Origin of the sequence: Pseudomonas sp. 02C 26, assembly GCF_002843585.1 — a bacterium.
Lineage (GTDB): Bacteria > Pseudomonadota > Gammaproteobacteria > Pseudomonadales > Pseudomonadaceae > Aquipseudomonas > Aquipseudomonas shirazensis.
The window spans coordinates 684,315-794,209 of sequence record NZ_CP025262.1; the positions used below are offsets into that span (position 1 = coordinate 684,315).

Genomic DNA, 109,895 nt, shown 5'->3' on the forward strand with positions numbered 1-109,895 from the left:
CGTTCCATGGACCGCTGGTGGCCGAGTCGGTGCTCAACGCGATTGTCGACAGCCTGACCTTGCATGGTTACCACGTCGCTGAAGACCCGCAGATCTGGTGTGTGCACCTGCAAGGGCAACTGCGCAAGATCAACGGTGAACGCTGCCGCAATCTGGGCGACTATCAGTTTCATCCTGAAACCTGACCCGCCCGCTTGAGCGATTTGTACCCTGCGGCAACCGACCGCAGGCTTTTGCTGTAACAGGTGGGTGGCTATACTCGCGATCGCTTTCCGCTCACCTGACGAGTTTTATCCTCCATGGAACGTTTTCTCGAGAACGCGATGTACGCATCGCGTTGGTTGCTTGCCCCGATCTACTTCGGTCTGTCGCTTGGCCTGCTGGCGCTGGCGCTGAAGTTCTTCCAAGAAGTCCTGCATGTGCTGCCCAATGTGTTCGCTCTCAGTGAGGCCGACCTGATCCTGGTCATCCTGTCGCTGATCGACATGTCGCTGGTTGGCGGCCTGCTGGTGATGGTGATGATCTCTGGCTACGAGAACTTCGTCTCGCAGCTGGACATCGACGACAGCAAGGAAAAGCTCAGCTGGCTGGGCAAGATGGACTCGACCTCGCTGAAGATGAAAGTCGCCGCGTCGATCGTGGCAATTTCTTCGATTCATCTGCTGCGGGTGTTCATGGATGCGCAGAACATCTCCACCGACAAGCTGATGTGGTACGTGATCATCCACATGACCTTTGTTATTTCGGCATTTGTCATGGGTTATCTGGACAAGCTGACCAAGCACTAGGCATTGCTCTGCCGCATTGCCCATGCCGCCCGACCGTTGCCCAACGGCCGGGCGGTTGTGTATCTGCGGTGCGCAGTGGCCCGGTAGCTGATCTGCTGCGCTGCAGTGTGCTAGGCTGCTCGCCCTTTTGATCAAGGGCGCGGCTGCACTGCGCCCTGCTGCGGAGCAAGTCAATGTCCGAACTCATTCTGTCCACCGACGAAACCCGCGTCAGCTACGGCATTGGCCGTCAGCTCGGCGGTCAGCTGCGTGACAACCCGCCACCAGGCGTCAGCCTGGAAGCCATCGTCGCCGGCCTGACCGACGCCTTCAATGGCGTTGAAAGCCGCGTGAACGAGGCCGACCTGTCGGCTGCGTTCAAGACCATCCGCGACATCATGCAAGCCGAAGCCGCTGCCAAGGCTGAAGTCGCTGCTGCTGTGGGCGTCGAGTTCCTGGCTGAAAACGCCAAGCGCGAAGGCATCACCACCCTGGCTTCGGGCCTGCAGTTCGAAGTGCTGACCGCCGGTGTTGGCGCCAAGCCAAGCCGCGACGACACTGTACGCACCCACTACCACGGCACCCTGATCGACGGCACTGTATTCGACAGTTCCTACGATCGTGGTCAGCCTGCTGAATTCCCGGTTGGTGGCGTGATCGCCGGCTGGACCGAAGCTCTGCAGCTGATGAATGCCGGCAGCAAATGGCGCCTGTATGTGCCGAGCGAGCTGGCTTACGGCGCTCAAGGCGTTGGCAGCATCCCGCCGCACAGCGTTCTGGTGTTCGACGTCGAGCTGCTCGACGTTCTGTAAGACCGTCTGGGCCGCCTGGTGCGGCCCTTTCGCTTGACCTTCAGTTCCAGTCCGTCCCGCCAGGGCGCAATGCCCGTGCATAGCAGAACAGAAACAAATTGCGTACCAGCTCCTTGAGCACCACCGGCTCGCTTGAATTAAGCCCATGCAGGTCCAGGTCACCCTGGTCGCGTAGCTCGTTGAGGGCGTCCTGTTCAAGTACCGCGCACACTTCACCGGTCTCGCGGTGGAGGATTCTCAGGTAGGGATGGGGGCGGTCCAGCCAGGCGTCGATCAGATAAGTCATGGCTACTCTCCTTGGATAGCGGTTTCCAATGAGAATAATTCTTATTATCAAAATAGCAAGTAACTATTGGTTTTTTTCGCCAATGGTCGGTCGATCCTGTTGCAGGATCTGTCGGGGCCACCGAGGGCAGCCCCAGACCAGAGCAAGTCAGACCTTGCGCACGAACTCGGACTTGAGCTTCATCGGGCCGATGCCGTCGATCTTGCAGTCGATGTCATGGTCGCCGTCGCACAGGCGGATGTTCTTGACCTTGGTGCCGACCTTGACCACCAGCGAGGTGCCCTTGACCTTGAGGTCCTTGATCACGGTGATGGTATCGCCGTCCTGCAGGACGTTACCGACCGAATCCTTCTTCACCACGTCATCGCTGGCTGCTTCGGCATCGCCGCTGGCCGACCACTCGTGGGCGCATTCAGGGCAGATCAGCTGGGTGCCGTCTTCGTAGGTATATTCGGAATTGCATTTGGGGCAGGCAGGCAGAGTGCTCACTACGGGTCCTTTGGCAGGGCTGGAAAAGCCTACATTGTATAAGGTTTTGCCGGTGAGCGGGGCGATGAGATTCGCTCTCATCGCCCCCTGCTGGCGCGATCCGTGTTGGAGCGCCCGATTAGTGAGTACGGGCTACCGCAAACTCGCTGAGTTCGACCAGTGCATCGCGGTATTCGCTGGCTGGCAGTACTTCCAGGCAGGCGATGGCGCGGGCGACGTAGTCGCGGGCCATCTGCGCGGTGTAGGCGAGGGCGCCTGAGTCGTGCACGGCAGCGCGAATCTGCTCGAGATCCTCCAGGCCACCCTTCTGGATCGCCTTGCGCACCAGTGCGGCCTGCTCGGGCGAGCCTTCGCGCATGGTGTAGATCAGCGGCAGGGTCGGCTTGCCTTCGGCCAGATCGTCGCCGACGTTCTTGCCAAGTGTCTCCGAATCGCCCTGATAGTCGAGCAGGTCGTCGACCAGCTGGAAGGCCACGCCAAGGTGATCACCAAAGGTGCGCAGCGCTTCACGTTGCTCGTCGCTGGCACCGGCCAGCGCAGCGGCGCTGTGGGTCGAGGCTTCGAAGAGCATCGCGGTCTTGCCGCGGATGACTTCCATGTACACCTCTTCGCTGGTGCTCGCATCACGCACCCGCGACAGCTGCAGCACTTCGCCTTCGGCGATCACGCGAGTGGCCTTGGCGAGGATCTGCATCACCGACATCGAACCCAGTTCGACCATCATTTCGAACGAGCGCGAATAAAGGAAGTCGCCCACCAGCACGCTCGGCGCGTTGCCCCACAGCGCGTTGGCGGTGGAGCGGCCACGGCGCATGCCGGACATGTCGACCACATCGTCGTGCAGCAGGGTGGCGGTGTGGAGGAACTCGATGGTCGCTGCCAGCAGGCGCAGGTCGTCGCTCTCGCGACCCAGCGCCTTGCCGCAGAGCAGTACCAGCAAGGGCCGCAGGCGTTTGCCGCCGGCCGACGTGATATAGTCGCCGATCTTCGATACCAGCGGCACGCGCGAGGTCAGCTGCTTCTTGATGATCTCGTCGACGGCGCTGAAATCATCAGCTACCGCGCGGTAGAAGGTTTGGGGTTGCATCGGCTGCTCCATTGGGGTTGCGCGGCATGCTAGGTCGAGGGTTGCGGTGTGTCAAGGCACGCTGCCTGCCGCGCCGGGGCGGGACTTGCAAGGCCATCCTGGGTTGCGTACAATCGCGCACCCTAACTTTCCTGGGCAGCACCTGCCTTACGCAATTGCGCCGGGCCGTTCCAGCCTTGTGCAGCCATGCCAGCCAATACTCAATATATAAAGAGCTGGGTGAGCAGGATTATCGGAGAAATACCATGTCTTACGCAGTAATTGTTACCGGCGGCAAGCAGTACAAAGTCGCTGAAGGTGAATACCTGAAGATCGAGAAACTGGAAATCGCCACTGGCGAATCCGTGACCTTCGATCGCGTCCTGCTGGTTGCCAATGGCGACGCAGTCACCATCGGTGCTCCAGTTGTTGCTGGCGCTACCGTGGTTGCCGAGGTCATCTCGCAAGGCCGTCACGACAAGGTTCGCATCATCAAGTTCCGTCGTCGTAAGCACCACATGAAGCGTATGGGCCACCGCCAGTGGTTCACCGAGATCAAAATCACCGGCATCCAGGCTTAATTTCCTAGATCCCCTGAATTTATTTGGAGAATTGAACCATGGCTCACAAGAAGGCTGGTGGTAGTACTCGTAACGGTCGCGACTCAGAATCGAAACGCCTTGGCGTGAAGATGTATGGCGGCCAGGTCATCAAGGCCGGCAACATCATCGTCCGTCAGCGTGGCACCCAGTTCCACGCCGGCTACGGCGTTGGCATGGGCAAGGATCACACCTTGTTCGCCAAGATCGAAGGCGTGATCAAGTTCGAGAAGAAAGGCGAATTCAACCGCCGTTACGTGAGCGTCGTCGCGGGCTAATCGCGCTGTCGCTGGAGAAGCCCCGTCACGCGACGGGGCTTTTTCGTTTGTGGTGAGCCTCTTGCAAAGCTGTTTGTCTGGGCTGCCGGCGTCGGTCTCTGCGTCTCGGGGTCGCCGCGCTCATTTTTGCAAGAGCCTCATGTTTTTGAGTCATTTCAACTCGTCTGCTGACGAGAGGCGGTTTCTATGAAGTTTGTTGACGAAGTATCGATCCGGGTCAAAGCCGGTGATGGCGGTAACGGTTGCATGAGCTTCCGCCGCGAGAAGTTCATCGAAAACGGTGGCCCCAACGGTGGTGATGGCGGCGACGGTGGCTCGGTGTACATGATTGCCGACGAAAACCTCAACACCCTGGTCGACTATCGCTACACCCGTCACTTCGACGCCCAGCGCGGCGCCAACGGCGGCAGCACCGACTGCACCGGCAAGAAGGGCGAAGACATGATCCTGCGGGTGCCGGTTGGCACCACCGTGATCGATGCCTCGACCCAGGAAGTGATCGGCGACCTGGTCAAGGCCGGGCAGAAGCTGATGGTCGCCCAAGGCGGCTGGCACGGCCTGGGCAACACCCGTTTCAAGTCCAGCACCAACCGTGCGCCACGCCAGACCACCCCAGGCAAGCCGGGTGATCAGCGTGACCTGAAACTGGAAATGAAAGTCCTCGCTGACGTCGGCCTGCTCGGCCTGCCCAACGCTGGCAAAAGTACCTTCATCCGTTCGGTATCGGCCGCCAAGCCGAAAGTCGCCGACTACCCGTTCACCACCCTGGTGCCAAACCTGGGCGTGGTCAGCGTCGACCGCTGGAAGAGCTTCGTCATCGCCGACATCCCCGGCCTGATCGAAGGCGCCTCGGAAGGTGCCGGCCTGGGTATCCGCTTCCTCAAGCACCTGGCGCGTACTCGCATCCTGCTGCATCTGGTTGACCTGGCGCCGCTGGACGAGACCAACTCGGCCGACGCTGCCGAAGTCATCGTCAACGAGCTGACCCGCTTCAGCCCGTCGCTGGCCGAGCGTGAGCGCTGGCTGGTGCTGAACAAGTCGGACATGCTGATGGACGACGAGCGTGACGAGCGGGTCAAGGAAGTGGTCGAGCGCCTGCAGTGGAAGGGCCCGGTCTATGTGATCTCGGCAATCTCCAAGCAGGGTACCGAAGCCCTCAGCCGCGACATCATGCGCTACCTCGAAGACCGCGCCGACCGCCTGGCCGCCGACCCGGCCTACGCCGCGCAGCTGGCCAGCCTCGATCAGCGCATCGAAGACGAAGCGCGTGCTCAGTTGCAGGCCCTGGACGATGCCCGTACCTTGCGCCGCACTGGCGTCAAGAGCGTGCACAGCGTTGGCGAAGACGATGTCTGGGATGATGATTTCGAGGACGACGAAGACGGCCCGGAAATCATTTACGTGCGCGACTGATCGCTTGCAGTACACTAAACGCCGCTCTCAGGAGCGGCGTTTTAGTATCTACGAATCGACATGGGTTGGATGAAGATGCGAAGCAAGGTGACGGGCGCGAAGCGCTGGGTCGTGAAGATCGGCAGCGCCCTGCTGACCGCCGATGGCAAGGGCCTGGACCGCGGTGCCATGGGCGTTTGGGTCGAGCAGATGGTGGCCCTGCGTGAAGCAGGGGTGGAGTTGGTGCTGGTCTCTTCCGGGGCCGTAGCAGCGGGCATGAGCCAGCTTGGCTGGAACAAGCGACCGAGTGCCATGAACGAGCTGCAGGCCGCCGCCTCGCTGGGCCAGATGCGCCTGGTGCAGGCGTGGGAGTCGAGCTTTGGTGAGCACGGCAAGCACACCGCGCAGATCCTCCTGACCCACGACGATCTGTCTGACCGCAAGCGTTACCTGAATGCCCGCAGCACCCTGCGCACTCTGGTCGATCTGGGTGTGGTGCCGGTGATCAACGAGAACGACACGGTGGTCACCGACGAGATCCGTTTCGGCGACAACGACACCCTTGCAGCGCTGGTGGCCAACTTGGTCGAGGCGGACCTGCTGGTGATCCTCACCGACCGCGATGGCATGTTCGATGCCGACCCACGGCACAACCCCGACGCCCAGCTGATCTTCGAAGCGCGCGCCGATGACCCGGCGCTCGACGCCGTGGCCGGCAGCACCGGCGGTGCGCTGGGCCGCGGCGGCATGCAGACCAAACTGCGTGCGGCACGCCTGGCGGCGCGTTCCGGTGCGCACACCATCATCATTGGCGGGCGCATCGAACGCGTGCTGGATCGGCTCAAGGCCGGTGAGCGCCTGGGCACGCTGCTGTCGCCAGAGCGCGGCATGCTCGCGGCACGCAAGCAGTGGCTGGCAGGCCACCTGCAGACCCGCGGCACACTGGTGCTCGACGAGGGTGCCGTGCAGGCACTGCGCCAGGCCAACAAGAGCCTGCTGCCGGTTGGGGTCAAGACTGTTCAGGGCAGCTTCCGTCGCGGCGAGATGGTGATCTGCGTCGGCCCGGACGGCCACGAAGTGGCCCGCGGGCTGGCCAATTACAGTGCATTGGAAGCGCAGAAGATCATCGGTCAGCCGTCCGATGCAATCGAAGCGTTGCTTGGCTACAGCGCGGAGCCCGAGCTGGTGCACCGCGACAACCTGGTTCTGGTGTAAGGGGATGACTGTGCTGAAAAATCTGTTTGCCGTGGCGGTGTTGATGCTGCCGATGGTCGCGGGCGCTGAAGAAATCGGCCAGGTCTCGACCGTATTCAAGTTTGTCGGGCCGAATGACCGGATCGTCGTCGAAGCCTTCGATGACCCCAAGGTTGAGGGTGTGACCTGCTACCTGTCGCGGGCCAAGACTGGCGGCGTCAAGGGTGGCCTGGGCCTGGCCGAGGACCGTGCAGAAGCCTCGATCGCCTGCCGTCAGGTTGGGCCGATCAACTTCAAGGGTGAACTCAAGGACGGTGACGAGGTGTTCAAGGAGCGCACCTCGCTGGTGTTCAAGACCATGCAGGTGGTGCGTTTTCTCGACAAGAAGCGCAACACCCTGGTGTACCTGGTCTACAGCGATCGCATGATCGAAGGCAGCCCGCAGAACGCGGTGACCGCGATTCCGATTCTGCCTTGGGCGCAGTAGCAGGTAGTACGTATTTCGGGGCTGCTTTGCAGCCCTTTCGCGACACAAGGCCGCTCCTACAACAGCAGATCGCTGCTTTCCTGTAGGAGCGGCCTTGTGTCGCGAAAGGGCCGCGCAGCGGCCCCACTAGCGCAGATCACAGATCAGGCCAACTCTTCGGCCACATCCTCACGCACAATCGCCTTCTCTGCATCGATCCGGCTGATGTACTTCCAGTCCGATTCGTCGATGTAGATGCCATTCGGCCCGCTACCACCTTCCAGATCGATCGCCACGTGCGCCGACACCTGTGGCTTGACGCTGGCCAGAATCGGCACGAAGCCCAGCTGCTGGCTGGTCTCGAGCAGCGCCGCCTGGTTGCGTTCGTCGATGTCGGCGGCCTCGTCGAGGTAGTACGGCAAGCGAATGCGTCCGGCCAGGTCGCGGTCCATCAGGTGCAGCAACAAGTACATGTTGGTCAGCGCCTTGATGGTCATGGTGGTGCCGTTGGAGGCAGCGCCATCGATGTCGGCGTGGATCACCGGCTGGCTGTTGATCTTGGTGATCTCGAACGCCAGCTCGAACAGGTCCTTGAGGCCCAGTTGGTTGTGGTTGGCTGCCACCAGCCGGGCCAGGTACTCCTTGGCCTCTTCGTTCTTGTGATCCTGGTCGCTGCTCTGGGTCAGGTCGAACACCGACAGGGTCTCGCCTTCTTCGTACTGGCCAGCGCTGTGGATGATCTGGTCGATGTGCTTGAGCGCTTCCTTGTTCGGCGCCAGCACCACGCGGAAGCTTTCCAGGTTGGACACCTGGCGCTTGTTGATCTCGCGGTTGAACAGTGCCAGCTGGTGCTCGAGGCTGTCGTAGTCGCTGCGGATGTTGCGCAGGGTCCGGGCGATGTCGGTAACCGCTGCACGGCGCGCCTTGGCCAGGGTCAGGGCTTCTTCGGTGCGGTGCGAGTAGGCGTTGATCAGCAGCTGCAGGCGGCGCTCCAGGTCGTCTTCGCTGTCGAACTTGGCCACCCCTTTGAGGCGTACCTGGGCGTACAGCGCCTCGATCTGGTTATCCGCCCGTTGCAGCGCCTGCCAGCTGTCCTGGTAGTCGTTGAGCAGCGGCAGCAGGTTGTCCATCGAGTCGTCCACCGCTTCCATGAACGGCGTGCCGAACGGCATGTCGTTGGGTAGCAGCTGACGGCGGCGCAGGGCATCTTCGAGGGTGCGCTGCTTGGCTTCGAGGTCGGCCAACTGACGGCCGACCAGTTGCAGCTTGGCCGACAGTTGCTGGACGCGCTCGGTGAAAGCGTCGCTGGAGCGCTTGAGTTCGTCCTGGGCCGCTTCAAGCTGGGCCAGTTGCTCAAGCTTTTCTGGCTCTTCGGCGGCGAGGGTTTCGCTGCGGCGGAAGTCTTCCAGGGCCTTTTGCGCATCCAGTACCTGTTGGTACAGGGCTTCGGTCTGGGCCTTGCTGGCGGTGCGGTCGGCGGCGACCGCCTGCTGGGTCTTGAGCTGCTTGAGCTCGCGGTCGAGGCGGTCTTTCTGGTCGCGCAGGGCCGCGCGGTCAGCCAACGCTTGCAGCGCCGGCGGCTCGATGTGCGAGAGGTCGATGGACAGGCCCGGGGCTTCGAAACGCTCGCCCTTGAAGCTGTCGAGCACCGCTTCCAGTGACTTGACCCAGAGGTCGCTGTCATCCAGTTCGATGCCGCGCTCGCCCAGCGGCAGGCTGAACAGTGCGCCGTTGAACAGGCGCATCAGGCGGTCGACGTCGCCTTGCGAGAACTCTTCGCGCAGGCGTGCGTAGCTGTTGTTGTCGGCATGATCGAGCTGCTGCTTGACCACCTTGACCCGCTTCTCCAGATCCCGCACACGTTCGTCGAGGTCTTCGGCGGAGAACTGCCGCGATTGCGCCAGGGCGCCGGCAAGTTCGTCGTGGGCGTCCTTGGCGGCAAGCAACTGCTGCTCGAGGGCGCGTACATCATCGACCAGCGCAAAGCGATTCTTCAGCACCGACAGTTCGCCCAGCCAGCGCTGGATACCGCTGATCTCGCGCTCCAGGCGCATCAGCTCCTGGGTACCGCCGCGTTGGTCGTTCTGCAGGCGGTCCTGCTCGCTGCGGTAATGCTCGGACTGGATCAGCAGTTCTTCTTTACGCGCCATGGCATATTCCTGCCAGGTGCCGAGCAGGTTATCCAGCAGCGGCGACAGGCGATGCAGCTTGCCACGCAGGATGTCGCGCTGGGCGACGCCGCCGGCGAGGGCTTCGACCAACGGCCCGGCGGCGACCAGGGCGTTGTAATCGCCTTCCATGCGGCGTACGTCGCGGAAGGCCTCTTCGCAGGCAGCGATGTAGTCGACGCTGCCCGAGCGCAGGCTGTGCTCGAAGGCATCGAGGAACAGCTGCTTGAGCTTGGCTGCAGTGATTTCGCGCATGTGCAGCAGGTTGATGAACAGGGCGCGGAAGGTCTTCAGGCTCTGCTCGCTGGTCGAGCGCAGCGGGATCAGGGTCAGGTCCAGTGGCACCGAAGTATGGCCACCGACCAGCAGACGGCGCAGTTCGTCGGGCTTGAGCTCATACGCCTTGAGGCCATTGCGCTCAAGGTTGGTGAACAGCTCCTTTTGGCGCAGGCAGGTGTCGTCTTTCTGGTAGTGAGCCAGGTCCAGCTGGCCTTGGTAGGCAAAGAACTGGTGACCGAAGCCGCCGCCCGGGCCGCGGCCGACCACGCCAATCACGTGCGGGCCATGGGGCAGGTCCAGCTCGCAGAGGATGTAGCTGGTGTCGCTGGCGAAGTAGAAACGGCGCGACTGCTCGAGGCTGTACTTGCCGAAGCTCATGTCCGACATGCGCGCCAGAATCGGGAACTGCAGGGCGTTGATCGACGCCGACTTACCCAGGTTGTTGGCGCCATAGACCGACAGCGGGTGCTCCAGCGGGAACAGGCCGAGGCTGTAGCCGGCGGTGTTGAGCAAGGCGAAGCGGCGGATGCCGTAGCGTTGCTGGCTCATGCGTCAATCTCCTGTTGCTCTTCGCGGATGGCGCGGGCAAGGGCGTCTTCTTCGCTCTCGTCGCCGGCAAACGGGCTGAGGTCGAGCGGGTCGTCGGTTTCCAGTTGCTCGGCGCTGTCGTCGTCGGCCAGCACCGGTACCGGCAGTGGCAGGGCGCTGTGCAGGGTCGCGGCCAGGTCGCGGTCCTGCTGCACCGACAGGCACACATCGATGAAGCGGTGCATCGGCGGCAGGAAGCGGTAGATGCCGCCTTCTTCATGGGCGAAGCCCAGTTGGGTCATGCGCCGGAGGATCTTTTCTTCAAGCTCGTCGACGGTCTGTACTTCGGCCTGGATGAACAGGTCGCGGTACTTTTCCAGCAGCGACGGCAGCTCATCGCGGCCGATGCTGCCGCCATCGAGCACGGCGATCGGGTCGCGGCCCTGGTCAGCCAGGTGCTCGACCAGGATGAAGGTGAACAGCGAAAGGCGCTGGGCGGTCTTGTTGACCTGCGCCGCGGCCAGCTCTGGCACGAAGTAATAGAAACCGCGGGTATCGCACACCAGCTCGAAGCCAAGCGCCTTGAACAGGGTGCGGTACTGGTCCTGGAAGTTCGACAGCTGGGCGTACAACTCGGGGTCGCGGCGGCTGACGTGGAAACCTTTGAACAGCTCGCGGAAGATCGGCGCGAGCTGGGACAGTTCGGAGAGATCAAGATGCATTGGCTGGGCTCGCAGTGGATGCAGGCGATGATTCGGTCAGGGCGAAGGAGCGCAGGCTCACCCGGTGTTCGGTGGTGAGATAGTCGCGCCGTTCGAGGCGCTCGCGGCTGAAGCGCTTCTCGCGCGACAGGCGCGAGAACCAGTACAGCAGCTCGTCGGTGGCGCCTTCGGGCTCCTGCTCCAGCAGCCACACCATCAGGTCGGGCAGCGGCAGGGCGCTGGCACAGCGTTCGAGCATCTCCTTGACCGTGCGCGGGGCACGTGGCGTCGGGCCCTTGTCGGTGCGGTGGGCCTTGGGGAAGCGCGCCGGCTTGGGCTCGAAGCGGGCCAGCGCGTAAACGTAGGCCTCGACCTGGCTGGCGCTGCCGAGAAAGGTGCTTTGCGGTCGAGTGAACATCGGCATGGCCGCGTGCGGCACGGCATCGATGCCCTTGCGCCGGATCACCGACAGGGCCAGCGCCGCGCCCCGGGTCACGGCGTTGTGCCGGCGCGCTTCTTCGCGCAGCGGCAGCAGCAGTTCGCGGGCATGGCGCAGGGTCAGCTGGGCGCTGGTCTGCATCTCGAGGATGCGCGCATGGGTGCGCAGGAGCATGTCGTCGTCGACCAGATGGCCGAGCCGCGCCTGCTCGCCGAGCAGGCGCAGCAGCACTGTCTCGACCTTGCGCACGCCTTGCTCGAAGGCGCCGTCGGCGTTGACCAGTTGGATCATCGGCTCGACGTACTCGTCCCAGGTTGCCAGTACTTCGGCGTAGCGCTGGCGCAGCGGGATCTGCCGGTTGCTGGTCTTGGCCCGTTCGGCCACGGCCACCAGCGCCTGCTCGTCGTTGTCGAGTTTCTTCAACACGTCGCGCACGCGCATGTCGAGCAAGCGCAGCTGGCGCGCCAGGTCGTCGCTGTCGCGGTTGTCGAAAGCGTCCTGAATATGCCCGGCCAGGCGCTCCAGGTGGCGCAGATAGGCTTCGATTTCCAGGCACAGACCAAGCCGGTGCTCGCGACGCAGGTAGGCCAGGAAGTCATGAATCTGCGCATTCAGCTCGAAGCGGTTCGGGCTTTTTGCCACCGGTACCAGAATATCCAGGCGGATCCACACATCGAGCAGCTGGGTGATGTCCTGCGGGGTGCTTTCTACCTGCTGGCGGCCGAGTTGCTGGCGCAGTTCGATCAGGCTCAATGTGCCCTGGTCGAAACGCTCGCACAGCGGCTCGATCAATGCCCAGTGTTCGGCGAGGGCGCGCAGGACGCGCTTGGGTTCGATCATTGGCGGGTCGACTCGTTGCCAAATTAAAGCCGGCGATTGTACTGCATCCGGGGGGGAGGAATTCACCCCTTGGTCTGTAATGAGATTGCGTCAGGGATTTACCGGATTGGCTCAGGGTTTTGCCGGCTGGCAAATTTCCGCCAACCTGTAGCGGCGCGGGGCGGTCAACGGCGTTAGAATGCGCGACTGACTTTTCCCGGATGACCGTGCTGTGCTGATCGAGTCCCGCCGCCGCGCTTACCTGTCCGCCATGCAAGTGGTGCACTGGCTGCCGCGTGCCGAACTGCCGTTCGCCGCGCCGTCGCGCCCCGAGCTGCTGCTGCCGCAGGCGCCGGTCGAGGAGGTCGAACTCGAAGCCCTGGCGCCAGCGCCTGCCGCCGCGCCGGTCGCGCCGCAGGCACGCAGCATCGAACGGCCGAAAATCGAGATTCCGCGCCCAGCCAGCAGCGTCAAGCCAGCGGTCAAGCCGACCGAGACCGAGGCTGAGCCAGTGGTGGCCCGTGCGGCGCCGGTGCCACCGCCACGGTTTGCCCTGCAGTTGCTGCGCGCCGGCAGTTGCCTGGTGCTGGTCGAGCTGGCCACCGGGCAGCCGTTCCAGAGCCGCGACCCATCCTACCTGCTGCTCAAGGACATGCTCCGTGCCGCCGGCCTGCCGGATGCGCCGCAGATCATCGGCGAGCCGATCCGCTGGCCGCTGCTGGTGCGCGGCAACATGGACCAAGGCCCCGAGGCTGCGCGTGACTTCGTCCAAGGCTTTATCCAGGCACGCCTGGAAGAATCTCCCTGCACCTGCCTGTGGCTGATCGGCCTGCCGGCGCTGCGCTTTGCCGCCCAGGCCGAGGCACCGGCCTATTACCAAGAACTGCAGGTCGAAGCGCTGGGCACTGCCTGGGCGCTGCCTGGCCTGGAACTGTTGATGGACGAGCCGCAGCGCAAGGCGGACGTCTGGCAAGCGATGCGCCAGCTGATGGCGCGCTGGAAGAGCGTTGAATGAGTGATTCGATCAGTTTCCGCCCGATGACCGAGGCGGACCTGGATGCGGTGCTGAAGATCGAGTACGCCGCGTTCAGCCATCCCTGGACCCGTGGGATTTTTCTGGATGCGCTCAAGTCATACCAGATCTGGTTGATGTTCGATGGCGCCCAGCAGGTGGGTCACGGCGTGATCAACGTGATCATCGACGAAGCGCACCTGCTCAACATCACCGTAAAACCGGAAAACCAGGGCCGCGGCCTCGGCCTGCGCCTGCTGGAAAAACTCATGGCCGAGGCCTACAAGCTCAATGGCCGCGAGTGCTTCCTCGAGCTGCGCGCGAGCAACCAGTCGGCCTATCGTCTGTATGAACGCTTCGGCTTCAACGAGATTGGCCGGCGCCGCGACTACTATCCAATGGCTGGTGGCCGCGAAGATGCCCTGGTAATGGCCTGCACCCTGTTCGACGAGTGACCTTGCGCCGGCAGGTCCAGTCACACAGGCATAACCTGATGAGGCAAGACCATGCACGACCTGCAGGAACTGATCGACAACAACGAGCGCTGGGCTGACGCGATCACCCAGCGTGACCCGGACTTCTTCGCCAAGCTGGCCCGTCAGCAGACGCCGGAGTTTCTCTGGATCGGCTGCTCCGACGCACGCGTGCCGGCCAACGAGATCGTCGGCATGCTACCGGGCGATCTGTTCGTCCACCGAAACGTCGCCAACGTGGTGCTGCACACCGACCTTAACTGCCTGTCGGTGATTCAGTACGCGGTCGAAGTGCTCAAGGTCAAACACATCCTGGTCACCGGCCACTATGGCTGCGGCGGCGTGCGCGCGGCCATGCAGGACCGTCAACTCGGACTGATCGACGGCTGGCTGCGCTCGATTCGTGACCTCTACTACGAAAAACGCGGTGAGCTGGCCAAGCTCGACACGGACGAGGCGCGGGTCGACCGCATGTGCGAGCTGAACGTGATCCAGCAGGTGGCCAACGTTGCCCACACCAGCATCATCCAGAACGCCTGGCATCGCGGTCAGGAGCTGTCTATCCATGGTTGCATCTATGGCATCAAGGATGGCCGCTGGAAGAGCCTGGACACCACCATAAGCGGCTTTGCCCAATTGCCGCCGCAATACCGCCTGCGCCCGCAGGAGTAGGCTTAACTCTAAGCCAGTAGCGGCCAACTGGCTGAAGGGGTGAGCAATGAAAACAGCAAGGATGCTGCTCTGTGCAGCTGGCTTGAGCATCGCCAGTGTTGCTCAGGCCGACCCGCGCGACCTGTGGATGTTCGCCCAGTGGGCCGGCGACCATCAGACCCGACCGTTTCGCGAAATGCTTGTCGAGGCACGGCTGTATGGTGTGGTGCCTATCCATCAACTACTACGCTCGGCATCGGACTGGCGCCAGTGTCGTGCCTCGCCGTTCGCGGTGCCGCCGGCAGCGCAGTGGCCGGCAGTGCGCTCGACGCTGGCGTTGCTGCAAAGGCTGGGTGAGCAGGGTGTTCTGCGCCAGTTCGAGGTGGTCTCGGCATACCGCGATCCGCAACTCAACGCCTGCGCTGGCGGCGCGGTGGACAGTGCCCACATGCGCGCCTTTGCCGTTGATCTGTTGCTGCCGGTATGGGCCGACCCCAATCCGTTGTGCCGCTTCTGGCAGCAGCATGGTCAGGCCTGGAATATGGGCCTGGGCCGCTACCCGTCGGGGCGCATCCATATCGACACGGCCGGCTATCGCACTTGGGGCGGTGATGGCAGCTCGGCTTCGTCGTTTTGTGCCAAACCCAGCTGAGCCAGGCAGGCCTGACATTGCTGGCGCACCCAGTCGGCAAAGCGCTGGCGCTTGCAGCCTGGCAGAAACGCCTGCGGGCTGAGCAGGTGATACGCCGAGCCATCCGCGATAAACCCGGCGGGCGCGTGCAATTGGCCGCTGGCAATCTCGTCGCTGACCATCAAGGCTGACGCCATGGCCAGCCCAAGGCCGGCGCTGGCCGCCTGGATCGACAGATAGAAGTGCTCATACTCGCTGTCTGCGCGGTGCCGTACCTCTTCGCCGCGCAACCGATGCCAGTCAGGCCAAGCCTTGGGACGGGTGCGGCTGTGCAGCAAACGAGGGTTTTGCGCCGCTTGCTGGCTGCCCGCTCGACAGACCGGCCCCATCCATTCATCGCAGATCTTCACGCTGTGCAGCGTGCGTTCCCAGTGAAAATCGTCACGCCGCAAGGCCAGGTCAATGCCGCTACGGGCAAAGTCCACCGCTCCGCCAGCTGCGACCAGTTGCAGCTGGATATCCGGGTGCGCGGCATGAAAGTCCGGCAGCCGTGGGATCAGCCAGCGCATGGCGATGGTCGGCTCGCAGGACAGCACCAGCACGTTGTCCTGAAGCGGTTGTTGCAAGCGCTGCACGGTGTCTTCGATCTGCTCGAAGATGGCCTGGGTGGTGCTCTGCAGGGCGCGCCCGGCGGCTGTCAAAAACAGCGCCCGGTTGCGCCGCTCGAACAGTTCGACCCCCAGACTTTGCTCTAGCAAGCGTACTTGCCGGCTAACCGCGCCATGGGTGACGTGCAGGCGCTCGGCCGCGCGCACAAAGCTCTCGGTCTGGGCGGCAACGTCGAAAAAACGCAGGGTGTTGAGCGGCGGCAGTTTCATTGAAAATCTCGGCGCAAGTGAACGCTGCATATCTGTGAGAAAAACTAGCGGATATGCGCGACTATAAATCGATTTTGACCTGTGGATAAGCCCTCGATAATCGACGATCTGTGGATTTTCATCGTCTATCGAGGTTGCCTGAGTGAATGAACTGATTGCCGTCGCCGTGTTTACCGTACTTGCCGTGATCAGCCCCGGCGCTGACTTTGCCATGGTCACCCGCAGCAGTTATGCACAGGGGCGCAAGGCCGGCCTGGCCGCTGCGGTCGGCATTGCCTTGGGTGTGCAGGTGCATGTGCTGTACACGGTGCTGGGCATTGCCGTGATCATCAGCCAAAGCCCGGCGCTGTTCATGGCAATGAAGGTGCTGGGCGCGGGCTACCTGATATATCTGGGCTACCAGTCGCTGACCAATACCAAGCGGATCCACCTCGACGACGTCGGCCAGGGGCAGGGCAGGGGTAGCTTGAGTGCGTTACGCACAGGATTTTTCACCAACGCGCTGAACCCCAAGACCATGCTGTTTGTGATCAGCGCCTACACCCAGGTGGTGCAGCCGGGCAGCTCGCTGGCGCAGGACTTTGCCTACGGCGCGTTCATGTCCTTCGCCCATTGGCTGTGGTTCAGCCTGGTGGCGGTGTTTTTTTCCAGCGCAGCGCTGCGCCTGGCAATGATCGAGCGCCAGCGAGCGGTTGATCGGCTGATCGGCGTGGCGCTGATCAGCCTGGGGGTGACCGTGCTGGTGGCGGGCGTGCGCTGAGCTCAGCTGGCGCGCGCCTGGCTCAGCGTCAGTTCGGCGCAGAGCCCGCCTTGGCGCAGGTTGTACAGACGCAAGTCGCAGCCGATCTTGTCGACAATCATTTCCACGATCGCCAGGCCCAGCCCGGCGCCATTGGCGTTGCCCCGGCTGTAGAAGCGTTCGAACAGGCGCTCCATGTCTGCCTCGTCAATGCCCGGGCCCTGATCCTCGACGCTGAGGCGGTTGTCGCCGATCACTACCTTCACTTCGCTGCCCGGCGGGGAGAAGTTGAGTGCGTTGGTCACCAGGTTCTGCAGGGCGATGGCCAGTGCCACCGGCTCGGTCTCGACCCAGCACTCTTCGTCACCTTCGAGGACCAGGTCGACACCCTTGTTCAGCGCCAGCGGGGTCAACTCGGCCAACTCTTCACGCACCAGCTCGGTCAATTGCACGCGGCTGCGCTGGGGGTCGCTCAGTTGTGGCTCGATACGGGCCATGGTCAGCAACTGGCTGCCGATGCGGGTAGCGCGGTCGACGCCGCTGACCAGAAAATCCAACGCTTCGTGGCGTTGCTCGGCGGTGGCGGCGTTGCGTGCGTTTTGTGCGTGAATGCGCAGAATCGCCAGCGGCGTGCGCAGTTCGTGGGCGGCGTCGGCGATAAAACGGCGCTCGCGGGCGAGCAGCTCTTCGACTTGCAGCAACAGCCGGTTGAGCGCGGTCTGCATCGGTTCCAGATCGCTCGGCAGCGGCTTGAGGCGCAGTGGATGGAGGCTGCCGGTCTGCCGCACGCGGAGCTTACGGGCCATGCTGCGCAAGGGCTTGAGGCCCCAGCCGATCACCAGCCAGATCACCAGCGTCAGCAACGGCACGCCGATCAGGGTTGGCCACAGAGTGTGACGCATGATGCGCTGGATCAGGTCCTGACGAATGTCATCGCGCTCGCCCACCCAGATCAGCAAGCCTTGCTGCGGGTCGGCGAGGAGAAACGCGCACCACTCTTTGCCGTTATCGAGCAAGTCATGGGCACCGAGGGTCGCGGGCGGCGCCGCCAGCACCGGCGCCTCGGCCGAGCGCACCAGCAACTCGCCATCGCTGCGCCAGACCTGGAAGGTGAGACGGGTTTCGTAAGGGTGGGCGACGCCGTCGACACCGATCCGGCTCATGGCCTGGTCGAAGGCCTGATACAAGCGCTCCCAGTCGGCCTCGCCAGCATCGCCCTGGCGCAGTACACCCTGGAGCAGACGGGCGCTCTGGGCGAGCTGCGCGTCGTAGACTTCTTCGATTTCGTCATGGCTGTCGCGCAGCACCAGCCAGCTGATCAACGCGTCGCCGAGCAGGATCATCACCAGTACCGGGACCAGAATGCGCGCGCGGACCGAGATCATGCCTGCACCGCCAGCACATAACCGACACCGCGTACGGTGCGGATCAGCTCGCTGCAGAGCTTTTTGCGCAGGTTATGGATCAGCACTTCGAGGGTATTGCTCTCGACCCGATCCTGCCAGCCATACAGCGTACGGGACAGGCGCTCGCGGGTGACGACCTTGCCGGGGCGCACCATCAGTTGATGCAGCAATTGGTACTCCATGGGCGTGACGATGACCTCGGCGTGCAGGTAGTGCACTTGTTGTGTGGCTGGGTCGAGGCTGATCCCGGCGTGCTCCAGCAGCGGTTGCGCACGGCCCTGACTGCGGCGCAGCAGGGCGCGCACGCGGGCCTTGAGTTCGTCGACGTCGAACGGTTTGATCAGGTAGTCGTCGGCGCCGGCATCCAGCCCGGCGATACGCGCGGCGGTGCCATCGCGGGCGGTCAGGATCAGCACCGGCAGGTCCTGCTGCTCGGCGCGCAATTGCTGCAACAGGTCGAGGCCGTCCAGGCGTGGCAGGCCGAGGTCGAGCAACAACAGATCGAAGCTCTCGGTGCGTAACGCGTGCAAGGCGGCCACCCCATCCTGCAGCCAGTCGAGGGTATAGCCTTCGGCGCCCAAGGCCACGCGAATACCCTGGCCGAGGGCTCGATCATCTTCGACGAGGAGTAGGCGCATGATGAAGTCTCTGAAGTAATCGGCGGCATCATGCCGGGTTCTGCACAGGCGGATTTCAGCAAAGATGTAACTGCTGGTTACCGGCTAAGGTTGGCCTAAGGTTGCTTTTGCATTGTGGGCCCACCCACATCTGCCGAGAGCTTTCCCATGCGCAAAATTCTCCTGCTGTCCCTGATCATCGCCAGCCCCCTGGCCGTCGCCGGCCCGCAGTGCACCACCGCCGAGCGCTCGCAGTGGCAGGACCAAACTGCCTTCCAGGACAAGCTCAAAGCCGAGGGTTACCAGATCAGCAAGTTCAAGGTCACCGACGGCAACTGCTACGAGATCTACGGCTTCGACAAGGACAAGCGCAAGGTCGAAATCTACCATGACCCGGTCACGGGCAAGGCAATCAAGACCGAGATCAAAGACTGATGCAGGGCGAATCCCTGCGCCTGTGGGACCCTTTGGTAAGGCTGTTTCATCTGTCTATTGCCGGGGTCTTCGTCGCCAACTACTTCTTCAATGAAGCCGGCAACGACTGGCATGTCTGGCTCGGCTACTACGCCATGGCCTGGCTGCTGGTACGCAGCGTGTGGGGATTCGTCGGGCCGCGCAGTGCGCGCTGGGCAGACTTCTGGCCGACTCCGCAACGGCTTGCCGCGCACCTGCGCTCACTGCTCAAGGGCAAGCCGCAACACCGTCTTGGCCATTCGCCTATTGGCGCGCTGGTGATGTTGTTGATGCTGCTGGCGCTGCTGGTGATTGGCAGCAGCGGGTTCCTGATGCAAGAAGTCGATGTCCTGTGGGGCGCCGATTGGCCGCTGCAAGTCCACGAGACTGCCGCCGATGTGTTGTTGGCGCTGGTCTGTGTGCATGTGCTGGCCGCAGTGTTTGAAAGTATCCAGGTGCGGGACAACCTGCCGCTCTCCATGCTCACCGGCCGCAGGAAGCGCCTGCCGGAAGAGCGTGCGCAGTAATACTCCCATCGACAGGTTCTCTATGCGCTCTGCCTTAATGATCTGTGGCGTGCTGGCGGTGTTTTTTGCTGCCTGGCAAAGCCATCCGCCCCATGTGCTGGCGCCGTTTGCCCAGCTCAGCTCGAACGACACAGGCACGCCGGCCCCGGCGCAATTCAGTAGCCGCTTCGTCTCCAGCCAGCTGACTGACTTTGTCCATTCATCCTCGGTCACGGCCATGCCCGATGGTGGCTTGATGGCCGTGTGGTTTGCCGGCTCGCGCGAAGGTGCGGCCGATGTTCAGGTGCGCGCGGCGCGCTTTGATCCGCGCACTGACGAGTGGGGCGCCGAACAGGTGCTGGCTACCCGTGAAAGCACCCGCGACGGCACCCAGCGCTATATCCGCAAGCTCGGCAATCCGGTGATCGCGCTCGGCCCGGACAACCGCTTGTGGATGTTTTATGTCTCGGTTTCCGTGGGTGGCTGGGCCACCAGTGCGATCAACCTGATGGTCTCCGATGACCTCGGAAGCAGCTGGTCGGCGCCACGGCAACTGGTGACTTCGCCGTTTTTCAATATCAGCACCCTGGTGCGCGCCGCGCCGGTGTTTCACGCCGATGGCTCGATCGGCCTGCCGGTGTACCACGAGTTCATGGGCAAGTTTGCAGAGTACCTGTACCTGAGCGCCGAGGGTGAGGTGGTCGACAAATTCCGCATAAGCCGCGGCAAGCACTCGCTGCAACCGACCATCGTGCCGCTCGATGGCCAGCGCGCCGTGGCGATGTTGCGCTATGCCGGCGAAACCCATCACCGCGTGCTGGGCAGCCGTACCGAAGACGCCGGCCAGACCTGGAGCAAACCGTACCCGCTGGAACCGGCCAACCCCAACTCGTCGCTGGCCGCAGTCGGCACTGACGACGACGGTCTGCTGGTAGCCCTGAACGACCTGCAGGATGGCCGCTTCAAGCTCAGCCTGTACGGCACTGACGCCGACCTCAACGAGTGGCGCAGTGTGGTGGAGCTGGACCAGTCGCCGGATCCACTTGGCCAGCCGTTCTCGCCCGAGGCCTATAAAGCGATCATTGGTGAGGGCTTTCGCGCCTCCAGCGGTGCGCGCCGGCTGCCGCTCGAACAGCGCTTCCTGAGTAACCTCGACTACCGCGTATGTAAACCGCGTGGCTGCGATTTCGAGTACGCGTATCCGTACTTCAGCCGCAGTGCAGATGGCATGTACCACCTGGTCTACTCGTGGAACAACACCTTCATCAAACATGTCAGCTTCAACCAAGCCTGGCTGGCGGGGCGCCTGTGATGGTTTCGGTATGGCAAGCCCACCTGAGTTTCGTCCTGATCGGCTTTGTCGCGTTCAGCGCGCTGCGTTTTACCGCGGCGTGGCGGCCCTGGCTGCTGCCGCTGTTGGCGGTGGCCAGCTTCATTCCGCTCAGCCAACTGTCGCTGGCAACCTATGTGCGCAGCTTTACCGATGATCTGGCGTTCAGCACGCTGGTCCTGCTGGCCTGGGTGAGCCTGACCCGCCTGGGTCTGCTGCAACCACTCGAGCGCACGCAGCGGATGCAGTTGCTGCTGGCGTTCACGCTGCTGAGCCTGCTGCTGTACCCGGCCACGCTGGGGCTGACCTATTTTGATCCGTACCGCTGGGGTTTCAATCCGCGGCCAATGATTGTGCTGGTGGCAGGGCTGGCGCTGCTGATGCTGTGGCTGCGCAACACGCTGGCCGTCGCGATGCTGGCACTGGGCACCCTGGCGTTCGCCCTGCGCCTGAAACCTTCGGAAAACTACTGGGATTACCTGCTTGACCCGTTGCTGACGGGGTACTGCCTGATCGCCGCAACCGCGCTGCTGATCGGCAGTGCATGGCGGCCCCTGATGAAATGGCATAGAGGTCAATGATGGGAGTGTTGCAGTCTCGCCGCCTGCGCTACGGCGTGGGCGCAATCGGTTTGGTGTTCGCGTTGCTGGTGGCCTTGCGGCTGGTGTTTCTGCTGGGTTTTTCCGGGCTTGAACTGACCACCCCGGCGCTGCTGGAGACCCTGGGCATCGGCCTGCGCTTCGACCTGCGTCTGGCGCTGCTGATCCTGCTGCCGCTGGCCGTGCTGGCGTGGCTGCCACGCTGGAACCTGACTACCCTGCCGGCCATGCGCTGGCTGGCGCGGGTTTATCTGGCCGTGGTGCTGGCCGCGGTGGGCCTGGTCTATATCATCGACTTCGGCCACTACGCCTACCTCGGCGTGCGGATCAACGCGACGGTGCTGCGCTATCTGCAGGACGCGCAAATCTCGCAACAGATGGTCTGGGAAACCTATCCGGTGCTGTGGATAACTGCCTGTTGGCTGGCAGCAGTCGGCTTGTGGGTATGGGCCTTGGTATGCCTGGAACGGCTGACCCTGGACGCTGTGCGCAAGCCGATCAACCGCTGGGCGCTGGCCTCGGTTTCGTTGATTGGGGTAGTTGCAGTGCTGCTGGCCCTGCTCGGGCGGGTTGCCAACCTCAACCTGGAAAACCCGGTGCCTTTGCGCTGGAGCGATGCATTCTTCTCCGGCAACAGTCAGGTTGCAGCGGTGGGTCTGAACCCGGTGCTGTTCCTCTATGACACGCTAAAGGCCGGCCAGGCTCAGTACGATGAAGCCAAAGTGCGTGAGTACTATCCGCAGATCGCCCAGTACCTGAGCGTGGATCAACCAGACGCTGGCCGTCTCGACTTCATCCGCAAGCAGCCGGTGCAGCCCTACAAGCTGGCCGGCGAGCGCCCGCCGAATGTCATCTTCGTCATGCTCGAATCACTCGGCACCAGCGCCGTCGGCGCCTACGGCAACCCGCTCAATCCAACGCCGAACCTGGACAAGCTGGCCAGCCAGAGCTGGTTCTTCAAACACTTCTATGTGCCCGTTACCGGCACTGCAAAAACGGTGTGGGCGAGCATCACTGGCGTGCCTGACGTCACCCGGCAAGAGACGGCCACGCGCAATCCGCTGATCACTCGGCAACACACCTTGATCAACGCCTTCGAGGGTTATCAGAAGTTCTACATGATCGGCGGCAATGCCGGCTGGGCCAACATCAACGCGCTGATCCGCCAGAGCATCGACGGCGTGCAGTTGTATGAAGAGAGCGACTGGCAATCGCCGCGGGTCGACGTCTGGGGGATTTCCGATCTGGATCTGTTCAAGGAAAGCGACGCGCTGTTGCGTGCCGTGCCCAAGGACCAGCCGTTCTTCGCCTATCTGCAGACCTCCGGCAACCACCGGCCCTTCACCATCCCCAGGCACAACGACGGTTTCCAGGTGGTCGACGTAACCCTTGAGCAAGTCAATGCTGCCGGCTCGCGCAGTGTCGAGCAGTACAACGCCGTGCGCCTGCTCGACTACAACATTGGCCGCCTGATGGAGATCGCCAAGGCCGGTGGTTACTACGACAACAGCATCTTTGTGTTCTTCGGTGACCACAACACGCGCATCAGCCAGATCCCGCACATGGCGCCGGCGTTTGAACAGCTGGGCCTGGAAAGCAACAATGTGCCGTTGCTGATTCATGCCCCAGGTCTTGAGCCGCGGGTGATCGAACAAGCGGTGGGCCTGGTTGACCTGTTGCCGACCGTAGCCGGCATGGCCGGCGTGCCCTTCGTCAACGGCGCGCTGGGCCGCGACATCCAGCAGCCAGCGCCGGAAGGCGAGCGGGTGGTGCCGCTGGTATTGCGCGAGGGCACCTTCCCGATCATCGGCGGCGTGACCAGGGACTTCCTGCTGCAGATGCAGCACGACGGCAGCTCACCGACCCTGCACGATCTGGCCTCGGCAACGCCGCGTGATGATGTCGCCGCGCAGTATCCCGAGGAATTCCAGCGTTTGCGCACGCTCACCCATGGGCTGCATGAAAGCGCGCGGTTGATGCTCCATCGCAATGTCCGCTAGCTGCGCCCAGCGCTGTACCGGCCGCTCCAGGCAGATCGGCGCTGCGCCGGGCAAGCGCTGTCAGAACCTGGCCCGCACATCGCCAGCGCGCTTCTGACTCAAAGGGACCACTTCACGGTCAATGCGGCATTGCGCGGTTCGCCATAAACGTTGAAGCCGTTCCAGGTATTGCTGTTGATGCTCTGGTAGTACTTCTTGTCGAAGACGTTATTGACGTTCAAGCGCAGGTCGACGTTGTCCGAGACTTTGTAACCAGCCATCAGGTCGAGCACCTGGTAGGCCTTCTGCTCGATGCGGTAGCCGCTGCCCTGGTTGTAGATGGTGTTCTGCGCGCTGACGGCGCCGCCGACACGCCAGCGTTCGAGCGTGCCAGGCAGTTGGTAGGTAGTGCTGGCCTTGAACAAATGGCGGGGCAGGTCGCTGGCGAACAGCCGGCCTTCGTTGTCCGGGTTGGCATCCTTGCGGTACTTGGCGGCGTTGTAGGTGTAGCCAGCCGCCATTTGCCAGCGCTCGTTCAGTGCGCCGCTGACTTCGAGTTCCAGGCCTTGGCTGCGCACTTCGCCAGAGGCCTGGTAGCAGGATACACCGGCGGGTGTCTGGCAGACGCCTGGGGTATTGATCACCGAGGCGCGGTTTTCCTGATCGATACGGAAGAGGGCGGCACTGGCGTTCAAGGTGCCGTCAAAATATTCGGCCTTGATGCCGGCTTCATAGTTCTTGCCAACGATGGGTTGGATGGCCTTGTTCTGGCTATCGACCACACCTTGCGGGGTGAAGATATCGGTGTAGCTGACGTACACCGAGTAAGTGTCGTCGAGGTCGTAGATGAGCCCGGCGTACTTGGTCAGGTTACGGCTGACGTCGTATTGGCTGGAGGTCGGCTGGACTCCGGCAATATTGCTCGAGTTGTCGATTTGGTAGTCGTACCAGTCCAGGCGTGCACCCAGAATCAGGTGCAGCGGTTCGGCCAGGCTGAAGCGGCCAGTGAGGTACGCGCCGGTTTGTTCGGTTTCGCTTTGTTGCTGCCAGGCGCCCATGTTGAACGCTGGAATCGCGGTTACGTGGGGGTTCCAGTTGTAGATGTTGATATCGGCAGCCGACAAGACTGTGGTGCCGTTGCCGTGGAAGGTTTCCTTGCGGCGGCTGGCGCCGATCACCAGTTCATGTTCGCGCTCGAACAAGCTGAACGGGCCGCTGGCAAATGCGTCATAGCTGCTCTGCTCATTGCTGTATTTGAACTTGCCGGTCATCTGGTTGAAGCTGCCGTCGACTGCACCGGCACTGACGTAGGACGCCAGCAGATCAAGCTTGGACCACATCCTGGTCGCTGCCAGGCGCAGTTTCCAGCCATTGTCGAAGCGCTGTTCGAGCTCACTGAAGAGGCTGTTGTTGTCCTGATCCCAGCGGCCCCAGTCATTGCCCAGATAGGTCGAGCGCGACAGCTTGAGGTCGCCGCCATCGCTGGCGGTGGGCACGCCGCCCCAGGCGGTGTTGTTGTTCAGGTTCTGATTCGAGGCGCCTACGGTCAGGGTAGTGCTGTCGCTCAGGTCTGCCTCGGCGATGCCGTAGAACAGTGCGTGCTCTTTGTTGACCACGTCCTGGAAGCTGTCCTTGACCTGATAGCTGGTGACCGCCCGGCCGCGCAGGCTGGCGCTGTCGTTGAGGGCGCTGGAGGCATCCAGCTCGCCGCGATAGTTGTCCCAGCTGCCGGCACTGGCAGTCACGCTGACCTGAGCGTCCTTGGTCGGGCGCTTGCGCACCAGGTTGATTGCCGCAGAGGGACTGCCGGAACCACTCATCAAGCCGGTGGCGCCGCGTACCACTTCGACCCGATCGAGCATGGCGGTGTCGGCGGCGGCGATGGTGTCCCGGGCGGTGTAGCTGGACACGGTGGTCGGCAGGCCGTCGTACATGATGTTGTCGACCTGAAAACCACGGGCGTAGTAGGTCGGGCGCTCGGGGCCGTCCTTTTCCACGGTGACCCCGGGGACGTCCTTGATCACGTCGTGCAGGTCCTGCATGCCACGGTCATCCATGCGCTGGCGGGTAACTACCGAGACCGACTGTGGCGTCTGGCGCATGCTCAAGGCCAGCTTGGTGGCGGTCTGCATAGGGCCGGTCGTATAGGAGCCGGTATGTTCGCTGGTGGCGCCAAGAGTCGCGCCGGTGATGGTGGTGGCACCGAGTTCCAGCGCTGCATCGCTTGGCGTGCTGACCAGGGTGTAGCGTTGCGGCCCTTCCTGGCGTGCCTGTAATCCACTGTTGGCGAGCAGCCGGGCAATACCCTCGGCAAACGTGTGACGACCGTTCAGACCGGGGCTGAACAAGCCTTCGGTTTGACTCGACGCGAACGATAACGTCACCCCGTTGCTGGCGGCAAAGTGGCTGAGCGCGGTATCCAGAGGCCCGGCTGCAATTGCATATTCACGTTGTTGCGCAGCTTGTTGCGACCAGGCCGGAGTGGCTACCGCGCCAGCACAAAGCGCACCGCCGAGGCTGATGCGCAGCAGTGTGGAGTTGAGGCGAAAGCGCAAAGCTGCGAGAGGGGTGGGGGGGCTCATGCGTGACTTCCTATGCCGTTGCAGTAATGGCGGCTGAATGACCGCTCTACTGATGAGCCGAACGAAACTCGCAATCGGCAAGCTGCAACGGGTGAAATCTGTTTACGCCTCTATCCGTACCCAGTACCGCGAAAGCTGGCGTACCTTTACCGGCAACGAAACCTGCAGGTTGGCCAGTACTCCATCGATATCATCCAGGCGAAACGCGCCGGATATTCTCAAGTCCGCGACCTGCTCGGCGCAGCCCAGATAGCCCGCACGGTAGCGCGACAGCTCGCCAATGAAGTCCGCCAAGCGCCAGTCAATCGCCACCAGCACGCCTTGGGTCCAGGCGCTGTTGCCGGCAGAGCCAAGGCGTATATTGCCCATGTGGGCCGCGCCAAAGGTTAGCGCCTGGCCGTGCTCGACCCGTTGCACCTGACGTGGCGCGTCGCGGCTGCTGACCTCGACTGCATGCTGCTCCACCTCAACCGTGCTGAAACCTGACAGCACGCGGACATCAAAGCGGGTTCCTAGCGCAAGAACCCTTCCGTGAGGTGTCTGTACTGCAAGCTGTCGCGCGGGCGCCTGCTCGGACGCAGTCGTCACAAAGATTTCGCCCTGACGTAGAACGATCAATCGCTGCTGTGCGCTGTAGGCGATATCAACCTGAGTGTCGGTGTTCAAATCCAGGCGGCTGCCATCAGGCAACTTTACGTGCCGGCGCTGGCCAGTACCAGTGGCGAAGTCGGCGCTGTAGGGCGAGCTGCGATAACCGGCTAAAGTTGCGGCGCCAGTGGCCAGCAGGAGCAGCAGCTTGAGACCTTGGCGGCGCTGCACGCCCATCTGCGACAACACCGGCAAGGCCAGCTCACCAGGCACGCCGCGCAATTGTTGCTGGAGCTTTTCTATCCGCGCCCAGGCATTGACGTGTGCAGGGTCAGCATCGAGCCAGCGTTGCCAGGCCTGATGCTGGTCTGGCGTGACCTCGTTGTCATTGAGCGCGAGATACCACGCTACTGCCGCCTGCAGATGATTTTTACCGGGCACAGAAGCGGGCGCGCTGGTCATGCGTCCATCAACACAATGCACTGCATCAATGCCTTGCTCAGGTGGTTCTTGACCGTTGTCACCGAGAGGCCAAGACGCTTGCCCACCTCGACATAGCTCAGGCCTTCGAGTTGCACCATGAGGAAGATCTGCCGGGTGCGCTGGCCCAGGCCATCGAGCAGGGTGTCGATGGCCAGCAGCGATTCGATGATCAGGTGGTAGGTTTCCGGCGAAACCTCAAGCGGCTCCGGTCGCGCCGCCAATACCTCCAGGTACGCCCGCTCAAGGGTTTGCCGACGGGCTTTGTCGATCAGCAGGCCTCGAGCGATAGTTACCAGGTAATGACGGGGTTCGCGCAGAGCAGGCATTTGCCGCAAAGTCAGCATACGCATGAAGGTATCCTGAGCCAGGTCGGCTGCATCGGCGCTGTTGCAAGTGCGCGTGCGCAGCCAACCTTTGAGCCAGCCATGGTGCTCGCCATAAAGGTGGCCGATATTCAGTGAGTTTGAAGCCTTGAGCCCTGCGTCCATGACTGATCGCTACGGATGATAATATATCTCATTATTATCCAGGCGAGGGTGCATGACAATCTGCTATTGGCACTGGAGCGGTGGTGAGCCCACATCAGCATTTGCAGCCCTGTGCTCAGCCAGGCATACACCGAGCGCCAGCAGCAGGGCAATAGTTGCGAACCCAGCCGCCAGCCAAAGATTCCCTGTAAGGCCTAGCTTGTCCAAAACCAGGCCACCGGCCCATGCCCCCAATGCGATGGCGACATTGAACACGCCGACGTACAGCGCCGTTGCGACCTCCACCGCACGCGGCGCGGCCTTCATCATCCACGTCATCAGGCCTACCGACACGCCGCCATAGGCCAGCCCCCAGACCAGCAACAGCATGCCGCCGCCGAGGTTGGAATTGCCGATGAGCAGGAACAGCACCGGCGTCAGCAGCAGCCCGGTCGAGATCGCCAGCAAGGTGCGTGCTGTGCGCCGCGCGGCGATGACGCCGGCAAGGAAGTTGCCGACGATGCCGGCGAAGCCATAGGCGAACAGCAGTGCGCTGACCCATTGGCTATCGAAGCCTGACACCGACATCAGCAATGGCCGCACGTAGGTGAACAGCATGAAGTGCCCGGCGACCAGTGCCAGCGTCAGCAGCAACCCCACTTGCAGTTTGCGGCTACCCAGCTGCTGGGCAAACTGGCGCATGGTCACCGAACTGGTTACCGGTAGCCCGGGGATCACCGCAAGGTGCAGCGCCAGCACCAATGCGCTGAACAGAGCCATGCCGGCAAAGGCCCAGCGCCACCCGGCATAGTCGCCGATCAATGCACCCAGCGGCACGCCCAGCACCGAAGCAGCGGCCACCCCGCCGAAGATGATCGAGGTCGCCAGGCCAACCGAGTGCGCCGCCACCAGCCGCCCCGCCAGCCCCCCGGCGATCGCCCAGATCCCCCCCATGCAAAAGCCGACCAGTACACGCGCGGCCAGCATCCAGGCCATGCTCGGGGCCAACGCCGAGGCGATGTTGACGATCACCAACAGCCCCAGCAATCCGCAGAGGATCCTGCGCCGATCAATGCCGCCGGATGCGATGACCACCAGCGGGGCAAAAAACGCTGCCAGTAGTGCAGGCAGTGAGATCATCAGCCCTGCCGTGCCGGTGGACGTATTCAGCGATTCGGCAATCGGTGGCAGCAGCCCGACCGGGAGCATTTCAGTGGTGACCACGGAAAATGTCGCAAGGCCGACTGCGCTGACGGCCAGCCAGGGGTGCTGCGCGGAGGTTGCTGTGAGTTTGGATGAAGACGTGCTCATGGTTCAGGTCCTTTGAATTGTCAGGCAAGCCTTGTCGTCCGGCAGTGTCACCTGGAGCAGAACATACGCGGCGTATGAAAGGGACCCTATATTGATACGTGGTGAATGTAAATAATCATACGCACTGAATGTAAGTGCGTTGACTTCTCGCGGCATCGGCACTGAGAGGGCAGGCGGGGAAATTTGCCCAGAGGAATACGCAGAGGAGTTGCAGGGCGATTCAAGGACAGAACGCCAGAAACAAGAAAGCCCGCACTAGGCGGGCTTCTTGTTAGATCTACAGACCTCGTGAGAAATCTGTAGATCTGAAGGGTGGTGGCTACACAGGGACTTGAACCCCGGACCCCAGCATTATGAATGCTATGCTCTAACCAACTGAGCTATGTAGCCAACTGGCGCGCATTATTCGCTTCAGACGCCCCTCTGTCAACACCCGGATCAAAAAAAATTTACACGGTTTCAACCGCTTAGCCTGCACGTGCGGTTTTAGCGGGCGATCAGCCACTGGCCGAACAGGCTATACAGCTGCAATTGCTGCTCGGCGGCGAGCTGATCGAGGCTGGCCTGGGCGCGGTCGAGGTTGAAATCACCGCTGACCCGGCGATAAGCGGTTTGCTCATCCATCAGCCAGACGCGCTGGCCTTGATAGCCGGCCAGGCGCTCGAGCACGCTGGCCAGGGGCTGATCCTTGACCTGCAAGTGCCCGCTGCGCCAGGCCTCGACGCGCTGCACGTCGATTTTTTGCACAGGGTCGATGCGCTGTTCAGTGAAGGTTACCCGTTCGCCGGCCGAGAGCAGGCGTTGATCGCCGCCTTGAATGATCATGGCTTTGCCGTTGAGCACGACCAGTTCGTCACGCTGGCTGCTGCGGGCGATCATCAGGCGAGTGCCGTAGACCTGAATGCGCGCCTGGCCGACCTGCACTTCCAGGGCGCGGCCATCGAGCACCACTTCGAGCGAAACCTGACCTTGCACCAGTTGCAACTGGCGGGTGCGCCCACGCAGGTCGGCGTTCATCGCGCTGGCGCTGTCCAGGTGCATCGTTGAACCGTCTGCCAGGCGCACACTGCGGCGCTCGCCGCTGGCGGTGTGCAGTTCACTGGCCAGGCGCTGCATCAATGGCCAATACAGATAGGCAAGGGCGGCGAGGATCAACAGAAACAGCGCGGCGAGGGTTTTGCCGAGATAGCTGCGGCGGGTTTTCAACTGACGCGGGCGCGGCCTTGCCGGGGGAGGCGTGAGTTGCTGCCAGTAGGCTTCCAGTTCAGCGTAGGCGCGGGCGTTGGCTGGGTCCTGCTGCTGCCACGTGGCGAACGCCTGCCGCTGCTGCTCATCGCAACCTGGCTGACGGAGCATGGAAAACCACTCCAGTGCCTCGCGATCGGCGTCGGGCGTGGGCTGCTGGGCGGGCATTGGGTTCATTGATCGGTCTGCTCGCAGGTGAGGCGGAAGCGGCGAAAGGGAGTGGGGCAATGTGCCATGGATGCTAATTATATTGAGAACCATTTACAAGCGCGTGTCGGACCGATGGTAAAAAAGCTAGCTATGTGTCGATTTGTTTCCCGATAATCGGATCCCAAACCCGCGGACGGATGTCGAGCCCATGGCCATCAGCAGTTCTCAAACCACCTCCAGCGCAACTACGGCTTCAGGTGCCAACCCTCTGGTGATGCGCATCATCGGCTTCTGTGCGCTGGCGCACCTGATCAACGACCTGATCCAGGCCGTGCTGCCGGCGATCTACCCAATGCTCAAGGCCAATTACAACTTGAGCTTCGCCCAGATCGGCCTGATCACTCTGACGTTCCAGATCACTGCGTCACTGTTGCAGCCGTGGGTGGGCTTTTTCACCGACAAGCGGCCGACGCCGAATCTGCTACCTCTGGGCACCCTGTGCACCTTGGTCGGGATCGTGATGCTGGCATTTGTTGGCAGCTTCCCGATGATTCTGGTGGCTTCGGCGCTGGTCGGCATCGGTTCGTCAGCATTCCACCCCGAGACATCGCGGATTGCCCGGTTGGCTTCGGGTGGGCGCTTTGGCCTGGCCCAGTCGACCTTCCAGGTCGGCGGTAATGCCGGCTCGGCGCTGGGCCCGCTGCTGGCAGCAGCGATCGTCATTCCGTTCGGCCAGACCCATGTCGCCTGGTTCGGCCTGGCTGGCTTGTTCTTCTTCGGCGTAACCCTGCTGCTGCGCCGCTGGTACAAGGAGCACCTCAACCAGGCCAAGGCGCGCAAGGCGGTAGAAGCGACCCATGGCCTGTCGCGCCAGCGCGTGATTGGCGCATTGGTGGTGTTGGGCTTGCTGGTGTTCTCCAAGTACTTCTACATGGCCAGCTTCACCAGCTATTTCACCTTCTACCTGATCGAAAAGTTCGACGTTTCGGTGGCCAGCTCGCAGTTGCACCTGTTCCTGTTCCTTGGCGCGGTGGCGGCGGGGACGTTCTTTGGTGGGCCGATTGGCGACCGCTTCGGGCGCAAGGCGGTGATCTGGTTCTCGATTCTCGGTGTGGCGCCGTTCACCCTGGCGCTGCCGTACGCCGATCAGTTCTGGACCACCATCCTCAGTGTGGTGATCGGCTTTATCCTCGCTTCGGCATTCTCGGCCATCGTCGTTTACGCCCAAGAGCTGGTGCCGGGCAATGTTGGCATGATCGCCGGGATCTTCTTCGGCCTGATGTTCGGCTTTGGCGGCATCGGTGCGGCGCTGCTGGGCTACGTGGCCGACCTGCGCGGGATCGAATACGTGTATGCGCTTTGTTCGTATCTGCCGCTGTTTGGCCTGCTGGCAATATTGCTGCCGTCTACCGGCAAACGTTAAAAGAGCGTGGAGCTGCAGCCCAGCTCCACGCAGATTGACGCGCTCGCCAGCCTTGGCCTAGAGTGCCGCTTCCTCTTTACCTGCGTAGTCGATGCAATGCGCCGTAGTCAGCGTCTCCTCCAAGCCCTTCAGCCTGCAGCCCAGGCCTGTCGGCGTGCCTGGCCGAGCGACACGGTGCTCAAGCGGCGGCGCAGCGTGCTGTTTGCCTTCACCTTCTCGCCACACCTTGCCCTGAACTGATTCGCGCCGCTGCGACCAGCGCCCATTGCGCCTGGCCATGGGCGCCTGTGTGCAGTCATTTTTCAGGGTTATCAGCCGACGCGGCCGCAGGTGCCGCCGTGCCGGCATGCAAGGAGTGGGTAATGAACATGCGTTTGCTGGCGGGCCTTCTGTTCGCCGTATCGGTCGTGGGTTTCAGCCTCGGGGCGAGCCTGCCGCTGGTGTCGTTGCGGCTGCAGGACAGCGGTGCCAACACCCTGCAGATCGGCATCATGGCGGCGATACCGGCGGCGGGGATGATGCTCTCGGCGTTTCTGGTCGATGCCTGCTGCCGCTACCTGACCCGACGCACCATCTATTTGCTGTGCTTCAGCTTGTGCGCGCTGTCCATCGGCCTGTTGGAGTGGGCGTTCTCATCGATCTGGCTGCTGGCCCTGTTGCGACTGGGGCTTGGCCTGGGCATGGGGATCGCCATCATTCTGGGTGAATCGTGGGTCAACGAGCTTTGCCCGGAGCACAACCGCGGCAAGATCATGGCGCTGTACGCCACCAGTTTTACCGGCTTTCAGGTCCTTGGCCCGGCGATGCTGGCGCTGGTCGGCGCGCATAGCCCGTGGATCACCGGGGTGGTCACGGCCTGCTATGGCCTGGCCCTGCTGTGCATCGTATTGACCGTACCCAACGACCACGTCGAACACGCTGAAGAAGACGACAAGAGCTTTACCCTGGCGGGTTTCTTCCGGGTCGCACCGGCGCTGTGTGTGGCGGTGCTGTTCTTCTCGTTCTTCGATGCGGTGGTGCTGTCGTTGCTGCCGGTGTATGCCACCAGTCATGGCTTTGCCGTGGCCGTGGCGGCGCTGATGGTGACCGTGGTGTTTGCCGGCGACATGCTGTTCCAGCTGCCGCTGGGCTGGTTGGCGGATCGGGTCGAGCGCACCGGCCTGCATTTGCTGTGCGGAGTGGTAGCAATGCTGATCGGTATTGGCCTGCCGTGGTTGCTGCAGATGAGCTGGCTGTTATGGCCGATGCTGGTGCTGCTGGGCGCAGTGGCTGGCGGCATCTACACCTTGGCGCTGGTGCTGATCGGCCAGCGCTTCAGGGGCCGCGACCTGGTCACGGCCAATGCCAGCGTCGGCCTGCTGTGGGGCGTCGGCAGCCTGATCGGACCGCTGCTCAGCGGCGCCGCGATGGGCGCCGCACCGCATGGCCTGCCGATGGCGCTGGCACTGATGGCAGGGCTGTTCGTGTGCTTTGCTCGGCAGTCGTACCGCCGCGCCGGCAAGCTCAAGGCAGCCGCCGAGTAAGCGCTCGGCGAAGGCTCAGAAGCTGCCGCGCAGGGTCACCGAGACGTTGCGCGGATCACCCCAGTAATAGCCGGTTGGCGTCGGCGCGACCTGGCGGTAGTACTTCTTGTCGAAGATGTTGTTGGCGTTGAGCTGCAGCGAGTACTGCTGGTTGAAGCGGTAGTTGACCATGCCGTTGTACACCGCATAGCCCGCCTGCGACGCTTCGGCAGTGCCATTGCGGTTGTAGATATCGCTCTGCGCCTGCACCCCGCCGCCAATGGTCCACGCCTCCAGCTCGCCCGGCAGGCGGTAGCTGGTGAACAGGCGCAACATGCGCTTGGGGTCGGTAGTACGGATCGGGTTGCCGGTGCTGTTGCTGGTGTCCTTCAGGTACTCGGTGGTGTTGTAGGTATAGCCGCCGCCAACGTTCCAGCCCGGCAGCACCTCGCCGGAAATCTCCAGCTCGAAGCCCTGGCTGCGGTTCTTGCCGGCAGCGACCTTGCAGTAGCCGCTGGTGTAGTTGGGCAGGCACGGGTTAGGCCCGCTGATGTCATCCAGGGCGTTGCCGACCTGATAGATGCGGAAGAATGCCAGCGAGGTATTCAACCGCCCTTCGTAGAACTCACCCTTGATCCCGGTCTCGTAGGCTTCACCAGTAGTCGGCTCGAGCACCGCGCCGCTGACCCCGGTGGCGGTCTGCGGGTTGAAGATCTCGGTGTAGCTGGCGTAGGTGCTGAAGTTGTCGTTGATGTCATAGATCAGCGCGGCATACGGCACGATCTTGTTGTCGACGGCGAACTTGCCGTTGGATTTGACGTTGTTTTCCTGCTCGTAGTCGTACCAGTTGTTGCGCGCACCGATGATCGCCGTCAGCGGCTCGGCCAGCGAAATGCGCCAGGTGGCATAGGCCGCCTGCTGGGTGGTACGGGTGCGCACCGGGTGCGCGAAGATGGTGATATCCGGCTCCGGCAGGCTGGTCTTCGGGTCCCAGTCGCGCAGATCGAACTGCCCCGAGGCGACGTTGTTGGTGGCCGAAGCGTAGGAGTCGTTGCGGATGCGTTCGACGCCGAGCATCAATTCATGGGTGCGACCGAGCAGCTCGAACGGGCCGTTGAGGGTGGCGCTGAGGTTGTTCTGGATGCTCTCGCCGCCATCTCCTTCGGTGACCTGGTAATTCATCAGGTAGGGATTGCTGGTGCCAGTGGGCCGGCTGAAGAAGGTCTGCTTGAAGCCGTGGTCGTCAAGCTCAAAGTGCGTACGCTGGGCCATCAGCTTGAGCTTCCAGTCGTTGTCGAAGCGGTGCTCCAGCTCGGCGAAAGTCTGCAGATTGCTGCGATCCCAGCGGTTCCAGTCCGACCCCAAGTAGGTGCTGCGGCCAAACGGCAGCGGCTTGCCGTCGAAGTCGGCGGGCAGGTTGCCCCAGGCGCCGGTGGCGTCGAGCTTGGTCCATTCCAGGCCGGTGGTCAGCGTGGTGCTGTCGCTGAGGTCGAAGGCGAGTACGCCGTACAGCACCTCTTTGCGCTCCATGCGCGAGTTCTGGAAGTGATCCTTGTCGTCGTGCACGGCAATCATCCGCCCACGTACGTTGCCGGTTTCGGTCAGCGGGCCGGACACATCGGCCACATAGCGCTGGGCATCCCAGCTGCCCAGGGTCACGCTGCCTTCACCCTGAAACTCGGCACTAGGGCGCTTGCGCACCAGGTTGACCGTACCGGACGGGTTGCCGGCACCGCGCAGCATCCCGGTGGCGCCGCGCAGGATCTCGGCGCGGTCGATGATTGCCGAGTCGCTCTGAATAAACGAGCCACCGCCGCTGCCTTGCACCACGGTGGCGCCGTCGTACTGAATGGCGTCGATCGCGTAGCCGCGGGAGTAGTACTGCACGCGCTCGCTGTCGGTCATGTTGACCACCACACCCGGGGTCTGCTCGAGCAGGTTGGTCAGATTGGTGATGTTCTGGTCGTCGATCCGCTGGCGAGTGACCACGGTGACCGATTGCGGGGTGCGGCGGATGCTCTGGGCGGTTTTGCCGATGGTCACCGCGCCGGTGGTGTAGGAGCCGGAATGCTCGGTGGTCTCGCCCAGGCGGTCGCTGGAGATGCTGGTCGCGCCCAGCTCGAGCGCGCCGCCGGCGTCGATTGCCGGGATCAGCAGGAAGCTGCTGGCGCTCTCCTGCTGGACCTGCACGTCACTGCCCTGCAGTACGATCGACAAGGCCTGGGCACTGTCATACCGGCCTTGCACGCCTCGGGTGGTCTTGCCTTGCAGGCTGTTGGCGTCGAACGACAGACTCAGGCCGCCTTGCCGGGCCAACTGGTCCAGTGCGCTGGCCAGCGGGCCGGCGGCGATGTCCCAGTCACGTTGCTGGTTCTGACTGACGGGGGCGGCCTGGACCAGCACGGGTAGAGCGGCGGCGCTCAGGCCGAGGCCGAGCAGGGCGGCCTGGACGGCATGCCGCAGGCGATCGGGGCGGTGGGGACGGCGGTGAATCATGCAGCGCTCCTGGAGATGATCAAGTCCACTTTTCGGGCTTTGTTCCTTCAGGCCGAGCGAGAATGAGATTCCACCTCATTTATTTTCAGTTTTTTTCAGGCCGCACCGATGCTGACCCAGTAGCGTGTGCGGTAGTCGATCCGCACCGGCAGGGTGCGCGCCAGCAGCAACAGAATTTGTTCGGTATCGGCCAATTGGTAGGTACCGGACACCCTCAACCGAGCAACCTCATCTGCACAGCGCAACAGCCCTGGCCGGTAGCGCGACAGCTCGCTGATGAACTCGCCAAGGGGCATCTGCTGCACGCTGAGCACGCCGTCGGTCCAGGCCCAGGGATCGCCATGCAGTTGCACCGCTGACGCGGCGCCAGACATCGACAATTGCACTACCTGGCCCGCCTGCACCTGTCGCAACGGGTTGCTCTGCGAGTCAACAGTGACTGAGCCACGACGCACCGCCAGCAACAAGCCGGCGTCGTTTTCGCGCAACAACAATTGCCCGTTCTGCGTGCTCAGCTGACCCACCCGAGTACTGACGATGAAAGGCCGGTTATCGGCGCCATTGCTGTCCAGCGTCAGTTCGCCACGCAGCAGGCTCAACTGGCGCTGATCGCTGCTGTAGCGCAGGTCGATGGCGCTGGCGGTGTTGAGCTGGATTGTGCTGCCGTCGCTGCCTTGCACCTGGCGTTGCTCGCCGGTGCCGGTACTGCTGTCGGCGAGCAGTGCCTGCAGGCCGAGGGGTTCACGCGCCGCCCAGCCGAGGCTGCCGCCAACCGCCAGCACGGCCATCAGCTTGAGCTGATCGCGGCGGCTGATGCGCTGCCGGCGGCTGCCATCGAGGGTGCGCCGGCTCAAGTCGCTGGGCAGGCCGGCCAGCTCTTCGCTCAGCTCGCTGACCCGTTGCCAGGCCAGGGCATTATGTGGATGGCTGGCAAGCCATTGCTGGAACTGGCGCTGGGTGCGTGCACTTGGCTCGTCGAAACGCAGCTTGACCAGCCAGTCGATGGCCTGATCGACCTGGGCCTGCGCCGGCGTGCGCTCAGAGGTCGGCATAGCGCAACCGGTAGCAGACGCCAAGTGCCTTGGCCAGGTCGCGTTCGATGGTGGCGCGGGAAACCTCCAGGCGCAGGGCGATTTGGGTAATGCTCAAGCCATCCAGCTGTGCCAGCAAAAACGCCTGGCGCACCCGCGGCTTGAGTTGCTGCAGGGCGCGATCCAGGCGTTCGAGGGTATCGAGAATGATCAGCCGGTACTCTTCGCTGGGCGCTTCGCCCTCGGGCAGGCAGGCCAGGCTGTCCTGATAGGCCCGCTCCAGCGCACGGCGGCGAAACTGATCGATCATCAGGCCACGGGCGATGCTGCTCAGATAAGCGCGGGGTTCCTTCAGCGGTGATACCTGGCGTGCCCGCAACAGGCGGACGAAGGTGTCCTGGGCCAGGTCGGCAGCGTTCTCCATGCAGCCGACTCTAGTCCGCAGCCAGCCACGCAGCCAGGCGTGGTGGGTTTGATAGAGCAGATCGACCTCGGACGGCTTGAGCGTGTCGTTCATCTGCATCGGATCAATGGCCCTGAACTGGAGTTATATGCGTTTGTTAATGGTTCTCAATTCTATGGGTGAAGTAGGGTTCAGGTAAAGGCCTGGGCTAAGATGGGCGATCAGGCTCAACACAGGTTTATGCCAATGATTGTGTCCGACCTCAGCGCGGCGGGGCTGCAGCAGGCCAGCGCTCATCTGGCCAGCATTGATGCTGACTGGGCCCGTCATGTTGCGACGATAGGCCCTTGCCTGCATCGCGCTACCCCCGGGCGTGAGCCCTATGAGGCGTTGGTGCGGGCGATTGCCTACCAGCAGTTGCACGCGCGCGCGGCCGAGGCGATCTTGCAGCGGATGCTCGCGTTATACCCGGAGGCGGCGTTTCCCAGCCCTCAGCAGTTGCTGGCGACCACCCCGTTGGCGCTGCGCGGGTGTGGTTTTTCGGCGAACAAGTTGGCCACTGTGCAGGGCATCGCCCAGGCCCGCCTCGACGGCCTGGTGCCAAGCCGGGCCGAGGCGCTGGGTATGGCCGATGACGAATTGATCGAGCGGCTGGTGACGTTGCGTGGGGTCGGCCGCTGGACGGTAGAGATGCTGCTGATCTACTGCCTGGAGCGCTCGGATATCCTTCCGGTCGATGATTTTGGTGTGCGCGAGGGTTATCGGCGCATCAAGGGTCTGGACAAGGCGCCGACGCCTGCGCAGATGCGCGCGTTGGCACTACCCTTGAGCCCCTATCGGACCGCTGCGGCGTGGTATCTGTGGCGTGCGGTAGGCTGACCAGTGGAACAAGCGCAAGAATCGGAGTGAACGCTGGCTGAGGCTCTGCCACGCTTTGCCCATCCCAGCCAGGAGACTGCGACATGCAGCCTGTCGACACTACCAGCGCCCGGCGTACCGCATTGATTGCGCGCGCCTGCCGCCTGATCGAAACCAGTGAGAGCCTGCCCAGCCTTGACCAACTGGCGGCCGAGCTCGCGGTCAGCCGGTTTCATCTGCACCGCCTGTTCAAGGCCGAGACCGGCCTTACCCCCAAGGCTTATGCCTCGGCATTTCGCGCCCAGCGCCTGCGCGAGCGCTTGCAAGGCGAGGCGGCGACCGTGACCGAAGCGCTGTTCGATGCCGGCTACAACTCCAACAGCCGCTTCTACGAAGGCGCCGGCCAACGCCTGGGCATGTTGCCCAAGCAGTACCGCGCACGTGGTGCAGGCGCGACCATTTACTTTGCCGTTGGGCAGTGCGCGCTGGGCGCGATTCTGGTGGCGCAGAGTGCGCGTGGGGTCTGCGCGATATTTCTTGGCGATGACCCTGCGCAGTTGCTCAATGACCTGCAGGATCAGTTCGCCAACGCCGAACTGATCGGTGCAGACAGCCGCTTCGAGCAGTTGATCGCGCAGGTAGTGGGCTTTGTTGAACAACCCGCACTGGGCCTTAACCTGCCGCTGGATGTGCAGGGCACGGCGTTTCAGGAGCGGGTCTGGCAGGCCTTGCGTGAAGTCCCGGCAGGCCAGCGCGTCAGCTATACCGATATCGCCGAGCGCATCGGTGCGCCAAAAGCCGTGCGGGCAGTAGCACTCGCTTGTGCAGCCAACCGCATCGCCGTGGCCATCCCCTGTCATCGGGTCGTTCGCCGTGACGGTGATCTGAGCGGCTACCGCTGGGGAGTTGAGCGTAAACGGCAGTTGCTGGAGCGAGAAACGGCACTTCCCTAAGCCGGCAAGCGGCGTAGAATTCGCCGCCAGCAGAGTCTGTCTATAGGTGATTTCGATGAGGCGTGTAAGCCTTGACCGTTTGTGTGTGGGGTTACTGGCCCTGCTTATGTGGGTGGCGACTCCGGCCTGGTCGGCGGGCGCTACGCCGGTATCGCAACTGCTGGCCGGGGAAATGCCGGCGCTGGAAGAAAACGCCAGCCTGGAGCAGTTGACCGATCGGCTCGACCAGATCCGCCAGGGCGTTACCAGCAATGCCAATGACGACCAGCTGTCACAGCTGCGTCAGGCGGCCATGCAGGTGCAGCGCCAGGCCGATGCGCTGACCACCGTGCGCACCACCGACATTTCTCGCCTGGATGATCAGCTCAAGGTGCTTGGCGATGTGCTGCCCGACGAGGGCGAAAGCATCACCCGCCAGCGCCAGCAGCTCACCAGTGACAAGAAGAAGCTCCTGGCCGAGCAGAAGAACGCCACCCAGCTGACTCAGTCAGCGCGTGACTTGTCGACCCAGATCGTCAACCTGCGCCGCAGCCAGTTCAACTCGCAGGTCACCAGCCGCGCCGCCAGCCCGCTGAGCCCGGCGTTCTGGTCAAGCATGATTCGCCCGACCGACGATGACGTCGCCCGCTTGCAGGCCTTGAAGACCGAGGCCAGTGATGCCCTGGCCAGCGCGCTCAGCCCTGAACACCGCTGGTTGTTCATCGCCAGCCTGGTTGCCGCGCTGCTGGTATGGACATTGGCGCGTTTGCTGGTCGAGCGTCTGCTGGCCGATGCGATGGTCCGTTGGCTGCCTGAAGGCCGCCTGCGCCGCAGCGCCCTGGCGCTGGGCGTCAGCCTGGCCACGCTGGCGACCATTGCCGGTTCGGTGTCGTTGGTGCGCTGGGGGCTGGAGACCAGCGCCGAGCTGGGCGCCGATATCGCCAGCCTGATCAACCACGTGCTGACGCTGGTGGTGTTCAGTGCCTTCATCACCGGCCTGGGCCGGGCCATGCTGATGCTGCAGCGGCCGTCCTGGCGGCTGCCGCCGATTCCCGACGAAGTGGCCAGCGCGCTGGGCTGGTTCCCCAAGGTGCTGGCCGTAGCGCTGATGGTGCTGTTGACCCAGGAGCGGATCAACAGTGTGATTGGCACCAGCCTGGCGTTGACCGTTGCCACCAATGGCCTGACCGCTTTGGTAGTGTCGCTGGTGTTCTTCGCCGCCCTGGTGCGCTACCGCCGCACCCGACGCAAGCACCAGATCGAGCGACCAAGCGGCCTCGCCGGGCTGATCCCGTTCGTGATCGTGGTCTGGGTGTTGCTGATCCTGCTGGCATTGCTGGCGGGCTACCTGACCCTGGCGTACTTCCTCGCGGCGAAAATGCTCTGGATCAGCGTGGTCGTCACCTGCGCCTACCTGCTGGTGACGGTATTCGGCGACCTCTGTGAAACCCTGCTCTCGCCACGCCAGCCTGGTGGTCTGGCGTTGGCTTCGACGCTCGGCTTGAAGCCGCGTCATCAGGCCCAGGCCAGCACTGTTCTGGCTGGTATCGGTCGCACCCTGCTGCTGTTCCTCGCGGCGCTGCTGGCGCTGATGCCGTCCGGCACCAGCCCTAGCGAGCTGCTGATGAGCTTGGCCGATTGGGACGGCAGCGGCGGCAAGGTGCTCGGCAATCTGAACATCGTGCCGCAGGATATTTTCATCGCTGTGGCGATGTTCCTCGGTGGGCTGTTTGCCATTCGTGTGGTCAAGCGCTGGCTGAGCGAGCGTCTGCTGCCCGAGACCGATATGGACGCCGGCATGCGTGCCTCGCTGGTGACCCTGGTCGGCTATCTGGGCTTCCTGTTCCTGGCGATGCTGGTGATGACGACCCTGCGCATCAACCTGACCAGCCTGACCTGGGTGGTCAGTGCGTTGTCGGTGGGTATCGGTTTCGGCCTGCAGCAGATCGTGCAGAACTTCATCTCCGGCCTGATCCTGCTCACCGAGCGCCCGGTCAAGGTCGGCGACTGGGTCAGCCTGGCTGGCGTCGAAGGCGATATCCGCCGGATCAACGTGCGCGCCACCGAGATCCAGATGTCCGACCGTTCGACGGTGATCGTGCCGAATTCGCAGTTCATCTCGCAGAACGTGCGCAACGTGACCATGGGCAATGCGCTGGGCGTGGTTGGTATCACCCTGACCCTGCCGCTGGAAACCGACCCTGATCAGGTGCGCGACCTGCTGATGGCGGCGTACCACGAGCACGAGGCGATTCTGGATGCGCCGGCGCCCTCGGTGACCTTCAAGGACCTTACCGCCAGTGGCATGACGCTGAGCGTCAGCGGCTATGTGGCCAGCCCGCGGCAGGTCTCCGGCACCCGCAGCGACCTGCTGTTCACCGTGCTCGGCCGCTTGCGCGATGCCGACATTCCGCTGTCTTCGCCGCAGAGCATGGTGCTGGTGCAGGAAGCGCCCAAGCCCGCCGACGAACCCGCCTGATCGTGGTAGCGGCGCGCCCCTTGCTGGCCAAGGGGCGCGTCGGCTAGCCCAGGCAGCGGGTCACATGCTTGACTGCCTGATAGGCCGACAACCCCCATGGCCCCAGCTCGCGGCCAATGCCGCTGGCCTTCGTACCGCCCCAGGACGTTTCGACGAACACCGCTTGCACCGAGTTGATCCAGACATGGCCGACTTCAAGGCTGTCGGCGACCCGTTCGGCGCGCTGCAGGTCGCTGGAGCATACCGTGGCTACGAGGCCGAAGCGGCTGTCATTGGCTAGCTCGATTGCCTGCTGTTCGGTGCTGAAACGCCGCGCGCAGAGTACCGGGCCGAAGATCTCTTCCTGCCACAGGCGGCTGCTCGCGGGCACATTGACATACAGCGTCGGGCTGACAAACCAGCCGTCGCGGTCCAGCGCCTTGCCGCCGACCAGGCAGCGCAGGCCTTCATCGCGCGCGCTGGCAAAGTAACCTGCCACTTTCAGCCACTGCGCCTGGCTGGTCAGCGGGCCCATGTCGACTTCTTCGCGTGACGGATTCCCCACCCGCAGTTGAGTCAAAGCACGCTGCAAGTTGCTGAGCAGCGCGTCGGCGATGCCATCCTGCACCAACAGACGTGAGGTAGCCGAGCACATCTGGCCGGCGTTCCAGGTGATGCCGGCGATGATCCAGTCAACCGCCTGCTGCACGTCGCAATCGTCGAACACAATGATTGCCGACTTGCCGCCCAGCTCCAGGGTTAGCGGCCGGCAGTGCGCCGCCGAGGCACGCATGACCTGGCTGCCAACGCCATTGCTGCCGGTGAACGACAGCTTGTCCAGCCCGGGATGGCCGCTCAGTGCAGCACCAGTCTCGGCCTTGCCATTGACGATGTTCAGCACGCCTGCGGGCAGGCCGATCTGACTGGCGATTTCGCCGTAGGCCAGCTCCACCAGTGGCGTGACTTCGGAGGGCTTGAGCACCACCGTACAGCCTGCCGCCAGGGCCGGGGCGAGCTTCCAGGCGCTGGTGACCAGCGGGAAGTTCCACGGCACGACCAGGCCAACCACACCGATTGGCTCCAGCCGTGTATGCGAGGTAAAGCCGGGTGCCGCCAACGGCACTTCACGATTGCTGGCCGGCAAATGCTCGGCCAGCGCTGCGTAATAGGTGAAGGTCGCAACGGCGTCATCGAGGTCGACTTCAGCCTCGTGGCGGGGCTTGCCGTTGTTGCGCATCTGCAGGGCGACCAATGCTTCACGACGCGCCGTCAGCTGCTCGGCGAAGCCGTGCAAGAGGCGGGCGCGCTCACTTGCCGGGGTGGCTTTCCAGGCCGGCAGCGCCTGTCGCGCGGCGGTAACCGCCAGGTCAACCTGGGCCGTGCTGGCGGCCATCAGCTCGGCGAACGGCACGCCCAGCGCGGGGTCGTGGACGGTGATGCAGTCAGTGCCTTGGCCTTCGACCCAGCAGCCATCGATGTAGTTGAACGTGTTCATGGGCAGATTCCAGTCAGGCCATTTCGGCGGCAGAAGTTACCGGTTGCGGCGCGCTGTTTTTACAGCGCACCCAGCGTGGGCCGTTCGGTCCATACACGCCCGCGGGTTCGGGGAACAGCCGGAGCAGGCTGAGGTAGAGCAGGGCGGCGACGCCCAGGGTTACCGGTAGGCTCACGTCGATGCCGCCGGCCAGTTCACCCAGCGGGCCGACAAATTGCCCCGGCAGATTGACGAAGCACAGGCCCAGCGCCGCGCTGGGCAGCCAGGCGCCCATGCCGCGCCAGTTCCAGCCATGCAGAAACCAGTAGTGGCCGCCGCGCTGGCCGCGGGTGAAGACTTGCAGGTCGTCGGCATGGTAGAACCCACGGCGGGTGATCAGGCCAAGAATCATGATCACCATCCATGGGCTGGTGCAGGTGATGATCAGCACGGCGAAGGTCGACACGCTCTGCACCAGGTTGAAGGTAAAGCGGCCAAGGAAGATAAAGCCGATTGCTGCCACGCCAATCAGCAAGGTGGCTGCGGCGCGGCTGAGCAGCCGCGGGAACACGCTGGACATGTCCAGCCCGGTGCCATACAGCGCGGTGGTACCGGTCGACATGCCGCCGATTACCGCAATCAGGCACACCGGCAAGAAGAACCAGCTCGGCGAAATCGCCAGCAGGCCGCCGACATAGTTGTTGGCAGCGATGTAGTCAGGCGCCTGACTGGCGACCAGTGTGGCCGTGCACAGGCCGAACAGAAACGGGATCAAGCTGGCGGCCTGGGCGCCAATCACGGCCAGCATGATCCGCGCTTTTGGCGTTTCGCGCGGGATGTAGCGTGACCAGTCGCCGAGAAACGCACCGAACGACACCGGGTTGCTCATGGCCAGGATCGCCGCACCGACAAACGCCGCCCAGAAGCCCGCCTGGCCGACATTGACGCTACCCGCGTAGCCCGCGTCGAAGGGCCCGGCGAAGGCGAAGATGCCCAGCAGAAACAGCAGGCTCGAGGCCCACACGGCGATCTTGTTGACCCACAGCATGAAGCGAAAACCGTAGATGCACACCACCAGCACCAGCACCGCGAACAGGCCATAGGCAAGGCCCAGAGTCTGGTCGGTTTCCGGCAGCCCGATCAGCCTTTTGGCGCCACCGACCAAGGCATCGCCGGAGCTCCACACCGACAGGGAAAAGAACGCGACGGCGGTCAGCAATGACAGAAATGAGCCGACAATGCGCCCGTGTACGCCAAAGTGTGCACCGGACGATACAGCGTTATTGGTGCCATTGAGAGCTCCGAACAGGCCCATGGGCGCAAGAATCACGGCACCGATGCCAACGCCCAGCAGAATCGCCCAGACGCCGGCCTGGAATGACAGGCCGAACAGCACCGGGAAGCTGCCGAGCACGGCAGTGGCAAAGGTATTGACGCCGCCGAAGATCAGGCGGAACAGGTCCAGCGGGGTGGCATGGCGTTGCTCGTCGGGGATTTGCTCGACGCCATTGCTCTCGATACCGGTCGAGTGGCTCATGTTGATGCTCCAGCGCGGTTGTTGTTGGTCGGCGCAAGGCGCGGACGCTTTTGTGGGTGCGTTGGCAGAAGCGGCAGGGCCGCAAGGTGTGCTGCTGGGTCAGGCTGGCGAAACGACCGAGAGATGCTCATGGCACGCCAGCCAGCGGCAGTCGTGACGGCGGAACAGGATGGTCTCGCGCTCGGCCAGTTGTTGTTCTTCACCGTTCAGGCTGATGCGCGTGTCGACATCGTGGATGAAGATTGCCAATTCGCCCTGAAGGGTGATGCTGGGGTTGCTCGATTGGCAATGGAGCACTTTGAAGCCATCGGCCTGCCACTGCTGCCAGAGGGTTTGGTATTGCTGACGCGAGAACAGAGGCTGAGGGAGGGTGTGGAAGACGAAACTGGCGTCTTCGCTGAAGCAGGCGAAGTAGCGCTGGGTGTCGTTGCTGGCAAAGGCGGCTACCAGCTCGGCGGCGGCCTGGCTTACCTGGAGGGTCTGGTCCACTGCGGTGGCCTCACGGTTATTGTGATTATGGTGGGCGGATTTTGCGCAGGGTTTGCGGGGCGAAGAATCTGCTGGGAGAAATAATTAGTTCAGGGATTTGTGAACTGATGCGGTGGGCTGATCGCCGTCTGGTCAGCCGGCTGATGATCAGCCTTTATGCGTACTGCTCCAGATGACCGAGAAATGGGGGCCAAAATTGTACCGATCTGCTGCTGTCAGGGTTCAATCCGCTGAATTGATAATGCGCCTGCACGATTTAGGAATTGTCTTATTCGAGAGTGGCCTGCAACTAACTAAAGTAGTGGTCCGTGTTGTGGAGGTCTCCAGGAAATGCCCGTCCTTCGACAGTGTCTTGTTCAAACTGGAGGTAGTGTGCGGAATCAACCGCTTCGCAGTTAACGACGTTTAAGTGAGAGTGAGTGATGCTAAGGAAACTTACATTATATGTGTTGTTGGGCGCGGTACTGTCCGGGTGCGGCACCATCAATACGGTATTTAGTTCGGATGCCGACACGATAAACTCGCTGAGAAAAGCAAAGACCCGGTGCGAGACTGTTCCGCGTGTTTATAGTGGGCTGTCGTATGACTTGTGTGTGATGCATGGCCCACCGCAGGTGACTGAGCGGGACCCTGCCGCGCCGGCCATGATTCCCCTCCAGATCATCGACTTGATCCCATCCGGGGTTATCGACACCCTGTTGCTGCCCTATACAATTTATCTGCAAAGCTCGCAGGGTAGCCTCGACTTATGAGGGGCGCGTGCCGGGCTGAGTGGCCCCGTGGGATGACAGTCAGAGAGATCCGGGCTTTTCTTTCCGAGCAGTACGGAACAGAGGTATCGCCCGACTTCATCAGCTCCGTGACCGATGAGGTCATGGAAGAAATTGGCGCATGGCACCAGCGGCCACTGGAGCCGATGTATCCGGTGATTTTCTTAGATGCTTTGCGGGTCAAAATTCGGATAAGCCCCCACTACAACCGTAGGCAAAAATCACTCAGCAGCGGCGATACACCACAGCACTCCAATACCCGCTATTACCGGACGCCTGTGGCACCCAGCCTGCAGCCCGCAACCGCTTGCCAATCAACCGATTCATGATCCCGTGCCCAACCAACAACACCGGTCCACCCTCAGCGATCGACTGCAACCGCCGAGCCCCGTCATCCGCCCGCGCACCCGCCGCCTTGGCCGACTCAACTCCCGCCGAATAGCCGCACAACCACAGCACCCGCAGCACAGCCGCCCAGGTAAACGGCGAAAGCTTCGCCAACCGCCCACGGCCACCCGGCAACTGCGCCTCGCAGAACACCGCATCAACCACAGCAGGCTCGACCCCAAGCGCCTGCGCCGAGCTCAGCGCACGCGGCGCGCTGCTGCAGGCAATTACCTGCGCACCAGCCGCCAACTGCACGCTGGCAGCAGGTGCAGGGTCTTGGGTGATGACTGAGCGATCATAGTCTTCGATCCAACCCCGCATGTCACCGAGGGCAACTCGACTGGTCACAGCCAGTTGCGGCTGGCCATGACGCATAAGAATAATCTGCTGTTCCATGCTGCTCTGCTTCCTTGTTGAGTTCGCCACAAAAAAAATCCGACGCCAAGGCATCGGATTTTTCACATCAACCTGAAACCAATCAGACGTTGAAGCGGAAGTGCATCACATCGCCGTCTTTGACGATGTAATCCTTACCTTCCAGGCGCCACTTGCCTGCTTCCTTGGCACCGCTCTCACCTTTGAACTGAATGAAGTCGTCATAGGCGACTACTTCAGCACGGATGAAGCCTTTCTCGAAGTCGGTGTGGATCACGCCAGCCGCCTGCGGTGCGGTAGCACCGATGCGCACAGTCCAGGCGCGTACTTCCTGCACACCGGCGGTGAAGTAGGTCTGCAGGTTGAGCAGCTCGTAACCGGCGCGAATCACCCGGTTCAGGCCAGGCTCTTCCAGGCCCAGGGCTTCGAGGAACATGTCCTTCTCTTCGCCGTCATCGAGCTCGGCAATCTCGGCCTCGATCTTGTTGCATACCGGCACCACCACCGCGCCTTCTTCTTCAGCAATCGCGCGCACTACATCCAGGTGCGGATTGTTGTCGAAGCCGTCTTCAGCAACGTTGGCGATGTACATCACCGGCTTGCTGGTCAGCAGATGGAAGCCACGGATCACGGCCTTCTCGTCGTCACCCATGGTCTTCATCAGGCTGCGCGCTGGTTTGCCTTCAGTGAAGTGCGGGATCAGCTTCTCGAGGATGGCCTTCTGCGCGAGGGCCTCCTTGTCACCGCCCTTGGCATTGCGGGTGACTTTCTGCAGTTGCTTCTCGCAGCTGTCGAGGTCGGCGAAGATCAGCTCGAGGTCGATGATCTCGATGTCACGCTTGGGGTCGACGCTGTTGGAGACGTGAATCACGTTCTCGTCTTCGAAGCAGCGCACCACGTGGGCGATGGCGTCGGTCTCGCGGATGTTGGCGAGGAACTTGTTACCCAGGCCTTCACCTTTGGAGGCACCAGCAACCAGGCCGGCGATGTCGACGAACTCCATGGTGGTCGGCAGGATGCGGTTCGGCTTGACGATTTCAGCCAGAGCCGCGAGGCGCGCATCCGGCATCGGCACGATACCGCTGTTCGGCTCGATGGTGCAGAAGGGGAAGTTCTCAGCCGCGATGCCAGACTTGGTCAGCGCGTTGAACAGGGTGGACTTGCCGACGTTGGGCAGGCCGACGATGCCGCAATTGAAACCCATGGAAATTCCCCTCTTGGTGAGATCAGGCCTTCTGGCAGTGCAGCTCGCGCATGGCCTTGGCGAAGTCGCCGGCGAGCACGTCCGGCAGCACGCCGAGGGCAAAGTCGATGCTGGCGTCGAGCTTGTCCTGTTCGGCGCGCGGTGCGCGGCCAAGGACGAAGTTGGAGACCAGCTTGGCGTCACCTGGGTGGCCGATGCCAAGCCGCAGGCGATGGAAGTCGTTCTGGTTGCCGAGTTGCGCGATGATGTCGCGCAGCCCGTTGTGCCCACCGTGGCCGCCACCTCGTTTGAGTTTGGCGACGCCCGGAGGCAAGTCGAGTTCGTCGTGAGCCACCAGAATGGCCTCCGGTTTGATCCGGAAGAAATTGGCCAAGGCCGCCACGGACTGGCCGCTGCGGTTCATGTAGGTGGTGGGGATCAACAGACGAACGTCGTTGCCCTGATGGCTGAATTTTGCCGTCAGGCCGAAATATTTGCGGTCAGCAGTGAGTGAAACCCGCTGGGCGCTGGCAATGCGTTCAACGAAAAGAGCCCCTGCGTTATGCCGGGTCTGTTCGTATTCGGGGCCGGGGTTACCCAAGCCAACGATCAACTGGATGGCGGTCACGTAGGGGCTCTTCCTTGGAGTTGGGGGTTACAGTGCTGGGCACTGTAACCCGGTCAACACCGGCGCGCCGAGTAGATTACTCAGCAGCGCCTTCTTCTTCAGCGTCGGCAACAACACGCGGAGCGTGAACGTTGGCAACTGCTTTGTCATCACCGTGGGCCAGAGCGACGAACTCTACGCCTTTAGGCGCTTTCAGGTCCGACAGGTGGATGATGGTGCCGATTTCAGCGTTAGCCAGGTCGACTTCGATGAACTCTGGCAGGTCTTTGGCTTCGCAGGAAACTTCGATCTGAGCTTCAACGTGCGAGATCTCGCCGCCTTTCTTGATCGGTGCTTCTTCGTTGATGAAGTGCACTGGAACCTGAGCGGTCAGTTTCTGGCCAGCGACAACACGGATGAAGTCAGCGTGCATGATGAACTGCTTGACTGGGTGACGCTGCAGGGCCTTGATGATGACGTTCTGCTTGGCGCCGTCAACGTTCAGCTCGATCACGTGGCTGAAGGCAGCTTCGTTTTCGAACAGCTTGGCGATTTCCTTCAGCACGAAGGTCACCGACTCAGCTTCTTTGTTGCCACCGTAGATAACGGCAGGGATGCTCTGCGAGTGACGCAGGCGGCGGCTCGCACCTTTCCCCAGGTCAGTACGCTTGATTGCGTTCAGGGTAAAATCAGTCATTTTGTTTCTCCAAAATAGCCAGCACCCGCAGGCGTTTGCGACCAGCGCCAAACGGGGTGGGCAAAAAAGCCCCGCCCCGACATAAGGGTCGGGGCGGGGCGCTTTTCGTCAACGGGGTTCCGCTTAGCGGAACATCGCGCTGATCGATTCTTCGTTGCTGATGCGGCGAACCGCTTCAGCGACAACCGGTGCAATATCCAACTGGCGGATACGGTCACAGGCTTGAGCAGCGGCCGACAGCGGGATGGTGTTGGTCACCACCAGCTCGTCGAGTACCGACTTCTCGATGTTCTCGATCGCTCGGCCCGACAGAACCGGGTGCGTGCAATAGGCGTAAACCTTGGCAGCGCCGTGTTCTTTCAGAGCCTTGGCCGCGTGGCACAGTGTGCCGGCGGTGTCGACCATGTCGTCTACCAGGATGCAAGTGCGCCCTTCGACGTCGCCGATGATGTGCATCACTTCGGAGTGATTAGCCTTTTCACGGCGTTTGTCGATGATACCCAGATCGACACCCAGCGACTTGGCAACAGCCCGTGCACGCACGACGCCACCGATGTCTGGGGAGACGATCATCAGGTTCTCGAAACGCTGGTCTTCGATATCGTCGACCAATACGGGCGAACCGTAGATGTTGTCGACCGGGATATCGAAGAAACCCTGGATCTGGTCAGCGTGCAGGTCGACAGTGAGAACACGGTCGATACCCACGACAGTGAGCATGTCAGCGACAACTTTGGCGCTGATGGCTACACGTGCCGAACGCGGACGGCGGTCCTGGCGGGCGTATCCGAAGTAAGGAATCACGGCGGTGATTCGGGAGGCTGAGGAGCGGCGGAAGGCGTCGGCCATCACTACCAGTTCCATCAGATTATCGTTGGTCGGAGCGCAAGTCGGCTGAATGATGAAGACGTCTTTACCGCGGACGTTTTCATTGATCTCAGTGCTGATCTCACCGTCGGAGAACTTACCGACAGAAACATCACCAAGTGGGATATGCAGCTGACGTACGACACGTCGAGCCAGATCGGGGTTAGCGTTCCCCGTAAAGACCATCATCTTGGACACGCGCAGTACCTGAAGGCTGAGGGTATACCTGGATGAGTATAGGAAAATGGCAGGGGCGGCTGGATTCGAACCAACGCATGGCAGGATCAAAACCTGCTGCCTTACCGCTTGGCGACGCCCCTGTATCTGTTGCTGCGAGTACTGTGTACTCGACTTCTAGAGCAGACTCTGTAGCTTGCGATGCAACATCGAAACGTTGCTTCCTTTTGCCACAAACCCTGTTTGAGTCTCTGAAAGAAGGGCCAGAACTTTATCAGCTTCGGCTTTGCTTGGGAAGGCCCCAAACACGCAACTTCCAGTACCGGTTAATCGAGCTTCAGTATATTTACCAAGAAGATTCAACGCATTGCGAACTTCCGGGTAACTTTGCTCTACCACCGGTTGGCAGTCATTTCGACTGTTTCCCTCGGGAACGGGGCGCATCTTAAGGGGGAGGGAATCACGTGTCAACTGCGGATGTGAAAAAATTTCCGCTGTGCTGACAGACACTTGCGGCACCAGCACGACATACCACGGCTCGGCCGGATCGACCGGGGTGAGCTGCTCGCCAACACCTTGGGCGAAGGCCGCATGGCCGCGCACGAACACCGGTACATCGGCGCCCAGGCTCAGTCCCAGCGCAGCCAGGCGATCAAGGTCCCAGCCCAGTTGCCACAGATGGTTGAGGCCGAGCAAGGTGGTCGCGGCGTCGGAGCTGCCGCCGCCAATGCCGCCGCCCATGGGCAGAAGCTTCTCAAGCCAGATATCCACACCTTGAGTGCAGCCTGACTGCTGCTGCAATTGGCGCGCAGCGCGCACGATCAGGTTGCTGTCGTGGTCGACTCCGGGGACGTCCGTCTGCAGGCGCACCTGATCGTCGTCGCGCAGGGCAAAGCGCAACTGGTCAGCGTGGTCAAGAAACTGAAACACGGTTTCCAGCTCATGGTAACCGTCATCGCGGCGGCCAATGATATGCAGCCACAGGTTCAGCTTGGCCGGTGCCGGCAGGCTCAGCGTGGTCATCGATCAATGCCCCAGTTGCCGCGGTTGCCAGTCTTTGACCACCAGGGTGACGTCGATGTCCTTGCCATGCAGCTTGATTCGCTCTGGCAGCCAGTAGCCATTCTGCTCGGTGTAGCTCAGGTACTGCACCTGCCAGCCATCCTGGTTCAGGCCGGCCAGGCGGCTGTCCTGGTCGAGGGTCAGTTGGCTCTTGCTGTCGGGGGCGGGCAGGCCGCGCACCCACCAGACCAGATGCGACACCGGCAATTCCCAGCCAAGCTGTTCGGCGAGCAGGGCTTCCGGGCTCGGCGCTTCATAGCGGCCCTGGTTGGCTACCTCCAGCACCACGCCGCCGGGACGACCGGTCAGACGCGCCGCACCGCGGCCGAGCGGGCCAGCCAGGCGGATGTCGTAGTAATCCTGGCGCTGCAGCCAGAACAGGGTGCCGCTACCGGAGTCCTTGGGCGCGCGGATGCCGACCTTGCCGTTGATCTGCCAGCCGTCGAGGCTGCTCAGCTGTTGTTTGTGTTGACGCCACAGTTGTGGGTCGCCCTGGCCCTGCACGGCTTCACGACTACCAAAGCTGCTGCAGCCAGCGAGCACGGCGATCAGGGTAAAGGTAAGGCAATGACGCAAAAACATGGCTTAGAGAGTCTCTGATCCGGTCAGGCGCAAGACGGTCTTGCGCAGGACACTACTGTCGGGTTGGGTTTCGAAGGCTTTGGCCCAGACCTGGCGCGCTTCGCGGCGCTTGCCATTGGCCCAGAGCACTTCGCCCAGGTGGGCTGCCACTTCGTGATCGGGGAAGCGCACCAACGCCTGGCGCAGGTAGCGCTCGGCCTCATCCAGATTGCCCAGGCGATAGTTCACCCAGCCAAGGCTGTCGAGCACGGCAGGGTCGTCCGGGGTCAGTTGGTGGGCTTTTTCGATCAGGGCTTTGGCTTCGGCATAGCGCGTGGTGCGGTCGGCCAGGGTGTAGCCGAGGGCATTCAGGGCCATGGCGTTTTCCGGCTCGCGGGTGATGATGGCGCGCAGGTCCTTTTCCATCTGGCCGAGGTCGTCACGCTTTTCGGCGAGCATGGCGCGGGTATAAAGCAGGTTGATGTCGTCCGGGTAGCGCTTGATAGCTTGCTGCAGGACCTGGTCGGCTTGCGCCTGCTTGTCGTTGTTGCCGTAGCTTTCGGCCTCGATCAGGTACAGCTGGATGGCGTAGTCGGGCTGTGCTTCGCGGGCTTCGGCGAGCAGGCGCGAGGCCTCGCGGCCGCGGCCGTTGGCGATGAGGATGTCGGCCTGGCGCAGTTGCGCCGGCAAGTAGTCAGCACCTGGGCCGACCAGTGCGTATTCGCGCAGCGCCGCTTGCGGGTCGTTGCGCTGCTCGCGGATCCGGCCCAGGTTGAGGTGCGCGGCATCGACGTTGCTGTCGCGTTCGACCAGCTCTTGCAGATAGCCTTCGGCCTCGTCCCAGTCCTTGTTTTCCAGGCATACCAGCGCCAGGGAATAGCGCAGTTCGTCATCCTCCGGGTACTGCTGGAGCATGCTTTCGAACTCGGCCTTGGCGTCGCCGATGCGGTCCTGTTCGACCAAGGTGCGCGCATAGGTCAGGCGCAGGCGCTTGTCTTCCGGGTTGTCGCGGATTGCTCGGCGCAGCAGTGGCAGTGCTTCAGGGCCGCGGTCGAGGGCTTGCAGCAGGCGTGCACGGAGCAGGATCGGAGCGATTTCGCCATTTTGCGGTGGGTGCTGCTCCAGCAGAGCCAGCGCTTGCTCCGGTTTGTCGTCCTGATTGAGCAGCAGCGCCTTGCCGAAGATCAGCTGGCCGTTCTCGGGGTACTTCACCAACAGGCGCTCGAAGCTCTGCATCAAGCCATCCCGGGTGCTTTGATCGGTCTCGGCTGCAGACAGCGCGAGGAAGTCGAAATGGGTATCGCCCTGACCTTGCAGGACCTTTTCCATGAATACCATCGACTCGTCGTAGCGCCCGCCACGCGCCAGCTGGATCGCGGCGGCGCGTTGGGCGTCGAGGTTGTCCGGGTCGTTGCGGGCCCAGATCAGCGCGGTATCCAGCGCCGGTTCGTCGGCACCAAGGTACTCGGCAATGCGGAAGGCCCGCTCGGAGACGCCTGGGTCCTGGGTTTTCTCGGCCTGGTCCACGTAGTTGGCCAGGGCGATATCGAAACGGTTGCGCTGGCCGGCCAACTCGGCGACGAGCAGGCTGTAGAGGGTTTCCGGCTTGAACGATCCGTACACCACGGGCTTTTCCTGCGCAGCCTTGGCGGCCTCTGCAGCAGGCGGCTCGGCGGCGTTCTGCGGGGCCAGGCTTTGGCAGCCCTGCAGCAGGGCGAAGGTGAGCAGCAGTGCGTGGGATCTATTCATAGATAAGGTATAAAAGTGCTATCCGGCGGTCGCAGCATGATGACACAAGCGCAGTGGCAAACCCACCTGCGAAGCCATACCGCGTGATTAAGAATCAGGCGCGTGTAGTGGCCATCATGGCCACGATCTATTACGACAATAGTGAACGGTGGTTGTTCTGGAACCTGCGAAGTAGGACAATTATCGGCTTCACGTCACAACCAGCGACCTTGCATGGCCTTTCTTGCACTTGGTATCAACCATAAGACTGCCTCGGTAGACGTACGCGAGCGCGTGGCGTTTACGCCCGAGCAGCTGGTCGACGCCCTGCAGCAGCTCTGCCGACTGACCGCCAGCCGCGAGGCGGCGATCCTGTCGACCTGCAACCGCAGCGAGCTTTACATAGAGCAGGACCAGTTGACCGCCGACGCGGTGCTGCAATGGCTGGCCGACTACCACCAGCTCAGCGTAGATGAACTGCGCGCAAGCGCCTACGTGCATGAGGAACATGACGCCGTGCGGCACATGATGCGGGTCGCCTCCGGGCTGGACTCGCTGGTGCTGGGCGAGCCGCAGATCCTCGGCCAGATGAAGTCGGCCTACGCCGTGGCGCGTGAGGCCGGCACCATCGGGCCGCTGCTGGGGCGCCTGTTCCAGGCCACCTTCAGCGCCGCCAAACAGGTACGGACCGACACTGCGATCGGCGAAAACCCGGTGTCGGTGGCGTTTGCCGCGGTCAGCCTGGCCAAGCAGATCTTCAGTGACCTGGGCCGTAGCCAAGCGCTGCTGATCGGTGCTGGCGAAACCATCACCCTGGTTGCCCGCCATCTGCATGAGCAGGGCGTGCGCCGTATCGTCGTGGCCAACCGTACCCTGGAGCGGGCAAGCATGCTCGCCGAGCAGTTCGGCGCCCATGCCGTACTGCTGGCGGACATCCCTCAGGAGCTGGCACACAGCGATATCGTCATCAGTTCCACCGCCAGTCAGTTGCCTATTCTTGGCAAGGGCGCGGTCGAAAGCGCGCTGAAGCAACGCCGGCACAAGCCGATCTTCATGGTCGACATTGCCGTGCCGCGGGATATCGAAGCGCAGGTCGGCGAGCTGGATGACGTCTACCTGTATACCGTTGATGACCTGCACGATGTCGTCGCCGAAAACCTCAAGAGTCGCCAGGGCGCGGCGCAAGCTGCCGAAGAGCTGGTTGCGGCCGGCGCCGGCGACTTCATGGTGCGCCTGCGCGAGCTGGCTGCGGTCGACGTGCTCAAGGCCTACCGCCAGCAAAGTGAACGGCTACGCGATGAAGAGCTGCAGAAGGCCCAGCGGCTGCTGGCCAACGGCGGCAACCCGGAGGACGTGCTGGCCCAGCTGGCCCGAGGGCTGACCAACAAATTGCTGCACGCACCCAGCGTGCAGCTGAAAAAGCTCTCGGCCGAGGGCCGCGTCGATGCGCTGGCCATGGCCCAGGAACTCTTTGCCCTCAACGAGGGCTCCACGGACAAACCCCCGCAATGAAAGCGTCGCTGCTGAATAAACTGGATATCCTCCAGGACCGCTTCGAGGAACTGACTGCTCTGCTCGGTGACGGCGAGGTCATTGCCGACCAGACGCGCTTCCGGGCCTATTCCAGGGAATACGCCGAAGTCGAGCCGGTGATGAGCGCCTACCAGGAATGGCGCAAGGTCCAGGCTGACCTCGAGGGCGCGCAGGCGCTGCTCAAGGACAGCGACCCGGACATGCGCGAGATGGCCGTCGAGGAAGTCCGCGAAGCCAAGGAGCAGTTGGTCGAGTTGGAGTCGCAGCTGCAGCGCATGCTGCTGCCCAAGGACCCCAACGACGGTCGCAACGTGTTCCTGGAAATCCGTGCTGGCACCGGCGGCGACGAGGCGGCGATTTTCTCCGGCGACCTGTTCCGCATGTACTCGCGGTATGCCGAGAAGCGCGGCTGGCGCCTGGAGATTCTGTCCGAGAACGTCGGCGAGCACGGCGGCTATAAAGAGATCATCGCCCGCATCGAAGGCGACAACGTCTACGCCAAGCTCAAGTTCGAGTCCGGCGCGCACCGTGTGCAGCGGGTGCCGGAGACCGAATCGCAAGGGCGTATCCATACCTCCGCCTGCACCGTGGCAGTGCTGCCCGAGCCCGACGAGCAGGTCGCGATCGAGATCAATCCGGCTGACCTGCGTGTAGACACCTACCGGGCCTCCGGTGCTGGCGGTCAGCACATCAACAAGACCGACTCGGCGATCCGCATCACCCACTTGCCGACCGGCATCGTGGTCGAGTGCCAGGAAGAGCGTTCCCAGCACAAGAACCGCGCCCGCGCCATGTCCTGGCTGTCGGCCAAGCTCAACGACATCCAGACCAGCGCTGCGCAGAACGCAATTGCCAGCGAGCGCAAGCTGTTGGTCGGCTCGGGTGACCGCTCCGAGCGCATTCGCACCTATAACTATCCACAGGGACGGGTGACCGATCACCGCGTCAACCTGACCCTGTACTCCCTGGATGACATCCTCGCCGGCGGCGTCGATGCCGTGATCGAACCGTTGCTGGCCGAATACCAGGCCGATCAATTGGCTGCCCTGGGGGACTGATGACCATTATTGCCAGCCTGCTGCGCAACGCACAGTTGCCAGATTCGCCGACCGAACGGCTCGATGCCGAGTTGCTGCTGGCGGCTGCCCTGGGCAAGTCGCGCAGCTTTCTCCACACCTGGCCTGAGCGCATCGTCAGCAGTGAGGCCGCGCAGGTGTTTGCCGACTACCTCGCGCGCCGCCGTGACGGCGAGCCGGTGGCTTATATTCTCGGTCAGCAGGGGTTCTGGAAGCTCGACCTCGAGGTTGCGCCAGACACCCTGATCCCGCGGCCCGATACCGAGCTGTTGGTTGAAACCGCCCTCGAGCTGCAAGCCGGCGGCCCGGCGCGGTTGCTCGATCTGGGCACCGGCACCGGCGCGATCGCCTTGGCCCTGGCCAGCGAACGCCCGGTTTGGCAGGTGGTCGCCGTAGACCGGATCGACGCCGCCGTGGCGCTGGCCGAGCGTAATCGTCAGCGCTTGCAGTTGAGCAACGTCGAGGTGCGTAAGAGCCACTGGTTTGATGCCCTGGCTGGCGAGCGCTTCGCGATGATTCTGAGCAACCCGCCGTATATCCGTGCTGCCGACCCGCATCTGGTCGCTGGCGATGTGCGCTTCGAGCCGAGCAGTGCCCTGGTGGCAGGTGACGATGGCCTGGATGATCTGCGCGTGATCATCGCCCAGGCGCCTGAGCACCTCGTCGAAGGCGGCTGGTTGTTGCTTGAGCACGGCTACGATCAGGCTGATGCTGTGCGTGAACTGCTCAGCCAACAGGGCTTCACCGAGGTCGCCAGCCGGCGTGACCTGGGCGGCCACGAACGCATCTCGCTGGGGCGCCTGCCATGCTGAGTGATCAGGAACTGCTGCGCTACAGCCGGCAGGTCCTGCTGGCTCAAGTGGATATCGACGGCCAGTTGCGGCTCAAGCAGAGCAAGGCGCTGGTGGTCGGCGTCGGCGGCCTCGGCTCGCCGGTGGCGTTGTACCTGGCAGCGGCGGGGGTTGGCGAGCTGCATCTGGCCGACTTCGACACGGTCGACCTGACCAACCTGCAGCGGCAGATCATCCATGACACCGACAGTGTCGGCATGGGCAAGGTCGACTCGGCGATCAGGCGGCTGCAGGCGATCAACCCGGAGATCAAGCTGGTTGCGCACCGCTTGGCGCTGGACGAGGATTCCCTGGCAGCGGCTGTGTCAGCGGTCGATGTGGTGCTGGATTGCTCGGATAACTTCACCACCCGCGAGGCGGTCAATGCCGCGTGCGTAGCTGCGGCCAGGCCTCTGGTCAGCGGCGCGGCGATTCGCCTCGAAGGCCAGTTGTCGGTGTTCGACACCCGGCGCGATACCAGCCCTTGCTACCACTGCCTGTATGGCCACGGCAGCGAGGCCGAACTGACCTGCAGCGAAGCCGGTGTGATCGGCCCGCTGGTAGGCCTGGTCGGTAGCCTGCAGGCACTTGAAGCACTCAAGCTGCTGGCCGAATTCGGCGAGCCGCTGGTCGGTCGCCTGCTGCTGATCGATGCGCTGACTACGCGCATGCGCGAACTGCGGGTCAAGCGTGACCCGGCCTGCGCCGTGTGCGCTCAGCGCCATGGCTGAGCGCTCGGCGCCGGTCGGCGTGATGGACTCGGGGGTCGGCGGTTTGTCGGTGCTCGCCGAGATCCAGCGCCGGCTGCCCAACGAATCACTGCTGTACGTGGCCGACAGTGGTCACGTGCCCTACGGCGAAAAATCCCCTGACTACATCCGCCAGCGCTTGCGCCATATCGCTGAGTTTTTTCAGCAGCAAGGTGCCAAGGCGATGGTGCTGGCCTGTAATACCGCGACCGTGGCCGCCGTAGCCGATCTGCGCGAGCAGTACCCGCAGTGGCCGTTGGTGGGGATGGAACCTGCGGTCAAACCGGCGGCGGCGGCGACTCGTTCAGGCGTAGTGGGAGTGCTGGCCACCACCGGTACTCTGCAAAGTGCCAAATTTGCCGCCTTGCTCGACCGCTTCGCCAGCGACGTCCGCGTCATCACCCAGCCCTGCCCGGGGTTGGTCGAGCGGATCGAGGCGGGTGACCTGATCAGCGCCGAGTTGCGCCGGTTGCTCGCAGGCTATGTTCAGCCGCTGCTGCAGGCGGGTTGTGACACGCTGATTCTGGGCTGTACGCATTATCCCTTCTTGCGCCCGCTACTGGCCGAACTGGTTCCGGCAGATGTAGCGATCATCGATACCGGCGCTGCGGTGGCCCGGCAACTTCAGCGTTTGCTCGGCGAACGCGACCTGTTGGCAGAGGGGCCGGCGCAGCAGACCGCCTTCTGGACCAGCAGTGATCCGGACAATCTAAGAAAAATCCTACCTTTGTTGTGGAAGAAATCCGACAGTGTGCGAAGCTTCCCACTGTAAAAAAAATGTGAAAAGCCACCTAGAAAGCTGAACTATCGTACAAGCTTTGATTTCTACTAGGTGCCGATGAGGCATAACACTTAAAACAGCAAATGAAAGGGATGTTTCTCATGAAGAAACTGCTTGGTTTGGCGGCGGCTGCCGCCTTGGCGATGGGGCAAATGACAACGGCGCAGGCTGCGGACGTGTCGCTGTCGGTAGGGCAGACCGGCGACTCCACCATGGTCTACCGCCTGGGCCTGCAATCGAACTGGGATGCCAGCTGGTGGCAAACCAGTGTTGGTCGGGTAACCGGCTACTGGGATGGCGCCTATACCTTCTGGGACGGCGACACCACTGCCAGCAACCACAGCCTGTCGTTCGCGCCGGTATTCGTCTATGAATTCGCCGGTGACAGCGTCAAGCCGTACATCGAAGCAGGTATCGGTGTCGCTGCGTTCTCGCGCACCAAGCTGGAAAGCAATGACCTGGGCTCGTCGTTCCAGTTCGAAGACCGCATCGGCTTCGGCCTGCGCTTTGCTGGCGGCCACGAGATCGGCGTGCGTGCAATCCACTACTCCAATGCCGGGATCAAGCAGCCCAATGATGGTGTAGAGAGCTACTCGCTGCATTACCGTATGGCGCTGTAAGCGCGCCGTCAGGTAGCCGGGGCCGCCAGGCGGCCCCGGAACCGCTCTAGCGCGGTAACGGCCACAGGCTGCTCAGGCTCCACACTTCCAACACCAGTTCCGACTCCCGTTCAGCCAGGCTGCTGACCAGCACTTGCGCTGCGGTTTCGGCTGTCCATTGTTCGGGGATGGCATGCGCGGCTGTGACCGGCGCCTGCAGCGATTGTGGTGCGACCACGGTCAAATCGATGCTATGCGCCTGCAGAAGCTCGGGCGCGAGGTAATCACAGGTTCCGGCATTGATGATCAGAGCATCCAGCGCGCCCCAGACCGCTTGCACCTGTGCAGCGGCCTCGGTGGCCTGGTGTGTGTCACACACTGCCCTCTAATCCTGCCGAGCGGGTAAGCCCTTGAAGGCCTCCAATGCGCGCTGGCGACTGCTTGCGAGATCCACAATTGGACTCTGATAAGAGGTTGTAGCAAAAAGATCAGCAGATTTCATGGGCAAATGAATGGATTTATCGTCGCGGGCCTTCAATTGGGGGAGCCACTGACGAATAAAGCGCCCTTTGGGATCAAAACGTTGCGATTGCGTCACCGGATTGAAGATGCGGAAGTACGGTACCGAGTCGGTGCCGGTCGATGAGCTCCACTGCCAGCCACCATTGTTGGCGGCCAGGTCGCCGTCGATCAGATGACGCATGAAGTGCCGCTCTCCGTGGCGCCAGTCGATCAGCAGGTTCTTGCTCAGAAACATCGCGACGATCATGCGCAGGCGGTTATGCATCCAGCCAGTTGCCAGCAGTTGCTGCATCGCTGCGTCGATGATGGGGAAGCCGGTGCGGCCTTGTTCCCAGGCCTTCAAATCTTCCGGTGCATTGCGCCAGGGCAGGGCAGCGGTGTGTGCGCGGAATGGTTGGTGGCGGGAGACCTGTGGATAACCGACCAGGATGTGTTTGTAGAATTCACGCCAGAGCAGTTCGTTGATCCAGGTCTGCACGCCGGCACTGCCGCTGTCGAACTCGCCGCGATTGGCCGACAACGCCGCATGCATGCACTGCCGAGGGGAAATTACCCCCGCTGCCAGGTATGCGGACAACTGGCTGGTGCCGGGTTCGGCCGGTAAATCGCGCAGTTGCAGGTAATCATCGATGCTGTGTTCGGCAAACTCGGCGAGGCGCCGCTGCGCTTCTTTTTCACCGGCGGGCCACAATTCCCGCAACGCCTGAGTGGGCTCGGCAAATCCGTCGAAGCCAGATGGGATCGGGTCGCTGGCGATCTTCGTCGCAGCTTGTTTCGCAACTCTGCTGGCCATGGCAGGCATGCCATGCTGCAGACGCTCGAGGCAGGCACGCTTGAACTGGCCGAACACCTGAAAATACTGGCCGGCCTTGGTCAGCACGGTGCCGGGGTTGAGCAGCAACTGATCAAGGTAACGATGCACGCTGATGTCGCTGCTGCGCAGCAGGGCCTCTGCGCACTCATCGCGGAGTTGCTCGTTGACGCCATATTCGTCATTCCAGTGCACTGCTTCCACAGCGTGCTCCCGGCAGATATCGAGCAGCACTTGCGGCACCTGAGCCCAGTCGTCGGTGTGGCGAATCAGCAGCGGGATGTTCAGTTGCTGCAGTGATTGGCTTAACTCGCGCAGGTTGCGCAACCAGAAGTCGACCTTGCACGGGGCATCGTCATGGCTCAACCATTGCGCGGGGCTGGCTATCCACACGGCCACGGTGGGGCCGCGTTCACAGGCAGCGCTGAGGGCGCTGTTGTCATCGATGCGCAGGTCGCTGCGCAGCCACATCAATTGCATGAAGGAGTCGTCTCTGGCGGGGTGAGCGCAAGTCGCTGAAGCAGGCGCAAGGCGGCCTGCGGTGTGTCGAACAGGGACAGGCCGGGTTGCTGCATGGCTTCCAGTTGGGTCTGGTGCAGGGCAATTGTTTCGCCACCCAGTAGTTTTGCCGCGTCGATGCCATGCAGTGCGCGCTCGAGGGCGGCATAGTCAACGCGCGGGCCGAGCAGCAGTACCAGTACCTGCGCTTGCAGCTCGCTCACGGCGCGTTGCAGCTGCGCGCCGGCGACCGCGAACTCGAGCACCTCGACGGCGCGGCCACTGCTGGTAAACAGCCAGGCGCACAGCCACAGATGCGCGTCGAAGCCGCGATCGCTGTCGACCACCAACAGCACCGGCGGCCCTGCAAGCTGCTGATTGTCGTGATACACCCGTGCGCCGAACTTGCTGCGCAGCCAGGTGTGAAAAAACGCCTGCTCGAGGCGGGCGTTGAAATGCGTTTGCCAGCGCCGGGCGAGGCTGTGCAGCAACGGCAGCAGCAGCTGTTCACAGAGCGTGACGGCCGGGTACAGCGCCATGGCCTGATTGAGCTGCTGGTCGAGGGTGCGCTGGGACAAGTTACCCACCGCTTCGATCAACGCCTGCTCGCGCAACTGCCAGTCCCCTTGTGGGGCAACGCTTGGGGCGTGTTCAAGCAGCTCACGGACCTGGCCGACCGAAGCACCACGCTCGAGCCAGCGCAGGATCGCCTGCACCTGCTCGACTTGGTCGGAGCCGTACAGACGATGCCCCTTGGCCGTGCGTTGCGGCTTGAGCAAACCATAGCGCCGCTCCCAGGCGCGCAAGGTGACCGGGTTTACCCCAGTGCGGCGAGCAAGCTCGCCGATGGGCATCAAATCTTCAGACTGCATTGCGTAAACCTAGGCTTTCGGGGTGGGGCTGCAGATAGGCCTGCTGGCTGAGGTAGGGGTCTGGATGTACCCGCAGGTGGTGTTTGAGCAGGGTCATCGGTACTACCAATGGCACGATCCCTTGCTGATATTGGCCGATCACCTGCTGCAGCTCGGCACGGTCACCCTGGTCCAGCGCATCGCGCAGATAACCGCTCAGGTGCAGCAGCACGTTGCAATGGGTGCCACGGTTTGCCGGGCGGCGCAGTGCCTGCATCAGGAGGCTGAAGTACTGCGCGCCGACCTGCTGCGGGTCGGCATCCTTGCGCATGCTGCCCAACATCCGGCCAAGCTCGCGATAGGCTTTGGGGTTGTTGGCCATCAGCAGGTATTTGTACCGCGAATGGAAACTCACCAACGCACCCCGGCTCAGCCCCGCAGCCAGTTGCTGCTGCCAGTCGGCGTAGGCATACACGCGGCTGATGAAGTTCTCCCGCAGTACCGGATCATGCAGGCGGCCCTCCTCTTCGACCGGCAGATCGGGGCGGCGCGCACAGAAAGCGTCGGCGTAGGCACCGCGGCCACCTTTGAGCGCAGGGTGGCCGTTGTCCTGATAGACCTTGACCCGCTCCAGGCCGCATGAGGGCGACTTCTGCATGAAGATATAACCGCAGACATCGCCGATTTCATCAGCCATCTGCTCGCCGTAGGCGCGCAGTGGGGCAGAGTAGTTGGCGCCGGGGTTGCGCGTGGCAACCACTTCGGGCTGCTGCGGATCACCTACCAGGCGGATCGGATCGCGCGGAATACCCAGGCCGATGGCGACCTCAGGGCACAACGGTACCCAGTCGAAGTGCGCTTCGAAAGCACTCAAGCAGAGTTCGGAAGCCTTGTGCCCGCCGTTGTAGCGCACGTTCTCGCCGAGCAGGCAGGCACTGATGCCAATGCGGGGTTTCGCCGACGCGTTCATCGCTGCCTCCAGAAAAACTTGTACAAGGTTGCTCCTTGTGTACAAGTCTATTCCAGCACAGCCACGCACTTATGCAAATAGTTTTTTCTGTACAGATTTACAGCCAGGTCTATTCCAGATGTTCGAGCAAGCGTCTTGCCGCTTCCTGGCCACTCAACCAAGCGCCTTCGACCCGGCCAGACAAGCACCAATCGCCACAGGCGTACAAGCCCAGGTCAGCATCGGCGAGCGCCCCCCATTCATGGCCAGCGGCAGGGCGGGCATACAGCCAGCGGTGGGCCAGGGCAAAGGTTGGGGCCGGCACCGCGCAGCCAATCAGCTCGGCAAATTCGCCGCTCAACTGCTCGATCACCAGCTCTTTGCTCAGGTCGATGTGCTGCTTGCTCCAGTCTGACGTGGCATGCAGCACCCAGGTGTCGAGCTGCTCGTCGCGCCCTGGTTTGCTGCGGTTGCGCGCCAGCCAGTCGAGTGGGTTGTCCTGCACGAAGCAACCTTGCATGGGCGTTTGCAGTGGCGTCTCGAAGGCCAGGGCGATGGCCCAGGTGGGTTCCATCTGCACGCCGGCGGCGACCGCTGCCAATTTTGGGGTTGCTGCCAGCAGTGGCGTGGCTTGCGGTGCGGGCACGGCAATCACGACCCGGCTGAAGGGGCCGTGGCTGCAGCCTTCGGTATCCTGCAGGTGCCAGTACTGCTTGCCGCGAAACACCTCGGCGATGCGGCAGCCGAAATTGACTGTGACGTCCTTGAGCAGGCCGCGAGTGATGGCGCTCATGCGCGGCACGCCGACCCAGCGCACTTGCTCATCTGGGGAAGGGCTGAGGACGCCATCGCGATAGTTGTACAGCTGCGGCTTCCATTGCGCGGCATGACCAGCGGCTTCCCACTGTTGCACCTGCTCGACGAAGCGCCGGTCGCGGGCAGTGAAGTACTGCGCGCCCAGGTCGAGCGCACCGGCATCGCTGCGCTTGCTGGCCATCCGCCCACCACTGCCGTGGCCTTTGTCGAACAAGTGCACAGTCTGCCCGGCGGCCTGCAGGGCCTGGGCTGCGGAAAGGCCGGCAATGCCGGCACCAATGATGGCAATAGGTACTGTCATGATGGCCTCTTCTAACCTTGCTCGAAGCAGATTACGCGGTCTTGCAAACCTGTACAATGCGTAAAGTTTGTATAAGGTTATTCCGCTCTATAGGCCAGCTTGGCCTATGTTTATCCGAGAGCGTGCGGTCAAGAAAGTGCCTTGTTGTTAAAAATAGACCACCCCGACGATCTGCGAGGACACAGCCATGCATATATTGCTGACAGGCGGTACCGGTTTGCTCGGCAGGCATCTTTGCCGTCTGTGGACTGGCCAGGGCCATCGGTTGACGGTCTGGAGCCGGCGCCCGGAACAGGTGCCGATGCTTTGTGGCAGCGGCGTACGCGGTATCGCCCAGCTGGATGATCTGGATGCCGATGACCCAATCGACGCAGTGATCAATCTGGCCGGCGCACCGATTGCCGACCGGCACTGGACCGCAGCGCGGCGCAACCTGCTTTGGGCCAGCCGCATTACTTTGACCGAGCAGTTGCTGGCGTGGCTGCAAAAGCGCGAGCAGCGCCCTGAAGTGCTGGTGTCAGGCTCAGCAGTGGGCTGGTATGGCGATGGCGGTGAGCGCGAGCTGACCGAGGCTTCGCAACCGGTCAAGGAGGACTTTGCCAGCCAGCTGTGCATCGCCTGGGAGGAGACCGCGCAGCGTGCTCAAGCGCTTGGCATACGCGTGGTGCTGGTGCGGACCGGGTTGGTGCTGGCCAGCGATGGCGGCTTTTTGTCGCGCCTGCGCCTGCCGTTCAAACTCGGCCTGGGCGGGCCGCTGGGCAGTGGTCGGCAGTGGATGCCGTGGATCCATATAGATGATCAGATCGCTCTGATAGATTTTCTCATGCGCCACAACGACGCCAGCGGTCCTTATAATGCCTGCGCGCCAGAGCCTGTGCGCAACCGTACCTTTGCCAAATGCCTGGGCAAGGCGCTGCATCGACCGGCGTTGTTGCCCGTGCCGGCGTTGGTGTTGAAGGCCGGGCTGGGCGAGCTGTCGACTTTGCTTCTCGGTGGCCAGCGCGCGCGCCCGACGCGCTTGCTGGCGGCTGGCTTCACCTTCCGTTTCAACGATCTGCAATCGGCGCTGGACAACCTGTCCGGGCGCCTCTGACATAGGACGCTGCATGACCGATCATGCCCTGCTGCTGGTCAACCTGGGTTCGCCAGCCTCCACTTCGGTAGCCGACGTGCGCCGCTACCTCAACCAGTTTCTGATGGACCCGTACGTGATCGACCTGCCGTGGCCGGTGCGGCGCTTGCTGGTGTCGCTGATCCTGATCAAGCGCCCTGAGCAGTCGGCTCATGCCTACGCATCGATCTGGTGGGATGAGGGCTCGCCGCTGGTGGTGCTGACCCGTCGTCTACAAGCCGCCATGCATGCGCATTGGCCGCATGGCCCGGTGGAAGTGGCCATGCGCTATGGCCAGCCGGCGCTACCGGAGGTGCTCAAGCGCCTGGCTGCGCAGGGCGTACGCAAGGTGACGCTGGCGCCGCTCTATCCGCAGTTCGCTGACAGCACGGTAACCACCGTGATCGAACTGGCGACGCAGACCATTGCGCAGCACCAGTTGCCGCTGGAGATGCGGGTGTTGCAGCCGTTCTATGATCAGCCGAGCTATATCGATGCGTTGGTGGCCAGTGCGCGGCCGTATCTGCAGGATGACTATGACCATCTGTTGTTGAGCTTCCATGGGCTGCCTGAGCGGCATCTGAAGAAGCTTGATCCGACCGGCAACCATTGCTTCCAGAGTGCCGATTGCTGCCAGCAGGCGTGTGCCAATGTGCGGGCCGTGTGCTATCGCTCGCAGTGCCTGGCCAGTGCGGCGGCGTTTGCCAAGGCGATGGGCATTGCGGATGGCAAGTGGTCGGCGTCGTTCCAGTCGCGGTTGGGGCGGGCCAAGTGGATCGAGCCTTATACCGAGACGCGGCTTGATGAGTTGGCCAAGGCTGGGGTGAAGCGGTTGCTGGTGATGTGCCCGGCGTTTGTTGCTGACTGTATCGAGACGCTCGAGGAGATCGGGGATCGGGGGCGGGAGCAGTTTATCGAGGCTGGGGGGGAGGAGTTGGTGCTTGTGCCTTGCTTGAATGATCATCCGCAGTGGGCTCGGACGTTGGCTGGGCTTTGTGAGGAGGCTTGAGGTTTGGGGCCGGTTTCTAATGGTGATAGTGCCGGACCCTTTCGTACTATCCATTTGATTTATTGGCTGTTCGGGCCCCTTTCGCCCTTACGGCGAGTCACTTTTTTGGCAAACGCCCCAAAAAAGTAACCAAAAAAAGGCTTGGCTCCACATCCGGCCCCTTCGCTGCGCTGCGGGGTTCCCTCGCTCCGGCCTTGCTCCCGGGAGGACCGCGCTGTACGGGCCTCCTGGCCCGCAGCGCTTGCCGGCCATCCATGGCCGTCACCTCCCTTCGCAAGACCTGCGCTCGGCCTCCTGAGTCGCCGGTGGATCAAGATCAAAAGCAGATCAAGATCAAAGGCACGCCTCGCTGCGCTGGCGCAGATCAAGGGCCAAAGTCAAAAGCTTGCGACGTGCTGCGGTCCCGGCAACCTCAAGTCAGGTAAAAAAAATACCGGATAAGCCCCAACAAAGCTGGGGCAGCCAATCACCTCTCAAGGCAACTGATCATCCAGTTTGTTGTTCTTCCACCCATCATTCCCAGGCAGCAACAGATTCAACACAATCGCCACAATGGCACACAGCGCAATCCCCTTCAGACCCCAGTCATCCGGTCCATCACCGCTGCCAATCAGCACCCCGCCAATCCCGAACACCAACGTCACCGAAACGATCACGAGGTTACGCGCCTCGCTCAGGTCGATCTTGTGGCGGATCATGGTATTCATCCCCACCGCCGCAATCGAGCCAAACAGCAGACACAGAATCCCACCCATCACCGGCACCGGAATGCTCTGCAGCAGCGCACCAAACTTGCCGACAAACGCCAGGGTGATGGCAAACACCGCCGCCCAGGTCATGATCTTCGGGTTGTAGTTCTTGGTCAGCATCACCGCACCGGTCACTTCCGCGTAGGTCGTGTTGGGCGGCCCGCCGAACAGGCCGGCAGCAGTAGTGGCCAGGCCATCGCCCAGCAACGTGCGGTGCAAGCCGGGCTTTTTCAGGTAGTCGCGACCAGTCACGCTACCGACAGCAATCACTCCACCGATATGCTCGATTGCCGGCGCCAGGGCCACCGGAACGATGAACAGAATCGCCTGCCAGTTGAACGCTGGCGCGGTGAAATGGGGAATCGCCAGCCAAGGCGCCGCAGCGATCCTGGCAGTGTCGACCACGCCAAAGGCAAAGGCCATGGCAAAACCGACCAGGACCCCGGCAATGATCGGCACCAGGCGGAAGATGCCTTTGCCGAACACGGCCACGATCAGGGTGGTAAGCAGGGCCGGCATGGAAATCAGCATCGCGGTCTGGTACGGAATCAGCACGGCGCCATCGCCGCCCTTGCCCATAGCCATGTTGGCGGCAATCGGCGCCATGGCCAGGCCGATTGAAATGATCACCGGGCCGATCACCACCGGCGGCAGCATGCGGTCGATGAAACCGGTGCCCTTGATCTTCACCATCATGCCCATGAAGGTGTAGACGAAGCCTGCCGCCATCACTCCGCCCATGGTCTCGGCCAGGCCGAACTGACCCTTGGCGAGGATGATCGGGGTGATGAAGGCAAAGCTCGAGGCGAGAAACACCGGTACCTGACGGCCCGTCACCAGCTGGAACAGCAAGGTGCCGATGCCGGCGGTGAACAGCGCCACGTTAGGGTCGAGGCCGGTGATCAGCGGCATCAGCACCAGCGCGCCAAATGCCACGAAGAGCATCTGCGCGCCCGAGACGACCTGGCGCCAGAGCGGGTCGTTGAAGCCGTCCTGCATGATCAGGCGTCCTTCTGCTTGGTGCCGAAGATCTTGTCACCGGCATCGCCCAGGCCTGGGATGATGTAGCCGTGCTGGTTGAGGCGCTCGTCGATCGAGGCGGTGTAGATGCTCACATCCGGGTGGGCCTTCTCGACTGTGGCGATACCCTCGGGGGCCGCCACCAGCACCATCGCGCGGATCTCCTTGCAGCCGGCTTTTTTCAGCAGATCGATGGTGGCGACCATCGACGCACCGGTGGCCAGCATCGGGTCGATGATCAGTGCCAGGCGCTGGTTGATGTCCGGTGCCAGTTTCTCGAGGTAGGTGTGCGCTTCGAGGGTTTCTTCGTTGCGGGCAACGCCCACGGCGCTGACCTTGGCGCCCGGGATCAGGCTGAGCACGCCGTCGAGCATGCCGATGCCGGCACGCAGGATCGGTACTACAGTGATCTTCTTGCCGGCGATTTTCTCGACCTGGACTTTACCGCTCCAGCCGTCGATTTCGTAGGACTCCAGTGGCAGGTCCTGGGTGGCCTCATAAGTCAGCAGGGCGCCGACTTCCTGGGCGAGTTCGCGAAAGTTCTTGGTGCTGATATCGGCACGGCGCATAAGGCCGAGCTTGTGGCGGATCAGCGGATGGCGGATCTCACGAGTAGGCATGGGGGAGGGCTCCGGAAGGCGGGCAAAAAAACCGCGCTAGATTAATCTATTCAGCCTGAGCTGTCGCTTTGTCATTGTGCACGTTAGTCCATAAACGCTTGATCTGAGGCCAGCGGATGCGTACCTTTGCCCGCTTTTCCGATTCCGACCCCTGGGGAGCGCCATGTCCGCCGATCTCGAGCACATCCGCCAAGTCATGCGCGAAGCTGACTGCCTGTACAACGAAGCCGAGGTCGAAGCGGCCATTGCCAAGGTAGGCGAGCACATCAGCCGCGAGCTGCATGACAAGAACCCGGTCGTGTTCTGCGTCATGAACGGTGGCCTGATTTTCGCCGGCAAGCTGCTCACCCATCTGCAGTTCCCGCTGGAAGCGTCCTACCTGCACGCCACTCGCTACCGCAACCAGACCAGCGGCGGTGAGCTGTTCTGGAAGGCCAAGCCGGAAGTATCGTTCATTGACCGCGATGTGCTGATCGTCGATGACATTCTCGACGAGGGCCACACCCTCAGCGCGATCATCGAGTTCTGCAAGCATGCCGGCGCCCGTGAGGTGTATACCGCCGTGCTGATCGACAAGGAGCATGACCGCAAGGCCAGCCCGGATCTGAAGGCCAACTTCGTCGGCTTGCCATGCATCGACCGCTACATCTTCGGCTACGGCATGGACTACAAAGGCTACTGGCGCAACGCCAACGGCATCTTCGCCGTCAAGGGCCTGTAAGCCATGCGCGCGCCGGCATTCATCGACCAGTCCTTGTTTGCCGGCCTGGCCGAGCAGGCTGCGGCCAACCCGCGCGGGCGTCAGCACCATAACTTTCATGCCATGGCCGAACCGTGCCACCGCATGGCGGTTGGCTTGCAGCCTGACACCTACATCCCGCCGCATCGCCACCTGAGCGAAGACAAGGCCGAGACCTTGCTGGTGCTCAAAGGGCGCCTTGGCCTGCTGCTGTTCGACGAGGAGGGCGGGGTTATCGAAAAACGCCTGCTCGAGGCCGGTGGCGAGTGCCTCGGTGTCGACCTGCCACCGGGCGTCTATCACGCGCTGGTGGTGCTCGCCGCCGACAGCATTCTGTTCGAGTGCAAGGCCGGCCCTTATCGCCCGGTGGGTGAGGGTGAGCTGGCGCCATGGGCCCCGCGTGAGGGTGAGCCAGGGGTTGCCGCATACCAGGTGTGGATGCGCGCGCAGTTCGCCTGAGCGGGCATGCTAGAGTGCGGCTTCATGCCAAGGAGCCTCACATGCGTGCGTTCATTCCCTTGCTGTTGGCGCTGAGCCTGCCGTTGTCTGCGGCGCCCCTGCACAGCCAGTTTCTGCCACCTGATGACCAGTCGCTGCGCCAAGAGGCGCCGACCAGTCAACAGTTGCTGCAAGTCACCGACTACTCGGTAGTGGTCGGCACCCAGCGTCAGTCTGACCAACAACCGATCCCGATCACCGCCTCGCTGCAGATGCGCCTGAAAGGCAAGCCGCTGAGCAAGGGCGCGACGATTACCCAAGTATTGCTCAGCTTCGATGGTGAAGGTGGCAAGAGCCTGAAGAAGCCAGTCTACGACGACAAGACCCGCACCCTGAGCCTGAACTACCCGATGGCCGACTACCGGGTGATCATCGACCTGCTGCGCAACGAGACCGTCTACGTGCAGTTTCTGACTTACGCCAACGGCCATGTCTGGGCGGATCTGCATACCGGCACCGTACGTACGCGTTGAGGCCTGCGCATTGGCGGGGGTACACTGCCGCCCTGCGAAATTTGGTGATGGCTTAGGTGGAGTCGGCAATGCGTAAAGACAAGAAGCAAGTGATTGGTGACGAGATCAGTGACGACTACATCAAGTCGTTTCTGCAGTACGACCCGGCCGACGGCGTGACGTCGCCGTCCGCGCACAAGCTGGTCAAAGCCTATCGTGGCCTGCGCATCGATGACTTCGAGCGGTTTGTCGGGTTCTTCGTCGAGGCGGGTTATGAGCTGGACGGCAAGGACGAACACGGTCAGACCTTCGTCGAGCAGATCGCTGATCAGCGTAATGCGGCGGAGTACATCGAGATCATCAACAACGCCCGTGGTTGAGTGATCTGAGTCGGAGTGATTTGGGGCCGCAGAGCGGCCCCTAGACCGGTCAGGCGTAATGCTGAGCCGGGCTGCTTTCAACCATCTGCAATACCTGGTCGTTATGCTCGCTGACCTTGCGGTACAGCGCTGCATCGCTGGCCAGGACACTTTCCCGAGCAGGGAAGATCTCGTGCAGCTTGCTCGCCCAGGCACCCTTGGCTTGCTCAGGGAAGCAGCGTTCGATCAGATCAAGCATGATCGACACCGTCACCGAAGCACCAGGCGATGCGCCCAGCAGGGCCGCCAGGCTGCCGTCGGCCGCCGCAACCAGCTCGGTGCCAAATTGCAGCACGCCGCCTTTTTTCGGGTCTTTCTTGATGATCTGCACGCGCTGGCCGGCCACTTCCAGGCGCCAGTCTTCGGCTTTGGCTTCTGGGTAGAAGCGGCGCAGCGAGTCCAGGCGTTGCTCCATCGACTGCATCACTTCACTGACCAGGTACTTGGTCAGGTCCATGTTGTCGCGCGCGACTGCCAGCATCGGGCCGAGGTTGCCCAGGCGTACCGACAGTGGCAGGTCGAGCAGCGAACCGTGCTTGAGGAACTTGGTGGTGAAGCCGGCATAGGGGCCGAACAGCAGCGAAGTCTTGCCGTCTACGACACGGGTATCCAGGTGCGGCACCGACATCGGCGGAGCGCCTACAGCAGCCTGGCTGTAGACCTTGGCCTGGTGCTGCTTGACGATTTCCGGGTTGTCGCAGCGTAGCCACTGGCCGCTCACCGGGAAGCCGCCAAAGCCTTTGCTCTCGGGGATGCCCGAAGCCTGCAGCAATGGCAATGCCGCGCCACCAGCGCCGAGGAAGACAAAGCGTGCATCGACTTCACGGCTACCGCCGCTATTGACGTCCTTGATGCTGACGGTCCAGCCGGCGCCGTTACGGCGCAGGCCGACGACCTTCTTGCTGTACTTGACCTGGCTGTCCGCGGTGTTGCCGAGCATTTTCAGCAGCTTGTTGGTCAAGGCGCCGAAGTTGACGTCGGTGCCTTTCATCACGCGGGTTGCGGCGATGTGCTGGTCGGCCGGTCGGCCGGGCATCATCAACGGCATCCAGTCGCGCATCACCGCCTTGTCTTCGGTGTACTCCATCTCGCTGAAGGCGTGGTGCTGCTTGAGCAGTTCGAAACGCTTCTTGAGGAAGGACACGCCCTTGTCACCTTCGACGTAGCTCAGGTGTGGCACGGGATTGATGAAGTCACGCGGCGCGCCGAGGCCGCCCTTGTTGATCAGGTACGCCCAGAACTGCCGTGACACCTCGAACTGGGTGTTGATGTGCACGGCCTTCTTGATGTCGATGCTGCCATCGGCGGCCTGCGGCGTGTAGTTCAGCTCGCACAGGCCGGCATGGCCGGTCCCGGCGTTGTTCCAGGGATTCGAGCTTTCTGCAGCCCCGGAGTCCATCGCCTCGACGACCTCCAGTTTAAGGGCCGGGTCGAGCTCCTTGAGCAGTACGGCCAGGGTGGCACTCATGATGCCCGCGCCTACCAGTACTACATCAACCGATTCGTTCTGCGCCATTAACGCGTCTCCACAATCTACAGCACCTAATTGACAGCATAGGATCCCTGGGGTTGCCAGGCTCGCCATGTCCGACTCTTCGCAGTTCTTGCAACTTCGCGAACACCGCCAATCAGTCTCAGGGTTCAGCTATTGAACGCTGATTGCCACGGCTGCGGCAATTCGACTTATGGTCAAGGTGTCCGACGTGCGTTATGGACCGGCCTCAGTGACTCATCATGGATGAGCGCCAATACCGGCCATCAGGGGCTGTTGGGGACACATCTGCTGCTGTTGCACATGCCAGACTGTTCATTTGCTCGCCACACTCTTGTGAAGTTGTGAAAACCTGGTTTTTTCCACGCTCTTTTGGAGACGTGAACCTCAAAAAGGGACTGCGCGATGGCAACCCACAGGTTCATGCAGTGCAGAAGGCCAGAAAAAGCAGGCGCAACAGCCGGATGCAAGACCTGAAGTGGAAGGCTCTCTGTGGGCGAGGCGGTGAAGGTGCCGGGGTCAATCGGCAGGTGCGGGGCCCGATCAGGAGACGTCCTTATAATCGGGGGGAGATTATAGCGATGTCGCGGGCAGAAAGGTCGTTAATCGCGGTTTTTATTGCAGCATTTGTCAGGCGGGCAGGCTGCGTTGCTGCCAACGACGGCTTGCACGGGCGCAAACCCGGGCGCTGGCAGGCAAGGTTCGGCCCAGCCAGGCTAGCTGCATGTCACTGACCTGAACCCAGCCGCTACCGCTGGGCGGCTGGCTGCACTGCTTGAAACCCAGGCAGCAACCGGTGCTGTCGAGGCGAGCATAGATAAGCTGGGGCGAGCGCTTGAACAGCAGGTTCCAGAGCGAGGCCATGGCGGCGAATCCTGTATGGAGTGGGCTGGGCCAAGGATAACGGCGCGGCCATGAAAGCATTATGACAAGCGGATATAGCCGATAGCTGGCGTTCAAGCGGCTGGGTATACTGTGGGCCTTTGCCGCATTTTCTGGAGAAACGCGCATGTTGCAACGTCTGCTGTTCGGTTTGCTCGCGGTGGCCAGCCTGAGCCTGGTCGGTTGTGCCCACAGCCCGCAACAACTCAGCCCGCAACCCAAGCTGACCACTCAGCTCAATCCGGTCGGTCGCGGCCAGCCAGTCGTGGTACGGGTAGTCGATGGTCGTCCTTCGCAGTCGCTCGGCACCCGTGGCGGCATGTACCCGGAAACCAGCACGATCAGCGTCAACGGCAACGATGTCGTGCCCAAGCTGCAGGCTCAGGCCGAAGCTGCGGTGCGTCTGCTCGGTTTCACCCCGACCCAGGGCGGCTCCAATGCGCCGCAGTTGACCGTGACCCTGGCCGAACTGAAGTACCAGTCGCCCAAGGACAAGATGTATGTGACCGAGGCGACCATCGGCGCGACCTTCCGTGCTGACGTAGCCAATGCCAACCGCCGTTACAGCGGCCGTTACGGCGCTTCGCTGGATCAGCGCTTCGGCATGGCGCCGAACCAGGAAACCAACACCAAGCTGGTCAGTGATGTGCTCAGCGATGCCTTGACCCGTCTGTTCAAGGACCCGACCATCGGTCAGGTGCTCGGCGAATAAGCGTTCGTCACAGCCAGGTCATAAAAAAACCGCTGCCTGAATCTCAGGCGGCGGTTTTTTTTGCTTCAGGACCAGGCGATAGCGCAGCGCAGAGAACAAAGGGTATGGCAGATGAAATCCGTCGGCAGTTGGTCGTAAAGCCGCAGCCAACGCGACCGGCTTGGGTAGAATGCTCGGCTTTGCTGTCGCGACTGCGAGGTCTGTAATGTCTGTGCAAGTACTCTGGGGGCTGCTGGCGGCCCATCCGGCCAAGCTGATCAACCTGCTGGCCCTGCTGATTACCTGCCCTGGTGGCCTGCTGCTGCAAAGCGCCCGGCGCCGGGCGGCGCTGACGCGGCGCAGCCTGGCGGTCGACGAAGGCCTGGTCGACGCCTTTGATCGGCGCGTGCCGCGTTACTACTACACCCTCGGCTCGGCGTGCCTGGCGCTGGCGCTGCTGTTGTCCTGGTTGAGTACCTGGGTCTGACGGCGGGGCTGCTGCCAGCCCCGCCGCGGTTCAGGCAACCTGGCTCTGGACCTTGACCTGATACTGATTGCGTACCGGCGTTGCGTACTGCAGCACCAGGTACGGCTGCTGTTCGACCGGGCAGGCGTCGAGGCGGCGTTGCCATTCCTGCTTGGCTTTGGCCAGCTCTTCAGCCTGGAACAGCTTCTCGGCAGGAGGCACGGCCAGTGCCGGGTCGGCATCCTGCCACATTGCGTAGGCCAGGTAGTGCACCGGGAACAAGCGGTAACCACCCAGGATCTGCCGGTCAACTTCCTGCGCCAATAGCTTGGTATCGGCAAAGAACTCCCTGACCGGTGCAGCGAAGTGGATATGCACGCGGCCTTTATAGCCGGTGATGCCCGTAGCGATGCTCTTGTCGTCTTCACCGGGCGCCTTGGTATAGCTGCCGGTGGTGGCGCGGATGTGCAGCTCGCGCGCCTTGGCCTGATCGCAAGGGTCATACTCGTAGCTGATCGATACCGGCGTCAGGTTCAGGCCCTGGATCACCGCGCCGAATGGCTCGTCCTTGCGGCTCATGTGGAACATCTTGAGGATCGCCGAATCGGTACGGTCATCGCCGTCCTTGGCCCGGCCTTCAGCCTGGGCGATCCAGATCGACGCGCCATCGGTGCGGATCGAATGATTGATGTAGGCCGAGAGCAACTGATAAGCCGCCAGTTTCTCGCGCCGACCGGTCAATGAGCGGTGCACGATGAAGCTCTTGTTCAGGCGCATCATGTCGCTGACAAAAGGCTTTTGCAGGAGGTTGTCGCCAATGGCGATGCGCGGCGTCGGCAGGCCGGCGTGGTACACCGCGTAGTTGACGAAGGCCGGATCCATGACGATGTCGCGGTGGTTGGCCAAAAACAGGTAAGCCGTGCCTGCCTTGAGCTGCTCGACACCTGAATAGGTGACGCCGTCGGTGGCGCGATCGATGGTCTGGTCGACGTAATACTCGACTTTGTCCTGCAGGGTCGCGACGCAACTGACGCCGGCGAACTCTTTGCGCAGGCGGCGCGCGATCAACGGCTTGAGCAGCCAGCCGAAGGCACCGGCCGCCCGCGGGAAGCGGAAGTGGGTGAGGATATCGAGGAATGCCGGGTCGCTGAACAGGCGCGCCAGCACCGCCTGCACCTCAGCATCGTCATACGGTCGGATGGCATCGAATTCGCCCATCATGCTCTCTTGTTGGAAACGACTAGGGTAATAGATAGGGGGCGGCTCCGAAAAACGGCTCGGACGCGCGCAGGTCCCGTAAACAGACCGACAATTATACGCATAAGTCACCCTGGAGGCCGCGATGCTGGAAACTGCATTCTACGATTGCCCTTACTGTGGAGAGGGGGTGGAGACCACGGTTGATCTGTCCGGCGGTGATCAGCGCTACATCGAAGACTGTCAGGTCTGCTGCCGGCCGATCGTGTTCGACCTGCAGGTGCATGGCGACGAGTGGATGCTCGATGTGAAAAGCGAGGATGACGCCTGATGCGACGAATCTACGAGCCAGAGAACTTGCTGGAGGCCGAGCTGCTAGTGGCGGTGCTGGCCAGCGAGGGCATCGAGGTGCACCTGGTCGGCCGCGACCTGGTCGGCGCCGCCGGTGAGCTGCCATTGCACGGTTTGCTCGGCCTGGCGGTGGCCGATGAGCAGGCCGGCTACGCACGCGAGCTGATCGATGCGTACAATGTTGCCCAGCCAGTTGCTGGCGACGAACCGGAGAGTTACCCCGGGACACTGATTTGCTAGGTTGTATATCGCATGTGTGGACGCTACGCCCTGTTTCGCTGGACCCCGGCCTTTGCCGCACTGCCGGGCTACCCCGCCGACCAACAGGCGCAATGGAACATCGCGCCCGGCGCCTCGGTGCTGATCCAGCGCCAGCTTGACGGCCAGGTACAGGTGGCCAGAGCGCGCTGGGGGCTGACCCCGCCGTGGCTAACCGACTTGTCCAAGACGCCGGCGCAAGCGCGGGCCGAGACCCTGGCCGAACAGCCGATGTTTCGCCAGGCGTTTACCCAGCGCCGTTGCCTGATGCCGGCCAACGGTTTTTACGAATGGCGTGGCAGTGTGCGCAAGCGGCCTTACTGGCTGACGCCGGGCGAGGGCGCGGCGCTGTTCTTTGCAGCGATATGGGAGGCATACCCGGTGCAGGAGCAAGTCTGGCTGAGCTGCGCAGTGGTCACCCAGGCGGTGGTCAATCAGCGCCGGCCACTGATTCTCGACGAGGCCGGGCAGGCTGCCTGGCTTGATCCAGAGACGCCTCTGGCGCGTTTGCATGAGTTGCTTGCTGGCCCACCGGCTGCGCTACGCGAGCGGGCGCTGGCCAATTTCGTCAATGATCCCAAGCTGGATGCACCGGAGTGTCTGACGCCGGCTTGACGTGGTACAGATAAGCCTCGGGTTAAATCTTCCCTATGGCTCTGGCGGCGCCGGGCGTCTGCGCCTAGGATACGCGGCACGTACCCAGGGAGTGTTTTATGCGTAAGTCATTTGTTCTCAGCCTGCTCGCTGCCGGCGTCCTGCTGAGCGGCTGTCAGGCGGTGAATACCACCAGTGGCGGCGCCGTCGGCGTTGAGCGCAAGCAGTACATGTTCAGCATGCTGTCGACCGACGAGGTCAACAACATGTATGCCCAGTCCTATCAGCAGACCTTGAGCGAAGCCTCGAGCAAGGGCGTGCTGGATAAAAGCAGCGCCGAAGCCAAGCGCGTGCAGGCCATCGCCGATCGCCTGATCGCCCAGGCGCCGCAGTTTCGCCCGGATTCTGCGCAGTGGAAGTGGGAAGTCAACGTCATCAAGAGTGACGAACTCAACGCGAACTGCGGCCCTGGCGGCAAGATCATCGTCTACACCGGCCTGATCGATCAGCTCAAGCTGACCGACGCTGAAATCGCCGCCGTGATGGGCCATGAGATCGCTCACGCCCTGCGTGAGCATGGTCGTGAAGCGATGTCCAAGGCCTATGGGATCGAGATGGCCCGCTCCGGGGCTGGCGCCCTGCTGGGCCTGGGCCAGGACAGCATGGCCCTCGCCGACACCGTAGTGAACTACTCCATGACCTTGCCCAACAGCCGTGCCAATGAGAACGAGGCGGATCTGATCGGTCTTGAGCTGTCGGCCCGTGCCGGCTACGACCCGAACGCCGCGATCACCTTGTGGAACAAGATGAGCAAGGCGTCCGAGGGCGCTCCGCCTGAGTTCATGAGCACTCACCCGGCTTCGTCCAGCCGGATCGCCTCGTTGCAGGCTGCCATTCCCAAGGTGATGCCGTTGTATCAGGCTGCCAAGAAGTAAGCGGTATTGGGGCTGCGAAGCAGCCCCAAAATCCCTGCTGAATCAGCCAATCCAGCCACTGCTCTTCATCGCCGAATACACCGCGACGATCGCCAGCACCACAAACGCCGTGGCAGCCAGGCGCCGAATCAGTGTCAGCGGCAACTTCTCCGCCGCAAAGTTACCCGCCAATACCACCGGTACGTTGGCAATCAACATGCCCAGGGTGGTACCGATAATCACCATGATCAGGTGCGGATACTGCGCCGCCAGCATCACGGTGGCGACCTGAGTCTTGTCGCCGATCTCGGCCAGGAAGAACGCAATCAAGGTCGTCACGAACGGCCCGAAGCGGCGTGCTGCGCTGCTTTCGTCGTCGTCCATCTTGTCTGGCACCAGGGTCCACAACGCGGTCGCGACAAAGCTTGCGGCGAGCACCCAGTGCAACACCGACTCGGTGAAGAAACCACTTACCCACGCCCCAACTGCACCTGCCGCAGCGTGGTTGGCCAGGGTGGCGACAACGATACCGGCGATGATCGGCCAGGGTTTGCGAAAGCGGGCAGCAAGGATGAGCGCGAGCAGTTGCGTCTTGTCGCCGATTTCGGCGAGCGCAACGATGGCGGTTGGTACGAGAAGGGATTCCAGCATCAGGGTTCCTACGGGGGCGGGTCGACACGGCTATGACACGTACAGCCTTCCCGCCCCGGGTAAGGTGTGCGTGTCATAGGTCTTGTCAAACCCTGGGTCCGTCTGTGCGGACCGTGGGTCGTACGCGCCATGGTCTGAGGACCAAGTATGTTGACGCGTACCGGGCAAGCTTAGGTGCTTGCGGGAGACTACTCCCCTAGGACGGAGCGGATTCTGCCTAGGCAAATCCGTTTGGGCAAGCGCTATTTTCTATCCGCGTTTTGCCTGGTAAATCCTGAAACCCTGTTCTTCGATCAGCGTCTTGCAGTTGCCCAGCGCCTGCTGGATGTACGGTTGATAGCGCAGGAAGGTGTTCGCAACAAGGCGAAGTTCGCCACCTGATCGCAGATGTTCAGCCGATTTTTTCAGCAGTGTTTCCGAGGCGTTGTAGTCAGTGTGGACGCCGGTATGGAACGGCGGATTGCTCAGGATTACCTGCAGATCACGCGGTGCAGCATCGATCCCATCGCCACTGATGACTTCAGCTTGCAAGCCGTTGGCGGCAAGGGTGAGGCGGCTGCTGGCCACCGCGAAGGCATCGACGTCGAGCATGGTTACCTGGCTGTCCGGGTAACGGCGCTTGACGATCGAGCCGATTACGCCCGCGCCGCAGCCGAAGTCGAGTACCGGGCCAACCGCCAGGCCGTCCAGATGCTCAAGCAACAGGGCGGTGCCGCGGTCCAGCCGGCCATGGCTGAACACCCCGGGCAGGCTGACGATCTGCAGCGGACCATCGGCCAGCGGCAGTTCGAAGCGTTCAGCCAGGCTTTCCAGTGGGGTGGCGGCCGGGGCGTTGTCGACGGTTACCTGCCACAGCTGGCAGTGGCGTGCACTGTCGAGCTTGCGCGGCTTGCCGAAGGCTTGCAGCAGCTTGGCGCCGCCTTCGATCCCGCCGCGCTTTTCACCGACCAGATACAGCTCACGGCCAGCCAGGCGCGAAGCCAGGGCGTTGAGCAGGTAGGCGGCCAGTTCGCGCGACTTGGGCATGAACACTACCGCGGCATCGAACGGCGCCTGCGGCGGCTCGACGCCATGCTGGTTGCGCCCGGCAAAGCGCGCTTCGAGCAGGGCCTGGTCGCCGGCGTGCCAGGTCCAGCCGTGGGCCTGCGGCAGTTGGCCGAGCAGATCGTCGGCAGGCAGGCCGGCAAGCAGCACCGAGCCCTGGAACAACTCCGCCTGACGGAGCAACACTTCACTGCGCGGGTCCATGGACGACGCCTCCTGAAAAAAGTCGCGCAGTGTAGCAGAGGCGGGCTTGGCTCAGCTGACCACGCGGCGCGGCGCGCCGGCAAAGAACGCCTGGGCGTTTTCGCTGAGCTGCGCAACGATGCGCTGCCGTGCCTCGACCGCGCCCCAGGCACTGTGTGGAGTCACGATCAGGCGTGGCACGTCCGCCTCCAGCAGCGGGTTGCCGTTGACCGGTGGCTCGACGCTGAGCACGTCGGTCGCCGCGCCGCCCAGATGACCGCTGCGCAGGGCGTCGGCCAAGGCCTGTTCATCGATCAGGCCGCCGCGGGCGGTGTTGACCACCAACGCGCCGGGCTTGAGCAGGGCCAGTTCACGGTGGCTGATCATGTGCCGGGTGTGTTCATTGAGCGGGCAATGCAGGGTCAACGCATCGACCTGCGGCAGCAGTTCGTCCAGCGGCAGGCGCTCGGCACGTGCAGGGCGACCGGGGATCTGCCCGCTCAGAACGCGCATGCCAAAGGCCTCGGCTAGGCGTGCCACGGCGCCGCCCAGCTCGCCGTGGCCGAGCAGGCCGAGGGTCTTGCCTTCAAGTTCGACGATAGGGAAGTCGAGCAGGCAGAACTGGCTGGCCTTGGCCCATTGACCGTCGGCGACCGCGCGCTGGTAGTCGCACAGGCGGGTCGCCAGCGCCAGCAGCAAGGCCAGGGTGTGCTGCGCCACCGAGGGAGTGCCGTAGCCCTGGCAGTTGCACACGGTAATGCCCTGGGCACGCGCGGCGTTCAGGTCGACGTTATTGGTGCCGGTTGCAGCCACCAGGATCAGTTGCAACTGCGGGTTGGCCGCCAGTACGTCCGCACCCAGCAGCACCTTGTTGCTGATTGCCACAGTAGCGCCCTGCAGGCGTTCGGCAACCTGCTCCGGCGCGGTCGCGCCGTGTAGCGTAAGAGTACCGAAGCAGGCCCTGAGCGCGCTTAGGTCGAGGTCGCCGAGGTCCAGTGAGTCATGGTCAAGAAATACAGCAGTGTGGCTGGAGGTCATGGTCTGTCCTGTGCTCTGGCAGCGTGCGCGAAGGGGAGGGTAATAGACCCTACAGAATCAGGTGAAAAAACGCATGTCGACTAGTTGAAATCTGTCATGCGACCTTGGCCGCTGCCCCGATCTCTGGCTGCAGCGTGCAGAGGGCATCAGCAGTTTCGTGCTCGAATGCTTCCAGCGCCGCGTGCAGCCCCTGCAAGGAGGTGATCTGTGCGCGAACTGCAGCTTTCTTGTCGGCGAGCGCCTGTTGCAGCTGCAGCCAGGGAATCTGACCGTCTGGGTAAGGCTGCAGGATGGCCTGCATCTCTTTCAGCTTGAATCCAAGTTGCTGCGCGCATTTGATCAGGCGCAGGCGACCTACGCTCTGTTCGCTGTAGATCCGGTAGTTGCCTGCGCGTTGCGGCTCGGGCAGCAGGCCGAGCTTCTCGTAGTGACGGATCGATTTGACGCTGGTGCCCGCAAGTTGGGCTGCTTTTCCGATGTACATGGGGGCTTCCTTGCGTGATCGATGCGCCAGCCTGGGCTGGCGATTCATCTTACACAAGCAGCTGAACGCGTCTACGTGGCTAGCTGGCGGCCAGCTTGCGGGCCTGCAGCACCCAACGCTCGCGCTGGCTGGTACTGGAGCCGAGTACCGGCCCGAACGTCAGGGTGCGGGTCGGCTTGATGCCGCAGAAGGCCAGGGTGGTTTTACGCATCTGATGCAGGCCAGGCATGCGATAGACCCAACGGTAGTACCAGGGCGGCGTGTCCATGGTCACCAGCAAATGGGCGGTGCGGCCCTTGAGCAGTTGCTCAGGGAATGGCGAGTCTTCGCGGTACTTGAAGGCAAAGCCAGGCAGGAAAGTGCGGTCGAAAAAGCCCTTGAGCAACGCCGGGGTAGCGCCCCACCAGATCGGAAAGACAAACACCAGTTGTTCGGCCCAGAGGATGTCCTCCTGGGCCTGGCGCAAGTCCGGTTCCAGCGGCTGGATCTGTCGATAGCCGTAGTGCAGTACCGGGTCGAAGGTCGCTTTCGGCAGGTCAAGAATACGCACGGCATGCCCGGCCTCGCCGGCGGCGAGGATGTAGGCCTGGCCCAATGCGGCGCAAAAGCTGTCCGCGGCGGGGTGGCCGAGGATCACCAGAATACGTTTGCTCATGTCAGCTCCACTCAATCAAGCCAACGAGGCTAAGGCCTGCCCCTAGCGGTAGAGTCAACAGCGGCACTCATACCCGCGCCGCGCAAATCATTCCTTCGGCTGATTTGGCTGTCACATCTGCGCTCTAGAGTAACCGCCTGACCTCGCCCGACTCGAAAAAGGGATAACCATGCTGCAGACGCGCATCATCCAACCCGCTGAAGGTGCTTACCAATTCCCGCTGCTGATCAAGCGCCTGCTGTTGTCTGGCAGCCGCTACGAGCGTACCCGCGAGATCGTCTACCGTGACCAGTTGCGCCTGACCTATCCACAACTGGTCGAGCGCATCGCGCGCCTGGCCAATGTGCTTAGCGAGGCCGGGGTCAAGCCGGGCGACACCGTCGCCGTGATGGACTGGGACAGCCATCGTTACCTGGAATGCATGTTTGCCATCCCGATGATCGGCGCGGTGGTGCACACCATCAATGTGCGCCTGTCGCCCGAGCAGATCCTCTACACCATGAACCACGCCGAGGACCGGCTGGTGTTGGTCAACAGCGATTTCATCGGCCTGTACCAAGGCATCGCCGGGCAGCTGACCACGGTTGAAAAGACCCTGCTGCTGACCGACGGCCCGGACAAGCGCGGCGAACTGCCGAACCTGGTCGGCGAGTACGAACAACTGCTGGCCGCCGCCAGCCCGCAGTACGCCTTCCCTGATTTCGACGAGAACTCGGTGGCGACCATGTTTTACACCACCGGCACCACCGGCAACCCTAAGGGCGTGTACTTCACCCATCGGCAACTGGTGTTGCATACCCTGGCGGAAACTTCGGTACTGGGCAGCATCGACAGCGTGCGTCTGCTCGGCAGCGATGACGTGTACATGCCGATCACGCCGATGTTCCATGTTCACGCTTGGGGTATCCCGTACGCAGCCACGCTGATGGGCATGAAGCAGGTCTACCCTGGCCGATACGAGCCGGACATGCTGGTCAAGCTCTGGCGTGAAGAGAAGGTCACTTTCTCCCACTGCGTACCGACCATCCTGCAGATGCTGCTCAATTGCCCTGCGTCCCAGGGCCAGGACTTCGGCGGCTGGAAGATCATCATTGGCGGCAGTGCGCTCAACCGTGCGCTGTATCAGGCCGCGCTGGCCCGTGGCATTCAGCTCACTGCAGCTTATGGTATGTCCGAAACCTGCCCGCTGATCTCCGCGGCGCACATCAACGAAGAGCTGCAGGCCGGCGGCGATGACGAGCGGGTCAGCTATCGGATCAAGGCCGGGGTGCCGGTGCCGCTGGTGGAAACCGCGATTGTCGACGGCGATGGCAATTTCCTCCCGGCCGATGGTGAGACCCAGGGCGAACTGGTGCTGCGGGCGCCGTGGCTGTCGATGGGGTATTTCAAGGAGCCGGAAAAAAGCACCGAGCTGTGGGCTGGCGGCTGGCTGCATACCGGAGACGTCGCCACCCTCGACGGCATGGGCTATATCGACATCCGCGACCGCATCAAGGATGTGATCAAGACCGGCGGTGAATGGATTTCCTCGCTCGACCTTGAAGACTTGATCAGCCGCCATCCGGCGGTGCGTGAAGTGGCAGTGGTCGGTGTCGCCGATCCACAGTGGGGCGAGCGTCCGTTTGCCCTGCTGGTTGTTCGCGACGGGCAGAGCCTTGACGCCCGCGCGCTCAAAGAACATCTCAAACCGTTCGTCGAGCAAGGTCATATCAACAAGTGGGCGATTCCCAGCCAGATTGCCGTTGTTACGGAAATTCCCAAGACCAGCGTCGGCAAGCTGGACAAGAAGCGCATCCGCCTCGACATCGTCGAATGGCAGGCCAGCAACAGCGCGTTCCTGTCGACCCTGTGAAGCGCAGCGGGTCATCGGCGAATTAGGCGCGACCCGCATTGCAGAGAGGATGGCGCCTTGTCAAATGGGAAAATTGGGCCATGCTAGAGCACTGTCAGCTCGCACACCGGACCAGATCGGGGCGAGCGACGGGCACGGAACGCAAATCACACTTTAGAGGGATCTAGCGTCCGAGCCTGCTGGCTATAGTCGGGGCCAGGGGTTTTCAGAAACGGAGGGGGAGCGCTGCGTGCAACTCGCAGCGTCGCAGGTGCAAGCCTGCCTACCGGTCAGCCGGACCGTTTCTGCAAGGACTCACTGCCATAACAAAAAAGAACATGGAGTAGCGTCGATGAAATCTGCACACCCGTTCTCGCGTCGGGCAAGACTGCCCTTTGCCGTCAGCCTCGCTTCTACGCTCGCAAGCCCTGCATTCGCGGTCAGTTTCAACATCGGTGAAATCGAAGGCCAGTTCGATTCGTCGCTGTCGGTCGGTGCCAGTTGGTCGACAGCCAGCCCGAACAAGAACCTGATCGGCGTCAACAATGGTGGCAAAGGGCTTTCGCAGACCTCCGACGATGGCCACCTGAACTTCAAGCGCGGTGAGACCTTCTCGAAAATCTTCAAGGGCATCCATGACCTCGAACTGAAGTACGGCGACACCGGCATCTTCGTCCGGGGCAAGTACTGGTATGACTTCGAGCTCAAGGATGAACACCGCGAGTTCAAGGACATCAGCGACTCCAATCGCAAGGAAGGCGCCAAGTCTTCCGGGGCCGAGCTGCTCGATGCGTTCGTCTATCACAACTACTCGATTGCCGACCAACCCGGTTCGGTGCGTTTCGGCAAGCAGGTAGTCAGTTGGGGTGAAAGCACCTTCATTGGTGGTGGCATCAACTCGATCAACCCGATTGACGTGGCTGCCTTCCGCCGTCCTGGCGCCGAGATCAAAGAAGGCCTGATCCCGGTCAACATGTTCTATATCTCGCAGAGCCTGACCGACAACCTCTCGGCCGAGGCCTTCTACCAGCTGGAATGGGACCAGACGGTTGTCGATAACTGCGGCACCTTCTTCTCTCAGCCGGACATCATTGCCGACGGCTGTACCGACAATCTGCGGGTGCTCAGCAGTGGGCGAACTTTGAGCGGGCTGCCACCTATAGCGCAGGGCATCCTGGCCGGGAGCGGGGTGGACTACAACAACGAAGGCGTGCTTGTGCGGCGCAGTGCTGACCGCGATGCCCGTGACAGTGGCCAGTTCGGGGTCGCGCTGCGCTACATGTTCGAGCCATTGGACACCGAGTTCGGCGCCTACTTCATGAATTATCACAGCCGTGCGCCGATCTTCAGTGCCACCGGCGCCGATCCATCGGTGTTCGCTGGCCTCGCCGGTTTGCCGCCACCGCTGCAGGGTCTGGCGCCGCTGATCGTTGCGGGCAACTCGAAATACTTCGTCGAGTACCCGGAAGACATCCGCCTGTACGGTTTGAGCTTCTCCACCACGCTGCCAACCGGTACCGCCTGGAGCGGTGAAGTCAGCTACCGGCCAAACGCGCCGGTGCAGCTCAACACCACCGACATCCTGTTCTCCGGCGTACGTCCGATCGGCGGCGGGTTGACCAACGCATCGTTGCTCACTGGCACACCTGGGCAGGACCTGCACGGCTACCGTCGCAAGGAAATCACTCAGTTCCAGACCACCCTGACGCACTTCTTCGATCAAGTGATGGGCGCCAGCCGCATGACTGTGGTCGGCGAAGTCGGCGTGACTCACGTTGGCGGCCTGGAGAACGCCCGCGAAATCCGCTATGGCCGTGACCCGGTCTATGGCCCGGGGCCGCTGCCAGCGACCGGTGGCGCGGATACCTGTGTGGCGCTCAATAACAGCACAATCGGTGGCGCCGGCGCGGGCGCATCCACCGCCAACCTCAGCCGCAAGTGCGAAAACGATGGCTATACCACCAGTACTTCGTGGGGCTACCGAGGCCGCGTGATCTGGGACTACAACGACGTCTTCGCTGGGGTCAACCTCAAGCCAAGCGTGGCCTGGTCGCACGACGTGTCCGGCTACTCACCTGGCCCGGGCGCCAACTTCGAAGAAGGGCGCAAGGCCGTAAGCCTGGGCCTCGATGCCGAATACCAGAACACCTACACAGCGAGCCTGTCGTACACCAACTTCTTTGACGGCAAGTACACCACCGTGGATGACCGCGACTTCGTTGCGCTCAGCTTCGGCGTGAACTTCTAAGCCCATTGATCCAGGACGACCAACCAATGAACAAGACCAGAAGTCTGCTGAAGGCCGGTGTACTGGGCATGTCCCTGCTGGCAACCAGCGTCATGGCTGCGGTTTCCGCTGACGAGGCGGCCAAGCTCGGCAGCACCCTGACGCCGATGGGTGCGGAAAAAGCCGGTAACGCCGACGGCTCCATCACGGCCTGGCAACCGCTGTCGAAGACCGCTGGCAGCGTCGATGCCAAGGGGTTCCTGTCTGACCCGTATGGCAGCGAGAAGCCCAAATTCACCATCACCGCGCAGAACGTCGAGCAGTACAAGGACAAGCTTTCGCCTGGCCAGTACGCGATGTTCAAGCGCTACCCGGAGACCTACAAGATTCCGGTCTACCCGACCCATCGCGGCTCGACCGTGCCGGATGAAGTGTTTGCCGCGATCAAGCGCAACGCTACCAAGACCAATCTGGTGGCGGGCGGCAACGGCCTGGAGAACTTCGAGACGGCTATTCCGTTCCCGATTCCCAAGAGCGGCGTCGAAGTGATCTGGAACCATATCACCCGCTATCGCGGTGGCAGCGTGACGCGCCTGGTTACCCAGGTCACGCCGCAACCCAACGGCTCCTACAGCCCGGTATCGTTCTCGGACCAGTTTGTGTTCCGCGACAAGCTGAAAGATTACGATCCAGCCAACCCGGGCAACGTGCTGTTCTACTTCAAGCAGAAGGTCACCGCGCCTTCGCGCCTGGCGGGCACCGTGCTGCTGGTCCACGAAACCCTTGACCAGGTCAAGGAGCCGCGCAAGGCCTGGGTCTACAACGCCGGCCAACGCCGCGTGCGCCAGGCACCGCAGGTGTCCTACGATGGTCCGGGTACTGCGGCGGACGGGCTGCGTACATCCGATAACCTCGACATGTTCAACGGCGCTCCAGATCGCTACGACTGGAAGCTTGAAGGCAAGAAGGAGATGTACATCGCCTCCAACACCTACAGGCTCGATTCGCCAAGCCTGAAATACGCCGACATCGTCAAGCCCGGCCACATCAACCAGGACCTTAGCCGCTATGAGCTGCGCCGGGTCTGGCATGTGGTCGCGACCTTGAAGCCGGGCCAGCGGCATATCTATGCCAAGCGCGACTTTTATATCGATGAGGATACCTGGCAAGCCTCGGTGATCGACCAGTACGACGGTCGCAACCAGTTGTGGCGCGTGTCCGAAGCGCATGCTCAGGACTATTACAACAACCAGGTACCGTGGTACACCCTCGAGGCGATCTATGACCTGCAGTCGGGTCGCTACCTGGCCCTGGGTCTGAAAAACGAAGAAAAACGTGCCTATGACTTTGGCTTCACCGCCAGCAAGGCCGACTTCCAGCCAGCAGCGTTGCGCCAGGACGGTATTCGTTAATCAACGCAGCTAAAACTCCGCGTGACTCCCAGAACGCCCCGGCCCGCCGGGGCGTTTTGATTTCCGGTGCGCACTGATGGGTTGCCGTAAATCAGCTCTGTCGTTTTTTGTCGTAGTCTTTTACCGGATAAACACACCCATCATCTTCAAATAGGCTGCGATACCCGCTAGTCTCGCAACAACCTGCTGTGCTGATGTCTCCCTCATAACGAGCCGGCCATGACTGATCTGTCCCGTACGCATGGATACACCAGCCAGGCCCTTGGCCTGCTGGACGGGCGTTTTTTCCGGCCACCGTTGCCCGATGGCCACGTGCCCCGTGGGCGCTTGTGCCAGCGTCTGCATGCGGGGCTGTCTGGCAGGCTGTTGCTGATCAACGCGCCAGCCGGCTTCGGCAAAAGCTCACTGGCGATCGAGTTCTGCGAGTCCCTGCCTGATCACTGGCGCAGCCTGTGGCTGGGGTTGAGCCAAAGGGATGCCGACCCTGGGCGCTTCCTCGAGCGCCTGCTGGAAGGTTTGCAGCAGTACTGCCCGGCCTTGGGCGGGCAGGCCATGGGCCTGTTGAAGATGCGCCAGCGTCATCAGCCGTTCGCCTTCGAAGAGTGGCTCGACGGCCTGCTCGACGAGCTGGCGCTGTACCTGCAAGGCGATAGCCCGATCCTGCTGGTGCTTGACGACTACCATCTGGCGCAGGGGGCGGTGCTCGACCGGTGTTTGCAGTTCTTCCTCAATCACCTGCCAAACGGCCTGGTGCTGATGATTACCAGCCGCCAGCGCCCCGATTGGCACCTGGCCCGTCTGCGCCTGTCGCGCCAACTCAGCGAACTCAACGAGCAGGACCTGCGCCTTACTGCCGACGAAGCGCTGGCGGTGCTCGGCCGACAGCCCACCGGCTTGCGCGGGCAGGCACTGGACAACCTGATCCAGCGCAGCGATGGCTGGGTAGCGGGGCTGCGCTTCTGGCAGCTGGCAGCCAGCGAGTCGGGCGACGAACATGCCTTGCCGCAGGCATTGCATGGCGGCGAAGGGCTGATCCGTGACTATCTGCTCGAAGAAGTGATCGATATCCTGCCGGCCGACGTGCAGGCGTTTTTGTACGAAACCGCCTGCCAGGAGCGCTTCTGCGCAGAGCTGTGCGACGCCCTGCGCGCACGTCAGGACAGCGCCGGCATCCTGCGCTACCTGCAAGCGCATCAGGTGTTTCTGGTGCCGCTGGATGAACACGGCCATTGGTATCGCTACCATCATCTGTTCTCTGATTTGCTGCGCAGCCGCCAGCACAGCGCGCCGCTGGCTGATCTGCACCTGCGCGCCTGCCGCTGGTTTCAGGCCCAGGGCCTGCTTGACGAAGCGGTCGAGCAGGCCCTGCGCGCCGGCCATCTGGATGTGGCGGCGGACCTGGTGCAGAGCCTGTCCGAGGAGCAACTGCTGGCCGAGCAGAACGTCGGCATGCTCCTGCGCTGGAAGATGGACCTGCCCGACAGCCTGTTGATCAGCACGCCACGGCTGATCGTGCTGTACAGCTGGGCGTTGGGCCTGGCCTGCCAGTTGGACGCTGCCGAAGAACTGGCGGCGCACCTCAGCCGGTTTTTGCCGGCGCCCTCGGCCACCGCCCAGCGCTCGATGCTGGCGCAGTGGCTGGCGCTCAGTGGCGTGATCGCTCGCGGCCGCGGCGACCGTGAACGCACCTTGAGCTATTGCAGCGAAGCGCTGCAGAGCCTGCCCAACAAGCGCTACGGCCAACGTCTGGTGTGCCTGTCGACGCTGTCCAACCTGGCCATTGCCGACGCCGACTTCTGGCGCGCGCGTGGCTGGAACCGCGAAGCGCTGGAGTTGGCCCAGCGGGTCGGCAACCCGTTGTTCGAGGCACTCGCCCATTACGATCGGGCGCGGGTGCTGCACGCCCGTGGTGAAATCCGCCGGGCGCTGGATGAAGTCCGTCAGGGCTTGTTGCGCCTGCAGGATCTGTCAGCGCAGCGGCTGTACGCGGTGCGCGCCAGGCTGACCTTGTACGAGGGCCATTTGCTCGCGGCGCACCTGCAACCGGCCCAGGGCCGCGCGCGCTTGCGCGCGGGCCTCAGTGAGGCGCGCGCCTGTCGCGATATCAGCGTGCTGATCGGGCACTGCGTGATTGCCTCGCTGGACGGCCGCGAAGGGCAGTATGCCGAAGCCTTCGCCGAACTGGCCGAAGCCGAGCGCTTGATGCATATCTGGGACGTACCGCCAATTTTCTACCTGGCGATGATCACCCTGGTGAAGTGCGAGCTGTGGCTGGCCCAGGGCCGAACCGACCTGGCCGAATCATGGCTGCTGCGGCTCGCTCAGACCTATGGCGGCGAGCAGCCCGCTGCGGCGCCGGAGTTTCACCCATTACTGCCATTGCACATCGAACTGCAACAGGCGCTGCTGGAGCGCGTCCAGGGCCGTTCCGCGCAGGCTGTCGCGCGCCTGCAGAGGCTGGTCGAGCGCGGCCAGGCCAGTGGCGGTCAGTTGCTGGCGGCCAGCGCTTTGTGCCAGCTGATTGCCCTGCATCTGGCCGAGGGCCGCGAGCAGTCCGCTGCCAGCCTGTTGCCGCAAGCGCTACTGGCCGCCCAGGGTGGCGCCTTGCAAGCGTTTCAACGGTTGCTGGATGAACAGCCGCTGTGGCTGCGCGAGCAGCTGTCGACGCGCCCCGCCAGCAGCGTCCAGCTCGACCTGCTGGCGCGCCTGCCGCAGCCGCAGGTGGTTGCCAGTGGCACCGGCGAAGCCCTGAGCGGGCGGGAGTTGGCGGTGCTTGAGTTGATCGCCCAAGGCTGCTCGAACCAGCAGATCAGTGAGCGCCTGTTCATCTCGCTGCACACCGTCAAGACCCACGCCAGCCACATCAACAGCAAGCTTGGCGTGGAGCGCCGCACCCAGGCGGTAGCCAAGGCCAAGGCGCTAGGCCTGCTGCCCTGAGCCTGCGCTACGGCCTGCGAATTCGCCCTCAGCTTTCTCTACCTGCTGCCGATAAACAGGTCGGCGATACGCATCGCCTCGGGTCATTTTCCATCCTCTGCCATGACAGGTCGTGTTGATGCTGCAGTACGGGCAAAAAAGCTTTCTGATCGTCGACGACTTCACCGACTTTCGCACCTCGGCCCGCTCCATGCTCCGCGAGCTGGGCGCGCGCGATGTGGACACCGCTGACAGCGGCGAACAGGCGCTGCGCATGTGCGCGCAGAAACGCTATGACTTCATCCTGCAGGACTTTCACCTGGGCGATGGCAAGAAGAACGGTCAGCAGGTACTCGAGGACCTGATTCTCGACAAGTTGATCAGCCACGAGTGCGGGTTCCTCATGGTCACCGCCGAGAGCAGTCAGGCCATCGTTCTCAGCACCCTCGAGCACGAGCCGGATGCCTACCTGACCAAGCCGTTCAACCGTGTCGGTCTGGCCCAGCGCCTGGAAAAACTGCTGCAGCGCAAAACCCTGCTCAAGCCGATTCTGCAGGCACTTGATCGCGGTCGTCCGGCCGAAGTGATGGCCGCCTGTGCTGCCCTGTGCAAGCAGGACCCGCGCTTTGCCCCGCTGTGCCTGCGCTACCGCGCCGATGCCCTGCGCGATCTCGGCCGCTTCGAAGAGCTGGAGAAGTTTCTCTCGTCGATCCTCGCCAGCAGGCCGCAGCCGTGGGTCTACTCGATGCTCGGCAGCGTGCTGCACAAGCGCGGCCAGAACGATCAGGCCAAGGGCGTGTACGAGCAGGCGCTGAAAGCCTTCCCGATCATGCCGGGGCTGTATGACGGCATGGCCGATGTGCTGGTCGCCCAGGGCGATAACAAGCGTGCCCAGCACATGCTCGAGGAGGCCGTGCGCCTGTCGCCACTGGCGGTACGCCGGCAGGCCGCGCTGGGCAAGCTGGCGATGGGCAACGACGATTTCGAAAGCGCGTCCAAGGCCTTCCGTCATGCTGTCAGCCAGGGCCAGAGCTCGCGCTACAAGGACGCCGAAACCAACCTTGGCCTGGCTCAGGCGCTGATGAGCAAGAACGCAGGTTTTGGCCTCGACGCACGCACCCGGGTCGAGATCAACACCGTGCTCAGTGAGGTGGCCAAGGAGAACGGCGAGGACCAGGGCCTGCAAGTGCGTGCCCGGTTGATGAAGGCGGCCAGCCTGCAACAGGCCGGCGACCCTGAAACCGCCGCCAAGTTGACCGAGCAGGCCATGCAGCGGCTGGACAACATGGACCAGTTCTTCTCGGTCGACGCCGCCCTGACCGTGGCCAAGCAGCTCCAGCAACTGGGCCAGGAGGCAGCCGGCACCAGCATCCTCAAGGGTTGCGTGGAAACCTACGGCGATGACCCCAAGGTCATGCAGAGCGTCGCCAAGATGACCGACGACCCAACGGTGCTGGGCGCCGTGACCGAAGCGGTCGATCTCAACCGGCAAGGGGTACGCTGCTATCAGACCGGCCAGCTCGACGAGGCCTTGGGCATGTTCCGCCGAGCGCTGTCGCTACAGCCAAAAAATATCAGTATCGCCTTGAACACGGCTCAGGCCCTGTTGCGTATCGCCGGTGAGTCGCCTTCGCCCGAATACATGCTGGAGTGTCGCAGTTGCCTGCAAAGCGTGGCTGGCATCCCCGCCAGCGACAGCCGCTACGAGCGTTATCGAAAACTGCATATGCGGGTGTTTGGCGCATGAACCAGGAAAACCCGGGGCTGGATTTCTCGACAGTGATCGCCTCCACTGTCCACGACATGAAAAACTCACTGTCAGCGTTGATCCAGGCGCATAACCAATGGCTGGCGCGGCTGCCCGAAGCGCAGCGGCAAGGCACCGAGCAGGGCGTCATTGAGCACGAATTCGGCCACCTCAACGGCATGCTGGTGCAGATGCTCGGGCTGTACAAGCTGGGCGTCAATCAGCTGCCGATCTGCCCTGGCTACCACGAGCTGGAAGATTTCATCGAGGCGCAGTTGGCGGCGCATCAGGAGATCCTCGAGCACCGCGATATCCTCGCCACTTGGCGTATCGAAAGCGCCAGCCCGCTGGGCTTCTTCGACCGCGAGCTGGTGGCTTCGGTGATCTCCAACGTGCTCACCAACGCCATTCGCTACGCCGGCCACGCCTTGCTGATCGGTATTGAAGAAGACGGCGAGCAGTTGATCATCAGCGTCAACGACGACGGCCCGGGTTATCCCGAGCGCATGCTCGAGCGGCAGCAGGATTACATTCAGGGCCTCGACGCCAGCACCGGCAGCACTGGCCTGGGCCTGTACTTCGCGGCACGGATTGCGGCCCTGCATGAGCGCAATGGCGTTACCGGCCGAATCGAAATCAGCAACGGTGGCGCCCTCGGTGGCGGTTTGTTCAGGCTCTATCTGCCCTGAGTCGAGGTATCATGCTCAGCATTCTTCAGCTGAGCAAAACCCCCATGACCAGCGCCGCCCCAAGCCTTATCCGCGAAACCTTCCCGGTCGGGCCGTTGCAGTGTAACTGCACCCTGATCGGTGATCCGCTGAGCAAGAAAGCCATCGTCGTCGACCCGGGCGGTGATCCAGAGAAGATCGTCGCCCGCTTGCAGGCCCACGGCCTGACGCTGGTCAGCATTATCCACACCCATGCCCACCTTGATCACTTTCTCGCCTCTGGCCGGCTCAAGGAGCTGACCGGCGCGACCTTGCACCTGCACAAGGACGACCAGCCGCTGTGGGACAACCTGGAGATGCAGTGCCAGATGTTCGGCGTGCCATATACCCCCGCGCCACCACCGGATCGCTGGCTCGCCGATGAAGAGGAGCTGGCCTGCGGCTGTGGCGTCGCGCTGCACACGCCTGGGCATAGCCCGGGCTCGATGAGCTTCTGGTTTGCCGATGCCAAGCTGCTGATTGCCGGCGACACCTTGTTCCGCCGCGGGATTGGCCGCACCGATTTGTGGGGTGGCGACCAGCGCACTATCGTGCGTTCGATCAAGGACCGTTTATACCGGCTGGATGAAGACGCGGTGGTGGTGGCCGGGCATGGCCCAGATACGCGCCTGGGCGATGAGATGCGCGAGAATCCGTTCGTACGCGCTTGAATATTCATGGAATTATTCAGCCCAGCAATGATCAAAACCCAGCATGGGTCAACGTACGATCACTGCACACTTGAATTTCTGTAGGAGCTTTCCATGATGCGTCGTCTGATTATCGTCGCTACTGCCGCTGCCCTGATGGCAGGTTGTGCTGGCCAGAACCCTTATGACAACCAAGGCCAGGGTTCTGGCGGCATGAGCAAGACTGCCAAGTACGGTGGCCTGGGTGCTCTGGCCGGTGCTGTAGCCGGCGCTGCGATCGACCACAACAACCGCGGCAAGGGCGCGCTGATCGGCGCGGCTGCGGTAGGTGCTGCCGCTGCCGGTTACGGTTACTACGCCGACAAGCAGGAAGCTGCGCTGCGCGAGAGCATGGCCAACACCGGCGTCGAAGTGCAGCGTGAAGGTGACCAGATCAAGCTGATCATGCCAGGCAACATCACCTTTGCCACCGACTCGGCGAACATCTCGCCAAGCTTCTACACCCCGCTGAACAACCTGGCGGGCTCGTTCAAGCAGTTCAACCAGAACACCATTGAAGTGGTCGGGTTCACCGACAGCACCGGTAGCCGCCAGCACAACATGGACCTGTCGCAACGTCGCGCGCAGGCGGTCAGCACTTATCTGACCTCGCAGGGCGTGGATGCTTCGCGGGTGTCGGTACGTGGCCTTGGCCCGGATCAGCCGATTGCGAGCAACGCCGATGCCAACGGGCGTGCGCAGAATCGCCGGGTTGAAGTCAACCTGAAGCCGATTCCTGGGCAGCAGTATCAGCAGTAATCTGCGTTTGCGTTGAGATTTTTGGGCTGCAAAGCAGCCCCAAGATCCACTCAAATATTCCTGCTGGCCTGAATCGCCGTCAGCGCAATGGTATGCACAATGTCATCCACCTGCGCCCCGCGCGGCAGGTCGTTCACAGGTTTACGCAAACCCTGCAGCATCGGCCCCAGGCTGACCCCGTCAGTGCTGCGCTGCACCGCCTTGTGGGTGGTATTGCCAGTATTCAGGTCAGGGAACACGAACACCGTCGCGCGCCCAGCCACCGGGCTTTGCGGTGCGAGTTGGCGGGCGATCTCCGGGTTGGCGGCAGCGTCATACTGCAACGGCCCATCGATCACCAGACGTTGTTCGGCCTGCTGCGCCAGACGCGTTGCCTCACGCACCTTGTCGACTTCCTCGTCACTGGCCGAATCACTCGAATAGCTGATCATCGCCACCCGCGGCGCAATGCCGAAGGCCTCGGCTGACTGCGCGCTCTGCTGGGCGATCTCGGCCAGCTCGGCGGCGCTTGGGTGCGGGTTCATCACGCAGTCGCCGTACACCAGCACCTGTTCCGGAAACAGCATGAAGAACACCGACGACACCAGGCTGCTGCCCGGCGCGGTCTTGATCAGCTGCAGGGCCGGGCGAATGGTGTTGGCGGTCGAATGCACCAGGCCAGAGACCAAACCGTCGACTTCATCCAGCGCCAGCATCATGGTACCGATCACCACCGGGTCTTCCAGCTGCTGTTCGGCCATCGGCGCATTGAGGTTCTTGCTCTTGCGCAGATTGACCATCGGCTCGACGTAACGCCCACGGATCAAATCAGGGTCGAGAATTTCCAGATCCGGCGGCAGGGTAATGCCCTGCGCGCGCGCGACCGCCTGGACTTCTTCGGGCTTGGCCAGCAGCACGCAGCGGGCAATCCCACGCGCCTGGCAAATCGCGGCCGCTTGTACCAGCAGCGGCTCGGCGCCCTCGGGCAGGACGATGCGCTTGTTGGCCTGCTGGGCGCGCTGGATCAGCTGATAGCGGAACACCGCCGGCGACAGGCGCAGTTCACGCGGCGTGCCGCAGCGCTGGTGCAGCCAGGCGGCATCGAGTTGGCCGGCGACAAAGTCGGTGATGAATTCCGCGCGCTCGCGGTCGTCGACCGGGATCTCGCGGTTGAGCGAGTTGAGCCGGTTGGCGGTGTCGTAGGAGCCGGTGCTCACCGACAGGATCGGCAGGCCGGCCTGCAGTGCGCCTCGGCACAATTCGAGAATGCGCGGGTCAGGCTTGCTGTCGCTGGTCAGCAACAGGCCCGCCAGCGGCACGCCGTTGATTGCCGCCAGACTTACGGCAAGGATGATGTCGTCGCGATCGCCAGGGGTCACCACCAGCGTGCCGGGCTTGAGCAGCGGCACTGTGTTGGCCACGGTGCGGGCGCAGATGATGATGGTGTTCATCCGCCGTTGCTCGTAGTCACCGGCGTTCACTACCTGAGCGCCGAGCAGATCGGCCACATCGCGGGTGCGTGGCGCGTTCAGCTCGGGTTGATAGGGGATGCAGCCGAGCAGGCGGAAGTCATTGCCGCGCAGCAGCGGCGAATGCTCACGCAGGCGGCTGGCGAACTCGCTCATGCTCTCTTCGGTGCGGACCTTGTTGAGGATCACCCCAAGTACCTTTGGATCACGCGGGCCGCCGAACAACTGCGCCTGCAGCTCGACACGGCCAGACAGTTCGCTGAGCACTTCGTTTTCCGGCGCCGACACCAGAATCACCTCGGCATCCAGGCTTTTCGCCAGATGCAGGTTGACCCGCGCCGCGTAGCTGGCATGCCGGGTCGGCACCATGCCCTCGACCACCACCACGTCCTTGCCGACGCAGGCCTGTTGGTACAGGCGAATGATTTCTTCAAGCAGTTCGTCGAGCTGGCCGTCGCCGAGCATCCGCTCGACCTGGCCCAGGCTCAGCGGCGTCGGCGGCTTCAGGCCGTGGGTGCGCGCCATCAGCTCGGTCGAGCGCTCCGGGCCGGTGTCACCCGGATGGGGCTGGGCAATGGGCTTGAAGAAGCCGACCTTGAGGCCGCCGCGCTCGAGCGCGCGGACCAGGCCGAGGCTGATGGAGGTCAGGCCGACACCGAAGTCGGTCGGTGCGATGAAAAATGTCTGCATGCGTGCTTCTCGAAATAAGCGGTGCAAAGAACCAATCGCCAAGGGTATCGCTAATCGGCGCCTTGTGCGCACCATCCACACGCGAATGTCTGGCCGATGCGCTGTTCGCGCTCGGCGGCCTCGAGCACCCAGGGGCGTGCTTGCCAGGGTGGTTGATGGCGCAGGTGCTGGGTATGCCCGCACGTCAGCTCGACCACCCAGTGGCCCTGATCATCCTGATGAAAACCGCTGACCCGACTGACGGGGCGGGCATCGCCTGCAGTGCGTTCGCAATCGGGCGATGCGTTGGTTACACTTGTCCGCTCTACATTCTTTTGCAAAAGGTCTCGCCCCCATGCCGATCGCCGCCAACAAGGCCGTCTCCATCGACTATACCCTGACCAACGACGCCGGGGAGGTGATTGACAGCTCCTCTGGCGGCGCGCCGCTGGTTTACCTGCACGGTTCCGGCAACATCATCCCAGGCTTGGAAAAAGCCCTGGAAGGTAAAGACGTCGGCGAAGAACTGAACGTTACCATCGAGCCGGAAGACGCCTACGGCGAATACCTGGCCGAGCTGGTCAGCACGCTCAACCGCAGCATGTTCGAAGGTGTCGACGTGCTCGAAGTCGGCATGCAGTTCCACGCTTCGGCGCCGGACGGCCAGATGCAGATCGTCACCATCCGTGACCTGGACGGCGACGACGTAACTGTCGACGGCAACCACCCACTGGCCGGTCAGCGCCTGACCTTCCAGGTCAAGGTCGTTGCGGTCCGTGATGCCAGCGAAGAAGAAGTTGCCCATGGCCACGTCCATGGCGAAGGCGGCCATCAGCACTGATATCTGCGCTAAGCTCAGACAGCCGCCAGGCGCTCGGGCAAGCCGTACTTGCCCTCCATGGGAGGGTTGACGGTTGGCCCGCGCGCCTTTTTAGTGGGCGCCGTTTGCTCCAGCGACAATCAAAACGCAGGAAAGGGGAGTCATCATGAGTGCATTTCACGAGCTGACGTTGCATGCGTTGGACGGCGAGGATCTGCCCCTTGCGCCGTTCAAGGGCCAGGTGGTGCTGGTGGTTAATGTGGCCTCCAAGTGTGGCCTGACCCCGCAGTACGCCTCGCTTGAATCGCTGCACCAGCTGTACAAGGCCAAGGGCTTCAGCGTGCTCGGCTTGCCGTGCAACCAGTTCGCCGGCCAGGAGCCGGGCAGCGAGCGTGAAATTCAGGAATTCTGCAGCCTCAACTACGGGGTGAGTTTTCCGCTGAGCAGCAAGCTTGAAGTCAATGGTCCTCAGCGCCACTCGCTGTATCGGCTGCTGGCGGGCGAGGGTGCCGAGTATCCGGGCGATATCAGCTGGAATTTCGAAAAGTTTCTGGTGGGCAAGGACGGCCGCGTGCTGGCTCGCTTCGCCCCGCGCACTGCACCGGATGACCCTGCACTGGTGCAGGCGATCGAAAAAGCCTTGGCTTAACGGCGCTGTTGCGAGCGGCCGGGGCTGGCTAACCGGCCCAGCGCGGGCAACGGCAGCGGCGCTCTGGCGCTGGTTGCGTCGCAGGCCTGCTGCCAGGCATCGCACAAATACCCTTCGAACTGCTCGATGATGGCTGGCCAACCTTGACGGCTGGCATGCTGTCGCGCATTCAGGCGAACCCGGCGCAGGGTTTCGCTTTCCTCCAGTAACCAGCACGCTGCATCGATGAACCCGATCTGATCCCCGGGCATAGCCACGGCCCCGCTGTGCCCATGACGCACGTGCTGAGCCGCTGCGGCTTGATCATACGCGACCACGGCCAGGCCTGAGGCCATGGCCTCGAGGACGACGTTGCCAAACGTCTCGGTCAGGCTTGGGAACAGGAACACATCGCCGCTGGCGTAGTGCTCGGCAAGGTGTTGACCACGCTGCGCGCCGCAGAACACCGCGTCTGGCAGTTGCTGCTCAAGGCTGGCCCGCTGTGGGCCGTCGCCGACCATGATCAGGCGCAGGCGCCGTTGTGGATAACGCTGCTGGAGGGCTTGCAGGCACGGCTTGAGCAGGTTCAGGTTTTTTTCCGCAGCCAGCCGGCCGACATACATTATCGCCAGGTCTTGCTCGGCCAAGCCCCATGCTTCACGCAGCCTCTGGCTGCGGCGGGCGGGATTGAACAGGCAGGCATCGACTCCGCGTGCGAGCAAGGCCAGTTGGGTAAAACCGCGTCGTTCGAGATCCACCCGTTGGCTGATGCTTGGCACCAGCGTTACCGCGCTGCGCCGGTGGAACCAGCGCAGGTAGTGGGTCAGCAGCCGGGCCAGCAGGCCAAGCCCGTACTGGCCTGCATACTGCGGGAAATTGGTGTGAAAGCCGCTGACCACGGCAATCTTCAAACGGCGTGCGGCGCGCAGCGCACTCAGCCCCAACGGGCCCTCGGTGGCGATATAGATCACATCTGGCCGCTGCCTGCGCCAGCGCCGCAGCAGCTTGTGCAGGGAAATACCGCCCCACTGCAGGTCGGGGTAACCCGGCAGCGGCCAGCCTTTGCACAGCAGCAGGTCAGCATCGTCAAGGCGCAGTGGATCGTGGGCCTGGCGCGGGCGCACCAGCTCAACGCTGTGGCCGCGCTCGCGCAGACCATCACTGAACCGGCCGAGGGTATTGGCCACGCCATTGACTTCAGGGGCAAATGTCTCACTGACAAAGGTGATGCGCAGGCTTGGAGTGTTCATGACAGAAGTTTCCGCCTGCCCGATTGCGTTCCCATGACCACTTTATGACCGGCAAGTGACGTCTGGTTGCGCAATGCCTAGTGCGCTGAATATTTCCCCGCAGGCCGCTCAAGAACGCTCATATACCTGCCGATGCAGATGGATTCGGATGGCCGGTGCGCTCCAGGAGTGCGGTAATGTTCACCAGCAAGCTCAAGAAAGAAAATCAGCAACTGCGCGAGGACTTGATGTCCATGGAGCAGGTCAAGGACAGCCTCGACAGCGAAATGCTGGTGCTGCAGCTCGATCCGCAGGGGCGCATCGAAACGGTCAACGCCAACTTTGAGCGTGAAATGTTCTATCGCGCTGACCAGTTGCTCGGCCGCAGCCTTGAAGAGATCGTTCCGGCGCACGTCAAGAAACTCGATTTCTATGAGCGCATGAAAGCCGCCATCAGCACCGGCGCCCACCTCAATGGCGCTTTCCGCCTACTGCGTGGCAATGGCGAAGAGGCGTGGCTGCGCTCGATACTGCAGCCGGTGCGCGATTTCGAGGGCCGCATCAAGTACTTCACGCTGCACTCCAGCGACCTGACCCGGACCATTGCCAGTTCGCGTGAGCACGAGAGCCTGATCAATGCACTGATGCGCTCCACGGCTGTCATCGAATTCAGCCTCGATGGCCATGTACTGACCGCCAACGAGCGCTTCCTGCAGACCATGGGCTATCGCCTGGAGCAGGTCAAAGGCAAGCATCACCGCCTGTTCTGCGAGCCTGAAGAAGCCAACTCAGCCGGTTACCAGGTGTTCTGGGACAAGCTGCGCCGTGGCGAGTTTGTCGCTGACCGGTTCAAGCGGGTAGATGCCAATGGCCGCGTGGTGTGGCTGGAAGCGTCCTACAACCCAATCATCGACGCCCACGACGTGCTCTACAAAGTGGTCAAGTTCGCCACAGTGATTACCGACCAGGTCAACCAGGAGCAGGCTGTCGCTCAGGCAGCCGATATCGCCTACAGCACCTCGCTTGGTACCGATGCCAGCGCTTGCAAGGCCAATGATGTGGTGACTCAGACCGTCAGCGTGATGCGCGGCCTGGAAGCCTCTATGCAGCAGGCTGCCGAAGGTATTCAGGCGCTGGATACCCAGTCACGGGTGATTGGCTCGATTATCAAGACCATCAGCGATATCGCCGGGCAGACCAACCTGCTGGCGCTCAACGCCGCCATCGAAGCGGCCCGCGCCGGTGAGCAGGGTAGGGGCTTTGCTGTGGTCGCCGATGAAGTACGCCAGTTGGCTTCGCGCACCAGCACCGCCACCGAAGAGATCGCCCGGGTCGTGCAGCAGAACGAGCAGTTGGCGTTGGCCGCGGTGGCTATCATCGACACCAGCAAGCGCCAGGCCGAGCAGGGCCTGAGCCTGGCCGGCGAGACTGGCGCGGTGATAACCGAGATTCAGGATGGCGCCAAGCGCGTGGTCGAAGTGGTGGGGCAGTTTTCCAGCCAGTTGGGTTCTTGAGCCTTGCTCTGGGGCCGTGCACCGGCCCCAGAGCCGATCAACTGCGCTCGCGCACCCAGAACAACGTCGCCCCGGCCACCGCTGCCGGCATCATTACGATGTTGACGAATGGGATCATCAGCGCCAGGTAGGTGATGCCGCCAAAGCCCATGCTCTGCCAGCGCTTCTGGCGCAGCCAGGCGAGCATGTCCTGCCAGCTCATCTTGTTGTTGTCGGCCGGATAGTCGATGTACTGGATGGCCATCATCCACACGCCGAAAATCAGCCACAGTGGTGCGGCAATGACGTTCACCACCGGAATGAACGAGAGAATGAACAGCGCCAGTGCGCGCGGCAAGAAGTAGCCCAGCTTGCGCATTTCGCGGCTCAAGGTGCGCGGCACCATGGCGATCAGCTCGCCCCAGCTGAACGGCGGGAAGGTGTCCTGGCCGCGCACCACCACTTCGACCTTTTCTGCCAGAAAGCCGTTAAACGGCGCCGCGACAATGTTGGCCACAAGAGTGAAGGTGAAGAACACCATCAGCACCACCAGCGCCACGAACAGCGGCCAGATGATGTAGGTGAGAAAGCTCAGCCACTCCGGCAGAGTTGGCATCAGCGTGTCGACCCACAGGCTGAACTGATGCGCGGCCAGGTACACCAGGCCACCGAACAGCAGCAGATTAATCGCCAGCGGCAGCAGCACGAACAGGCGCAGGCCGGGGGTCAGGATCAGCTTGAGGCCTTCACGCAGGTATTGCGGGCCGGATAGAACAGGGGCTTGCATGGAGACGCTCCGCAGAAGGTAAACGCGCTGACCTTACCGAGTTTGCTGGCATGACGGAAGCCGGCTGAGCAGCGCGCAACCGGCTGTAACAAAACCTCGCGGGACCTCTCTATCGATTTTGCTGGTGGATAGAGCGTGTCTATAAGGTGGATTGTCTGAGGATATTTCCTTAATCTCTGCGACCTCGCTACAGTGCGCTCAACTTTAAAGGTTTCGGACTTGCGCGTTATAGCCTTCCCCAAGTGCTGCGTAGGTCCATTTTATTTCCAGCCGCCGCCGGCGCTTTGCAGCCGAACCCGTGCGGCCCGCTCGACAGGAGTTCGACATGTCTGAAGTACGTCATTCGCGGGTGATCATTCTCGGTTCCGGCCCTGCCGGCTACAGCGCTGCGGTCTACGCTGCGCGTGCCAACCTCAAGCCGCTGTTGATTACCGGCATGCAGGCCGGTGGCCAGCTGACCACCACCACCGAAGTCGACAACTGGCCGGGCGACCCCCATGGCCTGACCGGCCCAGCGCTGATGCAGCGTATGCAAGAGCACGCCGAGCGCTTCGAGACCGAGATCGTCTTCGACCACATCAACGCGGTTGACCTGGCCAACAAGCCGTTCACCCTGCAGGGCGACAGCGGCACCTACACCTGCGACGCGCTGATCGTCGCCACCGGTGCCAGTGCGCGTTACCTGGGCCTGCCGTCGGAAGAAGCGTTCATGGGCAAGGGCGTGTCTGCCTGCGCAACCTGCGACGGCTTCTTCTACCGCAACAAGCCGGTAGCGGTCGTCGGCGGCGGCAACACTGCCGTTGAAGAGGCGCTGTACCTGGCCAACATCGCCAGCAAGGTGACCCTGGTGCATCGCCGCGAAACCTTCCGCGCCGAGAAGATCCTGGTCGACAAGCTCAACGCGCGGGTTGCCGAGGGCAAGATCGAGCTCAAGCTCAACGCCACCCTCGACGAAGTGCTGGGCGACAACATGGGCGTGACCGGTGCGCGCCTGAAAAACAACGACGGCAGCAGCGACGAGATCACCGTTGACGGCGTGTTCATCGCGATCGGTCACACCCCGAACACATCGCTGTTTGAAGGCCAGCTGACCTTGAAGGACGGCTACCTGGTAGTCAGCGGCAGCCGTGAAGGCAACGCCACTGCAACCAACGTCGAAGGCGTGTTCGCCGCCGGCGACGTGGCCGACCACGTTTACCGTCAGGCGATCACCTCGGCGGGTGCTGGCTGCATGGCTGCACTGGACGTCGAGCGGTACCTGGACGGCCTGGCCAACGCTTCGTTCTAAGCCGCCAGCGTCAAAACGCGGGGCAATGGGCACGGTTCGCAACCGGCGCCCATTGCCCCGCGTTGCGTTTACAGGCTCAAGCGCATCGACAGGTCGACCGCTTTGACGTCCTTGGTCATTGCGCCGATCGAGATGTAGTCGACCCCGGTCTCGGCGATCACCCGCAGGGTGCTTTCATTGACACCGCCGCTGGCCTCGAGCTTGGCCTTGCCGGCATTGATCCGCACCGCTTCGCGCATTTCATCCAGGCTCAGCTCGTCAAGCATGACGATATCGGCCCCGGCCGCCAGCGCCTGGCGCAGCTCATCCAGACTCTCCACTTCGATCTCGACCGGCTTGCCTGGCGCGATGCGGTGCGCTGCAGCTACTGCTTCGGCAACGCCACCGCTGGCGGCGATGTGGTTTTCCTTGATCAGGAACGCGTCATACAGGCCGATGCGGTGGTTGTGGCAGCCGCCACAGGTCACCGCGTACTTCTGCGCCAGGCGCAGGCCGGGTAGGGTCTTGCGGGTATCGAGCAAGCGCACCTGGGTGCCTTCGACCAGGTCCGCAAGGAACCGCGCCCGGGTGGCCACGCCTGACAGCAGCTGGAGGAAGTTAAGCGCTGAACGTTCGCCGGTCAGCAGCGAGCGCGCTGGGCCTTCGAGATGAAACAGCGGCTGGTTGGCCTTGGCCAGGTCGCCATCGACCACTTGCCAGTGCACCGCGACCCGCGGATCGAGCTGGCGAAACACCGCATCGACCCAGGCACTGCCGGCCACCACGCAGTCTTCGCGGGTGATGATGGTGGCCTTGGCCAGGCGCTCGGCCGGGATCAGTTGTGCGGTGATATCGCCATTGCCGACGTCCTCGAGCAACGCGCGGCGCACGTTGGCTTCGATTTCGGCAGTCAGGTCGGCGAGGCGTAGGTTCGGCATGGTCGGCTCCACAAGCTAGATGCCGGCGATTATAGGGCAGGGGGGCGGTGTGTACAGTCATGCCGCTGGTGACCTTTGGTCAGAACAGGGGAGCATTTCGTCTGATTAGTGGTCTTTTCACCGGGACACGCACTACGTGCTGGCAGCTGTAAGACTTTTTGTCGATAATAGCGTCCAGTATTTGGCGTCATGGCTTTGACGATTTCCTGCAAGGAGTTAGGGATGCATACAGAAGGCAAGGTGGTGCCCTTGGTGGCGGCCGCCGACAGAGGTGCGCGCGTGCCCTCGCTGAGCCTTCCGATCGTGCTCCTGCAGGTGCGGGACAAGGCTGTCCTGCAATTGCGCCAAGGCCTGCAGGCGTTGTTCGACAATGCTGACGACAGGCTGTTCGAGATGGCCGACCGGGCCGGTGAGCGGGTCGATCAGAACCTCTACTTCGAAGCGATGCGCGACCTGCGGCTGAAGCGCAAGAGTATCGAGCGGGAGTTTCTCGATGCGTTCTATGACGCCTTCGCCCGTATCGGCCAGGCCGAACGCGTACCTTATCTGGCGATTACCGAATCGCTGCGCAACGCTGCTCAACCGGAGCGGGCGGCGGCCATTGAGGGCATGCTGGCGCGGGTGTTGTCGCGTGATGGCTTTGCCCTTGATCAGCTGGGCTTGCGCTTCCAGGCGCTGCTGGAGATGCCCCTTGAACTGCGCCGCAATCCATTGGGCCCGGAGTGCCTGTGCGGGTTCTTTCTGGATGCCGGGCGCAGCCTGGGAGTTGGCCCGCAGGTCAAGCTGATCCTGCTCAAGCTGTTCGAACGTTATGTGCTGCGTGATCTTGATCTGCTGTACGGCGAAGCCAATCAACTGCTCGCTGCAGCCGGCATCCTGCCCGAACTGATGCCCGCGCCGCGGCGCCGCGCCGAAGACCGGCCGCTGACCCACCTGCACAGCGCTGACTGTCACGCCCAGGCCGATCCGGCCGACGGCGACAGTACTGGCCAGGACTTCTTCGCCAGCCTGCAACCGCTGCTGGCGCCTGCTCGCGGGCGTTTCGCGCCGCGCCTGCAGAGTGTGGCAACTGCCGAGCCAATCAATACCGCCGATCTGCTGCGGCTGCTGTCGCATTTGCAGCACTACGTGCCCGGCGTGGCTGATGCCGACGACTTCAACCTGAGCCAGCAGCTGGAACAGTTGCTGCTGCGGGTCGGCGTACGCAGCGGCAGCCGCCGGCGGATCGGCAACTACGACGAAGATGTGATCAACCTGGTCGGCTTGCTCTTCGACTTTATCCAGACTGACGACAACCTGCCGAGCAACCTGCGCGAACTGCTCGCGCGTCTGCATATTCCGCTGCTGAAAGTGGCCATGCTCGACAGGGGCCTGTTCAGCCGCGCCAACCACCCGGCGCGGCGCTTGCTCGACGAGATTGCCGCCGCGGCGCTGGGCTGGGAGGCTGACGAACAGGTCTCGCGTGGCGGGCCGCAGCAGCGAGTCGAGCGCATCGTCCAGCGTTTGCTCAACGATTACGCTGAAGATCCGCAGTTGTTCGCCGAGCTGCTCGAGGATTTTCTCGCCTTCAATCAGGATGAGCGCCGTCGCAACGAACTGCTCGAGCAGCGCACCCGCGATGCCGAGGAGGGTCGGGCGCGCACCGTGCAGGCGCGACGGCGCGTGCAGCAGGAACTGAACCTGCGCCTGCACGGGCGGGTGCTGCCGCAGACGCTGGTGCAGATGCTGGTGCAGTCCTGGAGCCAGGTGCTGTTGCTGGCATGGCTCAAGCATGGCGAAGCCTCACCGGCCTGGCGCCAGGGCCTGGCGACCATGGACAGCTTGCTTGCCAGCATCAGTGCGCATCGCAGTGCCGAGGCCTGTGCGCAGTTGCTCGAACAGGTGCCGGGGCTGCTCAAGGCGTTGCGTGATGGGTTGGCCAGTGTCGCCCAGGACTCGACCGCGGCTCGGGAGTTCTTCGCCGAGCTTGAGCAGTTGCACCTGCGGGCGTGTGGTGGTGTGAGCCAACTTGATCAAGGGGCGCTGATCAGTGAGGTGTTGGTGGCTGATGAGATTGTTCTCGCCGTCGCTGACGAGACTACCTGTGATGCGCCTTTTGACGACAGCAGCGAATATGCTCGGCAAGTTCGCCAGTTGCGTGTTGGTAGCTGGTTGGAAGTGCTTGAAGAAGCCGGCCCGCTGCGCTGCAAGCTGGTGGTCAGGATCGATAGCTGCGATCGGTTGGTGTTTACCAGTCGGACCGGGATCAAGGTGCGTGAATGGAGTCGCGGTGGGTTGGCGTTGGCGCTGGCCAATGGGGATGTGCGGGTGCTTGATGATGGGCCTCTGTTTGAACGTGCGCTTGATGCGGCGTTGCAGCAGTTGCGTGGGTCGCTGACGCACAGTCATTGAGCAAGGCCGCACAGCGGCCCTGGCTATCTTGAGTGCCGGTTTCATGGCTGGCTCATTCATCGGATTAAAGCCCCCTCGGATGCGCAAGACGAAACAAATTGGCTAGATAACCGAATCACCCTGCCGGACCACTAGGGCATACTGAACGCCCCTGGTTGATGATATTCAGGATCTGCCCGATGCAACTGGACCCCGCGACCGGCTGGTTTGCCGGCGTCACTCACTGCCCTTCGCCAAACTTCAACGAACGCCCTGCGGGCGAGGCTATCTCGTTGCTGGTGATCCACAACATCAGCCTGCCTCCGGCGTGCTTCGGCACCGGCAAGGTGCAGCAGTTCTTCCAGAACCAGCTCGACCCGACCGAGCATCCTTATTTTCAAGACATCTGCCATCTGACCGTCTCTGCTCACCTGTTCGTCGAGCGTGACGGTGGCGTTACCCAGTTCGTCTCGTTGCTTGACCGTGCCTGGCATGCTGGCGTGTCGCGCTTCGATGGGCGGGAAGGCTGCAATGACTTTTCCATTGGCATCGAACTGGAAGGCACCGAAGAAATGCCTTACAGCGATGCACAGTACGCGACCCTGGCGCGCCTTACGCAACAGATATGTGCGGCCTGGCCGGCGATCGATGTGCAGCGCATTCGCGGCCATGACGAGATCGCCCCGGGGCGCAAGACCGACCCCGGCGCCGCCTTTGACTGGCCGCGTTATCGCGCCGACTTGCTGAACAATGAGGGACAACCATGAGTTTTCTGGTGTTGGTGCTGGTGCTGTGGGTCGAGAAGTTTTCGGCGCTGCGTCAGCGGTTGCAACGTGACGGCTTTTTTCTAGGCGAGCTGGCCCGGCTTGAGCGCAGTGGCAAACAACAGCCCTGGTGGCAGTTGGCGGTTCTGGTACTGGCGCCGGTCGCGCTGCTTGTTTTGCTGCTGCATGTGCTCGAGCCGGTGGCGTACGGCCTGCTGGCATTGCCGGTGCACTTGCTGGTGTTGATCTACAGTCTAGGCCGCGGTGATGCCAAGGCGGCGTTGGGGCCATTGCGCGATGCCTGGCACCGGGGGGATGAGCAGGCGGCGCTGCATGTCGCTGAGCGTGACCTGGGCATGCAGGCCGATGATGCGCCGAGTTTGCTGGTGAAGGTGCAGGGGTATCTGTTGTGGCACGCCTACCAGAGTTTTTTTGCGGTGATCTTCTGGTACTTCCTGCTCGGGCCTGGCGCGGCATTGGCCTATCGGCTGCTGGTGCTGTGCAGCGAGTACAGCGGACAGCCCGCGCTTAAAGCCAGGGCCGAGCAGCTGCGGCATGTCATGGATTGGCTGCCAGTGCGGGTGCTGACCCTGAGCTTTGCCCTGGTCGGCAACTTTGTCGCGGTGATGCGGGTAATGCTGCACGAGTTGCTCAATTGGCGTATCAGCGCTGCGCTGCTGGTAACCCGGGTTGGGCGTGCCGCTGACGACATCCCCGAACAGGAAGACAGCCAGTTGGGCCTGGCCCGTCTGGACAGCTTGTGGGAGTTGCTGTTGCGCTCGGCAGTGCTCTGGTATGCAGCGTTCGCCCTGTGGACGGTGTTGCTGTAAGCGCTGCGCTACCAGCCAAACAGCTCACAGGCTGTGCGGCTGGACGCGGCCGCCAGCTGCTCCGGCGCGACGCCCATCAACTCGGCCAGCACCTGAGCGATCTGCGGTAAGTGCTCGGGGCTGTTACGCAGGCCTGGGTACATTGCCGGCGCCATGTCCGGCGCATCTGTCTCCAGCACCACGCTTTCCAGCGGTAAGCGTGCCACGGTCTTGCGCAGGCGTAGCGCTTGCGGCCAGGTCGCCGCGCCGCCCAAGCCCAGCTTGAAGCCGAGCTTGATGTATTCGCGGGCCTCTTCGAAGCTGCCGGCAAAGGCGTGGATGATGCCAGCCCGTTGCAAGCGATAACGCTTGAGCGTGGCGATCACCTGGGCATGGCTGCGGCGTACGTGCAGCAGCGCCGGTAGGTCGAAGTCGCAGGCGAGCTGCAATTGCGCTTCAAACAAAGCCTGTTGTTCGGCAGGGTCGAGCTCCGGCAGGTAGTAGTCCAGGCCGATCTCGCCCACCGCACATAGGCGCGGGTCGCCGCGCAGGCGCTCGAACCAGTTGCGCAGTTCCAGCAGATGTTCAGGCCGATGCTGGGCCAGAAACACCGGATGCAGACCGAGCGCGGCATACACACGCGGGTCGCTGCAAGCCAGTTGCCAGACCCGCTGCAGGTTATCTGCCGTCACTCCCAGTACCACCACCCGTTCCACGCCGCTCGCTGCGGCATTACCCAAAACATGCTCGCGGTCGGCGTCGAACTCTGGGAAGTCCAGATGGCTGTGGGTATCGATCAGGCGCATGGTCAGGTCGGCTGAATACGTTGCTTGAAGGTTCGCGGTACCGCGTGCACACCCGGCTGGTAGCGCTTCTGTTCGATGGCCGCCAGGGCCAGCTCCAGCGCGGCGGCGGCGATGAGCCCGTGCTGCTGGGCCATGGCATTGACTGGCAGCGGCAGGAAGTCGAGCAATTGGTTGTCACCAAAGGTGCCCAACTGCAGCTGGCGTGATTCGGCCGGGCGGGCCTGGAGGGCGTCGAACACCCCTTGCAGCAGTACATAGGAGGTGGTCACCAGCGCATCCGGCAAGCCGCCATGCTCGGCAATCAATTGCTCCATCAAGCGCTGGCCGCACTCGCGGCTGAACGCTTCGCCCTGATAGCGGCGGATCTCCCCGGTGAACTGCTGCAGGGCTTGATCGAAGCCGCCGGCCCGGGCCTGGCTGACCGACAGTTCTGGGCGTGCACCGATCAGGGCAATGCTGCGCGGGGCGGTTGCCAGCAGACTGCGGGCGAGTTGCTGGCTGGCATCGCGATCGTCGCTGATGACCGAGCAGAAGTGCGTAGGGTCAAGGCCACGGTCGATGGCAATTACCGGCAGGCCTTTGTCTTGCAGGGCGCGGTAGCTATCGTCCTCACCTGGCAAGCAACTGGCGACGAACAGCGCATCGCAGCGCCGGGCCCGGAACAGCTGCTGCAGTTGCCGCTCGATGTCCGGCTGGTCGTCGCTGCTGGCGATCAGCAGTTGGTAGCCACGCGCGCGGGCCGCCTGTTCGAGTTGCTTGGCAATGCGTGCATAGCTGGGGTTCTCCAGATCCGGGAGAATGAAGCCCAACGTGCGCGTGTGCCGGCTGCGCAGACCCGCCGCTTGGGGGTTTGGCGTGAAACCATGGGCGTCGACAACCGCCTGGACACGCTCGACGGTGGCGCTGCTGATACGCTGCTGTTCGGCCTTGCCGTTGATGACATAGCTGGCGGTGGTGACTGAAACACCTGCCAGACGGGCGATATCACTGAGTTTCACCGAATTTTCCTTGTTATTTCCGGGACTGGCTGTGGCACCTGATTGGGTAGTTTGACCCAGCCTCAAGCCTGCGCGCAGGCGACCATTGTCGCAATTGTCCGACGGGATGGGGCTTTTTCGTCGCAAGATTATCGAGTAACGTGGCCGCCTGGTCAGATTAAACGTTTCAGCCGACAATTATCAGCGGGCACTGCCGCCTGCGTCGGCTGTTGAGCTGGTTGTTTTGCTGAATTTCACAACAATACCTCAGTACCCGCTGCGGGACTGCAAAAGGAGAAGGTCATGCTCGAGCTCGCCAAAGAGCAGATAGCCATGGGTCAGTCTGCCGCCGACAAAGGCCAGGCTCTACGCCTGCTGGCTGACTGCCTGGTTGCCGATGGGCTGGTTGCCGAGGGCTACCTGCAAGGCTTGCAGGACCGCGAGGAGCAAGGCTCGACCTTCCTCGGTCAGGGCATTGCCATTCCCCACGGCACGCCGCAGACGCGTGATCAGGTGTTTGCCACCGGCGTGCGCTTGATGCAGTTCCCCGAGGGCGTGGACTGGGGTGATGGGCAGATGGTCTACCTGGCGATTGCCATCGCCGCCCGCTCCGACGAACACCTGCGCCTGCTGCAACTGCTGACCCGCGCCCTCGGTGAGACCGACCTGGCCCAGGCACTGCGCCGGGCCAGTTCGGCCGAGGCGCTGCTCAAACTATTGCAGGGCGCACCGCAGGCGCTGGCGCTGGATGCGCAGTTGGTCAGCCTGAACCTGCCGGCTGACGACTTCGAAGAGCTGGCCTGGCGCGGCGCTCGTTTGCTGCAACGCGCCGGCTGCGTCGAAAGCGGCTTTGCCGCCATGCTGCAGCAGGCCGAGCCGCTGCCGCTGGGCGAAGGCCTGTGGTGGCTGCACAGCGAGCGGCAGGTACGCCAGCCGGGGCTGGCGTTCATCACCCCGCAGCAGCCGCTGCGTTATCGCGATCAGCCGCTCAATGGTCTGTTCTGCCTGGCCAGCCTGGGTGCTGCCCATCAGGCGTTGCTCGAGCGCCTGTGCGAAGTGCTGATCGAAGGCCGTGGGCAGATGCTCTATCAGGCCACCAGCAGCCGCACCGTGCTTGAAGTGCTCGGCGGTGAAGTTCCGGCTGACTGGCCCAGTGCACGGATTGTGCTGGCCAATGCCCACGGCCTGCATGCACGCCCGGCCAAGGTGCTGGCGCAACTGGCCAAAGGCTTCGAGGGTGAAATCCGTATTCGTCTGCTCGACGACAGCCAGCCGGCGGTATCGGTGAAGAGCCTGAGCAAGCTGCTCGGCCTCGGCGCCCGCCGTGGTCAGACGCTGGAATTGATTGCCGAGCCGAATATTGCCAACG

General features: G+C 62.6%; 105 protein-coding genes, 2 tRNA genes, 5 pseudogenes and 1 riboswitch (2 of these 113 cut by a window edge). Of the genes and pseudogenes, 60 read left to right on the forward strand and 52 right to left on the reverse strand.

All coding sequences use genetic code 11. The features are described 5' to 3' along the window. The 3 genes from CXQ80_RS03125 to CXQ80_RS03135 all read left to right on the forward strand — a co-directional run. Positions 1-185, forward strand: partial view of a hypothetical protein gene (locus CXQ80_RS03125; protein ID WP_101316388.1) — the 3' portion only. The gene continues 154 nt to the left of window position 1, outside the view; only the last 185 of its 339 coding nucleotides appear in the window; the start codon falls outside the window, past its left edge; the stop codon is at positions 183-185. A 114-nt stretch (positions 186-299) separates the two neighbouring features. Continuing rightward, positions 300-788 (forward strand): TIGR00645 family protein, encoded by a 489-nt coding sequence (locus tag CXQ80_RS03130; RefSeq protein WP_101316390.1) that lies wholly within the window; start codon positions 300-302, stop codon positions 786-788. Between the two features lie 173 nt (positions 789-961). Next, positions 962-1,579 (forward strand): FKBP-type peptidyl-prolyl cis-trans isomerase, encoded by a 618-nt coding sequence (locus CXQ80_RS03135; protein WP_101316392.1) that lies wholly within the window; start codon positions 962-964, stop codon positions 1,577-1,579. Positions 1,580-1,619: 40 nt separating this feature from the next. On the opposite strand, the gene CXQ80_RS03140 is transcribed toward CXQ80_RS03135, so the two are convergent. The 3 genes from CXQ80_RS03140 to CXQ80_RS03150 form a co-directional block, all read right to left on the reverse strand. Continuing rightward, on the reverse strand, positions 1,620-1,865 hold the full coding sequence (locus CXQ80_RS03140; RefSeq protein ID WP_101316394.1) for a hypothetical protein: 246 nt from the start codon (positions 1,863-1,865) through the stop codon (positions 1,620-1,622). A gap of 147 nt (positions 1,866-2,012) precedes the next feature. Then, complete coding sequence (locus CXQ80_RS03145) at positions 2,013-2,354, reverse strand: zinc ribbon domain-containing protein YjdM (RefSeq protein ID WP_101316396.1); 342 nt, start codon at positions 2,352-2,354, stop codon at positions 2,013-2,015. A 118-nt stretch (positions 2,355-2,472) separates the two neighbouring features. Further along, entirely contained in the window at positions 2,473-3,441 is a 969-nt protein-coding gene (locus CXQ80_RS03150) for a polyprenyl synthetase family protein (protein WP_101316398.1), read from the reverse strand. 245 nt (positions 3,442-3,686) lie between these two features. On the opposite strand from CXQ80_RS03150, the gene rplU reads away from it, so the two are divergent. From rplU to CXQ80_RS03175, 5 genes are all read left to right on the forward strand, one after another. Further along, positions 3,687-4,001, forward strand: coding sequence for a 50S ribosomal protein L21 (gene rplU, locus CXQ80_RS03155; RefSeq protein ID WP_101316400.1), 315 nt, complete (start codon positions 3,687-3,689; stop codon positions 3,999-4,001). Positions 4,002-4,039: 38 nt separating this feature from the next. Then, positions 4,040-4,297, forward strand: coding sequence for a 50S ribosomal protein L27 (gene rpmA / locus CXQ80_RS03160; protein ID WP_101316402.1), 258 nt, complete (start codon positions 4,040-4,042; stop codon positions 4,295-4,297). 186 nt (positions 4,298-4,483) lie between these two features. Further along, entirely contained in the window at positions 4,484-5,710 is a 1,227-nt protein-coding gene (cgtA, locus tag CXQ80_RS03165) for an Obg family GTPase CgtA (protein WP_101316404.1), read from the forward strand. 75 nt (positions 5,711-5,785) lie between these two features. Further along, entirely contained in the window at positions 5,786-6,904 is a 1,119-nt protein-coding gene (gene proB / locus CXQ80_RS03170; protein WP_101322938.1) for a glutamate 5-kinase, read from the forward strand. A gap of 4 nt (positions 6,905-6,908) precedes the next feature. Then, complete coding sequence (locus CXQ80_RS03175; protein ID WP_101316406.1) at positions 6,909-7,370, forward strand: CreA family protein; 462 nt, start codon at positions 6,909-6,911, stop codon at positions 7,368-7,370. Between the two features lie 143 nt (positions 7,371-7,513). Here the strand turns inward: CXQ80_RS03175 and mksF are convergent, their stop codons facing one another. The 3 genes from mksF to mksB are packed head-to-tail and all read right to left on the reverse strand — an operon-like array spanning position 7,514 to position 12,304. Next, a complete protein-coding gene (gene mksF / locus CXQ80_RS03180; RefSeq protein WP_101316408.1) occupies positions 7,514-10,345 on the reverse strand; it encodes an Mks condensin complex protein MksF in 2,832 nt (943 codons plus the stop codon). After that, positions 10,342-11,046 carry an Mks condensin complex protein MksE gene (mksE, locus tag CXQ80_RS03185; RefSeq protein ID WP_101316410.1) on the reverse strand — a complete coding sequence of 235 codons (705 nt, stop codon included), beginning with the start codon at positions 11,044-11,046 and terminating at the stop codon, positions 10,342-10,344. The genes mksF and mksE overlap by 4 nt, the downstream gene beginning before the upstream one ends. Continuing rightward, positions 11,036-12,304 carry an Mks condensin complex protein MksB gene (gene mksB, locus CXQ80_RS03190; protein WP_101316412.1) on the reverse strand — a complete coding sequence of 423 codons (1,269 nt, stop codon included), beginning with the start codon at positions 12,302-12,304 and terminating at the stop codon, positions 11,036-11,038. Before mksB ends, mksE begins: the two co-directional genes overlap by 11 nt. 211 nt (positions 12,305-12,515) lie before the next feature. Here mksB and CXQ80_RS03195 point away from each other — a divergent pair, with 211 nt between their 5' ends. The 4 genes from CXQ80_RS03195 to CXQ80_RS03210 are packed head-to-tail and all read left to right on the forward strand — an operon-like array spanning position 12,516 to position 15,071. After that, positions 12,516-13,298: an energy transducer TonB gene (locus CXQ80_RS03195; protein WP_101316414.1), complete on the forward strand. Its 783-nt coding sequence runs from the start codon at positions 12,516-12,518 to the stop codon at positions 13,296-13,298. Beyond that, positions 13,295-13,750 (forward strand): ribosomal protein S18-alanine N-acetyltransferase, encoded by a 456-nt coding sequence (rimI, locus tag CXQ80_RS03200; protein ID WP_101316416.1) that lies wholly within the window; start codon positions 13,295-13,297, stop codon positions 13,748-13,750. The genes CXQ80_RS03195 and rimI overlap by 4 nt, the downstream gene beginning before the upstream one ends. Positions 13,751-13,801: 51 nt before the next feature. Continuing rightward, on the forward strand, positions 13,802-14,440 hold the full coding sequence (gene can / locus CXQ80_RS03205) for a carbonate dehydratase (RefSeq protein ID WP_101316418.1): 639 nt from the start codon (positions 13,802-13,804) through the stop codon (positions 14,438-14,440). Positions 14,441-14,486: 46 nt separating this feature from the next. Continuing rightward, positions 14,487-15,071, forward strand: coding sequence for a D-Ala-D-Ala carboxypeptidase family metallohydrolase (locus tag CXQ80_RS03210; protein WP_178080743.1), 585 nt, complete (start codon positions 14,487-14,489; stop codon positions 15,069-15,071). Here the strand turns inward: CXQ80_RS03210 and CXQ80_RS03215 are convergent. Then, entirely contained in the window at positions 15,011-15,928 is a 918-nt protein-coding gene (locus tag CXQ80_RS03215; protein WP_101316420.1) for a LysR substrate-binding domain-containing protein, read from the reverse strand. The genes CXQ80_RS03210 and CXQ80_RS03215 overlap by 61 nt on opposite strands. A 142-nt stretch (positions 15,929-16,070) precedes the next feature. Here CXQ80_RS03215 and CXQ80_RS03220 point away from each other — a divergent pair, with 142 nt between their 5' ends. Further along, the gene (locus CXQ80_RS03220; protein ID WP_101316422.1) at positions 16,071-16,688 is read left to right on the forward strand and encodes a LysE family translocator; all 618 of its coding nucleotides are present in this window, start codon (positions 16,071-16,073) and stop codon (positions 16,686-16,688) included. 2 nt (positions 16,689-16,690) lie between these two features. On the opposite strand, the gene CXQ80_RS03225 is transcribed toward CXQ80_RS03220, so the two are convergent. Both CXQ80_RS03225 and CXQ80_RS03230 read right to left on the reverse strand, forming a co-directional pair. Then, on the reverse strand, positions 16,691-18,052 hold the full coding sequence (locus CXQ80_RS03225) for a sensor histidine kinase (protein WP_101316424.1): 1,362 nt from the start codon (positions 18,050-18,052) through the stop codon (positions 16,691-16,693). After that, on the reverse strand, positions 18,049-18,711 hold the full coding sequence (locus CXQ80_RS03230) for a response regulator (RefSeq protein WP_101316426.1): 663 nt from the start codon (positions 18,709-18,711) through the stop codon (positions 18,049-18,051). Before CXQ80_RS03230 ends, CXQ80_RS03225 begins: the two co-directional genes overlap by 4 nt. A 147-nt stretch (positions 18,712-18,858) precedes the next feature. Between CXQ80_RS03230 and CXQ80_RS03235 the strand changes: the two genes are divergently transcribed. The 5 genes from CXQ80_RS03235 to CXQ80_RS03255 are packed head-to-tail and all read left to right on the forward strand — an operon-like array spanning position 18,859 to position 23,578. Further along, positions 18,859-19,125 (forward strand): PepSY domain-containing protein, encoded by a 267-nt coding sequence (locus CXQ80_RS03235; protein WP_101316428.1) that lies wholly within the window; start codon positions 18,859-18,861, stop codon positions 19,123-19,125. Beyond that, positions 19,125-19,670, forward strand: coding sequence for a cytochrome b/b6 domain-containing protein (locus CXQ80_RS03240; protein WP_101316430.1), 546 nt, complete (start codon positions 19,125-19,127; stop codon positions 19,668-19,670). The genes CXQ80_RS03235 and CXQ80_RS03240 overlap by 1 nt, the downstream gene beginning before the upstream one ends. Positions 19,671-19,692: 22 nt before the next feature. After that, positions 19,693-20,961 (forward strand): exo-alpha-sialidase, encoded by a 1,269-nt coding sequence (locus CXQ80_RS03245; protein ID WP_101316432.1) that lies wholly within the window; start codon positions 19,693-19,695, stop codon positions 20,959-20,961. Beyond that, positions 20,961-21,560 (forward strand): hypothetical protein, encoded by a 600-nt coding sequence (locus CXQ80_RS03250; RefSeq protein ID WP_101316434.1) that lies wholly within the window; start codon positions 20,961-20,963, stop codon positions 21,558-21,560. Before CXQ80_RS03245 ends, CXQ80_RS03250 begins: the two co-directional genes overlap by 1 nt. Beyond that, positions 21,560-23,578 carry an LTA synthase family protein gene (locus tag CXQ80_RS03255; RefSeq protein WP_101316436.1) on the forward strand — a complete coding sequence of 673 codons (2,019 nt, stop codon included), beginning with the start codon at positions 21,560-21,562 and terminating at the stop codon, positions 23,576-23,578. The genes CXQ80_RS03250 and CXQ80_RS03255 overlap by 1 nt, the downstream gene beginning before the upstream one ends. Positions 23,579-23,676: 98 nt before the next feature. Here CXQ80_RS03255 and CXQ80_RS03260 read toward each other — a convergent pair whose 3' ends face one another. From CXQ80_RS03260 to CXQ80_RS03285, 6 genes are all read right to left on the reverse strand, one after another. Continuing rightward, on the reverse strand, positions 23,677-26,139 hold the full coding sequence (locus tag CXQ80_RS03260; protein ID WP_101316438.1) for a TonB-dependent siderophore receptor: 2,463 nt from the start codon (positions 26,137-26,139) through the stop codon (positions 23,677-23,679). A 102-nt stretch (positions 26,140-26,241) separates the two neighbouring features. Beyond that, positions 26,242-27,189 (reverse strand): FecR domain-containing protein, encoded by a 948-nt coding sequence (locus tag CXQ80_RS03265; protein WP_101316441.1) that lies wholly within the window; start codon positions 27,187-27,189, stop codon positions 26,242-26,244. Beyond that, positions 27,186-27,698, reverse strand: a complete 513-nt coding sequence (locus CXQ80_RS03270) for a sigma-70 family RNA polymerase sigma factor (protein ID WP_101316443.1) — start codon at positions 27,696-27,698, stop codon at positions 27,186-27,188. Before CXQ80_RS03270 ends, CXQ80_RS03265 begins: the two co-directional genes overlap by 4 nt. Before the next feature lie 63 nt (positions 27,699-27,761). Then, positions 27,762-28,988, reverse strand: a complete 1,227-nt coding sequence (locus tag CXQ80_RS03275) for an MFS transporter (protein WP_101316445.1) — start codon at positions 28,986-28,988, stop codon at positions 27,762-27,764. A gap of 313 nt (positions 28,989-29,301) precedes the next feature. Further along, positions 29,302-29,378: transfer RNA gene (locus CXQ80_RS03280), tRNA-Met, on the reverse strand. A gap of 96 nt (positions 29,379-29,474) precedes the next feature. After that, positions 29,475-30,401, reverse strand: coding sequence for a FecR domain-containing protein (locus CXQ80_RS03285; protein WP_101316448.1), 927 nt, complete (start codon positions 30,399-30,401; stop codon positions 29,475-29,477). Positions 30,402-30,591: 190 nt separating this feature from the next. Here CXQ80_RS03285 and CXQ80_RS03290 point away from each other — a divergent pair, with 190 nt between their 5' ends. Together CXQ80_RS03290 and CXQ80_RS03300 are read left to right on the forward strand one after the other, a co-directional pair. Next, positions 30,592-31,806: an MFS transporter gene (locus tag CXQ80_RS03290; RefSeq protein WP_101316450.1), complete on the forward strand. Its 1,215-nt coding sequence runs from the start codon at positions 30,592-30,594 to the stop codon at positions 31,804-31,806. A gap of 362 nt (positions 31,807-32,168) precedes the next feature. Next, entirely contained in the window at positions 32,169-33,329 is a 1,161-nt protein-coding gene (locus tag CXQ80_RS03300; protein ID WP_101316455.1) for an MFS transporter, read from the forward strand. Positions 33,330-33,344: 15 nt separating this feature from the next. On the opposite strand, the gene CXQ80_RS03305 is transcribed toward CXQ80_RS03300, so the two are convergent. The 3 genes from CXQ80_RS03305 to CXQ80_RS03315 form a co-directional block, all read right to left on the reverse strand. Then, on the reverse strand, positions 33,345-35,804 hold the full coding sequence (locus CXQ80_RS03305; RefSeq protein WP_101316457.1) for a TonB-dependent receptor: 2,460 nt from the start codon (positions 35,802-35,804) through the stop codon (positions 33,345-33,347). A gap of 95 nt (positions 35,805-35,899) precedes the next feature. Next, positions 35,900-36,856, reverse strand: a complete 957-nt coding sequence (locus CXQ80_RS03310; protein WP_101316459.1) for a FecR domain-containing protein — start codon at positions 36,854-36,856, stop codon at positions 35,900-35,902. Continuing rightward, positions 36,843-37,358 (reverse strand): sigma-70 family RNA polymerase sigma factor, encoded by a 516-nt coding sequence (locus CXQ80_RS03315; protein WP_101316461.1) that lies wholly within the window; start codon positions 37,356-37,358, stop codon positions 36,843-36,845. Before CXQ80_RS03315 ends, CXQ80_RS03310 begins: the two co-directional genes overlap by 14 nt. A gap of 126 nt (positions 37,359-37,484) precedes the next feature. On the opposite strand from CXQ80_RS03315, the gene CXQ80_RS03320 reads away from it, so the two are divergent. From CXQ80_RS03320 to CXQ80_RS03330, 3 genes and pseudogenes are all read left to right on the forward strand, one after another. Further along, a complete protein-coding gene (locus tag CXQ80_RS03320; protein WP_101316464.1) occupies positions 37,485-38,117 on the forward strand; it encodes a DNA-3-methyladenine glycosylase in 633 nt (210 codons plus the stop codon). A gap of 128 nt (positions 38,118-38,245) precedes the next feature. Next, positions 38,246-39,049 (forward strand): annotated as a pseudogene (gene ada / locus CXQ80_RS03325) (bifunctional DNA-binding transcriptional regulator/O6-methylguanine-DNA methyltransferase Ada); the annotation flags it as partial. A 55-nt stretch (positions 39,050-39,104) separates the two neighbouring features. Beyond that, positions 39,105-41,507, forward strand: coding sequence for a DUF3772 domain-containing protein (locus tag CXQ80_RS03330; protein ID WP_101316468.1), 2,403 nt, complete (start codon positions 39,105-39,107; stop codon positions 41,505-41,507). Between the two features lie 43 nt (positions 41,508-41,550). Here the strand turns inward: CXQ80_RS03330 and CXQ80_RS03335 are convergent, their stop codons facing one another. The 3 genes from CXQ80_RS03335 to CXQ80_RS03345 form a co-directional block, all read right to left on the reverse strand. Continuing rightward, on the reverse strand, positions 41,551-42,981 hold the full coding sequence (locus CXQ80_RS03335; RefSeq protein ID WP_101316470.1) for an aldehyde dehydrogenase family protein: 1,431 nt from the start codon (positions 42,979-42,981) through the stop codon (positions 41,551-41,553). 13 nt (positions 42,982-42,994) lie between these two features. Further along, positions 42,995-44,497, reverse strand: a complete 1,503-nt coding sequence (locus tag CXQ80_RS03340; protein WP_101316472.1) for a cytosine permease — start codon at positions 44,495-44,497, stop codon at positions 42,995-42,997. A gap of 99 nt (positions 44,498-44,596) precedes the next feature. Beyond that, positions 44,597-44,986 carry a nuclear transport factor 2 family protein gene (locus CXQ80_RS03345; protein WP_101316474.1) on the reverse strand — a complete coding sequence of 130 codons (390 nt, stop codon included), beginning with the start codon at positions 44,984-44,986 and terminating at the stop codon, positions 44,597-44,599. Positions 44,987-45,408: 422 nt separating this feature from the next. On the opposite strand from CXQ80_RS03345, the gene CXQ80_RS03350 reads away from it, so the two are divergent. Next, on the forward strand, positions 45,409-45,738 hold the full coding sequence (locus CXQ80_RS03350; protein ID WP_101316476.1) for a YceK/YidQ family lipoprotein: 330 nt from the start codon (positions 45,409-45,411) through the stop codon (positions 45,736-45,738). A 14-nt stretch (positions 45,739-45,752) separates the two neighbouring features. Continuing rightward, positions 45,753-45,947 (forward strand): annotated as a pseudogene (locus CXQ80_RS03355) (transposase); the annotation flags it as partial. Between the two features lie 34 nt (positions 45,948-45,981). On the opposite strand, the gene CXQ80_RS03360 reads toward CXQ80_RS03355, so the two are convergent. The 9 genes from CXQ80_RS03360 to CXQ80_RS03400 form a co-directional block, all read right to left on the reverse strand. Further along, positions 45,982-46,539 carry a histidine phosphatase family protein gene (locus CXQ80_RS03360; RefSeq protein WP_101316478.1) on the reverse strand — a complete coding sequence of 186 codons (558 nt, stop codon included), beginning with the start codon at positions 46,537-46,539 and terminating at the stop codon, positions 45,982-45,984. 82 nt (positions 46,540-46,621) lie between these two features. Next, a complete protein-coding gene (gene ychF / locus CXQ80_RS03365; protein WP_101316480.1) occupies positions 46,622-47,722 on the reverse strand; it encodes a redox-regulated ATPase YchF in 1,101 nt (366 codons plus the stop codon). A 22-nt stretch (positions 47,723-47,744) separates the two neighbouring features. After that, positions 47,745-48,329, reverse strand: coding sequence for an aminoacyl-tRNA hydrolase (gene pth / locus CXQ80_RS03370; RefSeq protein ID WP_101316482.1), 585 nt, complete (start codon positions 48,327-48,329; stop codon positions 47,745-47,747). A gap of 76 nt (positions 48,330-48,405) precedes the next feature. Further along, positions 48,406-49,005: a 50S ribosomal protein L25/general stress protein Ctc gene (locus CXQ80_RS03375; protein WP_101316484.1), complete on the reverse strand. Its 600-nt coding sequence runs from the start codon at positions 49,003-49,005 to the stop codon at positions 48,406-48,408. Between the two features lie 123 nt (positions 49,006-49,128). Next, positions 49,129-50,070, reverse strand: a complete 942-nt coding sequence (locus CXQ80_RS03380) for a ribose-phosphate pyrophosphokinase (RefSeq protein WP_099773531.1) — start codon at positions 50,068-50,070, stop codon at positions 49,129-49,131. Positions 50,071-50,117: 47 nt separating this feature from the next. Next, positions 50,118-50,192, reverse strand: a tRNA-Gln gene (locus CXQ80_RS03385). A 34-nt stretch (positions 50,193-50,226) separates the two neighbouring features. After that, complete coding sequence (gene ispE / locus CXQ80_RS03390) at positions 50,227-51,072, reverse strand: 4-(cytidine 5'-diphospho)-2-C-methyl-D-erythritol kinase (RefSeq protein ID WP_101316486.1); 846 nt, start codon at positions 51,070-51,072, stop codon at positions 50,227-50,229. 3 nt (positions 51,073-51,075) lie between these two features. Next, the gene (gene lolB, locus CXQ80_RS03395; RefSeq protein ID WP_101316489.1) at positions 51,076-51,693 is read right to left on the reverse strand and encodes a lipoprotein insertase outer membrane protein LolB; all 618 of its coding nucleotides are present in this window, start codon (positions 51,691-51,693) and stop codon (positions 51,076-51,078) included. Between the two features lie 3 nt (positions 51,694-51,696). Then, a complete protein-coding gene (locus CXQ80_RS03400) occupies positions 51,697-53,421 on the reverse strand; it encodes a tetratricopeptide repeat protein (RefSeq protein ID WP_101316491.1) in 1,725 nt (574 codons plus the stop codon). A gap of 213 nt (positions 53,422-53,634) precedes the next feature. Here CXQ80_RS03400 and hemA point away from each other — a divergent pair, with 213 nt between their 5' ends. The 6 genes from hemA to CXQ80_RS03430 all read left to right on the forward strand — a co-directional run bounded on the left by hemA (position 53,635) and on the right by CXQ80_RS03430 (position 58,989). Further along, positions 53,635-54,912, forward strand: a complete 1,278-nt coding sequence (hemA, locus tag CXQ80_RS03405) for a glutamyl-tRNA reductase (protein ID WP_101316492.1) — start codon at positions 53,635-53,637, stop codon at positions 54,910-54,912. Beyond that, positions 54,909-55,991 (forward strand): peptide chain release factor 1, encoded by a 1,083-nt coding sequence (gene prfA, locus CXQ80_RS03410; RefSeq protein WP_101316494.1) that lies wholly within the window; start codon positions 54,909-54,911, stop codon positions 55,989-55,991. The genes hemA and prfA overlap by 4 nt, the downstream gene beginning before the upstream one ends. Then, positions 55,991-56,821, forward strand: a complete 831-nt coding sequence (gene prmC / locus CXQ80_RS03415; protein WP_101316496.1) for a peptide chain release factor N(5)-glutamine methyltransferase — start codon at positions 55,991-55,993, stop codon at positions 56,819-56,821. The genes prfA and prmC overlap by 1 nt, the downstream gene beginning before the upstream one ends. After that, the gene (locus tag CXQ80_RS03420; protein ID WP_101316498.1) at positions 56,815-57,570 is read left to right on the forward strand and encodes a molybdopterin-synthase adenylyltransferase MoeB; all 756 of its coding nucleotides are present in this window, start codon (positions 56,815-56,817) and stop codon (positions 57,568-57,570) included. Before prmC ends, CXQ80_RS03420 begins: the two co-directional genes overlap by 7 nt. Further along, entirely contained in the window at positions 57,563-58,360 is a 798-nt protein-coding gene (murI, locus tag CXQ80_RS03425) for a glutamate racemase (protein WP_101316500.1), read from the forward strand. The genes CXQ80_RS03420 and murI overlap by 8 nt, the downstream gene beginning before the upstream one ends. Before the next feature lie 101 nt (positions 58,361-58,461). Continuing rightward, entirely contained in the window at positions 58,462-58,989 is a 528-nt protein-coding gene (locus tag CXQ80_RS03430) for an acyloxyacyl hydrolase (protein WP_101316502.1), read from the forward strand. 46 nt (positions 58,990-59,035) lie between these two features. On the opposite strand, the gene CXQ80_RS03435 is transcribed toward CXQ80_RS03430, so the two are convergent. From CXQ80_RS03435 to CXQ80_RS03455, 5 genes are all read right to left on the reverse strand, one after another. After that, positions 59,036-59,347, reverse strand: coding sequence for a hypothetical protein (locus tag CXQ80_RS03435; RefSeq protein ID WP_101316504.1), 312 nt, complete (start codon positions 59,345-59,347; stop codon positions 59,036-59,038). Between the two features lie 6 nt (positions 59,348-59,353). Next, positions 59,354-60,781, reverse strand: coding sequence for a deoxyribodipyrimidine photo-lyase (gene phrB, locus CXQ80_RS03440; RefSeq protein ID WP_101316506.1), 1,428 nt, complete (start codon positions 60,779-60,781; stop codon positions 59,354-59,356). Next, a complete protein-coding gene (locus CXQ80_RS03445) occupies positions 60,772-61,671 on the reverse strand; it encodes a MerR family transcriptional regulator (protein ID WP_101316508.1) in 900 nt (299 codons plus the stop codon). The genes phrB and CXQ80_RS03445 overlap by 10 nt, the downstream gene beginning before the upstream one ends. After that, positions 61,661-62,620 carry a DUF523 and DUF1722 domain-containing protein gene (locus CXQ80_RS03450; RefSeq protein WP_101316510.1) on the reverse strand — a complete coding sequence of 320 codons (960 nt, stop codon included), beginning with the start codon at positions 62,618-62,620 and terminating at the stop codon, positions 61,661-61,663. The genes CXQ80_RS03445 and CXQ80_RS03450 overlap by 11 nt, the downstream gene beginning before the upstream one ends. 109 nt (positions 62,621-62,729) lie before the next feature. After that, on the reverse strand, positions 62,730-63,716 hold the full coding sequence (locus CXQ80_RS03455) for an NAD(P)/FAD-dependent oxidoreductase (RefSeq protein WP_101316511.1): 987 nt from the start codon (positions 63,714-63,716) through the stop codon (positions 62,730-62,732). A 187-nt stretch (positions 63,717-63,903) separates the two neighbouring features. Between CXQ80_RS03455 and CXQ80_RS03460 the strand changes: the two genes are divergently transcribed. Both CXQ80_RS03460 and hemH read left to right on the forward strand, forming a co-directional pair. Further along, on the forward strand, positions 63,904-64,809 hold the full coding sequence (locus CXQ80_RS03460) for a TIGR01777 family oxidoreductase (protein WP_101316513.1): 906 nt from the start codon (positions 63,904-63,906) through the stop codon (positions 64,807-64,809). Positions 64,810-64,822: 13 nt separating this feature from the next. Then, positions 64,823-65,836: a ferrochelatase gene (hemH, locus tag CXQ80_RS03465; RefSeq protein WP_101316515.1), complete on the forward strand. Its 1,014-nt coding sequence runs from the start codon at positions 64,823-64,825 to the stop codon at positions 65,834-65,836. A gap of 473 nt (positions 65,837-66,309) precedes the next feature. Here the strand turns inward: hemH and CXQ80_RS03475 are convergent, their stop codons facing one another. Then, complete coding sequence (locus tag CXQ80_RS03475) at positions 66,310-67,584, reverse strand: uracil-xanthine permease family protein (protein WP_101316517.1); 1,275 nt, start codon at positions 67,582-67,584, stop codon at positions 66,310-66,312. Between the two features lie 2 nt (positions 67,585-67,586). Beyond that, on the reverse strand, positions 67,587-68,225 hold the full coding sequence (upp, locus tag CXQ80_RS03480; RefSeq protein ID WP_101316519.1) for a uracil phosphoribosyltransferase: 639 nt from the start codon (positions 68,223-68,225) through the stop codon (positions 67,587-67,589). A gap of 163 nt (positions 68,226-68,388) precedes the next feature. Between upp and CXQ80_RS03485 the strand changes: the two genes are divergently transcribed. From CXQ80_RS03485 to CXQ80_RS03500, 4 genes are all read left to right on the forward strand, one after another. Continuing rightward, the gene (locus CXQ80_RS03485; protein WP_101316521.1) at positions 68,389-68,946 is read left to right on the forward strand and encodes a hypoxanthine-guanine phosphoribosyltransferase; all 558 of its coding nucleotides are present in this window, start codon (positions 68,389-68,391) and stop codon (positions 68,944-68,946) included. 3 nt (positions 68,947-68,949) lie between these two features. Then, positions 68,950-69,423, forward strand: coding sequence for a WbuC family cupin fold metalloprotein (locus tag CXQ80_RS03490; protein ID WP_101316523.1), 474 nt, complete (start codon positions 68,950-68,952; stop codon positions 69,421-69,423). A gap of 41 nt (positions 69,424-69,464) precedes the next feature. Then, positions 69,465-69,935 (forward strand): hypothetical protein, encoded by a 471-nt coding sequence (locus CXQ80_RS03495; RefSeq protein WP_101316525.1) that lies wholly within the window; start codon positions 69,465-69,467, stop codon positions 69,933-69,935. A 68-nt stretch (positions 69,936-70,003) separates the two neighbouring features. Continuing rightward, positions 70,004-70,294: a PA4642 family protein gene (locus tag CXQ80_RS03500; protein WP_101316527.1), complete on the forward strand. Its 291-nt coding sequence runs from the start codon at positions 70,004-70,006 to the stop codon at positions 70,292-70,294. Between the two features lie 49 nt (positions 70,295-70,343). Here CXQ80_RS03500 and mqo read toward each other — a convergent pair whose 3' ends face one another. Together mqo and CXQ80_RS03510 are read right to left on the reverse strand one after the other, a co-directional pair. Next, positions 70,344-71,849 carry a malate dehydrogenase (quinone) gene (gene mqo / locus CXQ80_RS03505; RefSeq protein ID WP_101316529.1) on the reverse strand — a complete coding sequence of 502 codons (1,506 nt, stop codon included), beginning with the start codon at positions 71,847-71,849 and terminating at the stop codon, positions 70,344-70,346. Positions 71,850-72,455: 606 nt separating this feature from the next. Continuing rightward, the gene (locus tag CXQ80_RS03510; protein ID WP_101316531.1) at positions 72,456-72,689 is read right to left on the reverse strand and encodes a hypothetical protein; all 234 of its coding nucleotides are present in this window, start codon (positions 72,687-72,689) and stop codon (positions 72,456-72,458) included. 145 nt (positions 72,690-72,834) lie between these two features. Here CXQ80_RS03510 and CXQ80_RS03515 point away from each other — a divergent pair, with 145 nt between their 5' ends. Together CXQ80_RS03515 and CXQ80_RS03520 are read left to right on the forward strand one after the other, a co-directional pair. Beyond that, positions 72,835-73,419 (forward strand): YajG family lipoprotein, encoded by a 585-nt coding sequence (locus tag CXQ80_RS03515; protein WP_101316532.1) that lies wholly within the window; start codon positions 72,835-72,837, stop codon positions 73,417-73,419. A gap of 205 nt (positions 73,420-73,624) precedes the next feature. Then, positions 73,625-73,885, forward strand: coding sequence for a hypothetical protein (locus tag CXQ80_RS03520; RefSeq protein ID WP_101316534.1), 261 nt, complete (start codon positions 73,625-73,627; stop codon positions 73,883-73,885). 30 nt (positions 73,886-73,915) lie between these two features. Here the strand turns inward: CXQ80_RS03520 and CXQ80_RS03525 are convergent, their stop codons facing one another. Further along, positions 73,916-75,085 (reverse strand): 1-acyl-sn-glycerol-3-phosphate acyltransferase, encoded by a 1,170-nt coding sequence (locus tag CXQ80_RS03525; RefSeq protein ID WP_178080744.1) that lies wholly within the window; start codon positions 75,083-75,085, stop codon positions 73,916-73,918. Between the two features lie 121 nt (positions 75,086-75,206). Here CXQ80_RS03525 and CXQ80_RS03530 point away from each other — a divergent pair, with 121 nt between their 5' ends. The 4 genes from CXQ80_RS03530 to CXQ80_RS03545 all read left to right on the forward strand — a co-directional run bounded on the left by CXQ80_RS03530 (position 75,207) and on the right by CXQ80_RS03545 (position 77,199). Further along, positions 75,207-75,392 (forward strand): CPXCG motif-containing cysteine-rich protein, encoded by a 186-nt coding sequence (locus tag CXQ80_RS03530; protein ID WP_101316538.1) that lies wholly within the window; start codon positions 75,207-75,209, stop codon positions 75,390-75,392. Beyond that, positions 75,392-75,652, forward strand: a complete 261-nt coding sequence (locus CXQ80_RS03535) for a putative signal transducing protein (protein WP_101316540.1) — start codon at positions 75,392-75,394, stop codon at positions 75,650-75,652. Before CXQ80_RS03530 ends, CXQ80_RS03535 begins: the two co-directional genes overlap by 1 nt. Positions 75,653-75,664: 12 nt before the next feature. After that, complete coding sequence (locus CXQ80_RS03540) at positions 75,665-76,285, forward strand: SOS response-associated peptidase (protein ID WP_101316541.1); 621 nt, start codon at positions 75,665-75,667, stop codon at positions 76,283-76,285. A gap of 98 nt (positions 76,286-76,383) precedes the next feature. Further along, positions 76,384-77,199 (forward strand): M48 family metallopeptidase, encoded by an 816-nt coding sequence (locus tag CXQ80_RS03545; protein WP_101316543.1) that lies wholly within the window; start codon positions 76,384-76,386, stop codon positions 77,197-77,199. 42 nt (positions 77,200-77,241) lie between these two features. On the opposite strand, the gene CXQ80_RS03550 is transcribed toward CXQ80_RS03545, so the two are convergent. The 5 genes from CXQ80_RS03550 to CXQ80_RS03570 form a co-directional block, all read right to left on the reverse strand. Next, entirely contained in the window at positions 77,242-77,826 is a 585-nt protein-coding gene (locus CXQ80_RS03550) for a TMEM165/GDT1 family protein (protein ID WP_178080814.1), read from the reverse strand. Positions 77,827-77,917: 91 nt separating this feature from the next. Next, positions 77,918-78,038, reverse strand: a riboswitch (yybP-ykoY riboswitch). A 40-nt stretch (positions 78,039-78,078) separates the two neighbouring features. Beyond that, positions 78,079-79,077, reverse strand: a complete 999-nt coding sequence (locus tag CXQ80_RS03555) for a class I SAM-dependent methyltransferase (protein WP_101316547.1) — start codon at positions 79,075-79,077, stop codon at positions 78,079-78,081. Between the two features lie 51 nt (positions 79,078-79,128). Then, positions 79,129-80,094, reverse strand: coding sequence for a 2-hydroxyacid dehydrogenase (locus CXQ80_RS03560; protein WP_101316549.1), 966 nt, complete (start codon positions 80,092-80,094; stop codon positions 79,129-79,131). A gap of 94 nt (positions 80,095-80,188) precedes the next feature. After that, positions 80,189-80,578 carry a MerR family transcriptional regulator gene (locus CXQ80_RS03565; protein WP_101316551.1) on the reverse strand — a complete coding sequence of 130 codons (390 nt, stop codon included), beginning with the start codon at positions 80,576-80,578 and terminating at the stop codon, positions 80,189-80,191. Positions 80,579-80,657: 79 nt separating this feature from the next. Then, the gene (locus CXQ80_RS03570) at positions 80,658-81,233 is read right to left on the reverse strand and encodes an NAD(P)H-dependent oxidoreductase (protein ID WP_101316553.1); all 576 of its coding nucleotides are present in this window, start codon (positions 81,231-81,233) and stop codon (positions 80,658-80,660) included. A 169-nt stretch (positions 81,234-81,402) separates the two neighbouring features. On the opposite strand from CXQ80_RS03570, the gene CXQ80_RS03575 reads away from it, so the two are divergent. The 8 genes from CXQ80_RS03575 to CXQ80_RS03615 all read left to right on the forward strand — a co-directional run bounded on the left by CXQ80_RS03575 (position 81,403) and on the right by CXQ80_RS03615 (position 93,521). Further along, positions 81,403-83,085 carry a fatty acid--CoA ligase gene (locus tag CXQ80_RS03575; RefSeq protein WP_101316554.1) on the forward strand — a complete coding sequence of 561 codons (1,683 nt, stop codon included), beginning with the start codon at positions 81,403-81,405 and terminating at the stop codon, positions 83,083-83,085. Positions 83,086-83,416: 331 nt separating this feature from the next. Beyond that, positions 83,417-85,312, forward strand: a complete 1,896-nt coding sequence (locus tag CXQ80_RS03585; protein ID WP_101316556.1) for a DUF1302 domain-containing protein — start codon at positions 83,417-83,419, stop codon at positions 85,310-85,312. Positions 85,313-85,338: 26 nt separating this feature from the next. Further along, positions 85,339-86,703 carry a DUF1329 domain-containing protein gene (locus CXQ80_RS03590; protein WP_101316558.1) on the forward strand — a complete coding sequence of 455 codons (1,365 nt, stop codon included), beginning with the start codon at positions 85,339-85,341 and terminating at the stop codon, positions 86,701-86,703. A gap of 219 nt (positions 86,704-86,922) precedes the next feature. Further along, entirely contained in the window at positions 86,923-89,640 is a 2,718-nt protein-coding gene (locus CXQ80_RS03595) for a LuxR C-terminal-related transcriptional regulator (RefSeq protein ID WP_101316560.1), read from the forward strand. Positions 89,641-89,758: 118 nt separating this feature from the next. Beyond that, entirely contained in the window at positions 89,759-91,366 is a 1,608-nt protein-coding gene (locus CXQ80_RS03600; protein WP_101322940.1) for a tetratricopeptide repeat-containing response regulator, read from the forward strand. Continuing rightward, the gene (locus CXQ80_RS03605; protein WP_101316563.1) at positions 91,363-92,055 is read left to right on the forward strand and encodes a sensor histidine kinase KdpD; all 693 of its coding nucleotides are present in this window, start codon (positions 91,363-91,365) and stop codon (positions 92,053-92,055) included. The genes CXQ80_RS03600 and CXQ80_RS03605 overlap by 4 nt, the downstream gene beginning before the upstream one ends. Before the next feature lie 44 nt (positions 92,056-92,099). After that, a complete protein-coding gene (locus tag CXQ80_RS03610; protein WP_101322941.1) occupies positions 92,100-92,744 on the forward strand; it encodes an MBL fold metallo-hydrolase in 645 nt (214 codons plus the stop codon). A gap of 93 nt (positions 92,745-92,837) precedes the next feature. Continuing rightward, positions 92,838-93,521: an OmpA family protein gene (locus tag CXQ80_RS03615; RefSeq protein ID WP_178080745.1), complete on the forward strand. Its 684-nt coding sequence runs from the start codon at positions 92,838-92,840 to the stop codon at positions 93,519-93,521. 50 nt (positions 93,522-93,571) lie between these two features. Here CXQ80_RS03615 and pta read toward each other — a convergent pair whose 3' ends face one another. Next, on the reverse strand, positions 93,572-95,659 hold the full coding sequence (gene pta, locus CXQ80_RS03620; RefSeq protein WP_101316566.1) for a phosphate acetyltransferase: 2,088 nt from the start codon (positions 95,657-95,659) through the stop codon (positions 93,572-93,574). A 50-nt stretch (positions 95,660-95,709) separates the two neighbouring features. After that, positions 95,710-96,025: pseudogene (locus CXQ80_RS03625) on the reverse strand (DUF3565 domain-containing protein). On the opposite strand from CXQ80_RS03625, the gene CXQ80_RS03630 reads away from it, so the two are divergent. Both CXQ80_RS03630 and CXQ80_RS03635 read left to right on the forward strand, forming a co-directional pair. Next, the gene (locus CXQ80_RS03630) at positions 95,994-96,479 is read left to right on the forward strand and encodes a peptidylprolyl isomerase (protein ID WP_101316570.1); all 486 of its coding nucleotides are present in this window, start codon (positions 95,994-95,996) and stop codon (positions 96,477-96,479) included. The pseudogene CXQ80_RS03625 and the gene CXQ80_RS03630 overlap by 32 nt on opposite strands. Before the next feature lie 145 nt (positions 96,480-96,624). Further along, positions 96,625-97,107, forward strand: a complete 483-nt coding sequence (locus CXQ80_RS03635; RefSeq protein WP_101316572.1) for a glutathione peroxidase — start codon at positions 96,625-96,627, stop codon at positions 97,105-97,107. On the opposite strand, the gene CXQ80_RS03640 is transcribed toward CXQ80_RS03635, so the two are convergent. Next, positions 97,104-98,336: a glycosyltransferase family 1 protein gene (locus tag CXQ80_RS03640; RefSeq protein ID WP_101316574.1), complete on the reverse strand. Its 1,233-nt coding sequence runs from the start codon at positions 98,334-98,336 to the stop codon at positions 97,104-97,106. The genes CXQ80_RS03635 and CXQ80_RS03640 overlap by 4 nt on opposite strands. Positions 98,337-98,602: 266 nt before the next feature. On the opposite strand from CXQ80_RS03640, the pseudogene CXQ80_RS25205 reads away from it, so the two are divergent. Both CXQ80_RS25205 and CXQ80_RS25210 read left to right on the forward strand, forming a co-directional pair. Then, a pseudogene (locus CXQ80_RS25205) lies at positions 98,603-99,241 on the forward strand (PAS domain-containing protein); the annotation flags it as partial. 183 nt (positions 99,242-99,424) lie between these two features. Further along, positions 99,425-99,829: pseudogene (locus tag CXQ80_RS25210) on the forward strand (methyl-accepting chemotaxis protein); the annotation flags it as partial. Positions 99,830-99,866: 37 nt separating this feature from the next. Here CXQ80_RS25210 and cysZ read toward each other — a convergent pair. After that, positions 99,867-100,595, reverse strand: a complete 729-nt coding sequence (cysZ, locus tag CXQ80_RS03650; protein WP_101316579.1) for a sulfate transporter CysZ — start codon at positions 100,593-100,595, stop codon at positions 99,867-99,869. Positions 100,596-100,920: 325 nt separating this feature from the next. On the opposite strand from cysZ, the gene trxB reads away from it, so the two are divergent. Continuing rightward, positions 100,921-101,883 (forward strand): thioredoxin-disulfide reductase, encoded by a 963-nt coding sequence (trxB, locus tag CXQ80_RS03655; protein ID WP_101316581.1) that lies wholly within the window; start codon positions 100,921-100,923, stop codon positions 101,881-101,883. 68 nt (positions 101,884-101,951) lie between these two features. On the opposite strand, the gene nadC is transcribed toward trxB, so the two are convergent. Then, the gene (nadC, locus tag CXQ80_RS03660) at positions 101,952-102,800 is read right to left on the reverse strand and encodes a carboxylating nicotinate-nucleotide diphosphorylase (protein WP_101316583.1); all 849 of its coding nucleotides are present in this window, start codon (positions 102,798-102,800) and stop codon (positions 101,952-101,954) included. Positions 102,801-103,022: 222 nt separating this feature from the next. Between nadC and CXQ80_RS03665 the strand changes: the two genes are divergently transcribed. From CXQ80_RS03665 to ampE, 3 genes are all read left to right on the forward strand, one after another. Beyond that, positions 103,023-105,191, forward strand: a complete 2,169-nt coding sequence (locus tag CXQ80_RS03665) for a DUF1631 domain-containing protein (RefSeq protein WP_101316585.1) — start codon at positions 103,023-103,025, stop codon at positions 105,189-105,191. Positions 105,192-105,370: 179 nt separating this feature from the next. Next, a complete protein-coding gene (ampD, locus tag CXQ80_RS03670) occupies positions 105,371-105,937 on the forward strand; it encodes a 1,6-anhydro-N-acetylmuramyl-L-alanine amidase AmpD (protein ID WP_101316587.1) in 567 nt (188 codons plus the stop codon). After that, positions 105,934-106,764 carry a regulatory signaling modulator protein AmpE gene (ampE, locus tag CXQ80_RS03675; protein ID WP_101316589.1) on the forward strand — a complete coding sequence of 277 codons (831 nt, stop codon included), beginning with the start codon at positions 105,934-105,936 and terminating at the stop codon, positions 106,762-106,764. The genes ampD and ampE overlap by 4 nt, the downstream gene beginning before the upstream one ends. A gap of 8 nt (positions 106,765-106,772) precedes the next feature. On the opposite strand, the gene CXQ80_RS03680 is transcribed toward ampE, so the two are convergent. Together CXQ80_RS03680 and cra are read right to left on the reverse strand one after the other, a co-directional pair. Further along, on the reverse strand, positions 106,773-107,549 hold the full coding sequence (locus CXQ80_RS03680) for a TatD family hydrolase (protein WP_101316591.1): 777 nt from the start codon (positions 107,547-107,549) through the stop codon (positions 106,773-106,775). Between the two features lie 2 nt (positions 107,550-107,551). Next, complete coding sequence (gene cra / locus CXQ80_RS03685; RefSeq protein ID WP_101316594.1) at positions 107,552-108,547, reverse strand: catabolite repressor/activator; 996 nt, start codon at positions 108,545-108,547, stop codon at positions 107,552-107,554. 282 nt (positions 108,548-108,829) lie between these two features. On the opposite strand from cra, the gene ptsP reads away from it, so the two are divergent. Beyond that, positions 108,830-109,895, forward strand: partial view of a phosphoenolpyruvate--protein phosphotransferase gene (gene ptsP / locus CXQ80_RS03690; protein ID WP_101316596.1) — the beginning only. It continues 1,787 nt past the right edge of the window; the window shows 1,066 of its 2,853 coding nt (coding positions 1-1,066); the start codon lies at positions 108,830-108,832; its stop codon lies beyond the right edge, outside the window.

Excerpts from the sequence above, each read along its gene's own strand:
- CXQ80_RS03130 (WP_101316390.1), top strand. The coding sequence starts at position 300 with ATGGAACGTTTTCTCGAGAACGCGATGTACGCATCGCGTTGGTTGCTT.
- CXQ80_RS03135 (WP_101316392.1), top strand. The coding sequence starts at position 962 with ATGTCCGAACTCATTCTGTCCACCGACGAAACCCGCGTCAGCTACGGC.
- CXQ80_RS03140 (WP_101316394.1), bottom strand. The coding sequence starts at position 1,865 with ATGACTTATCTGATCGACGCCTGGCTGGACCGCCCCCATCCCTACCTG.
- CXQ80_RS03150 (WP_101316398.1), bottom strand. The coding sequence starts at position 3,441 with ATGCAACCCCAAACCTTCTACCGCGCGGTAGCTGATGATTTCAGCGCC.
- rplU (WP_101316400.1), top strand. The coding sequence starts at position 3,687 with ATGTCTTACGCAGTAATTGTTACCGGCGGCAAGCAGTACAAAGTCGCT.
- rpmA (WP_101316402.1), top strand. The coding sequence starts at position 4,040 with ATGGCTCACAAGAAGGCTGGTGGTAGTACTCGTAACGGTCGCGACTCA.
- cgtA (WP_101316404.1), top strand. The coding sequence starts at position 4,484 with ATGAAGTTTGTTGACGAAGTATCGATCCGGGTCAAAGCCGGTGATGGC.
- proB (WP_101322938.1), top strand. The coding sequence starts at position 5,786 with ATGCGAAGCAAGGTGACGGGCGCGAAGCGCTGGGTCGTGAAGATCGGC.
- CXQ80_RS03175 (WP_101316406.1), top strand. The coding sequence starts at position 6,909 with ATGACTGTGCTGAAAAATCTGTTTGCCGTGGCGGTGTTGATGCTGCCG.
- mksF (WP_101316408.1), bottom strand. The coding sequence starts at position 10,345 with ATGAGCCAGCAACGCTACGGCATCCGCCGCTTCGCCTTGCTCAACACC.
- mksE (WP_101316410.1), bottom strand. The coding sequence starts at position 11,046 with ATGCATCTTGATCTCTCCGAACTGTCCCAGCTCGCGCCGATCTTCCGC.
- mksB (WP_101316412.1), bottom strand. The coding sequence starts at position 12,304 with ATGATCGAACCCAAGCGCGTCCTGCGCGCCCTCGCCGAACACTGGGCA.
- rimI (WP_101316416.1), top strand. The coding sequence starts at position 13,295 with ATGAGTGATTCGATCAGTTTCCGCCCGATGACCGAGGCGGACCTGGAT.
- can (WP_101316418.1), top strand. The coding sequence starts at position 13,802 with ATGCACGACCTGCAGGAACTGATCGACAACAACGAGCGCTGGGCTGAC.
- CXQ80_RS03210 (WP_178080743.1), top strand. The coding sequence starts at position 14,487 with ATGAAAACAGCAAGGATGCTGCTCTGTGCAGCTGGCTTGAGCATCGCC.
- CXQ80_RS03215 (WP_101316420.1), bottom strand. The coding sequence starts at position 15,928 with ATGAAACTGCCGCCGCTCAACACCCTGCGTTTTTTCGACGTTGCCGCC.
- CXQ80_RS03225 (WP_101316424.1), bottom strand. The coding sequence starts at position 18,052 with ATGATCTCGGTCCGCGCGCGCATTCTGGTCCCGGTACTGGTGATGATC.
- CXQ80_RS03230 (WP_101316426.1), bottom strand. The coding sequence starts at position 18,711 with ATGCGCCTACTCCTCGTCGAAGATGATCGAGCCCTCGGCCAGGGTATT.
- CXQ80_RS03235 (WP_101316428.1), top strand. The coding sequence starts at position 18,859 with ATGCGCAAAATTCTCCTGCTGTCCCTGATCATCGCCAGCCCCCTGGCC.
- CXQ80_RS03240 (WP_101316430.1), top strand. The coding sequence starts at position 19,125 with ATGCAGGGCGAATCCCTGCGCCTGTGGGACCCTTTGGTAAGGCTGTTT.
- CXQ80_RS03245 (WP_101316432.1), top strand. The coding sequence starts at position 19,693 with ATGCGCTCTGCCTTAATGATCTGTGGCGTGCTGGCGGTGTTTTTTGCT.
- CXQ80_RS03250 (WP_101316434.1), top strand. The coding sequence starts at position 20,961 with ATGGTTTCGGTATGGCAAGCCCACCTGAGTTTCGTCCTGATCGGCTTT.
- CXQ80_RS03255 (WP_101316436.1), top strand. The coding sequence starts at position 21,560 with ATGGGAGTGTTGCAGTCTCGCCGCCTGCGCTACGGCGTGGGCGCAATC.
- CXQ80_RS03260 (WP_101316438.1), bottom strand. The coding sequence starts at position 26,139 with ATGAGCCCCCCCACCCCTCTCGCAGCTTTGCGCTTTCGCCTCAACTCC.
- CXQ80_RS03265 (WP_101316441.1), bottom strand. The coding sequence starts at position 27,189 with ATGACCAGCGCGCCCGCTTCTGTGCCCGGTAAAAATCATCTGCAGGCG.
- CXQ80_RS03270 (WP_101316443.1), bottom strand. The coding sequence starts at position 27,698 with ATGGACGCAGGGCTCAAGGCTTCAAACTCACTGAATATCGGCCACCTT.
- CXQ80_RS03275 (WP_101316445.1), bottom strand. The coding sequence starts at position 28,988 with ATGAGCACGTCTTCATCCAAACTCACAGCAACCTCCGCGCAGCACCCC.
- CXQ80_RS03285 (WP_101316448.1), bottom strand. The coding sequence starts at position 30,401 with ATGCCCGCCCAGCAGCCCACGCCCGACGCCGATCGCGAGGCACTGGAG.
- CXQ80_RS03290 (WP_101316450.1), top strand. The coding sequence starts at position 30,592 with ATGGCCATCAGCAGTTCTCAAACCACCTCCAGCGCAACTACGGCTTCA.
- CXQ80_RS03300 (WP_101316455.1), top strand. The coding sequence starts at position 32,169 with ATGAACATGCGTTTGCTGGCGGGCCTTCTGTTCGCCGTATCGGTCGTG.
- CXQ80_RS03305 (WP_101316457.1), bottom strand. The coding sequence starts at position 35,804 with ATGATTCACCGCCGTCCCCACCGCCCCGATCGCCTGCGGCATGCCGTC.
- CXQ80_RS03310 (WP_101316459.1), bottom strand. The coding sequence starts at position 36,856 with ATGCCGACCTCTGAGCGCACGCCGGCGCAGGCCCAGGTCGATCAGGCC.
- CXQ80_RS03315 (WP_101316461.1), bottom strand. The coding sequence starts at position 37,358 with ATGCAGATGAACGACACGCTCAAGCCGTCCGAGGTCGATCTGCTCTAT.
- CXQ80_RS03320 (WP_101316464.1), top strand. The coding sequence starts at position 37,485 with ATGATTGTGTCCGACCTCAGCGCGGCGGGGCTGCAGCAGGCCAGCGCT.
- CXQ80_RS03330 (WP_101316468.1), top strand. The coding sequence starts at position 39,105 with ATGAGGCGTGTAAGCCTTGACCGTTTGTGTGTGGGGTTACTGGCCCTG.
- CXQ80_RS03335 (WP_101316470.1), bottom strand. The coding sequence starts at position 42,981 with ATGAACACGTTCAACTACATCGATGGCTGCTGGGTCGAAGGCCAAGGC.
- CXQ80_RS03340 (WP_101316472.1), bottom strand. The coding sequence starts at position 44,497 with ATGAGCCACTCGACCGGTATCGAGAGCAATGGCGTCGAGCAAATCCCC.
- CXQ80_RS03350 (WP_101316476.1), top strand. The coding sequence starts at position 45,409 with ATGCTAAGGAAACTTACATTATATGTGTTGTTGGGCGCGGTACTGTCC.
- CXQ80_RS03360 (WP_101316478.1), bottom strand. The coding sequence starts at position 46,539 with ATGGAACAGCAGATTATTCTTATGCGTCATGGCCAGCCGCAACTGGCT.
- ychF (WP_101316480.1), bottom strand. The coding sequence starts at position 47,722 with ATGGGTTTCAATTGCGGCATCGTCGGCCTGCCCAACGTCGGCAAGTCC.
- CXQ80_RS03375 (WP_101316484.1), bottom strand. The coding sequence starts at position 49,005 with ATGACTGATTTTACCCTGAACGCAATCAAGCGTACTGACCTGGGGAAA.
- ispE (WP_101316486.1), bottom strand. The coding sequence starts at position 51,072 with ATGACCACGCTGAGCCTGCCGGCACCGGCCAAGCTGAACCTGTGGCTG.
- lolB (WP_101316489.1), bottom strand. The coding sequence starts at position 51,693 with ATGTTTTTGCGTCATTGCCTTACCTTTACCCTGATCGCCGTGCTCGCT.
- CXQ80_RS03400 (WP_101316491.1), bottom strand. The coding sequence starts at position 53,421 with ATGAATAGATCCCACGCACTGCTGCTCACCTTCGCCCTGCTGCAGGGC.
- hemA (WP_101316492.1), top strand. The coding sequence starts at position 53,635 with ATGGCCTTTCTTGCACTTGGTATCAACCATAAGACTGCCTCGGTAGAC.
- prfA (WP_101316494.1), top strand. The coding sequence starts at position 54,909 with ATGAAAGCGTCGCTGCTGAATAAACTGGATATCCTCCAGGACCGCTTC.
- prmC (WP_101316496.1), top strand. The coding sequence starts at position 55,991 with ATGACCATTATTGCCAGCCTGCTGCGCAACGCACAGTTGCCAGATTCG.
- CXQ80_RS03420 (WP_101316498.1), top strand. The coding sequence starts at position 56,815 with ATGCTGAGTGATCAGGAACTGCTGCGCTACAGCCGGCAGGTCCTGCTG.
- murI (WP_101316500.1), top strand. The coding sequence starts at position 57,563 with ATGGCTGAGCGCTCGGCGCCGGTCGGCGTGATGGACTCGGGGGTCGGC.
- CXQ80_RS03430 (WP_101316502.1), top strand. The coding sequence starts at position 58,462 with ATGTTTCTCATGAAGAAACTGCTTGGTTTGGCGGCGGCTGCCGCCTTG.
- phrB (WP_101316506.1), bottom strand. The coding sequence starts at position 60,781 with ATGCAATTGATGTGGCTGCGCAGCGACCTGCGCATCGATGACAACAGC.
- CXQ80_RS03445 (WP_101316508.1), bottom strand. The coding sequence starts at position 61,671 with ATGCAGTCTGAAGATTTGATGCCCATCGGCGAGCTTGCTCGCCGCACT.
- CXQ80_RS03450 (WP_101316510.1), bottom strand. The coding sequence starts at position 62,620 with ATGAACGCGTCGGCGAAACCCCGCATTGGCATCAGTGCCTGCCTGCTC.
- CXQ80_RS03455 (WP_101316511.1), bottom strand. The coding sequence starts at position 63,716 with ATGACAGTACCTATTGCCATCATTGGTGCCGGCATTGCCGGCCTTTCC.
- CXQ80_RS03460 (WP_101316513.1), top strand. The coding sequence starts at position 63,904 with ATGCATATATTGCTGACAGGCGGTACCGGTTTGCTCGGCAGGCATCTT.
- hemH (WP_101316515.1), top strand. The coding sequence starts at position 64,823 with ATGACCGATCATGCCCTGCTGCTGGTCAACCTGGGTTCGCCAGCCTCC.
- CXQ80_RS03475 (WP_101316517.1), bottom strand. The coding sequence starts at position 67,584 with ATGCAGGACGGCTTCAACGACCCGCTCTGGCGCCAGGTCGTCTCGGGC.
- upp (WP_101316519.1), bottom strand. The coding sequence starts at position 68,225 with ATGCCTACTCGTGAGATCCGCCATCCGCTGATCCGCCACAAGCTCGGC.
- CXQ80_RS03485 (WP_101316521.1), top strand. The coding sequence starts at position 68,389 with ATGTCCGCCGATCTCGAGCACATCCGCCAAGTCATGCGCGAAGCTGAC.
- CXQ80_RS03490 (WP_101316523.1), top strand. The coding sequence starts at position 68,950 with ATGCGCGCGCCGGCATTCATCGACCAGTCCTTGTTTGCCGGCCTGGCC.
- CXQ80_RS03495 (WP_101316525.1), top strand. The coding sequence starts at position 69,465 with ATGCGTGCGTTCATTCCCTTGCTGTTGGCGCTGAGCCTGCCGTTGTCT.
- CXQ80_RS03500 (WP_101316527.1), top strand. The coding sequence starts at position 70,004 with ATGCGTAAAGACAAGAAGCAAGTGATTGGTGACGAGATCAGTGACGAC.
- mqo (WP_101316529.1), bottom strand. The coding sequence starts at position 71,849 with ATGGCGCAGAACGAATCGGTTGATGTAGTACTGGTAGGCGCGGGCATC.
- CXQ80_RS03510 (WP_101316531.1), bottom strand. The coding sequence starts at position 72,689 with ATGGCCTCGCTCTGGAACCTGCTGTTCAAGCGCTCGCCCCAGCTTATC.
- CXQ80_RS03515 (WP_101316532.1), top strand. The coding sequence starts at position 72,835 with ATGTTGCAACGTCTGCTGTTCGGTTTGCTCGCGGTGGCCAGCCTGAGC.
- CXQ80_RS03520 (WP_101316534.1), top strand. The coding sequence starts at position 73,625 with ATGTCTGTGCAAGTACTCTGGGGGCTGCTGGCGGCCCATCCGGCCAAG.
- CXQ80_RS03525 (WP_178080744.1), bottom strand. The coding sequence starts at position 75,085 with ATGATGGGCGAATTCGATGCCATCCGACCGTATGACGATGCTGAGGTG.
- CXQ80_RS03530 (WP_101316538.1), top strand. The coding sequence starts at position 75,207 with ATGCTGGAAACTGCATTCTACGATTGCCCTTACTGTGGAGAGGGGGTG.
- CXQ80_RS03535 (WP_101316540.1), top strand. The coding sequence starts at position 75,392 with ATGCGACGAATCTACGAGCCAGAGAACTTGCTGGAGGCCGAGCTGCTA.
- CXQ80_RS03540 (WP_101316541.1), top strand. The coding sequence starts at position 75,665 with ATGTGTGGACGCTACGCCCTGTTTCGCTGGACCCCGGCCTTTGCCGCA.
- CXQ80_RS03545 (WP_101316543.1), top strand. The coding sequence starts at position 76,384 with ATGCGTAAGTCATTTGTTCTCAGCCTGCTCGCTGCCGGCGTCCTGCTG.
- CXQ80_RS03555 (WP_101316547.1), bottom strand. The coding sequence starts at position 79,077 with ATGGACCCGCGCAGTGAAGTGTTGCTCCGTCAGGCGGAGTTGTTCCAG.
- CXQ80_RS03560 (WP_101316549.1), bottom strand. The coding sequence starts at position 80,094 with ATGACCTCCAGCCACACTGCTGTATTTCTTGACCATGACTCACTGGAC.
- CXQ80_RS03565 (WP_101316551.1), bottom strand. The coding sequence starts at position 80,578 with ATGTACATCGGAAAAGCAGCCCAACTTGCGGGCACCAGCGTCAAATCG.
- CXQ80_RS03570 (WP_101316553.1), bottom strand. The coding sequence starts at position 81,233 with ATGAGCAAACGTATTCTGGTGATCCTCGGCCACCCCGCCGCGGACAGC.
- CXQ80_RS03575 (WP_101316554.1), top strand. The coding sequence starts at position 81,403 with ATGCTGCAGACGCGCATCATCCAACCCGCTGAAGGTGCTTACCAATTC.
- CXQ80_RS03585 (WP_101316556.1), top strand. The coding sequence starts at position 83,417 with ATGAAATCTGCACACCCGTTCTCGCGTCGGGCAAGACTGCCCTTTGCC.
- CXQ80_RS03590 (WP_101316558.1), top strand. The coding sequence starts at position 85,339 with ATGAACAAGACCAGAAGTCTGCTGAAGGCCGGTGTACTGGGCATGTCC.
- CXQ80_RS03595 (WP_101316560.1), top strand. The coding sequence starts at position 86,923 with ATGACTGATCTGTCCCGTACGCATGGATACACCAGCCAGGCCCTTGGC.
- CXQ80_RS03600 (WP_101322940.1), top strand. The coding sequence starts at position 89,759 with ATGCTGCAGTACGGGCAAAAAAGCTTTCTGATCGTCGACGACTTCACC.
- CXQ80_RS03605 (WP_101316563.1), top strand. The coding sequence starts at position 91,363 with ATGAACCAGGAAAACCCGGGGCTGGATTTCTCGACAGTGATCGCCTCC.
- CXQ80_RS03610 (WP_101322941.1), top strand. The coding sequence starts at position 92,100 with ATGACCAGCGCCGCCCCAAGCCTTATCCGCGAAACCTTCCCGGTCGGG.
- CXQ80_RS03615 (WP_178080745.1), top strand. The coding sequence starts at position 92,838 with ATGATGCGTCGTCTGATTATCGTCGCTACTGCCGCTGCCCTGATGGCA.
- pta (WP_101316566.1), bottom strand. The coding sequence starts at position 95,659 with ATGCAGACATTTTTCATCGCACCGACCGACTTCGGTGTCGGCCTGACC.
- CXQ80_RS03630 (WP_101316570.1), top strand. The coding sequence starts at position 95,994 with ATGCCGATCGCCGCCAACAAGGCCGTCTCCATCGACTATACCCTGACC.
- CXQ80_RS03635 (WP_101316572.1), top strand. The coding sequence starts at position 96,625 with ATGAGTGCATTTCACGAGCTGACGTTGCATGCGTTGGACGGCGAGGAT.
- CXQ80_RS03640 (WP_101316574.1), bottom strand. The coding sequence starts at position 98,336 with ATGAACACTCCAAGCCTGCGCATCACCTTTGTCAGTGAGACATTTGCC.
- cysZ (WP_101316579.1), bottom strand. The coding sequence starts at position 100,595 with ATGCAAGCCCCTGTTCTATCCGGCCCGCAATACCTGCGTGAAGGCCTC.
- trxB (WP_101316581.1), top strand. The coding sequence starts at position 100,921 with ATGTCTGAAGTACGTCATTCGCGGGTGATCATTCTCGGTTCCGGCCCT.
- nadC (WP_101316583.1), bottom strand. The coding sequence starts at position 102,800 with ATGCCGAACCTACGCCTCGCCGACCTGACTGCCGAAATCGAAGCCAAC.
- CXQ80_RS03665 (WP_101316585.1), top strand. The coding sequence starts at position 103,023 with ATGCATACAGAAGGCAAGGTGGTGCCCTTGGTGGCGGCCGCCGACAGA.
- ampD (WP_101316587.1), top strand. The coding sequence starts at position 105,371 with ATGCAACTGGACCCCGCGACCGGCTGGTTTGCCGGCGTCACTCACTGC.
- ampE (WP_101316589.1), top strand. The coding sequence starts at position 105,934 with ATGAGTTTTCTGGTGTTGGTGCTGGTGCTGTGGGTCGAGAAGTTTTCG.
- CXQ80_RS03680 (WP_101316591.1), bottom strand. The coding sequence starts at position 107,549 with ATGCGCCTGATCGATACCCACAGCCATCTGGACTTCCCAGAGTTCGAC.